Source organism: Acetobacterium wieringae (genome assembly GCF_026646375.1).
In the GTDB taxonomy this organism is placed as follows: domain Bacteria; phylum Bacillota; class Clostridia; order Eubacteriales; family Eubacteriaceae; genus Acetobacterium; species Acetobacterium wieringae_A.
This window is the reverse complement of sequence record NZ_JAIPPU010000007.1, coordinates 57,672-169,678: the sequence shown is the minus strand read 5'-3', so window position 1 is coordinate 169,678 and position 112,007 is coordinate 57,672. Positions and strand designations below refer to the sequence as shown.

Genomic DNA, 112,007 nt, shown 5'->3' with positions numbered 1-112,007 from the left:
CTGCAACATCGGAATTACGAGGATTTTTGTTGATTATTATGTGCGAAGTTTGAGTAATTCACAGTAACACCGGAATTCTCTGTCCTAAAAAAATAGCAGGTCGGCTGATCATTCATCGATCAGCGGACCTGCAACTTTACCATTGTCAAGTAAAAATAGCACACGTTGAGGGGACTTTGGGCCCAATAATGCGTGTATTTAATTAAATCATCATCTCGATGTCTCAACAGAAACTGCCACTGGGCCTAATTTGCAGATCACAAAACAGTGATACCATTGAATGCACATCCCGTTTTATCCTTGCGGCATAGTCCCGTAATTATCCTAATCAATCGTTTTTATTTCTGCGGGAATCCACATTTTCGGGTTGTAATTGAGGGTATATTTATACTTGGAAACATCATTGCCGCCGAGATCTTCCACCACATAGGTCACGTTGTCGCTTAATCCGATAAAGTGTTTCTTGTAACTACCGTCTTCATCTTCGACAATCACTTCCAGCTGATTGTCCGCCGTGTCGGCGGTGATTGACATCTTTCCGGTCATTTGAAATAATACATCCCCCTCAATGCAATTGATCACCGTCAACTGTCTGATCACATTGAAGTTGTCAGCTTGTTGAGATAAGTTGTAAGAAACTTTTTCCGCCTCGCTTTCGCAGCCGGTAAGCATTAATAAACCTAGTAGGGCAATAAATACTGCTGTTTTTTTCATCATCCTGATCCTTTCTGTTCTTGAATTTATTAAACTGACTACTGCGACTGACCAAGCAGCGGCCATTTTTCGGTTTCGATAAAGTGCTCCACCAGGGTGTGAGCATTCCTGATAATCTGCTGGTCAAAATCCAAATAGTTTAGCAGGGCAATGGCATTTTTTGTCCGGGCCGGGCCGGGGTGCAATTGATAATCAAAGCTGATGCTATCATCGATAATGGTTTCCTAAAAATGATAATTGGCGTACCGGGCCGCTAGAATATTGGTGATTTCGGCGGTTTTTTCAAAATCCAGCAGTTGGTTGACGCAGCGGAGGATGGCTGAAAAATAATGGATAGTTAGTAAGTTTTTGGCGATTTCCTTCTTGAAATAATAGTAGACCACACCATTAACAAGCAGTGACAGCACCAGAGCCGCTAGCCCAACCGACCCGTTAAACAGACAAAGCCCCAGGCCGAAAAGCGGCATCAGTGCCAGAATGGAATAGACTCAGGGGTTTTTAAGGGGTTTTAACTGACTTTCAAAAATCAGGGAGGCAACGTCGTTATAAATTGATTTTCCGAGTCGTGATAAAATCATCTGCATTTCCAGCCGCTCCCGGGAATGGGTCGCAAAGTATGTGATATATTGCTCACGGTCGTTGAGCGGTTTTTCACTCCACTGGGGTTGATGCAGGGTGACATAGAGGTACTCGTCGCCTACCGAGGTTAAACAGGTATCCAGCCGTTTAAAGACATCGTCCATATCCAAATCGCTCCAGGTCAGTTCGTTAATGGCCACATCAATCTGTTCATATTTTAGTTTACGATCCCAATAGTCCGACACACCGCCCCAGATATCGGGATTAAAACTGGTGGGCGCTTAGCCGAACTCGTTTGATAAACGCTGGCGAAAGAGCTGGCGGGCTCGATGACTGGAAACCATCCCGAAACAAGAATGGCGATGACGCCAATGATGATAAAAAATAATAATCCCGTGATACTCCTTTATTTTCAGGTTTGTGAATCGCAACTTATCTCAATAGTCACCTGAAAACATGCATTAACTATACGCCTTCAGCAGATCAATGTCAAATTTAAGCTTTACCTGGAGAGCTCGGACACAGCCCATCCGATAAAAAAACAAATACTTCCAATAATAATAAGTTTTGATTGATTTATTCATGATTTCTCCTTGTATTTACACAATTGCCTTGATGCTTCTAGTATTGATTATAAAGTATTTTTCGTCTATACTTAGATGTATATACAATGTGATACTTGTACATCCATTTTGTATGGGATAAACTATTTGTTTTATTAACCATTAAACACCTTTCCTTATTTCTTCTAGAGCCTGAACATTTCTATCGTACTCGGAAAGACGATTCTGGGATATAACTTTTTTCCCACCACCCGCATAGTAGGTGGTTAATTGTTTCGTGTACTATGCGCACTCAACATACTAAAAATCTATAATCGAGCCCTGACGTCAACTACTATCAGGGCATAATTTTTAATGCACGTTAGGCGCTCAAAATACCTGAGCTGTTTCTAATAATAGAATTTTTCAGAAAACCTGGTTCAACGAACCAAGCTTTATGTTAAGTTGCGCCAAACACGGCTACTTTCCACGACGAGACCAGAAGGCATTCCAAAATGATGCCTTAGTTATCCCGAGTCTAAATCATATTTAGATAAAAATCCTTTTTTAGGGTATTAATTCCCTAACAAGATGCAATCTAAGCAGAATAAAATAAGGAGGTGCCCGATGGAAAATGAAACTCCCCCTAAAACAAAGCTATCCACTAGTGTGATCCAGATCACCGTGATTGCCTTGGCAATTAATGCCCTGGTCTATTTTTTAACACGCAACCTGTTTGCTGACGTTGCCAACCCAGCTATTTTTTACGGTCTTGGTTTTATGGTCCTGTTTATGCCAGTGCTCGCTGTTTATCTCCACCAGCAGCAAAAAAACGCAAATCCGGGGGACAACGACCAGTCTGTCAGCTGTGAAATCGATAAAACCGCCTTGGCCCGAGAAATTGATGAAAGTGAATCCCGCTATCGGGTTCTGGTGGAAAACTCACCAGCAGGCATTATCACCTGTGATCTCGACGGCAACATCACCACCGTCAATTCGGCCGCAGTGAAACTGCTGGGTTCGCCTTCGGCAGAAGCGACTAAACAGATCAATGTGTTTACTTTTGGGCCCCTGGTTGCCTGCGGCATCGCCGACAGTCTTAAAAAAAGCCTTAACACCGGTAAAACGGTCACCAGTGAAACCTTCTATACCACCAAATGGGGCAAAAAGGTGTATCTGCGGATGCATTGTGCCCCGCTTCACAGTTTTTCCGGTACCATCATCGGCGTCCAGGGAATCATTGAGGATTTCACGGAAAATAAAAAAGCCCAGGATCAGCTTAAGACCTATTATCATGTCATTGAGCACAGTCCGGTGGCAGTACTCATCAGTGATGATAAAGGGCAGATTGAATACATTAATCCCAAATATATCGAGCTAACCGGTTATAAGCCGAATGACGTCATCGGCAACAATGTCAGTATGTTATATGACAAAGCCCCTACTTCAGCGGAATATTATCAAGAACTCCTTAACACAGTCCGGGCTGGTAATGTGTGGCACAGAGAAGCTTTTAATGAGCGCAAGAATGGCGTGGGTTACTGGGAAAATATTTCCATCTCCCCGGTTCTGGATGAAAATGGCCAAATTTATCATTTTGTTGTTTTGAAAGAAGATATCACCAAACGCCGGGAGGAGTCGGAAAAAGCAAAATACCTGGCTTATCATGACAGTCTGACCGGGCTGTCCAATCGCAGCCTTTTTTATGACCGACTGATGATTGCCGTAGCCAATGCCGCCCGCTATCAGAGTCGACTGGCGGTCATGTTTCTGGATCTCGACGGCTTCAAGGAGATTAATGACACCTATGGCCATGATACCGGCGACGACGTCTTAAAAGCTGTTGCCGGTCAGCTCAAAGAAGTCATGCGCAAAGGCGATACCGTCGCCAGAATGGGTGGTGATGAGTTCACCCTGATTGTTCAGGAATTTGAAAACGTGACGGATGTTAAATTAGTGGCTGAAAAAATTCTCAAGTCGCTGCGACAACCCTTAACGGCCAAATCATTACTGGTAACTCCCAGCATCGGGATTGCCTTTTATCCCCAGCACGGTACCAATCATGAAACCCTGTTAAGCCATGCCGACAAGGCCATGTATCAGGCCAAAAAACAGGGAAAAAATAATTATCAGATTTATAAGCCGGATCAGGAAGCCGCAAATAGTGACCGGCACCAGTACAACCCATAGCCAATTTAAAAAGAATGCCCGAAAAAAAAAGACAGCTATCACTAGCTGTCTTAACTGTTTATTAATGGTCGGAGTGAGAGGATTTGAACCTCCGGCCTCATGGTCCCGAACCATGCGCTCTACCAAGCTGAGCCACACCCCGTAATATGTTGCATTTCCGACTCATATATTGTAAACTATAATAGATAAAAACACAATCATAAATTTAAATTTTTTCGATGTTAAGGAGGAACCCTACCATGCACAAAAGAAACCCACTTTATCGTGTTGGCGCATTGGTTTTAGTCGCCGTTATTGTTTTAAGTCTTCTGGTTGTATACAGCTTATAATCTGAATGAATATTCGCATTATTGCTGTTGGAAAAATAAAAGAAAAATATTTAGCTCAGGCTATTCAGGAATACACCAAACGATTGAGCGCCTATTGTCGACTGGAATTAATCGAAGTTAAAGATGAGAAAATTCCGGAAAATGCCAGTGAAGCCCAACGCCAAAAAGCCGTGGACATTGAAGGACGCCGCGTTCTTTCTCATTTGAAAGATGATGAAATTCTAGCCACCCTGGAAATACAGGGCGATCAACTGGACTCTCCAACTTTTGCCAGGAAAATCGAAAACTATGGAATTCGGGGAAAAAGCCAAATCACCTTTGTCATCGGCGGTTCCATCGGTCTTTCACCTGATATAACCAATCGTTCACAATGGAAATGTTCATTTTCAAAGATGACATTTCCCCACCAGTTATTTCGAGTGATGCTGTTGGAGCAAATATATCGTTCTTTTAAGATAATCCGTGGCGAAACATATCATAAATAGCTAATTCAATTTTTACAATGAGAGGTAAAACATGCCGGACTATGTACTAAAAGCCACCGCCGGAAACGGACAAATTCGGGTCTTTGCGGCGACAACACAGGGGCTCGTTGAAACTGCCCGGAAACTGCATCACACCAGCCCAGTAGTTACCCAGGCGTTGGGCAGACTATTAACTGCTGGTTCACTGATGGGGTCAATGATGAAAAATGCTGATGAATTGATCACGTTGAAAATCGCCAGTGATGGCCCACTCAGCGGCTTATTGGTAACCGCCGATGCACGAGGCAACGTCAAAGGTTATCCCTATGTCAGTGATCTTTCTGACACCATGGAATCACCCATACCGGTTTCAGAAGCCATCGGCGATGGCGCCTTGAATATTTTAAAAGACATCGGTTTAAAAGAGCCCTATGTAGGCTATTCACCGCTTGTCAGCGGTGAGCTGGCCGAAGATTTAACCTATTACTATGCGCAATCTGAACAAATTCCCACCTCAGTATCACTGGGCGTCTTATTAAATAATGACGGTACAGTCCGACAAGCGGGTGGATTTATTATTCAATTAATGCCAGAGACCGATGATGACGTGATTGATGCGCTGGAAGCAGCACTCGCTGATACCCCATCTTTGACCAAACAACTTGACGAAGGAAAAACGCTGGAAGAAGTTATGGAAGAACTGTTTAAACACCTGAACCTAAAGATTTCCAAAACAGAAATCACCCGTTTTGTTTGCGATTGCTCCCGCCAGCGTATTACCAAAGCACTGATATCGATTGGAAAAAAAGATCTAATCGACATGATCGCAGATCAGGAAGATATCGAAATCAACTGTGACTTTTGTAAAGAAAAATATCTCTTTACACCCGAAGACCTACAGTCCATCCTGGATCGTATTATAGAAAAAGAGGGTTGATATGGTTTTAAAATCACGCTCCAGTGGTGTTTTGATGCCAATTCCCACCTTGCCGGGGGATTACGGCATCGGAACTTTAGGCAGTGATGCCCACACTTTTGTTGACCTGCTTCGCTCCATGGGCTTTAGCTACTGGCAAATTCTGCCAGTAGGGCCTGTGGATAGCTGTTTTTCGCCATATAAAAGCACCTCCGCATTTGCTGGTAATCCCCTTTTGATTGACCTTGAACGGTTATACCAATGGGGGTTATTAACAGCGCATGAACTGGCAACCGGTAAATCTACTGCTCCTGCTTACTCCATTGATTATCCCAATCTGATCTGCAATCGTCATTCTATTTTCAAGCTTGCTTTTTCTCGACTTACCCCAAAACAAAAAACTGATATTCATAACTATGTCGAAGCCAATAGCGAGTGGCTTCCCGATTTTTCCTTGTATACCGTTTTGACCCAGCATTATTCTGAAGAAGACTGGACCAAATGGAAAAATCAGGATCTGGTAAAGCGAAGGCCAGCCGCACTGTCCGTCGCCCGATCTGACTTTTGCGAAGAGATTGATTTTCAGAATTTTCTCCAATACACCTATGCTAAACAATGGTCGGCACTTAAAGAGTACGCCAATTCAAAAACAATAAAGATTATTGGCGATATGCCCATCTATGTCGCACATACCAGTGCCGATGTGTGGTGCCATCCGGAGCTTTTTCTATTAGACGATAAAGGCTCTCCCATTGAAATTTCCGGGGTACCTCCAGACTATTTTGCCAAAAATGGTCAATTATGGGGCAATCCATTATATCGTTGGGATGTGATGAAAAAAGACCATTATTCCTGGTGGATGCAACGGATAAAAAAAGCACTGGCAGATTTTGACATGGTTCGAATCGATCATTTTCGGGGCTTTTCTGCATACTGGTCAGTACCAGCAAGTGAAGCGACTGCCAAAAATGGCCGTTGGATTCCCGGTCCGGCGATGGACTTCTTTACGCAATTGGAAAAAACTTTTCCTGAACCGAACATCATTGCTGAGGATCTGGGGCTCCAGGATAAAGACCTGGTCAAACTATTAAAGGACACCGGCTTCCCCGGTATGCGGATCATGGAATTCGCCTTCATTGATGATTTGGATAATATTCATTTACCCCATAATTATAGCCCCAATACCGTGGCCTACTCGGGCACCCATGACAATAACACACTGCTGGGAACTTTTTTTGACTACACTTCGGAACATCGTCGGTATGCTTTTGATTACTGCGGCTACACTGATGCTTGGGAAAACCAATGGCAGATCGGTGGCCACCGCAGCCCTTCCTGTCGGGCTTTTATCCGTACTCTTTTTCAGAGTGCCGCCAACTTAGTCATCCTGCCCATCCAGGATATTTGCGGATATGGCTGCGACACGCGCATAAATGAACCGGGTACTACTGAAAACAACTGGGTTTTTCGAATGACCCGGGATGGTCTTTCAGAAATTGATGTTGATTGGTATCATCACATCAATCAACTCTATCATCGAAAAGCTCTGTCTGTCATCTAACTACGGACGATTCAACTTATTGATTTATTTTGCAAACCATTACTTTAGCGCACTAACGCAATACTGCAGATTGTGTAAATCAGTGTAATTAAAACAAGTGTCCGTATCATTCAAACATTTCTTAATATAAACTTGCAATAAAAGTGTGAACTTTGGTATAATAGCCACAGGTAAAATTAGGAAAAAAGAAAAAGGAGGACTTTACCTTGAAAAAACCTTTATCAGTATTATTGTCTCTGGCTTTGGTCGTAACCATGGCCGCTGGTTGTTCTAGCGGAACAACAACTTCTTCTGGGGATAGCGACGTTATTAAAATTGGCGTGTTCGAACCCTTGACCGGTGCTAATGCCGCTGGTGGTGAACTGGAAGTTGAAGGGGTCGAATTGGCCAACAAATTACGTCCTGAAGTATTAGGCAAAAAGGTTGAATTAGTCATTGCTGATAACAAATCAGACAAGGCTGAAGCAACAACTGCTGCTGCCCGTTTAATTGAAAAAGACAAAGTTGTTGCCATCTTAGGTTCCTGGGGATCTTCACTCTCCATTGCTGCTGGTGACGTTGTCAAAACAAACCAAATTCCTGCCGTTGCGCTTTCGGCTACCAACCCTCAGGTTACCGCCGGAAATGATTACTACTTCCGTGTCTGCTTCCTTGATCCTTTCCAGGGAACTGTAATGGCCAACTATGCGTCTAAAAAACTGAATGCAAAAAAAGTTGCCATCATCCAGGAAGTTTCCAATGACTACTCAGTTGGTTTAGCCAAATTCTTTACCGATTCTTTTGTTAAATTAACTGGCGACCCAAATGCGATCGTAGCTACTGGTAATTACAATACTGGCGATCAGGATTTCAACGGAATCTTAACCAATATTAAAGCAGCTAATCCAGATGCGATTTTTGCGCCTGGTAATTTTACTGAATCCGCATTGATTATCAAACAAGCCCGTGCTCTTGGCATCACAGCTCCATTTATTGGTGGTGATACCTGGGAAACAAACGAATTTATCACCGTTGGTGGTGCTGATGTCGAAGGCGCTGTCATGTCAACATTCTTTGACGATACCAATCCACTAACTGAAGCCGGTAAAACTTTTGTTGCCGAATACAAAAAAGCCTATCCTGACCGTGAAAACATTGCAGCTGTAACAGCCCTTGGTTATGACGGCTACATGATGACCCTGGATGCGATCGAACGAGCCGGATCTGCTGATCCTGTTGCCATCCGTGACGCATTAGCGGCCACTAAAGACTTTGAAGGTGCTACTGGAATGATTACCATTGATGCTAATGGTGATGCTACTAAAAATGAAGCGATCATTAAAACTGTTAAAGATGGTAAATTCACCTACATGGATTCAGTTACAATTGACTAGCAAAAAGTCAAATATTACTAATGAGAAGTCATATTTCATGTGACTTCTTTTATGCGCAAGGGAGCGCAAAGCAAAACGTACACTGTCTGTTTTGTTTGTGCTGCCTTCACAACAACTAACTTTGAGGGTATTTGTATGATCAGATACCCTCAATTTAAATTAAATGATATGACGAGGTTATAATTATGGTCGTTGGAATGACAATGGAAACATTCTTGCAGCAACTAATAAATGGTTTATCTCTTGGGAGTTTATATGCGTTGATCGCCATCGGTTACACGATGGTTTATGGTATCTTGCGACTGATCAACTTTGCCCATGGCGATATCTTTATGATGGCTGCCTATTTCACATATTTTGGGATTGCCGTGTTTTTTCTTCCCTGGTATGTCACGTTTATTATTACAATTGGGTTAACCATTTTACTTGGTGTCACGATTGAACGGGTGGCCTATCGTCCCCTCCGTGATGCACCTAAAACATCACTATTAATTTCAGCGATTGGGGTCTCATTTTTGCTTGAAAATGTTGCCACTTACTTATTTTCAGGAAAGCCACAAGCGTTTCCAGAATTCCCGCTTTTGACAACACCTTTCTTTATTGGCGGTTTGTCGATTCAACCGGTTTCTATTGTTATTCCAATTGTTGCGTTTATCTTGATGTCAGCACTACTCTTTATGATCAATAAAACCAAAATCGGTATGGCCATGCGGGCGGTCGCTGTCGATTATGATACTGCCAAACTCATGGGTATTAAGATCAATGGGGTCATTTCTTCAACCTTTGCCATCGGTTCTGCGCTAGCTGCCGTCGGTGCTATTCTATGGTGTATGAAATACCCATCGGTGTTACCCCTCATGGGTGTTGTTCCCGGACTTAAATGCTTTATTGCCGCCGTAATCGGTGGAATTGGTAATGTTAAAGGCGCCGTTCTTGGGGGACTGATCCTCGGCTTTTCGGAAGTTCTGATGGTCGCCTTCTTTCCAGCACTTACCGGTTACCGGGACGCCATCGCATTTGTCATCTTGATTATTATTCTGCTCTTTCTTCCCAATGGTCTTCTTGGTAAGAAACAAGTGGAAAAGGTTTAGGGGAGGTACCAGAAATGAACGAAACTCAAAACAACCTCGGTGCCTACTTAAAACTTCACTGGAAAACAGCGGTTTTCTTAGTTGTTCTCCTTATTGGAATAGGTTTAGCCGATATTTTTGTTGATTCCTATATGCGTCGTTTACTGAATTTATGCGCAATTTATGTCATCGTCAGTTTGGCAATGAATTTGGTCAATGGCTTTACCGGTCAGTTTTCATTGGGCCAAGCCGGTTTTATGGCGATCGGAGCCTATACCGTAGCCATCTTTACAGTACCTGTTGAATCGCGTGCTGCCATTTTTTATCTGGAACCGATGGCGCCTTTTTTAGCCAATATCCAGTTGCCTTTTGTTGTGGCATTAATACTGGGTGGTCTGGCATCAGTGGTGGTGGCATTCTTTATTGGCTCGCCCTGTCTACGGCTTCGGGGTGATTATCTGGCCATCGCCACACTCGGATTTTCGGAAATTATCCGGATTATCTTTACCAATACGCAGTCAATCACGAATGGTGCCCTGGGGATTAAGAGTATTCCCACCATCAGCAGTCTCTGGTGGACCTATGGGACGGCTCTGCTGGTAATTATCGCAACCATTTTACTTGTTTACTCGTCATATGGCCGGGCCTTCAAAGCCATCCGGGAGGACGAAATTGCTGCCGAAGCGATGGGGGTTGGACTCTTTAAAACGAAGATGACTTCTTTCCTGATCGGTGCGTTTTTCACCGGCATCGGTGGTGGATTATTCGCCGCCCTATTGGGTACTGTTGATCCAAAACAGTTCTATTTCACCCTGACTTATAACTTTTTGCTGATCATTGTCCTTGGTGGAATGGGCAGCATCTCCGGAACCATCATTGCCAGTTTCCTGGTTACACTCGGACAGGAAGCCCTGCGTTTTCTGGATGAGCCCATGGCCTTCGGACTGGATCTGCCGATCTTCAGACCTGGTCTGCGAATGGTTGTGTTTTCATTCCTGCTGATGATTATCGTGCTTTTCTATCGCAAAGGCTTAATGGGTACGAATGAACTCACCTGGGATTTCATGGCCCAGAAATTCCAGTCCATCAAGAAAAAACTGAGCCGAAAAAAGACCTCAACTGAAGGAGGTGGCAAGTAATGAGTCTGCTAAGAACAGAAAATGTCATCATGCAATTTGGCGGTGTTGTCGCCGTCAATGACTTAAATATCGATATCAAAAAGGGCGAATTGGCTGCCCTGATCGGACCCAATGGGGCCGGTAAAACCACTGCCTTTAATGTCATCACCGGGGTTTATACCCCTACCAGTGGCAAGGTTCTTTTTACCCCAACCGATAAGAACGGCACCACCACTGAAATTGATATAACTGGTAAGAAACCGGATAAAATCACAACTCTGGGTGTTGCCCGAACCTTTCAGAACATCCGCTTATTCAAGGAATTGTCCGTTCTTGAAAATGTTCAAGTTGCTACCCACTTAAATACTGATTATAGTTTTTTATCCGCCATTATGAGAACCCCCAAAGCCCGAAAAGGCGAAGCTCAGGCTAAAGCCGACTGTGAATTTTTGCTGGAACGGTTAGGACTCATTGATCTCAAAAATGAAAAAGCTTCATCGCTTCCCTATGGACAACAGCGTCATCTGGAAATTGCCCGAGCCCTGGCAACCAAACCGCAGTTGCTGCTGCTTGATGAACCAGCAGCAGGAATGAATCCTCAGGAAACAGATGAACTGACAGATTTAATTTTTAAACTGAAAACGGATTTTGATCTGACCATTTTTATGATTGAACATCATATGGATCTGGTCATGGAAATTTCTGATCATATTTACGTACTGGATTTTGGCTGTACCATTGCCAAAGGAACCCCGGATGAGGTTCAGAATAATCCTAAGGTTATCGAAGCATATTTGGGGGTAGACGCCGATGTTGAAGATTAGTAATTTGCAGGTCGCTTATGGCGGTATCGAAGCGGTTAAGGGAATTGATCTGGAAGTGCCGGAAGGCAAAATCGTGACCCTGATCGGAGCCAATGGCGCGGGAAAAAGCACGACGCTTCGAGCTATTGTCAATTTGGTTAAATCAAAAGCTGGCAGCATCACCTATAACGATGAAGAACTACTGGGCCTTGATACCACCAAAATCGTTGACAAGGGCATCACGCTGGTTCCGGAAGGACGACATGTATTTCCCGATCTGACAGTGCTGGAAAATCTCAAGATTGGCGCTTATATGCGCAAGGATAATCTTGATGCCGACATCAAACACATTTACAGTCTCTTCCCCCGGCTTGAAGAACGCTCCTGGCAGGCTGCGGGAACCTTATCCGGTGGCGAGCAGCAAATGTTGGCCGTTGGCCGGGCGATGATGAGTCGTCCGAAACTATTGATGATGGATGAACCGTCCTTAGGTCTGGCTCCTCTGGTTGTTCAGGGTATTTTTGATATCATCGAAACCCTTAATAAAGAAGGGATGACCATTCTTTTAATTGAACAAAATGCCAATATGGCCCTTCGAGTCGCTGATTATGCCTACGTACTGGAAACCGGCAAGATAACCAAAGCTGGAACTGGTCGGGAACTGCTGGCTGATGAAAGCATTAAAGAAGCCTATCTGGGCAAAAGCCAACGAAATAAATAGAAAAAAATCCAATTATTCAAACTGAATAATTGGATTTTTTTTATCGTCGTGAAATAATAACCTTATTATTGATGGTCAACGTTTTGTTGAACACCCGTTTGAATTTTTTTCCACATTCGTTGATGATCATGTTATCAAATACTGAATGGCCAGTTGTGAGAACATTCAGTTGAACTTCTTTTTCCATAATCACGCAATTCACATCCTTGACGACACCATCCATACTGCGATCCAGATACTCGGATATTTGTAGAAACAAGCTCAATTGATCAATAAGGTGCCGCTCTTCATTCTGTAGTAGCCCCATGTATTCTTCAGAAATATGAATCTTTTTATTGGTTCGATGATTGAGAGCAATAAAGGCACTCATTAAAAGCTCTTTTTGCTCGATCCCCAACAAACCGGAATTTAAAATAATATAAAAACTATGCTCGTGATGATTTCCAAATTGGAGCTTGATGCCGATATCATGAAGCATGGCCGAAGCCCGGATCATCTTTCTGACGTCTTCTTTGATACCATGGAGTGGTTTGAGCTGCTCGAACAGGTTTTCGGTCAGCTTTAACACATGATAGGCGTGAGGGATATTCACATTAAAGTTTAGCATGATATTGACCAGCGACAATTCAAAAATATCATAAACGAGATTGTCTTCATTATAGCCAAAATAATCGTAGATGATCCCATCCCGTAACCCGGCATTACTGATAATCAATTCTGGCGAATCAATATATCTCATGACGCGTTCGAGGGTGTGGCTCGATCCCACAAAAATATCGATTCGTCCCTTGGACAATCCTTTGAGATTGGAACGTTCCGCCAAATTCATGCTGGCGGCCATTTCACAGATCCGCTTGACATCATTTGATTTCATCCGATAATTATGGGCAATTTCCAAAGGATAATCGATAAAGCTCCGGTGAATCCGACCAACATTTCGGATCGTTCCACCCACACCGATTACCGGCAACCCCTCAGCTTTATTGAAGATTGCAATTGCGCTGAATGCGTCTTTTAAAAAATCATCCAGAGCCTTCAGTTTTTTCTCCGATACCTCATTGGTTAAGTCAAATTTTTCGGCCAAATCGATGGAACCAAAGGGCAGACTCACAGCCTCGACCTTCTTGCGGTCTTTGATCAACACAAACTCGGTACTCCCACCGCCAATGTCCATAAGCAAGGCATCATTAACATCAAGGGTGTTAATCGCTCCAAGGTAGTCCATTGAAGCTTCTACCTCTCCAGGAATGATGGTCACATCCAGACCAACTTCAGCTTTGATTCGAGCAACATAGTCGGCTCCGTTTGATGCTTTGCGAACCGCAGCCGTTGCTACTGCAATCACCTTTTCAATGCCGTAGGCTTCGCACATACTAACAAACATGGTCAAGGTTTCGATTCCGAAATCCATCCGATCCTGCTGCAGTTTTCCGGTTTCAGCCAGCTTATCATTTAAACGAACATTCACCTTGACATCATCGATAATCTGAAAATATTCATTGTTGTAGTATTCACCGATCACCAGATGGACACTGTTTGAGCCAATGTCGATGACTCCGATATTTCGTCTTTCCATTGCTATTCTCCCTCAATATTATGTTTTAAAACGGCTTTATTCTTGACCTGTTCAAATTCTGCTTCGGCTTCTTTACAGAAGTAATCCTGACAGGAAAGTAATTCTTTTCCCCGTTTGTCGACCCGGATATACTCTCCTGATTCAGTCATTAAGCGGGTTTTTATGGTGTCTTTTAAAGTAATCTCCAAAATGTGCTTTAGTTTTTTCTTGAGACTCTCTTCTTCAACCGGGAACAAGGTCTCAATTCGACGGTTCAGGTTTCGCTCCATCCAATCGGCACTGGACAGAAAAATGTCTTCCTTCCCCTGGTTGTAAAAATAATAGATCCGGCTGTGTTCCAGAAAGGTTCCCACAATACTGTGAACCGTGATGTGCTCACTGATGCCCGGTAACCCTGGTTTGAGTGAGCACATTCCCCGAACAATCAATTGAATTTCCACTCCTTCGCGAGAGGCTTCATAAAGCTTGTTGATAATATCTTCGTCAACAAGCGCATTCATTTTGGCAATGATCTTACCCTTTTCTCCCATTTTGACGTTTTCTATTTCCCGGTCAATAGCAATGTAAAAGGCATTTCTAAGGGTTTTTGGAGCCACCTCGATTTTTTTCCACAAGGTGTAGTGACTGTAGCCGGACAAGAGGTTAAACAAGGTTGAAACATCTGACCCATAACTCTCTTTGGCGGTGAACATTCCCAAATCGGTATAAAGACCAGCGGTCACATCATTATAATTCCCCGTTCCGAGATGGACATACCGCCGGATCCCATCAGACTCTTTGCGAACCACCAGAATCATTTTACAATGGATTTTGAGCCCCACCAGCCCATAAATGACATGACACCCGGCCTGCTCCAGTTTCTTCGCCCAGACAATATTATTTGCTTCATCAAAGCGCGCTTTGAGTTCAACCAATACGGTAACCTGTTTACCATTTTGAGCTGCCTTAATCAGCGCTTCAATGATTGGTGAATCGCCACTGACCCGATAAAGCGTTTGTTTAATAGCCAGAACGTCGGGATCGGTGGATGCCGCCCGAACAAAATCAACCACCGTCTGAAAAGACTGATACGGATGATGCAAGAGCCGATCCTTTTCCCGAATGACTTCAAAGATGTCGTCAACCTCATAGAATTCACTGGAGATAAGCGGGGTATAGCGGGGCTCCCGGAGTTCATTAAACTCGCTGCGGTTCTGAAATTTCATAAAGCAGGTCAAATCCAGGTTTCCCTTGAGTTCATAAAGCTCACTTTCGATAATTTCCAATTCATGCATCAACCATTTTTTCATTTTTTTACTCATGTCCCGGGTTACTTCCAGTTTAATGCTGGCTCCCCATTTACGTTGCTGAATTGATTTCTCAATTTCAATCAGTAAATCCTCGGCTTCATCCTCATCGATGGCTAAATCGCCATTACGGGTAATCCGGAATTCACTGACCTGCTTGACATCATAACCGGTAAAAAGTTCATTTACAAACGGGCTGATTAAATCTTCAATAAAAATATAGTTTAGCACATCCGATTCTTTCGCTTTCGGTAATGCAATGATTCGGTCCAGAACCTTGGGGATTTCCAGGATCGCCATAAAATCTTTTTCATCCTTAATCTTCGCCTCGGTGTCATGGAGCATGATACACAGATAAACCTGATTGTTTTTTACTAACGGAAAGGGGCGACTGTTGTCAATGGCTTGTGGCGTCAAAACCGGATAACACTCATGCCGGAAATAATGAAGGGCGAAGTCTTTGCCTTCCTCATTCAGTTCATCATAACGCAAAAAAAAGATATTGTTCTGATTCAGCTCCGGGATGATCGATTTTGATAAGCAGGTATACTGCCGAGCCATCATTTCCTGAGTCATGCTGTTAAGAACTGCCAACTGTTCAATCGGGGTTAGTCCATCTACCGATTTTTTGTTGTAGCCAACATTAATCTGATCCATAATCCCAGCAACCCGCACCATAAAAAACTCATCGAGATTTGATGCCGTAATCGCCAAAAATTTCAACCGATCCATTACCAGGTTGCATTTGTCATAAGCCTCGTCTAATACCCGGTAATTAAAATCCAGCCAACTGATTTCACGGTTTATAAATAATCTACTTTTCATGATTCAACCCTCTTAATTTTTAATATCGGTTTAATGCCATAAACATTCTCCATGGTTGCCCGACTTGCTTTAAAGAAATACTCTTCCAACTGAAAATTTTTCCCGGTGGTTAATTCAAGCATCAATTTTTCGTCCTTGACATGACAGTGAAGGTTTTGTATTTTTTGCTGATAACTCTTATCCAGGGCAATGGCCAGCTTTAAAATAGCCGCCAGTTTGGCTACCAGCAACTGTTCTTTTTCATCACTGGAATGAATCTTTTCTTCCACTTTAATAAAATTCGTTTTAACTGCTTCGGCAACCTTACCCATCACCGCTTTCTCTTCCTGGTTAACCCCGATAATGTCGGTTGTTTCAATAATATAGCGGCTTTGCACCCAAAAATTTTTATGATCAATAAAACTGCCCACCTCCATCAGATAACAGAGCATCGATAAGAGCTGCCGCTCTCTTTTTCCCAGTTGGTGATATTTTTTGAGCGAGTCAAATATCTTTAAGCTGATTTTTTCAACAAATTCCGAATGCCTGTGACTGGTATGATACTTTTTACCGATGGTTTTAGCAGAAAGATAACTGCCCTCTTCGATCCATTCAATCAACTGTTGTTTTTTTGTGATCTGGAATTCAAAATCCAAAAAAGCATCGCCGATAATCATCGGAATCAAAATAAAGGTTTCGACTCCTGTTTCAGCCAGTAGCTTTAAATAAAGCATCAGGGTATGATTCAGGGTTTCTGCTTCACTTTGATCCAAAAGTGGGTACTTTTTCAATAATTGGTTCACGGTCAGATCGCCCGCCACCTTGCACAGCTTCCCAAAATCCTCGGCATTGATCACATAATAATCCTGTCGTTCCGTGATGCCACAAAGCTGAGCAATGACATCAACTTCGTGGGAGGATACAAAAAGTCTTTTAATGTGACGTTTTCTGATGTTTTCAACAATATCCTGGGTATTGATGGAGATGAACTCCATCAGTAACGTTTCAAAGCGCTCCGAGTTTTCTTCGATGGATTTCAGGATTTCCTTCATTTTTAAATAACCCAGCTCAGCGGTCTGATGATAATCAATGACTCCATTTTTTAGGAGTGCCACTGACACATTCCCGCTGGAGATAGATGCCAGCATCTGATCCTCTTTGGTATCAGTGATTATATTAAATTGCGGATCGCACTTTAACACCATATGGCGATAAATAAGATGGGTCTCTTCTTCCTTGTCGAGAATTTCCACCTCGTAACCACCGGTATTGATTTTGATTTGTTCAAGAATATAAAGCCGATTTCTGGCTTCACGGAGAGCTGTTGTTCCAAATATTTTAATCGATTCAACGCCGTAGGTTTTAGACATTTCGATGTATTCATTAATCGTTTGACACAAGGCATATACAGATTTAAATGAGATCTCCCCTTTAGTAAAGCTCTGACTCCCAAAATTAATGGGAAACATGGCTCGATCCAATATTTTAATGCAGCCTTTGCCCCGCTGTCCAACGATCAGTTCACAACGGATTGAACCAATATAGATTACTGAAAACCGCTTAATCATAAACGTCACCTCGCATTCTTTTTTCTATTTTATCACAATTTAAACACTTTTTTTGTTAAAACTAATCGAAACACTGATTTTTTTTCAATAAAACAGCTCATCAGGGTAGTTATGTTTTCAGCGCTAGCGCTTTTATGTTACAATAGTAAAAGACTTTACATCAGGAGGAAAATCTTTTGCTTGGAACCATTATCAATGCCGCCGCCATTGTTGTCTGCGGCCTCATCGGCCTATTATTTAAACGGGCTTTACCACAACGTCTCTGTGAAACCATTACCCAAGGTCTGGGACTGGGCGTAGTTGTCATTGGCATCACGATGACCATCGAAACCGAAAACATTATGCTGATGCTGCTGAGTCTATTATTTGGCGGCATCCTGGGGGAACTGATCAATATTGAAAAACAATTAAAACGAATTGGCGACAGCCTGGAAAAAAAGATGAAAAACAATAGCAATAATATCTCCCACGGCTTTGTCAGTGCCTCGCTGCTTTTCTGCACCGGCTCGATGGCCATTATGGGTGCTTTGGAAAATGGGCTCACCGGGACGGTCAGTATTCTTCTGAGCAAGTCGCTCTTGGATGGTATTTTTTCGATGATTCTCTCATCGACTTTAGGAATCGGCGTCGTCTTTTCCGCTATTCCAGTTCTTCTCTACCAGGGCAGCATTTCACTTTTAGCTGGCTCAGTCAAAACCCTGCTCTCTCCGGAAATGATCACCGAAATGAATGCTGTTGGTGGCGTTCTAATCTTGGCCATTGGTATTAATATGCTTAAAATCAAAGAGCTTAAGGTCGGCAACCTGCTGCCAGCAGTTTTTATGCCGATTCTGTTTATCTGGATCATGGGAATTTTGGGAATTTAGCATAAAAAAAGTGTAGAATTCAAAACCGATTCGGTTAAATTCTACACTTTTTAAGCAAGCCATCATTACGACTTTTTTTATACTAATTGAAAACGCTGTTTAGACTTCTGAAAATGCGTTTTTATCAACGCCACATTCTGGACAGACCCAATCTTCAGGAATATCGGCAAACGCAGTTCCAGCTGCTACCCCGTTGTCTGGATCTCCTAATTCTGGATCATAAACATAACCACAGATATCACATTCAAATTTTTGCATTGTATTTCTCCTTTACTCTTAGAATGACATATTTCTATTATAATCATTCTAAGCAATATTACAATGTTTTTTTTTACTATTCAGTTTTTTCTCGCAATTTTCATTAAAAAGAAAATGCGTCAGATGAATTGTCGAAGATTGGCCGCACCGATCAAACCGGCTTCATTTCGAAAGGTAGCCAGCACAATTTCAGGCATTGCATACTGGGGATAGGTTAAACAACTTTTGGCGCTGGCCTGAATCCGGTTTAAAAGAAAATCTCCAGCCTCAGACAAGCCACCACCAATTACGAATATCCCGGGATCTATGAGATCGTTGATGTTGGAAATGGCCCAACCTAAATATTTAGCCAGCCGATTGACTGCTGCCAACGCCAGTACATCGCCAGCTTTGGCAGCATCAAAAATTCGTTTGGCATCATAAGTGTCGTCTTTTTTTAATTCGGACTCCACGCCTTCATCTAGTTGTTTCTGACAATAGCGAATCAGTGCTGTTGCCGAAGCAAAGGTTTCAAGACAGCCGTTTTTGCCGCAATTGCAGTCGTAGAAATTTTCTTCCATGATCATGTGGCCGGCTTCTGAGGCGACCCCATGGGCTCCCGAAATAATCCGATCATTGATGATCACCCCACCACCGACACCGGTGCCAAGGGTTAATAACACCGAGCTGGTTCGACCCCGAGTGCTGCCAAATGCCGCTTCAGCAATACAAGCTGCCGTGGCATCATTAACCAGAAGCACCTCAAGTGCCAGGACTGCTTCGAGATCTTGCTTTAGTGCTTTGTTCTTCCAATTAAGATTAGGACAGGAAACGACGGTTGATCCATCCCCTGAGAGGATTCCGGGAATTCCGATTCCCACGGTGGTTTCTTCCGGTGAAAGCTGAACCAGTTCGTTTATTAATGCAGCAAGATCACTCACTACACGATCATAGCCCATTTGGCTTTGGGTTTTGACTCGCCGTTCTTCCTGAATGACACCCCGATGATTGACAATACCACCTTTAATTGCGGTGCCACCTAAATCAATACCGATTCCCATCCTATTCCTCCCTTTTTAACTGATGGCTGTGGTTGATAATCCCGCCATCGAATTAAGACTAATCAACGACACACCTAGACTAAGACCAGCGGCTACCACTTCCAGTCCAATCACTGGAAGCGCCGTTTTTTTGTAACTCACACCGTAGACAATGGCCAGACCAATAATGGTCAGGACAATCTGCCAGATATTGAAAATGCTGAAAATCCCTCCCAGGAAGGCCACCCAATCCATCTCATAAACCTTGGTCATATCAATCGGTTTTTGAAAGAAAATATTGAGAATATTCTGGAAAATTTTGGGGAAATAACTCAGGCCGACCACATACACTGCTGTCTTAAACGAACCCTCACCCCCCATTTTCTTTAACACCAGATTAAAGATGGCTGCCTTCACCACCATGGCAACTGCCACGCTGATGATCCCGGAGATGATTCCGGTAACAATGCTAATGGTTTTAACCATTCCCATCTGATCAGCTGGCAGATCCATGGTGCCTACCACATTTCCGGCAATGACACCTGTTAAACAGCCGATCATGGCAATAATCAAAATTGGGATAATCAGAGAATGTTTTTCTTTTTCGGCAACCTGTTTAAAAAATCTGACCGGATTAATTAATAAATATAAATAGTTCATCCTTACTCCTTCTCGTCTTAAATTTCTATCCTGTCTTTGCAACCGCTTATTCACACCTTAAAAATTGCAAGCTCAGTTATTTTTATTATCGCTTTCTGATATTTTTGCGCTCTTTCACTATTCACTGCGGATCGCATCCAGGGAACTGAGATTGGCTGCTTTGATAGCCGGACGAACGCCGGACAAGAGCCCGACCAGCGCCGAAAAAAACAAGGCAAAAACAACCAGACCGGGGGTGATGTAGGAAATCGTCACACCCCCTTCACCACCGATAAATAAACCCGCAATCAGATTGATCAGTACCGATAGCACCAGGCTGATGACAATCCCCACCAGACCGCCGATCAATCCAATCATGGTTGATTCGGCAATAAACATGTTGCGGATATCCGAAATCGATGCCCCAATGACCTTCATGATCCCAATTTCCTTGGTGCGTTCATAAATGGACATGGTCATGGTATTGACAATGCCGATACAGGCAACCAACAAAGCGACCCCACCGATACCACCCAGCAGAATCTGAAGCATCTGAAAGACGCTGCCCATCGAATCCAAAATCTGTTGCATCGAAAAGACTGTAAATTTCATCGCTTCAACTTCAGAAGTGACATCATTTACCACCGAAGAATCCTCGACGGTCACCAACGCCTGGGAATAGCCCTGCTTCTTGACATTGGCTTTCCTCCCGGTCTGCCATTCGTTCAGGTCTGTCACCAGATGATAGTCAGCGATGATCGAGTAATCCTCATTTCCCCCAGTGGCTTCCAGCACACCAGTCACCTTCAGCTTCTGAGTCTTTATCTCTTCTTCGCCGTTGGCATTGGTACGTTTGATGGTCATGGTAATGTTCTGGCCTATTAGATCTTCCGGTTTAACCGCACTGGCTTCAAGTTGGGTTGACGCACCGGTGTAGGTAAAGCTGGTTAATACATCTTTGCCAAGGATCACACTGTTTTCATCGTTGGCTCCAGGCTTTTTACCACTGGTTGTAACATAGCGCATATCTTCCAGGACAGCATAGTCCACGCCCATCAGAGAAACCCCATATTGCTCACGATCAACTTCTATTTCCCCGCCGCTTAGATTGACCACCGGCGTAACCGCCACGACCCCATCGATTTTCTTTAAATCTTTGATGGCATCATCATTAAGGATTGCTTTATCGTCCGTTTTTCCACCACCCATCGCAGTCATCCCCATCGAAGAGAGATCCTGATAGACCTGTAGCGTGGTCACAGAACCAATCCCGGACAATTCATCCGTAATGCTCTTTTGAGCCCCGTTTCCAATGGAAACCATCACGATGATCGAGGCCGTTCCGATGACTACCCCAATAATTGTGAGGATTGTTCGAAATTTCATCCGCCAGAGATTCTCCCAGGATAATCGCAGGAGTTCTTGCTTATTCACACCTTCACCCCGCTAAGCGCCAATGCCAAAGACTACTCTGAGAAATTTTTGAAAAAAGTTCTCGTCTCCCGATTCCGCCGTCTGAGTTGTGGCTTCCTCAGAAACAATGGTAATGTTTTTTTCAATCACCCGTTCATTATTGAAACTGTCCATGTATTTTACGGATATTTTCCCGGGAAATTCACCACTTTGACTCGTGGTGACATCAGCGGAGAAGTCATCGTTATCATCTTTTTCGAAGGTGCCATAATACTGATAATCTTTGGAGAAATCGACACCATCAGCAGATACACTAACCTGCACCCCACGCACCGGATTTGATCCAAAATTAGCAATTTCAAAATTGATCGGGGTAACCCCTTTATCATTCTTAGCTAAAACAAAACGATCTGGGGCAATAATCGACATCGATTCACTTTCATTGATTACAATCCCCACTGTTTCTGTGAAATTATAAACACTGCCACCACTGGTTTCGCAATTGATTTGCAAATTTAAATTATAATTTTTAGCCTCAGCATTTGGTGATGTCACCATGGGAATCTCAATCGTTGCACTTTCACCAGAAGGAATTTCTTCCCGATAGAAATGACTGCCGCTTCCTACCATCGAAAAGACCCCCAAGTCATTCGCGCCCGACTGGGACAATACATCCAGGGTTACATTATGGGCATCATAGTCACCGTGATTGGTTAAGGTAACCACCATCTTGAATTCCTTACCGGGTGATACCGTCGCCGGATTGAAAGTGACTGAACTGATCTGAAGCAACGGTTGTTCCGGTGCCGCCAAAGCTGTTGGCATAAAACATAATGATAGCAGGATAATCACCAATAGGGCTGAAAGCAGCGGTTTTGTCTTCATTTCGATTTTTGTTCTTTCTTTCATAATTTCTCCATTTCTTTGAGTATTCATTCTGATCAATGTTTATTGATTGACTTCGGCCTCAATCAGGCCATCACACATGTGGATTACCTTGGTACAGTATTTAGTCGTATCCGGATCATGGGTGACGATGACAAAGGTCTGCTTCTCTTCCCGATTGAGTCGGGTAATCATTTCCATGATGTCGGCACTGGTTTTGGAGTCCAGATTCCCGGTTGGCTCATCGGCCAGAATTATTTCCGGATGATTAACCAGCGCCCGGGCAATACTCACCCGCTGTTGTTGGCCTCCAGAAAGTTCACTTGGTTTGTGTCCCATCCGATCCACTAAGCCAACAACTTCCAGCGCTTCCTGTGCCCGTTGTTGCCGGATTTCTTTTTTGACCCCGGCAAAGGTTAGTGCCAGTGCAACGTTTTCCATGGCTGTCATGGTGGAAATCAGATTATAGGACTGAAAAATAAATCCCAGGTGCTCCCTGCGAAACAGACACAGTTCATTTTCAGTCATGTCGCTGATGCGATAATCACGAATCATAATGTCGCCGGAAGTAGGCGGTACCAGTCCCCCCAGAACGTTTAAAAAGGTGGATTTGCCTGATCCTGAAGGACCAAGCAGGGCCACCATTTCTCCCTGTTCAATATCCAGATCGATTCCCTTGAGGATATGAATGTCTTCCTTCCCCAACTTGAAATCTTTGTGCAAATCTCTGACTTGAATAAATATTTAGATCGCCCCGCTTTCATTTTATCTTTTTCAACCATTTAATTGCAGATTATTATAACACAAATCAACACAAATTATTCCAGATTTAGTCTTTTTTTCATAATGGTTAGGGTCGTGTAATAAAAACCCACTCCCATTACAACATTAAGTACGGTTGAACTATTAAGAAGCCAATTGATGGTAGTGATGGCATCGCTGCCATTTAGAACACTGTTCTCCAGATTTCCGATGGCAAAAACAGTCATAAAAATCGACATGATAATCTGGAGTGCAATCGTAATGACGATATAAGCCCCAAACGCAGCGACAATCCGGTGCTGATTAAATAATTGGCCAATGGCTATGGCTGCATAGATCATCAGAATCGAAGCAACGGTTTCAACCAGTAAAAAAATGATCATTTCAAAAATAAAAAAATTCAGTTCCATTCCAGTCTGCAGGTAAAACATTGAGTAAGCTGACCGGATCGCCTGAGTCAACTCCATCATCGAAAAGTTCCCCAGCGAGAAGATAAAAAAAGTCAAAAAAATCATAATTGTACAAACAGCCGACCAGATTAGGCCAACGACAAGTTTGGAGCATACCAGCTCCCAGGTTTTAACTGGCAGCGAAAACATCAGGTAGCCTTCGTCAGTAAATAAATTTTTATAAAAGCGCTGAATGATCATGACCAACGTCATCACACATATGGCTACTACCAGCACAAAATAGAGAGTGAAGCTGATACCTAAAATGATTTCCGCTACCTTATTATTGGATACCGCTTCAGAAAAGAAATCCGGAGCACCAATTGCCATCACCAATTTGGTGAAAACTGTTAAAATCAACAGGGCGCCGTAAAGAGGAATAAAAATTCGGCTGGTGGCCCTAGTTTCATGCTTAATTAATTTTGCTAACATTTAAAAACCTCCCTGAATAATCCATCCACAGACTTATTATGGGTTTCCCGGATTTCATCCACACTGGAACTCAATGCCAGTTCGCCCTGATTAATAAAAATAATGTCATCCAATATCTGCTCAACATCAGCAATCAAATGCGTCGAAATAATTACCGAGGCCTCTTCTTTATAATTGGTGATGATCGTATTCAATATATAGTCTCTGGCGGCTGGATCCACCCCTCCAATGGGCTCATCCAGGAGGTAGAGCTCAGCTTGACGGCTCATCACCAGGATCAGTTGCACTTTCTCCTTGGTTCCCTTGGACATGGTCTTGAGTCGATCATCAGGGTTGATATTTAGATCTTTTAACATGTTTTCAGCTTTAATGCGATTAAAGTCAGCATAAAAATCTTCAAAGAAAGCAATGATTTCACTGACCCGCATCCAATCATTTAGGTAGGTTCGTTCCGATAAATATGATACTTTCGCTTTGGTATCGACCCCTGGAGGCTGACCGTCAATAATAATTTCCCCTGCTGTTGGCACCAGCAAACCAGCTGCTATCTTTATAAAGGTGCTTTTCCCGCTGCCGTTTGGTCCCAGTAATCCAATGATCCGGCCCCGGGATATTTCCAGGTTGATTTGGGAAAGGGCTGTTTTTTTTCCATAGCTTTTGGTTAAATTCTTAGTGCTTAATATGGTCATCTTCCTTCTCCCCTTCCTCGATCTTTTCCATCAATTCCAATATTTCATTACGACCCATCCCCAACTTTTTCATTTTTTCAAGGAATGCGCTAATTTCCTGAACTGCCAAACCCTTTTTTGCTTCTTCTATCACTTTCATATCCTCCGTAATAAATCTGCCGCTGGTTCGTTGTGCAAAGACGAGTCCCATTCTTTCCAGTTCTGCCAATGCTTTTTGCATCGTATTGGGATTGACGCCTGCATCCATTGCCATCTCTCTCACTGATTCAAGTTTTTCTCCCGGTGCATAAATACCGGAAATGATTCTAAGCTCTATTTGTTCCACCAACTGTTTATAGATGGGGCGATCGGAATCGATAATCCATTTCATGGCTGTCCTCCTTTGTATTATTGTATTACTTGATTAATACAATAATACTATTTAATTAAATTGTCAAGCGTTATTAAACAAAAAAGAAAAAAACAGAACTCCGAGAGCTCTGTTTGAAGTTAACTCAGCATACCGCTTTAATATATCACGGCTTAGACTTCTTTGATTTCAAAAGCACTAACCATCTGTTTAAGCAGCTGTGCCTGTGCGGACAGCTCTTCACTGGCGGCAGAACTTTGTTCGGCAGTGGCGGAATGGGTTTGAACTACCGTCGATACCATTTCAATTCCCTGATTAATCTGTTCGATCGCGCAAGCCTGATCATGAGACGCCTCGGCAATATTTTTTACCAGATCGGTAACAATTTCAATCTCTGCCAGAATTTCTTTTATGCTGAGCGCTGTATCATCGGCGATTCGGCTACCAACTTTTACCGCATCAATGGAGCCTTCAATCAGACTGGTGGTTTCTTTGACGGCGGATCGACTGCGTACTGCAAGATTTCTGACTTCCTGGGCAACGACTGCAAAACCTTTGCCGTGCTGTCCGGCCCGGGCCGCTTCCACTGCGGCATTCAAGGCTAAAATATTGGTCTGGAATGCTATATCATCAATAACCTTGATAATTTTGGAAATATTTTGTGACGATTCATTAATAGCTATCATAGCGGCCACCATTTTCTGCATTTGGGAATTGCCATCGATGGCATTTGTTCGCACTGCCAGCGCCCGCTCATTGGCTTCATTGGCGCGACTAGCATTATCTTTGGTTTCAACGGCCACTTCCTCAATCGATGCCGACAATTCCTGAATTGAACTGGCTTGTTCGGTCGTCCCCTGTGCCAATGCCTGGCTACTGTCAGAAATTTGGATGGCACCTCCCTCCACCTGTGCTGAAACCCCATCAATATCGGCAAGGGTGGTACTCAGTTGCCGATTGATGTCGTTAAGTGATCGTTTGATGGCTGAAAAATCGCCTCTGAATTCGGTGGTAATTTCCTGATTTAAATTACCCTGTCCCATTGCCGCCAACGTACCTGTTATTTCACCCACATAGGCCGCCAATGAAGTGATCGTCTGATTAAGATCCTCTTTAATTCTGGCATGATCGCCCTTGTATGCACCCTTAACCACCGTTTGAAGATTTCCTTGGGCCAAGTCCTGAAGCACGCTGGATGCTTCTTTGACCGGTTCGATAATCGCATCAAGCGTCTGATTAAATCCCTCAATGACCATGGCATACTCACCACAAAACTTACTGCTATCGCCTCGATGGCTTAAATCACCTTCCACCGCAATCTGAGCCATGGTTTCAGTTTCAGCCACCAATTGATAAATATTTTCTATCATCCCCACCAGGGTCGGCATCAATTTATCATTTTCGCTGCGCTTGCCATTCTGCTTTAAATCGGCCAAATCACTGAGATTGCCTTCCCGAATATTCCCTGCTATTCGTGTGATGGTCAGCAGCAGCCGACGAATCCCATTGATGGACTCGGCAATTTCGGCATAAATCCCCAGGTAATCACCCTGAATTGACTGAGAAAAATCATTCTGATTCATCAGACCCAGCACCCGATTACCATCTTCCAGCGCCGCTAAGCCATCAATGCAGGCGTTGATGCTATTCTTAAAGGTTTCGAAATCACCATAGTAGGTGTCTTCTATTTTTTCGGGGATGATCCCACATCCAATCTGACTGACATATTCAGCGGCAACGTTTATTGGTACAACCAGGGCATCCAGTGTGCGATTAAAGCCAATCAGAATTTCTTTGAACCCGCCATTAAAGGCATCGGCATTGCTACGGATCTCCAACTGCCCGGCAACAGCTGCTTGAGCTAGCAAAGTAGACTCGGCAATCAGTCCCCGAATGGTTTTTATGGTCTGCTTTAACGCCGGGGTTATTTCATCCTGATCATCCTTGGCCTCAATGTTAGCCGACAGATTCCCGTTTGAAATCTGATGCATGGTTTCAATGACAACGTGCTGCAGATCATCCGCAAAATGGTCCATGGTCTCCGCCATTTCTCCCACCTCATCCTGACGCTCCATCTTCAGTCGCATCCCCAAATGACCCATACTCATTTCTTTGATCATCACATTAATTCGAGCCATCGGTTTCGTGATGGTTGACGTAATCAGAAAGCCCAGCAGTAACGAGAGGATTACTCCAACAACCAACAAGATGATCGTTAACAAAGTTGATGATGCCGCAATAGCCTGGTTACTTTTAGCGGTATCTTTTACAATCACCAGTTTCAGCTCCATCATTTCACGATAATTGGCTTCAATTTGCGTATAGATTGTTTCAAACTCACTGCTCTTTGCTAGAACTCCTGCTTCGGCTGATCTCCCCGCACGTGTCAGATTGATCATTTCGGTGACCATGGCATCAAATTGATCTTTAAGCAGATAGGTTTCATCGGCGATTTCAATGGCTTTCGAATCCATCAAGGTCGTTTGAAACGTTTTAAGATTGGAGTCGAATCGAGCGTTTCTTTTTAAAATTTCTTTTTCAATGGCATCAATGTCTTCCGGCGTTGTGGCCCGGGTTAAATCATCAACTTTGCCGATAATTCCCTGAAAGGAGTCGACAATATAAACCAGTTCCCCCAGTGGTTTGGCCATTTTCTCATAAAGATACACATCTTGCTGGCTTATTTTTTGAATTCCAATCAGTCCCATGGCACCAATTCCCCCAGCGATCATGGCGATAATCAGATATCCCAAAATTATTTTTCGACCAATTTTTAAATCATAAAACCATTTCATTAATACTTCTCTCCATCTTCTGCTAATTTATATCAATTAATAGTTAAGAAACTAAATAACAGCGATAAAGATCCTCAGTTTCCTGTTTATCTTTATCGCTGTTAAAAGTCTAACATGTGCTGAAAGTGCATATGTTAAGATTTTGAAAAGTTTAAATTAAGAGTCTGTTAATTCATTTTGCAAATATTATTATAGCATCTTTTTTAGCGCTTCCGTTTCTTGCGATGAATCGAGATTGTCAGCGCCAGGCTGAGAATGATTGCCGTAAAATAGCCCAGCGCCCCCAGCGCTGGAATCCCCATAAATTGAGGGGTCATGTCAGTGGTGGCAATAAAGCTCGAACCAATTAAAAGCGCTGCCAGAATAATGCAGATCACGATCTTATTAACCATCTTATCAATTTCAGCCAGAGGCTCATCCGAACCCATCACCTCCAGATTGACTTTCAACTGCCCCTTATTGGCCAGACTCAAAAAATCGGAAATTTGGCCGGGAACACTGATGGCCTTTTCGCCAGAAATCAGGATTTTTCTACGATTTGTTTCCATAAAATTATTCAAGTCAAAATTGGCAACCTGCTGACCGGCCATATGATTGGCCATGATCCGGACAAAATTAGCGTCCGGAGAGATTTCGGCAATGACCCCTTCGATGGTGATCATCCCGCGGCTCAGCATGCTGATCCCCCGGGGCATGCCGATATGATTTTCAGCAGCGATCCGCAAAATCTCTTCTAAAAATCGGCCCATATTGATATTGCTGAGTTCTTCGGTGCCGTAGACATCAAGCATCCGGTCAATCGATTCATATAACAGTGAATGATTGATCCGTCGACTCTTGTGAACCCCCAACGATAGAATGGCCCCTTCCAGGCTTTCGACATCACGACTCGCCACGGCCTTGACACTTCGCCGTAGTAGTCCCATTTCACGCTTGGACAGTTTCCCCATCATCCCCAGATCAATCCAGACAATCTGACCATTTCTGATAAAGATATTGCCCGGATGGGGATCAGCATGAAAAAAACCATCATCGATGATCTGTTTAACATAATTTTCAGCCAGTTTAACCCCGATTTCCTGAAGATCATAACCGGCGTCCTGCAGTCGTTTTTTTTCATTGATTTCGATACCGACAATGTCCTCCATAACCAGAACCTTTGAGGTCGTAAACTGATTGTAAATTCGCGGACAACCGATGTATTTGATTTCGGCATTGAGCTCGTTGAATAATTGGGCATTCTTGGCTTCAAACAAAAAATCCATTTCCTGCTGGGCAGTACTCCACATTTCATCGACGATCATCTTAAAATCGACCACATCGCCAATGTTGCTGGCAAGATTGAGAATCCCGGTGGCCCGGTTTAAAAGTACCACGTCCTGAGCCATCACCTTATAGATTCCTGGGCGCTGCACCTTGATCACCACCTTGGCACCATCAACCAATTCGGCAGCATGAACCTGGGCGATTGAAGCCGATCCCAACGGTACCCGGTTGATTGTCCGAAATACCTCATCGATCGGGCAATCATACTCGTCTTCAATAATACGAATAAATTCATCAAAGGGCATCGGGGTAACCTGTGAACGCAGTTTTTCAAGCTCGCTACAATACTCACTGGGAAAAATATCCCGACGCATCGACATAATCTGGCCAATTTTAATAAAGGTTGGCCCCAGGTCTTCAATGATCAATCGAAGTTTTTCCGGAGTCAACCCTTTGGTAATCTCATGTTTTACCAGAATGGAAATAATTATTTTAAGCCGTCTTCCATTGGTTTCCATTGAATTTTTGGTTAGATCTTTTACTGTTACACCGGCATCACTTAAGTTCATCAATTTCCTTTTCGCTGACATTTTCTTCTAAATCAGAAACCTCGATGATTTCCTTCTCAACTGGGGCTGCCGTCGTCATCGCCTCCAGTTTGTCTTTAATCTTCTGAAGCTCTTCGGGGGTCATCTGATCGAGACTATCAATAACGACTTTCGCACTCGGAGCTGTTTCTTCTTTGACTACATTAACCGTCACTGTATCTCTGATGGTTTCTTTGATATTATGTTTTAACTCTTCATTGAGAATTTTGCCCTGCTGAACCGTCAAATCACCTTTTTCCACCAGTTCATCGATGAGAATCTTTGATTTCTCAGCGGTGATTGCCACTGCACCGACGCCAAATAAAAACACCTTTTTTAAATCTTCGCTGATATTGGTTAACATTTTTCTCCTCCTGTTTTCATCAAATTTATTTAGTTTTTCCATTGGAATAATAGACGATTTTAGCTATGATGATCTTTATTTATCTCAGTGTGCTCTTTTGGGGAGTCGCTCCATTCTTATAAAAAAGCACACCGCCGATAAAAACAGATGTTAAAAGACCTATCGCAAAAAATATACCCCGTTCTTTTTAAATCAATCACCAAACGGCATTATTTTCATTTTAATTCTGCAATTTAAAACCACCTTGAATCAGACCTTCCCGAATCTGGCGAATGTGTTCGTAATTCCGGGTTTCCAACTCGATCCGCAAAAAACAGCCATTGATATCTGATCCTTCATTGCTCCGCTCATGGTGAATGGAGATGACATTGCCACCGAGATCGGCAATAATCTGGGAAACCTTCTTCAGCTGACCGGGCTTATCCAGCAGCTCAATGTTAAATGAACAGGTTCGACCGGAAGTAAGCAATCCCCGTTTAATGATTCGGGATAAGATCGTGACATCAATATTCCCGCCGGAGACAATGCAGACCGTCTTTTTCCCTTGAATCGGTAGTTTGCCAAACATCGCTGCTGCCACCGCCACTGCCCCGGCCCCTTCAGCAATGAGCTTTTGTTGTTCAATCAGAGTCAGAATAGCCGTCGAGATTTCGTCTTCGGTCACCGTGACAATTTCATCGACAAAATCACTGCAGAGGCTGAAAGTCAACTCACCCGGTTCTTTCACCGCAATCCCATCTGCAATGGTGGATACCTGAGGTAACCGACAGATTTTATTGTTTTTAATCGACAGCTCCATACTGGGTGCGCCACAGGCCTGCACCCCATAAACTTTAACATCCGGCTTTAAGGATTTAAGGACATAGGCAATCCCGGAAATCAGACCTCCGCCGCCAATTGGGACGATCACTGCCTCCAGATCCGGCAGACTTTCCAATAATTCAAGTCCGATGGTGCCCTGGCCGGCGATGACAAACTCATCGTCAAAGGGATGGATAAAGGTATAACCCTTCTCAGCCTGAAGCTCCAAGGCTTTGGCATAGGCCTCATCATAGCCGCCTTCAACCAGACAAACCTCGGCGCCATACGCTTTGGTGGCCTCCACCTTAGAAATCGGCGCACCGTCCGGCAGGCAGATCAGAGCTTTGATCTGATTAATCGCCGCCGCCATCGCCACTCCCTGAGCATGATTGCCAGCTGAACAGGCAATGACGCCTTTGGCTTTTTCTTCGTCACTAAGCTGGGATATTTTATAGCAGGCCCCCCGAACCTTAAATGATCCGGTGATCTGCAGGTTTTCGGTTTTTAAATAAATATCACTGTCTGGACAGATTTTGGGCGCATGAATCAGATCGGTGGGACGGATGTATTTTTTTAATGTAAATGATGCGTGGTATATTTTATCCAGTGTTAGCATTAGCTCTCCTATAATATTTTACTGTTAGGTAATTGCGAAACTGCCGTGAGCTTTGTGCCCAGTTTCGCACGAAACAATTGTTACACTGTACGGCGGACAGTTCGCTGAACTGTTCGCCTACACGTTACACAATTGTTTGTGGAAACTGCACTCAAAGCAACCATTGTTCGGTGCTTTTTCATTTCGCAATTACCTATATTTTACTGTTTTTATTTGGGTTTGGCCATCTCACTGGGGTACCATTTAAGAAACCACAGTGAAAATGCAAAGGTTGGGATGCTCAAAAGAATCGGAATGATCGCAGCAAAATTGATCAGCAGCGTGGTATTAAGCCATAGGGCCAGGCCTGCCTGGGCCAGAAATACCAGTGACCAGATATAACATAACAACCGATTGGTTCTTAGAAACAACACGTTTTTAAGGGCGTTGCGGCCATTGAAATAGTGGGTGTAGTCTGCTGTTAATGGAACCGTCTTTAAGGTCGAAATGACCCAAATCAGGGCCAGGGCAAAATACCCGATGATTGCAAAAGTGTTTCCCTGATAATCCGATCCAAAGGTTACCACCATTAAACTGAGCAGAGAAAAAGTTAATAAAGTCGCCCGTTCAAAATAAACCAGATCGGTGCCCCGCTTGATACCGCAAAGGATACCACTGATCATCATCGGAATCACTACTCCAATCAAGGGATTGTAATTGGCAAAAAGAAAACAGAAAATCCAGGGGCACATTGCCACAAAGAACCAATAGGGGGTGTTTTTAAAACTGATCGGCACCAGCCGTTTTTTCTTATCGGGATTTAAATTGACCGGTCCAAACAAGCCATCGAGAAAGGCATTGAAAACCCGCATATCGCCAACAACGGCGTATTTTTTTTCTAATAGCGATTGGGCGGCATCAATTTTACCTTCCAGGATACGCTCCAGAGTGGTCAGCGTGATGCTGATCGCCGTTGTCTCCCGGGCAAAATCATTTCGAAGTAAGGTACAGGTTTCATCCTTGATCACCAGCTGATAGCGTTCTTTTATGTCGGTAAAATCAATCTGGAGCACCGCATTCATTTTAGGCCGGATCTTGGGATTAAAGGCAGCCTGAACCTCTTTCATATAATTCCAGGCGATCAGACCACCATCAGAATCCTTCATCCGGGTATCATCCACTCCCCAACTCAGATTTGTTGTCTGGAGATAGGTCGGCGTTTCCACAAAGGGTTTTGCCAGACCTTCCCGTATTTTCGGTGAAATGCTCAAACTTTCACCGTATTCTTTTCCGGCTATTTTAACCAGATCCAGATACGGGCCGGTCAGGTTGTCCAGCTGGTGGATCCCCAGCAGTTCTCCTTCAACGCAAATAATCTTTTCCCACTTATCCTTGCCGAAAAGATTATTAAACTGTTCTTCGACTCCCTCATAATTGTTCTTTTTCGATGGAAAACCACATGTGCTGATCAGCACATGTTTTTTATTTTGCATTTTTTCTGGGTTCCTGAAGGGATGTCCGTAGGTTCCCCTACCTTCGTTGTCAATAAATGGGAGCAGTGCCGGTTGGGTTCGTTCCATAAATTTTTTCATGGCACTGGAGATCCCATAATGGTACAGCGGCGTGGCCCAGATCACAATATCGGCCTCTTCATATTGATGGAACAGTTCCGTCATATCATCCTGAAAAACACATTCTCCCGGGGTGGTCGTCCAGCAGCTATGACAGCCGGTACAGGCATTAATATTCTTCCGGATTAAATCGACGGTTTCAATAACCGTCTCCGGATCATACTCAATTAACCCCGATGCAAATTGTTCGGCAATGATCATTGTATAGCTTTTGGTTGATTTATGACTGCCGTTTAACAATAGAACTTTACGCATGGTATCCTCACTTTCTTATTTAACTAACTGAAAAAGGTCATCAAACAAACGATCCTGTTGGTGGCATCGTTTTTCCTAATATATAATACCTCATCTCCCAAAATTATAACAAAAAACATCGCCGACGAATACACCTAATTTGAAACTTATGTTTTATCAGTTCTGGGATTAAGGCATCCTTCGTGTGTCACGTGTTATAATGATACACAAAAGCGTCTCATTTTGACACACGAGACACAGATTCACCATCAAAAAAACCAGTTTCCGGCTTTTTTAAGCGTACTTTGTTTTGGCATGATTATTGCGGGTATATAATTACACGTCCATGTTTATGGGCAAATATATGGTGACTATACCAAAAGGAGATTATCATGAGTAAAACAAAAGTATCTGTTGTAAAGGTTGCACAACCTGAAGGCAATGCCTCTTTCATGAACGGAAAATATGTCCGGATTGAAGAGGATGTCAGAAAAATTGAAGCCGCTGTTGCCGAAGCAGTTGAACTCGCTATTGGTTCCCTTGATACCATCATCAAGGAAGGCGATACGGTCTTAATTAAACCGAACCTTGCTTTCCAGGCCCCGCCTGAAAGCCACGCCGTTGTCGATCCCCGAACCATCGAAGCTGTTGTTTCTTATGTTAAGAAAAACTCCAAAGCCGGAAAAGTCGTCGTCGGCGATAACCCTTCCTTAGGCATGCATGTTGGCCGGGCCAAACCTGCTTTTAAAGATTCCAAAATGGAAGAAGCTGCTAAACTTGGCGGTGCTGACGAAGTCATTTATTTCGACGAACATGATGTCGTTCCCGTAGAAATTGAAGGGGCCAAATTATTCAAACATGCCACCGTGTTTAAACCGTTTATGGATGCCGATGTAGTCATCAACCTGCCAAAAATGAAGGTTCATTTGGCCGGTACCGTTACCTTAGGCCTTAAAAACTGGAATGGGATCATCCCTAACTGTCACCCCAATGATCAACAGCAAGGTGCCCACCGGATCGAGTTGGGCCAGAAAATGGCTGACATGTATCGAATTCGCCATGCCGATTTGACGATTGTTGATTCCGTTATTGGAATGGAAGGTCAGGGACCGCACGCCGGAACCCCGATTGAAATGAACCTGATTGTCGCCGGCACCGACACCGTCGCTGTCGATTCGGTCGCCTGTTCGATTATGGGCTTTGAGCCGATGGAAATACCTGCGATCCGCTGTGCCGGAACCGAAGGTCAAGGCGAAATCGATTTAGATAAAATCGACGTTCTGGGGAACTCCATCGAATCAGTCATGAAACATTTTAAACGTCCCGGAGGTGATCCCATTGGGATGTATGCCGGATTAACCTGCATCATGCAGCAAACCTGTCCTGGTTGCTTTGTCAATGTTCGAGGAGCTCTGGACTCATTTAAAAACTCCGGCATCGACATGAAAACCTTCCTGGCTAAATCCGGTGAAGTCGTGGTCATCGCCGGTGGTGTGCCAGACATTGATCCACAATTCTGTGCCGGTAAAAACGTCTTTATTTGCGGCGATTGCTGGGAACTATTCCCCTCAGCAGACAAAGTTCGGGAAGCAGCCTCACTGGCTAAATCAGTAACCTATTATCCCGGTTGTGCACCCGTATACATTTTTGCACAACTCAACGGTGATCTTCAGAAACTGGCTGCTGGCAAATAGATTTTCGACTCTCGGTATCAGGGGATCCCCCCCTGATACCCTTTGTTAATCAATTGCAAAAGCAATCGCCTTCGCAAGAAACAAACCAACAAAATAGAGGAGTGTGAACGCGTTGAAAATTTCTGCTGATTTTGAGATGATTAAAAAAACCTGGGAAGACTTTGTCGTATCCGGGAACGTCGGACATCATGTCCGTAAACCGATCATTGATTCCTGGCTGCGCTGTCAACAAGCAGGACTTGATCCCCGGGCTTTAAATCGCACTCCAACAGTCAGCGAAGAAAATTTTAGAAAACGCCTCGAACAGAATCAGTTGCTTCTGGATGTCAGTATTCCCTTTATGGTTGAATTACAGGAATTTGTCAACAAGTCTGGTTTTTCCACCACCCTTACCGATCCTAATGGCGTCATTCTTGAACTGATTTGTGACCAAGCTATTTTAAAAGAAGCCTTCACCAAAAATCTGGTTCGGGGCAGCATCTGGAATGAGCACATGGCTGGCACCAACGCCACTGGTTTAGCCATTGATCTGCTCCAGCCGATTCAGGTAATCGGCGCCGAGCACTACTATGAATGCTATCACGAACTAACCTGTTCCGCCGCACCGATTCTTGATGCCAACGGCAAACTGCTTGGCGTCATGGATATGGCCGGGCCTAAAGAAATGGCCTATCCCCATACCTTGGGCATGGTTGTTGCTGCCACAAAAGCAATCTCCCGACAGCTCTGTATTGCCGAATCCCATCGCCAGGTTGATTTAACCAATCACTACCTGCGAACCCTGATCGACTCAATGACCGATGGGGTGGTGGCCGTCGATCTCAAAGGCAAAATCATTGGCATCAATTCTCAAGGTGCCAAGATTTTAAAAACCACTACCTTTGAATCCTACGGGAAAAATATTCTGGAAATTATGGACGGCGAAACGATTCTCGATCATAACGGTGATGTTCCGCCATCATTTGAAGAAAAAGATAAACACATTATTACAAAGAGTAAAAAAATCAACTGCCTGATTAACAGCAAACTGATTCTTCATGACAATGGCACTGTTGCTGGAGCTGTTGCCACCTTGAAAGATCTGGATAAAACCATTCAGGTTTCAGAAAAAGCCAAACGCAAAGGCACCCGATTTACCTTTGATGACATCATCGGAGAAAGCTCTGAACTGCTACGCTCTGTCCATCTTTCACAAATTGCCGCCAAAGGTAGTGCGACGGTTCTTTTAGAAGGCGAAAGTGGAACCGGCAAAGAAATGTTTGCCCAGGCCATTCATAATGCCCATCAATCAGACCAGCCCTTTATTGCCATTAATTGTGCCGGAATTCCCGAAAGCCTGATTGAAAGTGTGCTTTTTGGCTATGAAGAAGGATCTTTTACGGGAGCCAGCAAACACGGAAAAATCGGAAAATTTGAACTGGCCAGGGGCGGCACCATTTTTCTCGATGAAATTGGTGAAATGCCCTTAAACACCCAGACCATCCTGCTACGGGTTTTACAGGAGCGGTACATCCAACGCATCGGTGGAAACAAGGATATTCCCATTGATGTGCGGGTTATTGCCGCTACAAATAAAAATCTTGCCGAAGAAGTTAAAAAGGGGCGGTTTCGACAAGATCTTTACTATCGACTGAATGTATTGCAAATCAATATTCCACCGCTACGCAAACGAAAAAAAGACATTCCCATTCTGGCTGAGTTTTTTCTGCGTGACATCACCCAGACCTGCGGTAAATACATCGAGCCCCTCCACCCTTCCACTATCGCAACGATGCAGGAATATGAGTGGCCGGGCAATGTGAGACAATTTAAAAATGCCATTGAACAGGCCGTCAATTTTACCGAAACCAATCGCATTGACAACTATTTTATTGCCAGTTACTTACCCAATATTAACGCTGAGCTGACCCCGAAAGAAAACCTTCCTGTACAAAAAAAGATTATTGAAACACTAACAGAGCAACCCAATGTGGACTTAAAAAATATCGAACTCACCACCATTAAAAAGGCCCTAGCTCTTTTTTCTGAACGCAAGAAAGCAGCTGAGTACCTGGGTATTTCCCGGAGTACCCTGTACCGCAAAATGAAACTGTATCACCTGGAGGACTAAGCATGAAAAAAGACCTCATTTGGATTGACCTGGGACTGATTTCCTATGAAGATGCCTTTGTCATTCAGGAACAACTCCATAAAAAATGTGTCACCAAAACATGCCCGGACACCCTGCTTTTTCAGGAAAACTATCCGGTTATCACCCTGGGTCGGGGCACTCATGAGCAGAACCTGCTCCTGACCCCAGCTGAACTTTTGGATCAAGGTATTGCTCTGACAGCGGTTAGCCGTGGCGGTGATATTTCCTATCATGGCAATGGTCAATTCATTGTTTCACCAATTCTGCACTTTGATCAGTATGTCAAGGGGGCACATCAATATGTTCGCTGTCTGGAACAGGTGGTTATTAATCTGCTGGCTCATTATCAGCTAAAAGGTAAACGGATCAAAGGCCGCAGCGGTGTCTGGGTTGTGGAACCCGAAACCGGCGAAGATAAGAAAGTATCCGCACTGGGCATTGCAGTATCCCATGGGGTTACCCTCCATGGCATATCGATTAATGTCAACCCCAACCTCGATCATTTTAAGGCCATTATTCCCTGCGGCATTGCAGACAAAGGTGTGACTTCCATGGAAGCCTGCGGATGCCCCCCGATCAGCCTATCCGATCTGCGTGAGCAGTTCATTCTGGCCTTCGATGAAATGTTTGGCACCCACACCACTAAAAGTACCATTGACGAAATTGTAAGTCATAAACGTTAAACTGTGTCTTAAACAAATAGTTGTTAATCTTGAAGAAAAAATTTAAAGGAGAACCAAATGAAATACGAAATAGCAATCCCCGAATTCGCTGAAGGCGCTGAAGAAATCAATTTAAGACAATGGCTTGTGGCTGTTGGCGACACGGTTAAAAAAGGTGATAACATTGCTGAAGCAGCCACCGATAAAATTTCTATCTACATCGAATCCCCAGCCGACGGGGTTCTTTCTGCGATCCTGGCGCAAGAAGATGATCGCGTTTTAGTTGGCCAGATTATTGGCGAAATTGAGGGTTAAGAACATGGCCGGTATACATCAGGATAAGGTTATTATCATCACCGGGTCGTCCCGGGGAATTGGTTATTCGTTTGCTGAATATCTCAGTAATGAAGGGGCCAATATTGTTATTATTGGTCGAAATATTGAAACTGCCAAGGCTGCTGCCGAAAAGCTGCCGACCAAATGTATTGCTATACAATGCGATATCTCGTCCGAAGCAGACGCCATCAGAATGGTCGACATTGTTATGGAAACCTACGGGAAAATTGATGTGCTGATTAACAACGCCGGAATCTTCCCCGTTAAAACCTTCAGCGCCATGACCCTGGACGACTGGAAAGCGGTGATTGACATTGATTTAACCGGCACCTTTATCGCCACTCATGCGGTTTACAAGGTGCTGGAAAAGCAAAAACGGGGTAAGATTATTAATGTGGCTTCCATCGCCGGTCGGGTTGGTGGACTCGGGTTTACTCACTATTCCGCCGCTAAAGGTGGTGTCATCGCCTTTACCAAAGCCCTGGCCCGGGAAGCTGCCCGTCTCAACATTCAGGTTAATGCCATCGCTCCAGGAGTTATTGAAACCGACATGGCCAATTCAAACTTCCCCAAATATGCCCTGACTGAGCACACCAAAAATACCCCGGCCGGTCGACTGGGAACAGAAGAAGACTTATTGGGGATTATCTCCTTTCTTTGCTCATCAGGCAGTGATTACATCATCGGGCAGACCATTGCCATCGATGGTGGTTATACCATGATCTAATGTGGATCTGACCAAATTGTTGAGGAGACTTCCATGAATATACAAGACTCGTTTATCAAGCTAAAAACCAGTGATGTCACCATCACGTATCTGGAGGCCGATGGCCAGGAATTTACTCAGACCTACGCCACGCTTTTTGAAAATGCCATGAAAGTCCTCGGCGGTTACCAGTCAGCCGGTCTAAAAAAAGGATCCCTGCTGGTGTTTCAGCTAAAAAGTATCCAGGCCCAAATCACCTGTTTCTGGGCGGGCATCCTGGGCGGCATGGTTCCCGCCATCCTACCCCTGGCCCAGGATGAAAAATCACGGGCTTATCTGCAAAGTGTCCTTAACACACTGGAAGACCCCATCATTGTCAGTGATCTGGAAGGGGTAACAACCCTGTTTGAAAACAACCAGCTGATGTTTCGGGCCTTGACCGAATCGTCCCCGGGAACCACTGTTTCAGTGTGTGACACAGATCCTGGAATGATTCAGTTTACCTCCGGTACCTCTTCGGATCCGAAAGGCGCTGTTCTGACTACCCGCAACCTCCAAGAAGGCGGTGTTGCCAGCAGTATAATCGTCCGCGACAATGTGCAGGAACGCTATCTAAGCTGGCTGCCGCTATCCCATTGCTTTGGTTTTGTCGGCTATCATCTGGTTCCGATTGTCAACAACTTTCCTCAGTATTTAATGAGCCCGCTGCAGTTTGTAAAAAACCCCAACCGCTGGCTGGAAAAGCTCTCGCAGTTTTCCGCCACTGTCACCGGAGCGGCCCTTTTTGGCATCGAACTATTGCTGAAAGTCGGCATTAAACAGAATCGGGCAGTAAATCTTGACACTCTTTATATCTGCTTTTGCGGTGGCGAAGATGTCAATCCCCTTTCCTTAACCGCTTTCGAAGATCAAACAGCCCCAATGGGTTGGACCCGGGATACCTTAAAACCAGCCTACGGTCTTAGTGAAACCACCATGGGTGTGGCTTACACCCCCTACGGTTCACCCTTCCGGATGGACTATTTTTTGGGCAGCGGCATTGCCATTGGCGAAAAACTATTCTTCTGCGATCCTGATGATGATACCATTGGCCGGATGTCAGTCGGTGTGCTGGATGAATGCAACGAAGTTGTTATTAAAGATCTGGCTGGAAATATTCTGAATCCGGAATATCTGGGACTGATTTATATTCGCGGCACCAATGTCATGCAAAGATATTATTCCAAAACTAAAAACACCCCTACCGGAATAGATGAAGACGGTTATTTCAATACCGGTGATCTGGGCTTTTTTCGAAACGGCTGGTTGAATATATTTGGCCGCTATAAAGATATTATTATTGTCAACGGTGAAAATTATCTGGTCTCCGATTTGGAGAAAACCGGCAAGCAGTCCTTATCTGAGAACACCAACCTGATTATTGTCCAGGGTAAAAACCGGGATACGCTGGACAACTGCCTGATTCTTTTTAGTGATTCGAAAAATCCGGAAACCCTAACCTTGGCTGGCCAGGCTATTTCTGCCACCTGGCAGCTTCCCATAACATGGGGTGTGATTATTGATGAAATACCCAAGACCACTTCTGGTAAAATCAACCGGTTGGCTTTGTCTGTTGCATGGGAAAATGGCGACTACGATAATTATGATCTGGCGCTCCCATTAGGCAGCATTTCCGAGTCCACTCTGGCTGGATCTTATAAAGAGATGGCTGATTGCTGGGCAAATATTCTGAAAATTTCGCCAGCGATGATTTCAATGGACAGTCATTTTGTCTTTGATCTCGGTGGCGATTCGCTGGGGTTGATTGATCTGATTAACCAACTGGAAAAGATCAATGGGATTAAAATAAACACCAATCAGTTCCGCAGCCACCTGTCCTTAACTGAAATGACCAATTATATTCAGTCGCTTTAACAAATTTTTAAATATCTTGCTGATTCATCAGCAGTAATGGAGACAATTATGAATGTAGATCAATTAACAAAAATATTGGAAGACGTCAAAAACCACGAATGCGAGGTCAATACCGCTCTGGAGTTGCTAAAAACCTTGCCCTATGAAGACCTTTCCTATGCCAAAGTGGATCATCACCGGGAGCTACGAAACGGTTATCCGGAGGTGATTTACAGTCCCGGAAAGTCGCTGAACCAGATTAAGGGGATTGTCGAAAACATGCTGACCCGATCCACTGGCAACATCCTTGCTTCCCGGGCTGAACGGGACGTCTTCGACACCATCAAATCCATTACCCCTGATGCTATTTATTACGAAGAAGCCCGCTCCGTGGTCGTCAAACGGGAAGAATATAAAACCACCGAAGATTATATTCTTGTCGTCACGGCCGGAACCTCAGACATTCCGGTTGCTGAAGAAGCCGCTGTAACTGCCATGGTGATGGGCAATCAGGTCAAACGACTCTATGATGTGGGAGTCGCCGGGATTCATCGGCTACTTGGCAACGTCCCAATTATCAATCACGCCAAAGTCATTATTGTGGTGGCTGGTATGGAAGGTGCTCTGGCCTCAGTCGTCGGTGGACTCACCGATAAACCCATCGTTGCCGTTCCCACCAGTATCGGTTACGGCGCCAGCTTTGGTGGAATCTCGGCTTTACTGGGGATGCTGACCTCCTGCGCCAGCGGGATTGGTGTTGTCAATATTGATAATGGTTTTGGGGCTGCCTGTATGGCATCAAAAATTAACAAACTATAAACATAAGCGAAATTTCATCAGGGCGTGGCCCAAAGAAGGAGAATTGTCCATGAAGGTTTTATTTTTCGATTGTTTTTCCGGTATTAGTGGGGATATGGTTTTGGGTGCCTTTATTGATTTGGGTATTGATCCAGCATACCTTGACGCTGAACTGAAAAAGCTGAATCTCAGCGGGTTTCGTATCGAAGCCGAGCAAACCATGAAAAAGGGAATTTCCGGCACTCGCTGTCATGTTATCCTGGAAGCTGACCGACACCATCATCGGCACTTTAACGATATAAAAGAAATCATCGAAAATTCAACCCTCTCAGACGAGGTTAAAAAAACTGCTCTGGCTATTTTTATGCGGGTGGCAGTCGCCGAAGGCAAGGTTCATAATGTTTCGGTTGAACGGGTTCATTTTCATGAGGTTGGCGCTCTCGATTCAATTGTTGATATCGTCGGGGCGGCCATCTGTTATCATGCCTTAAAACCGGATCTGGTTTATGGTTCCAAAATAAATGTCGGCAGCGGCTGGGTTCGCTGTGCCCATGGTCTCTTACCGGTACCAGCTCCAGCCACCGCAGAGATCCTCTGTAATTCCAATTTCGAAATGTATTCCAAGGCCATAGACGGTGAATCAGCCACGCCCACCGGGGTGGCCATTCTCGCTGAATTGGCTACCTATTCCCCGACCACCCCCAGTTTTATTCCGGAAAAAACCGGCTATGGTTTTGGCGGCAAGGATTTTGGGGTTTTAAATGCTCTGCGGATTATTCAGGGGCGTAAATCTGAAGCCAACACCATTATGGTGGTAGAAACCAATGTTGATGACATGACTGGCGAAATGGCTGGCTATGTCCTCGAAGTTTTATTGCAAAACGGTGCCCTGGATGCCTTTTACACGCCGGTCTATATGAAGAAAAACCGCCCAGGCATCCACCTGACGGTTCTCTGCAGCGAAGCCCGGCTGCCGCTGATTGAAGAAATTATTCTAAAGGAAACCTCCACCATCGGCATTCGCAAATACCCGGTTGAGCGAACCTGCATGCACCGGCATTTTAAAAAAATAGCAACTCCACTGGGTGAAGTAACCATTAAAATATCCCAACAGGGCGATATTACCCGGGCTACCCCGGAATATGAGGATGTCAAAAAAATCGCCCAGGAATCGGGCAAATCGCTGTGGGAAGTATTAGAAATGGTTGAAAAACTAAAGTAGCGTTGCAAACCAGTAAAACAAAAGACTCAGATGCTTAGCTTTCTGAGTCTTTTGTTTTGTTGTATCCACTGATATTCCTTTTAAAATTACCCTGATTTACTGAAGCTTAAATTGATTGGTCTGTCTTTTTAATATCTCAGCCTGGTTAAAGAGTTCTTGACTGGCGGCGGCAGTTTCTTCCGATGTTGCTGAATTAGTATGAACCACGTTGGCAATAATACTGATCCCTGAATTGATTTCGTGAATATTTTGGGTTTGCTGCTCTGATGCTTTGCCAACTGCTTCAACCCGGGTTTCAACGGCTTTCATACTCGCTTTGATTTCGTCCAGTGCTTCCGACACCCGATTTGCCACTTCGATACCGATTTTGACATTCTTTCCCGATGCTTCAATCAAACTGGAGGTTTGTTTTACTGCGTCAGTCGTGCGGATGGAGAGGTTTCTTACCTCGCTGGCGACCACTGCAAACCCTTTGCCATGTTCCCCGGCCCGAGCGGCCTCCACACTGGCATTTAATGCCAGTACATTGGTTTGAAAGGCAATCTCATCGATTACTTTGATGATGTTTCCGATATTCTGCGATGAATCATTAATGTCATCCATACAGGCCAGCATATTATGCATTTCCCGGTCACCGCTGTTAACCTTAGCCTGGGCATGACGGACCAATGCAACAGCTTGACTGACACTTTCGCCGTTGATGGTAGTCTGCTCATCAATTTCGTTGATGGAGGCAGTCAGTTCCTCAATGGAACTGGCCTGTTCCGTGCCGCCAATCGACAGGGATGTGCTGGCCGTGGAAATATTCTGGGCACCCATGGCAACCTCTTCCGAAGAATCCGCTATTTTTTTTAAAGCTGTTCGCATATTAACGATCATCCGCTCAATCGCCACGGCTAATACGCCGATTTCGTCTTTACTTTTGACCGTTTCAACTTGTTGCGTCAGATCGCCTTGCGCTACCCGATTGGTGACTTTTTCCAGCATCACTAATGGTCGGGTCATCCGGTCAGTAATGATCCAAATGACAATACCCGCCAGCGTAACGGCCACGATGGAAAATAAAATCAGCATATTTCTGAAATCCATAGCCAATTTGTCATAGATGGTATTGGGAATTCCCACGTACCAGATGCCGATCACCTCGCCCTTGGCATTGGTGATCGGTTTATAGACTGTTTGGTTCCAGACACCCACTACATTGGCCTTACCGATGTATGTTTCGCCCTGATCCAAAACAGTTTTTTTAACCACGTCGGTTGCCTCCGTATTAACCGCCCGATTACCTTCTGCATCTTTTACGTTTGTGGCAACCCGGGTATCATCTTGAAAGACCGTTACCGTATCCCCTGTTAACTCCCCGATTCGATCAACAATTCCGAAATTATCATTCATTTTCACCGAGCCTTTGTACAAATCGCCCTCTTTAATAATCCAGTCCCCGGGAATCTGTTGATCCAGGAAAGCCTCGCCCAAAGCAGCATCACTCAGGAGCTTGGAGCGGGCAGCATCAAGCACTTTATTCTGCATGCTGTTTACCGCATAAATACCGATTCCAAGGTTGATTAAAACAATGGCCGACACAAACAGGGCTACGATTTTATACTTGAATTTCATCAATCATTCTCCTTATCGGTAAGTATATTGGCTTATTTATATTTTTATCCAATTTGCGCGCCGATAAACAAAAAATGCCAGCTTCCTGTTTTCAATTACCATAACCTGAGCTATAAGATCCGTCTATTTTCTTTATTTTAACATAATAATCCTCCGTATCACGCAACAAAACACCGATAACTTGTTAAAAACAAGGTGCCGGTGTTTTTTTGCTTACCTTTGATTTTCAGACAGCTTCTTGATTTGTCGTTGGATTATCTTCTGCTGTCGTTTTTTCTTTTGTATCTGCCAATTTATTTTGGGTCGTAAAGACCTTGCCTTCACGGTAGCCCTGAGCATAAAACGAATAATGATCATCATGATTCTTCTCTTTAATGTGCGCACGTTCCATCGGTTCAAGAATTGCTTTAACTTCCGGTGGGACCACCATCACCAGCCCCCACTCCTGATGCACATACTCCTGGGTCGTGTAAGCGTCATCCAAACCTTCATAAAAACCCTTACCATAAGTTTCACACGCTTCATTAATGATATTAGCTGGCTGCTCATTTAACTTCATCACTTTTTTTATCGCTTTGATCTGGGTTCGCACACAATCAACAGCATAGGCAAAAATGCTGTTGCAAATCAGCGCATCTTCCTCGTAACCATGAAAAATAATATAATGGCGTTGCGATCCGGACGGCGTGACCATATAAAAGACACAGCAGTTGTTCTCCGAAATCACATCCGCCAGGCCAGTCATCCAATGCTCACTGCGGGTTGTATAATAAATATCACTATCCACTTTAATCGGATTTTCATCATGGCGCAATAATTCCCGTTCAGTCAGCTTGTATTCAACCATCAGCTTTTTTGCTTTTAATATTGCGTAATTTGCTTCATTGGGATTGGGACTTCTACCAAGGGCTAACAGTTTTTTTATTCGATCTTTGATATTGGCTTCCATTTTTCTTCCTCGTTTTGAACTTTCTGCTTTTTGCCAAAAACAAACACTTCAATATAGAATCCATCTTAATTAAATATCATTTTACTATACATCTCTTATTTTATTTGGTATGGCTCCAACTGTCAAGAACGAAGACGGAAAAATTTATGGATTCTTAATTATTTTAGGATGGGATTTTCAAACCGTCGCCACTTAAGGGTTTTCTTTCCATACTGAATCGCTTTCTGGGGACAGCGGTTGATACAGGCGGTGCAGTGCGTACATTGTTTTGCCGTCCAAACCGGCTTGTTATTAACCATTTGAATCGCCGAAACAGGACAAATTTTCTCGCATTTTCCGCAGCCGTTACACTTGTCATCAGCATAAAAGAGCCTGGTTTTTCGGCCATGGACGTATAGCGGATAAGCTATATTGGTCAAAAACGATTTTTTTCGTTTGTTGCTATCATCCTTCTTTTTCTTTGATATTGCAGCGATAATGTCAGTTAGCTTTTTATCTGTTGTAATCTGTATCTTCTTTTGTAGCGCTGGCCCCGTTGGCTGGTACATCATGATGTAATTGCTGGCCATCTTAACTTCAAACGCAGCATCGAGCGACACCTTTTGCTTTTTCAGGAGATCTTCCAGCATTTTCGGCGTTCCGCCCATTCCGCCGCCACAAGTCATCACACTAAATACATAAGGTTGCATGCGGGCTTCCAGATTTTGTTCAATTATGAGCTCAGCTATAAAATCAGCTACAATTGAAGGTACGCCATAAAAGTAAACCGGGAAAATAAAACCAATTCTTTCATCGACTGAAAGCGAATAAACAAAAGATTTCTCTTTCATAGCCGTGGTTATATCGACGAGTCGCTCTCCCAGCTCATCACCAATCCTTTTTGTCACATACAACGAGTTACCGGTTCCGGTAAAATAAAATATCATCTTCTTCTCCTTTATTTTGAGTATGTAATTTGATACGCTACTTGCATTGTTCCATTAACAGTTCAATATGCTCCACCAAAGTTTTTAAATGCAGCAACCTGCTTTTTTCCGGATCCAGATAATAAAAATTCATGGTTCCTTGCTTACTCACATTAACAATCTTAGCATCCATCAGGATTTTGATATGATGGGATACTGCTGGTCGGGACAGATTGACTTTTTTGGTAATTTCTCCTACCCGAATGCCAGGATAGCACCCATTTTCCATAATTGCCACCATGATTAACTGTCGGGTTTCATCCCCGATGGCGGTGAGTAGTGGTTGACAATCTTTGAACATTTCAATCAGTGCTTTTTGCTCGTTACTCATTTCTAGCACTCCCTTCCTCCGTTTAATGGTTTAATTCATTAAACCATTGCTAATAGTATACATGAATAAATATTTTTATCAACATCGGGAAAGAAATTCGAGACCATTCAAATTGATTATCTGCGTTTTTTTCATCCGATCCGTATTCAGCGACTGTAAAGCAATTCCCTCCTTCAGGCTATTTATTCCCCACAATCACACTTGACAACGGGTTAAAAATACCATAAAATATTAATCATATATAGTTACTATGATTAATGCGAAGGAGTGTATTATGGATAACCTGACCAATAAATATCAAGCGTTAAAAGATTACCTGAACGAACTGGAAAGTGTCGCCGTAGCCTTTTCCGGCGGTGTTGATTCGACTTTTTTGCTAAAGGTTGCTTACGATGTTTTAGGAAAAAAAGCGGTCGCTGTGACCGCCCGGTCCGAAAGCTTTCCCAAGCGCGAATTACAGGAAGCCACCGCCTATGCTGAAGAATTGGGTGTCGATCACTTTATAATTGATTCGGAAGAGCTGGATATTGAAGGTTTTTCCCATAATCCCAAGAACCGCTGTTATTTATGCAAGTCCGAGCTTTTTACCAAGATCAAAGAAATTGTGACTCTTCAGAAATTAAATTACGTTATTGAAGGCTCCAACACTGACGATGATGGTGATTACCGACCGGGACTATTAGCGGTAACCGAGTTAGGTGTCAAAAGCCCGTTACGATTTGCCAAGCTTTCCAAGGATGAAATCCGTCAGCTGTCGAAGGAATTGAATCTTCCCACCTGGAACAAACAATCCTTTGCCTGTCTGTCTTCCCGATTCCCTTATGGCGAGAATATTACCCCAGATCGCCTGCAGATGATCGACCAGGCTGAACAATACCTTCTTGATCTCGGCTTCCATCAGGTGCGCGTCCGCTATCACGGTGACCTGGCCCGGATCGAAACCGATGAAGCCGGTTTCGAAACCTTAGTTAATGAAGGTATTCGCAGTAAAATTCATGATCGTTTTAAAACCATTGGCTTCACTTATATCAGCCTTGATTTAAAAGGCTATCGAACCGGCAGCATGAACGAGACGCTATAAAAAAACAGGATTGCTAGACTCTTTGATTTAGTAATCCTGTTTTTTGTCGTCTCTTTTATCATATTCTAATCTAACTAGCTATTGTGCCAACGCATTGTTTTTTCATCATTTTGTGCTGTCACAGCTAAATCATAAAAGCGCCTTAATAAGGCTTTACCATATGTTTTATGTTCAATAGTATTACAAAATACATCGCCTACACATTCTGGATGAAATTGAACGCCCCAGACGTTTTCCTTATATCGAAGTGCATGAGTCGTCTCAAAATCATTTTCTGCCAATATCACGGTATCAGGTGGTATTTTGGTAACGGTCTGAAAGTGGGACGAATATGCACTAAAACGGGCTGGTAATACCCCCAGCAATGGATCTTTCTTGCCATCTTCAGTAAGATGAATCTCAACCTCGCCTTTTTCTTCACCCTGTTCATGATAGTCAACCGAACCACCAAAGGTATGGGCAAGCAATTGATGTCCAAAACAGATACCCAAAACAGGAATGTTCTTTTTAACAACCTGTTTTAACCATTGCGCGGTTGCTACCCCCCAGGGTTCCAAATCCGTTACCATTGAAGGGGAACCAGTAATAATAATGCCAGCAATATCGTCCGGCAGAATTGGTACGGCATTTTCATAGACTGAAATTACCCGGACATCATCATATGGTATCCCTATACACTGGGCAATGCGGACATCACAGTCGCCACATTTGTTGATCACATGTTGATCCGATGATCCGGTCTTTATAATGAGCAGTTTTTTCATAATAGTTCCTCCTTCAAACAACAGTCGTTTCATACTTTTCCTATATGTATTAAATTATATATAATAACGAGCTAATTGTCAATAGAAATGGCTGATGAAATAGATAATATTATTCATATTATTTTTATATGTTTTATTCTTGCAAAAACAAATGGTTCCTGTTATAATAAACCACATTAAACATATAAATTTACTATGATTTGAAAGGTGGTGACCTCATGACTAAATCCATGTGTTGTCTGATGTAGTAATTACATGTAGTAGATAAACTAAAAAAAATTAAAAATTTTATGATTAGAAAAGAGAGGATCTCAAATGAAAACTAAACGAATTATCGGATTTATTGCAATTATAAGCATTTTGCTTATTGCTCTCACGGGTTGTTCTTCTTCAAGTGCTGCCACAACCGAACCAGCAAAGGTTTTGAAAGTTGGCGTGTGTGCCGGACCATATGGAGATATGTTCACTGAAGCCATTCAACCATCCTTGGAAGAAAAAGGCTATACCGTTGAAATCGTCGAATTCTCAGATTATGTTCAACCAAACAAAGCTTTAGCTGCCGGTGAAATTGATCTCAACCTGTTTCAGCATTCTACTTACCTGGCTAACTTCTCAAAGGAAAATAACTTAGACCTAACCTTTATCAAAGAAGTTCCCACTGCTGCGATGGGAATTTTTTCCGAAAAATATAAAACCATTAATGATATCGAAGACGGCGCTACCGTAGCGATTCCAAATGATGCGACTAACTTATCCCGGGCTATTCGAGTCTTGGCGCAAACCAATATTATCACCATCGACCCAGCTGTCGATCCTAAAACAGCCACTCAAAACACCCTTTCCAGCAATCCTAAAAATTTACAGTTTGTCGAAATCGAAGCGCCTCAATTACCAAGAAGTCTTGACAGTGTCGGCATTGCCGTGATTAACGGTAATTATGCACTCAGTTCAGGACTCAACCTTTCTGATGCCCTTTATAATGAAAAACTGTCTGAGGGCTACATCAATGGTGTCGCTGTCCGAACCGAAGATAAAGATTCCGATTTCGCGAAAGATGTCATTGCCGCAATCGAATCCGATGCCTTTAAAAAAGTAATCGAGGATCCGACCAAACAATATGTTTCTTTCCAAAGACCATCTGACTATTAAAATTTTAACAAAAGCTCAGTTAATTTAAAGAACTGAGCTTTTGCCTTAAATCCTATAGAAAAAGGTAACAATTATGATTGAATTCAAGCATGTCTCTGTCAGCTTTAAACAGCACAAACAGATTTTTGAGGCTGTCAATGATGCCCATTTTAAAATTGAAAAGGGTGAGATCTTTGGTATCGCCGGTTCAAGTGGTGCCGGCAAAAGCACCCTGCTTCGTACCATCAATTTATTACAGACTGTTTCCTCCGGTGAAATATTGGTAGACGGCGAAAATGTCACCAATTATCGGAGAACACAGTTGCGAATACTCCGTCGCAATATCGGGATGATTTTTCAACACTTTAATCTGGCCCGAAATCTAACCGTCTATCAGAATATTGCCTTTGTTTTAAAGGCAGCAGGGAAATCAAAAGCGGAAACTGAAACCCGGGTCAAAGAATTACTGGATCTGGTCAATTTATCGGAGAAGTCCAATTCCTACCCCGCCAACCTTTCAGGTGGTGAAAAACAGCGGGTTGCAATTGCCCGGGCACTGGCCAATGATGCCAAAATTCTGCTCTGTGATGAGCCCACATCCGCTCTTGATCTGGAAACCACCTCATCCATTTTAAGCTTATTAAAAGACCTGAATAAAAAATTTGGTATCACCATTGTCATCATCACCCATGAACTGGATGTCATCAAAAGTATCTGTACCCGATGTGCGGTAATGAACAAGGGCTCGGTCGTCGAAATTGGCGATGTCTATGATATTTTCACCAAACCACGGGAAGACTTCACCCGACAGTTATTAAGTCATACCAGTCATTTCAATTTGCCTGAGCAAATTATTGACAAGATGCAAGGGCCAATTATCCGTCTCACATTTAAGGGGGACAATGCCAACAACCCGATTCTTTATTACGCTGCCAATACCTTTCAGATTGGTTTTAATATTTTATTGGGAAAGGTTGAATACATCAACGATTTACCGCTTGGGATACTATATGTTCAGCTAATTGGCGAAACTGAGCCACTAAAACTGGCAATCGAATTTCTTGCCGCAAATACGGCCGATTTGGAGGTAATCAATCATGGACTTTGATTTAAAAGCAGCACTGATCCTGACCTTTGGTCAAACCATGCAAATGGTCATTTCGTCCCTGTTGGCCGCCATCATCATTGGTGGCAGTATTGGCCTGTTATTATTTTTAACATCGAATACACTTTTTCTCAAAAATCGGGTCATCAACCAAATTGTCGGCGTCATTATTAATATCACCCGTTCAATCCCCTTTTTGATCTTGCTGGTATTGATGATACCCGTTTCAAAAGCGATCGTGCATACATCCATCGGTCCCAATGCTGTGGTCATTCCTCTGGCAGTAGCGGCCATCGCCTTTTTTGGCCGACTGTCCGAAGCGTCTTTTTCCGATGTTGATAATGGCGTACTGGAAGCCGCCATTGCTTCTGGGGCCAGTAAATTGTCGATTGTATTGAAGATTCTGCTGCCGGAAGCCTTACCATCGCTGATTAAGAACATTACCGTCACTGCGGTGTCATTAATCGGTTTTTCGGCTATGGCCGGAACCGTTGGCGGCGGCGGAATTGGCGATTTGGCCATCCGATACGGCTATCAGCGCTATGAACCCGAAGTGATGTTTATCTGTGTGATCGTTCTGGTGCTGCTGGTACAGATCTTTCAGGTTATTGGGGATTCATCCGCAAAAAAACTGGATAAAAGCAGCAAATAAAACACTACTTAAGAATCGAGGAAACATTATGATTGAAATACGATGGCATGGACGCGGCGGGCAAGGGGCCTTTACCGCTGCTAAAATTTTGGGGGCCGCTTCATTAATCGACAATAAATTTTCGCTGGCTTTTCCTTCTTTTGGCCCCGAACGCCGCGGTGCGCCGATTCAGGCCTTTAATAAAATTGATACGCAAGCAATTATCAATCGGAGTGAAATTAAAGCCTGTAATTATTTAATCTTTCTGGATGACAGTTTGTTCTCTTTTGATTATTTAAACGATCTGAAAGACGATGGCATCGCCCTGATTAACACCGCAACCCCAGAAAAGTTTCGTGATTTTTCACAGATCCAGACAATTGATGCAAATCTGATTGCCCTTAACATAATCAAAAAGCCCCTCAGTAACACAGCAATGCTCGGAGCCCTGGCAAGTATCTCTGACGATGTTTCGCTATCATCATTGCAGCAGGCCAGTAATCAGTATTTGTCGGCAACCCACGCGGCCAAAAACCAGTTGATTCTACAAGAATCCTATGATCATTTTAAGGAGGTTTACTAAATGAGCAAGCCTTATTTACGACATTATCAGAAACCCCAAAAATTGTCAGATTACCCCTTAGGCACTGCCAGTGAAGCCGGCTATCTGGTTACAAAAAATTGCGGCTGGCGAAATGAACGTCCGATTATCGTTACGAGTGAATGCATCAACTGCCTGCAATGTTATCTTTACTGTCCCGACGGTGTTATTTTTAAAACAGCTGATGGGTTGGATATTGACTACGACTTTTGCAAGGGTTGCGGCATCTGTGAAAAAGTCTGTCCCAAGCAAGCCATTAAAATGGAGGTAGAAACAAATGACTAAAGCATTTTTATCAGGCAATGATGCCTTTGCCGAAGGGGTTCGGTTGGCCCGCCCCCAGGTTATTTCGATTTACCCGATCACCCCGCAGACAACAGTGGTCGAGCGAATTTCTGAAATGGTGGAAGACAGCAGTTTAAAAAGCGAACTGATCCACGTTGAATCGGAACACTCCGCTCTATCCTGTGCCATTGGTGCCAGTGCCATGGGCGCCCGCACCTTTACGGCGACCTCTTCACAGGGTCTGCTGTACATGGCGGAATGTTTGCCCTATGCCAGCGGCGGTCGCTTTCCGATCGTGATGATGAATGCCAACCGCTCCACCGCCTTACCCTGGAATATTTATGGCGACCAGCGGGATTCCCTCTCACAGCTTGACTGTGGCTGGATCCAGGTGTATGTTGAAGATGCCCAGGAAAGCCTGGACATGGCCCTGCAAAGCTACCATATTGCCGAAAACCCCTTGGTATCAACCCCGGTTATGGTCAATTTGGATGGCTTCGTGCTGACCCATACCTACGAAACCGTGGAAATCCCCAGTCAGACCGATGCTGACCGCTTTTTGCCACCCTTTCAAACTGAGAACAAAATGAGTCTGGATAACCCGAAAAACCTGGCTTTTAGCGTTGGTCCCGACAATAATATGGAATTTAAATATCTCCAGCACAAAGCCATATTGGGCAGCAAACGGATTATCGAAGAAACCGATGCGAAATTTGCCGAAATTTTTGGCCGCAGTTATGGTGGACTGACCCAGGGTTACCGTCTTGACGATGCCGATTATATCCTGATTACCCTGGGCAGTATCACCGGCCTTTGCCGCGAGGTGGTTGATGAGTTGCGTGAGCGTGGCGAAAAGGTCGGCCTGCTCAAGCTCCGTTTTTTAAGGCCCTTTCCCAGTGATGATCTGGTTGCGGCACTGGGATCAGCAAAAGCTGTTGGGGTGTTGGAAAAAGACATTTCCTTTGGTTATGAAGGCACCGTCTATACCAATGTTAACTCGGTTATTGCAAAGAATGGCTTACGTCTGGAAACTTATAATTTCATTGCCGGTCTCGGCGGCCGTGATATCAGCCGGGAAAACATCACCGCAATCTTTCGCCATCTGCAAACAGGTGGGCAACATGTTAATTTTATCGGACTGGGGGTGACCATTGATGACTAATCAAATAACTGCAAAAACGATCACGGATAGTGAAATTTTTTATGGCCATAAGGCCTGCGCCGGTTGCGGTGGCAGTCTGGCCGTGCGGATCGCTCTTAAAGTTCTGGGCGAGAGGGCTATTTCGGTACTGCCAGCCGGCTGTATGTCGGCGGTTGGATTTAATTATCCGCATTTGTGTTTTAGCAATAATTCGATCATTTCCACCTTTGCCGGAACCGCTTCGATGCTGACCGGTGTTGAAGCTGGTGCCCGGGCGGTTGGGATTAAGAATTTCAAAGCGGTCGGGTTGGCCGGCGATGGCGGAACTGCCGATATCGGCATTCAGGCCTTATCCGGGGCGATTGACCGCAACGATGATATTCTCTATATCTGCTACGATAATGAAGCCTATATGAATACCGGTATCCAAAAGAGCGGTTTAACCCCGTTTGGCGCCAAAACAACCACGACCCCCAGCGGTGAAAATATTCACGGTAATCTACGCCCCAAAAAAAATCTCTTTGAGATTGTGGCAGCCCATAATATTTCCTATGCTGCCACCGCCAGTATCGGGAATCTTCCCGATTTTATCAATAAGATTGAAAAGGCTTCAAAAATAAAGGGCACAACCTACATCCATGTGGTCGCCCCCTGCCCGATTGGTTGGGGCATTCCCGTCAATGAAACCATTGAGATCGCCAGAAAAATGATCGATTGCGGTTTGTGGTATCTGGCCGAATACGAAAACGGACAGTTTACACTTAATAAAAACCCCCGCGACTTTTCATCAATTAAAGATTATCTGCTATCACAAGGTCGCTTTAAACATTTAGACGATGCAGACATTGAAATACTGGCAGCACAGCGGGATGCCAAGTGGGCAGCGATACAAAAAAATTGGAATACCACCAAGGAGGAATTATGAGCGAGAAAAAATATTGGGATGAAAAAATCGAGACCCTGCCACGAGCAGATCTGGAAGAATTACAGCGTCGCGAATTAAAAGATATACTGACATTTGCCTACAGCAATTCTGCTTATTATAAAGAAGCCTTTAATGCGGCCGGACTGACCCCAGCCGATTTTAACCAGCTCGAAGATATTCAAAAATTCCCGTTTACCAATAAGGCCACCCAACGGGAACGGCAGGCCAAAGGCGGGCTTTTAGGCGACATGATTGCCGTCAGTGAAGATGATGTCGTTTTTGTGTCGGCTTCCAGCGGCTCAACCGGAGTGCCAACCCTCAGCCCCTTTACCAAACAGGATTTCGACGAATGGCAGGATGTCGAAAGTCGCCTGTTTTATGGTGCCGGGATGCGTAAACATGACCGTTATGTTCACGCTCTGAATTTTTCACTATTTGTCGGTGGACCGGATGTCATCGGGGCCCAGAATTTGGGAGCCCTTTGTATCTGGGCCGGAACTGTGCCATCGGAACGACTGCTTTTTATTTTAAAAGAATTCCAACCGACGATTATCTGGACAACTCCATCTTATGCTTTGTATCTTGGCGAAACAGCCCTTAAAATGGGCATTGACCCTGCCAAGGATTTGGCCATTCGTACTATCATTGTAGCCGGCGAGCCCGGTGGCTCGATTGGAACCACCCGGGAAACCATCGAAAAAGTCTGGAATGCCGAGCTATATGACTTTTTTGGATTATCAGATATATTCGGGGCCTGCGCCGGGATGTGCGAAGCCAAGGATGGCCTCCATATCGCTGAGGATCACATTCTGGTTGAAGTCCTGGATGTAAAAACCGGAGCACCCTTACCCGATGGTGAACGGGGTGAACTCGTCTACACCACCCTGCGTAAAAAAGCCCGACCACTGATCCGTTTCAAAACCGGTGATATTGGCTCAGTCAACCGCAAACCCTGCAGTTGTGGGCGAACCCACGCCCGCATTAAAATTCATGGCCGATTGGATGACATGTTTATTGTCTCTGGGGTTAATGTTTTCCCCAGTGATATTGAGTTTGTTATCCGGGGAACTGAAGGAATTACCGGCGAATACCTGATTCGTTTATATGAACAAAATCATTCGGTTAAATATCGGCTGGAAATCGAAAAATCCGATGACAACAATGAACCGGATGAAGTATTAAAAGAACGGGTGGCTGCTGCGCTAAAAACCCGGTTAGGTGTAAAACCTGGTGATGTCACAATCTTAAACGATGGTGATTTGGAGCGGGCGACTCATAAGGCAAAACGCTTAATCGATGAGCGAACCTTAATCTATGAAATTTAAAGAAGGTGCATGATGAAACCACTGAGTAACCGAACTGCTGACTTTACCGATTCTGTAATCCGACGGATGACCCGTATTTCCAATCAGTATAATGCGGTCAACCTGTCCCAGGGATTTCCTGACTTTGATCCACCGAAACCAATTCTTGAGGCTCTGGAAAAAGCTTCCCGTCAGGGGCCTCATCAATATTCGATTACCTGCGGGGCGCAAAATTTCCGGGAAGCCCTGGCACAAAAACAGAACCGGTTAATGGGCCGATCAATTAATCCGGAAACCGAAATTGTAGTGACCTGTGGCAGCACCGAGGCGATGATGGCCGCGATGATGACTGTCGCCAATCCTGGTGACAAGGTCATCGTTTTCTCGCCTTTTTATGAGAATTATGGAGCGGATACCATTTTATCCGGTGCTGTTCCAATCTATGTCCCGCTTCATCCGCCTGCGTTTAACTTCAATACCGATGAGTTGGAAGCCGCCTTTAAACAAGATCCCAAAGCGCTGATTCTGTGCAACCCTTCCAACCCCACCGGCAAGGTGTTTAACCGCGAAGAACTGACGATTATTGCTGATTTGGCCAAGAAATATGATACCTATGTAATCACCGATGAGGTCTATGAACACATTGTTTACGAACCCCATGAACACATTTATCTGGCTTCTTTACCGGGAATGTTTGAACGCACGATTTCCTGCAGTTCTTTATCAAAAACCTATTCCATCACCGGTTGGCGGTTAGGCTATATTATCGCCCCGGAACATATTATTGATGTCGCTAAAAAGGTTCATGATTTCTTAACCGTCGGTGCCGCGGCACCGCTCCAGGAAGCCGCCACCGTTGGGCTGCAATTTGGTGATGACTATTATCTTGATTTGCGCAAACACTATACTGCCAAAAGGCAGCTCTTTTTAAACGGTCTTGATGATATCGGCCTTGGCTACAGTACACCCCAGGGTGCCTATTATGTGATGATTGATGTATCCCCCTATAAAGCCGATGATGATCTGGCTTTTTGCACCTGGTTAGCCGAACATGTCGGCGTTGGGGCTGTCCCCGGCTCTACTTTTTTCAGGGAAGATGTCAATCACCTGATCCGTCTGCATTTTGCCAAAAAAGAAGCAACCCTCTATGAGGCCCTGAACCGTTTGGCCGATCTTAAACAAAAATGGCAGAGACATTCTTTTTAGAAGTCTCTGCCTTTTTATTTCGCTATTTATTTGGCTTTACACGTCATTTTTGATGGCCTTTTCCAGCTGATTAAGGGCCTGCTCCAGAATCAACCGGGGTGACGCCATATTGATACGCTGAAAGCCATCGCCACCAGCACCAAACATCGTCCCGGCATCCAGCCAGAGGCCCGCCCGGTTGATAATTAAATCTTCCAGTTCTTGATTGCTAAGGCCCAGTTCACAAAAATCCAGCCAGATCAGATAGGTTCCCTCCGGTTCAATCAGTTTTATCTGGGGCAGCCGCTCTGCCAGATATGTTCTAACAAAGTTCAAGTTATTAAATAAGTAATCCTTTAATTCCTCCAGCCACTTCTGCCCTTTGGAATAGGCGGCCGCGCAGGCGACAATGCCCATAATGCTGATCTCATTATAACCGCCTTTGTGCATTTCTTTTCTAAACTTTTTGCGAATCTCCCGGTTCTCGATGAAAATATTGGAAACCTGAAGCCCAGCCAGATTAAAGGTCTTGCTTGGAGCGGTACAGGTAATTGTATTACTTAAATATTCCGGCTTCAAATTAGCAAAAACCAGATGTTTAAAGCCCGGATAAACAAAATCCTGATGAATTTCATCCGCAATGACGATGACCTCATGTTTTAAACAGATATCGCCCAGGCGAGTCAACTCTGCCTGCGTCCACACCCGTCCCACCGGATTATGGGGATTGCAGAGAATGAACAACTTGACATCATTTTCTAAGATCTTTTTTTCAAAGTCGTCAAAATTAATGCGATAGCGGCCTTCCTCGTAAACTAACTGGTTAACTACCAGATTCCGCTCATTGACCGTGATCATTTCGGCAAAGGGATAATAAACCGGTTGCTGAATAATGATGCTGTCACCTTCTCTAGTCAACGCCCGGATGGCAGTGGCAATAGCGTAAACCACTCCGGGGGTGGTCACCAGCCAATCCGGCTGGATATTCCAGCCAAACCGACTTTTAAACCATTCCTTTAAGATAAAGAAATAATCCTGGCCGCTTTCTGAATATCCAAAGATACCATGCTTGCTCTTTTCAACCAGGGCCTCGACAACCGGGGCCGGAGTCTTGAAATCCATATCAGCTACCCAAAGTGGCAAAAGCCCTTCTGGCATCCCACGCCGATGGGCAAAATCATATTTAATGGAATTGGTATTATCCCGGGTGATTATTTCGTCAAAGTTATATTTCATTGGACCGTCTCCTTTAAAACCCGATCGAGCTCATCGATCAGGTCATTAACACTTTCAATTCCAACAGACAAGCGTAGCAGGCGACTATTAATCCCCTTGGCTTCACGCTGCTCTTCTGGAATATCGCCATGGGTCTGCAGCATTGGATAGGTGATTAAGCTCTCCACTCCGCCCAGACTTTCAGCATACTGAATCAGTTTTACTCCTTCCAGAATATGGTGAGCCGTTTTTTCACTGTCCACTTCAAAAGAGATCATCCCGCCAAAACCCGTCGCCTGACGTTTCGAAATCTGATAACCGGGATGGCTTTCAAGACCTACATAATGGACTGCCTTAATGCGTTCCTGTTGACATAGCCACCTGGCAATCACGCCGGCATTTTGCTGTTGTCGATCCATCCGAATCGGTAAGGTCTTGATTCCCCGAATTAATAGCCAGCTGTCAAAGGGTGCTAACCCAGCTCCGGTCGTTTTAAAAATAAAGCGCAGCTTGTCAGCCAGGGTTTTATCCCGGGTGACTACAAAACCGGCAATGGTATCATTATGACCACCTAAGTATTTGGTGCCGCTATGGATTACAATGTCGGCACCTAATTTCAGCGGTTTCTGAAAATACGGGGTCAAAAAGGTGTTGTCAACCATTAACAGCAACTGATGTTTGCGGGCAATCTCGGCTACACCAGCCAGATCGGTGACCTGCATCATCGGGTTGGTCGGCGTTTCAATAAATAAAGCTCTGGTATTGGTTCTGATCAGCGGCTCAATTAACGAAAGATCGGCAGTATCAACCAGATCAAAGCTGATTCCATTCTTAATCGAAATGTGATGAAAAAGCCGATGAGAACCACCGTAAAGATCGTCCGAGGCGATGATGTGATCCCCCGGGGAAAAAAGTTCCATCACCGCGCTGATGGCTGCCATCCCCGATGAAAAAGCCATCGCATCGACACCTTCTTCCATCCGGGTCAGGATATTTTCGAGATGCTCCCGGGTGGGGTTTTGTTGTCTGGTATAATCATAACCAGTACTCTCGCCAACCCCAGGATGAGCAAAGGTAGCCGTCTGAAAAATCGGGACACTGATGGCTCCGGTGTTATCATATTTATTATTGTTACCATGGATGCATAATGTTCCAAAATCCATATCATTCTCCATTCTTATATCAATTCATAGTGATTCAGTATGTTTAGTCAATACTAACCGATTCGCCTATTAATGTCAAGATGATTCGACATGTCTATTCGATCACATCAATAATTTTTTCTTTTACTTAAGATCATTCAATTCAGTTGTATATCATATTAATTCCATAGTATAATTGTGATATATGCATAGGAGGTATATCATGTACAACGAGATAGTACTCGACCATTTTTCCAATCCCCGTAATGTTGGCGATTTTGCCACGCCTGATGGCGTGGGACACGCCGGTAATCCAATCGATGGTGATAAAATTACAATCTATATAAAAGTTTCAGATCAGCAATTGACAGGGGTGCGTTTTAAAACCTTCGGTTGCGGTGCTGCCATTGCCGCCAGTAGCATGCTTACCGTAATTGCCAGTGGAAAAACCCTTGCCGCAGCCCTTAAAATTACCAATGCTGATGTCGCTACTGCACTTGGCGGTTTGCCACCTGAAAAGCTACTGTGCTCAAACATCGCCGCTGATGCCCTCCATGATGCCATCCAAAACTATCAGCAGCACTGCCAGCAACAGGCTTCAGATCAACAACAAGGAGATGTAGTCAAAAATATCGAAGCGACTGATCAGGACGCTGCCCCCAACGGGAATCAGGCTCCAACCGAAGGATTAACCGATCCTGCCCAGATTAAGCGCTATCTGCGCCAGATCATTATGCCAGACATCGGTGGTGCTGGCCAAAAAAAACTGCTGACGACAAAAATACTGGTTTGTGCTCCAAATCTTAAGATCGCCGATCTGCTGCTTCGTTACCTGGTTGCCATGGGCATTGGTCAGATCGACTGCTTTCTTAATAACCCGGACAATTGGGAACCCGTTTGTGCAAACTTGCGGGATCAAAACCCGGATGTCACTTTGCAGTTAGTTAAAACCGTCACGGCGCCTGCTGATTTTAACCTGATTCATGGAAGCAACGACTTTTGCCGCAAGCTGGTTGAGTCGCTTCTCCGTGCTACTCTCGCCACAACCTTTACACCGACCTTGGTGTCTGTTTGTGAAACCTGGCAGGGGTGCTTTAACTATTGTCATGATAAGGCCACCATGAAGCTATTTCTAGACGCCCTGCAGAATAAGGGTTTTTCCGATCATCAGGCCATAAATCATGAATTAATTGCGCTTGGCTCTGATCTCAGTGCCGCCTTTTCTGGAACCCTGCTACCAATCGAATTGGTTAAAGCATGTCTAAACATCGGTGAACAGCAGACAGCAGGCTTTTATTATGATTTGGTCAGCCAAATTTTTGATAATCAGTTTATCTCCAGTCAGCCCCTTCATCCGCCAACGGATTTATCGCAAGGGATTGATATAAACAAGCTTAGATCCGCCCGAATTTTAACCGTCGGTGCCGGAGGTCTGGGCTGTCCGGCCAATCTGGTTCTCGCCAAGGCTGGACTTACTCACCTGAGCCTGATCGATTTTGACCAGGTTGAAATCAGTAATCTGAATCGCCAGATCCTGCATTCCAGCTCCCGAATCGGCCTGTTAAAAGTTGAATCGGCCCGGATCGCCCTTAAGTCAATTAATCCCGAGCTGAATATAACGCTTTATCCCGAAGCTCTCAGTACTGAAAATGCCCGGGCTTTAATTAGCCAGCATGATTTGGTCATTGACGGTCTGGATAATTTACCAACCCGTTATCTGCTCAATGATGCCTGTTATCAGGAAAAAAAGCCGCTGATTGAAGCTGGTGCCCTATCATATTACGGCCAGGTAACCGCCTTGATTCCTGATGATGGCCCTTGTTTTCGCTGTCTGTTTCCTCAAGCTGATGGTCAGACTGCTGGCAGTTGCTCTGAAACCGGTGTATTAGGCCCGGTGCCCGGGGTGATTGGGGTACTCCAGGCCGTTGAAGCCATAAAACAATTGCTTGGTCTTAGACCCAATTTAACCGGACGTCTTTTAATGATTGACACCCTGGCAACCTCATTTGATCTTTTTAGTTTTAAAAAAGATACGAGCTGTCCGTTATGCGGTCAAGATCCGAGTATCCATGAACTTGGCTCCTTTTCATTTGTTTGTGAAGATGATCGCCTTGACAACTAAACACTTGATTTAAATGCTGGATATGTTAAATTGCGACGCTGTCTTTTCAATAATTGTTGTTCACTAATTTTAAACAATTATCGATAAATCCTTGAACAGCTGTCCGATTTATGATATCATATTATTCATATAAATATTATATGAATAATATGAGGAGGTTTGAATTATGGGGATTGTTATTATTGGAGGGCATGACCGAATGGTATGCAAATATAAAGAAATATGCAAAAGCTATCAGTATAAGGTTAAGGTTTTTACCCAAATGCCAGCAGATATGAAAAATGTCATTGGCAGCCCCGACCTGCTCGTACTTTTTACCAATACGGTATCGCACAAGATGATTCACAATGCCATCAAAAGCGGCGAAAAAACCGGGACTTCAATTGTCCGTTCCCACAGCAGTAGTGCCTGCGCTCTGCAGAAAATCCTTGCCGACCATTGCCAGAAAACTACCTGCCAGGGATGCCCCAACCATTTATCCCAATCACAGTCGGTGCATCATTAACAAACAATTTAGGAGAACAAAAAGCTTCGGTTCGAATCGTCTAACCGAAGCTTTATAAATTAAAGCTAAAATCACTTTTTTTATCTTGATTCCCTACTCATACAAATTCTTACTGAAATAACGGTCGCCACGATCAGGAAAGATCACAACAATATTGCCTTGCTCAATTTTTTCTGTCAGTTTGAGTGCCCCGTAGAGTGCTGCGCCAGATGAAGTTCCGGCAATAATGCCCTCTTTTTTTGCCAGTAATCGTACCAAATCGAAGGCGGTTCGATCATCCACTTTGATAACCTCGTCAACCAGGGTCATATCCATTGTGTTGGCAATAAAGTCGTTGCCTATCCCTTCAATATCATAGCAACCGGCTGTCCCGCCGCCCATGATTGAACCGTAGGGATCTGCTAAAATCCCTTTGATGTTGGGATTTTTTTCTTTCAAATAACGCACCACCCCGGAATAGGTGCCGCCACTGCCAGCACCAGCTACCAGATAATCAATGTTTCCATCGAGATCATTAAAAATTTCCGGTCCGGTGGTGTCGTAATGAATACCAGGATTCGATGGGTTTTCAAACTGTTGTAGTGAAATGGCATCGGGAATTGACTTCAATAACTCCCGGGCCTTATTCGTAGCTCCTTGCATTCCCAGTTCACGGGGCGTGTTCACAATTTCTCCACCATAGGCACGCATCAGCGTCTGTTTTTCCACTGAAAATTTAGTTGGCACCACAAAGATTACCCGATAACCCCGATTGATGGCGGCCAGGGCCACGCCGAGACCCGTGTTACCGGCGGTGCCTTCAATGATTGTGCCACCTGGTTTAAGCAACCCTTTGTTTTCGGCATCTTCAATCATCGCTACCCCAATCCGATCCTTGACGCTGCCGCCAGGATTCCAGAGTTCCAGCTTGGCAAAAATATTTACCCCTTTTTTTACCTGAAACTGGTTAAGCTTTACCATTGGCGTATTGCCAATCAATTCTCTGATATCATTATAATACGCCATCTTATGCCTCTAAACTTTTCGCAAATGCCTGTTCCAAATCCGCTAAAATATCGTGTTTATCCTCAATCCCAACCGAGATACGAATCAGGTTTTCAACAATGCCGACTTTTTGCCGGATTTCATAGGGAATCGATGCATGGGTCATACTGGAAGGATGGCAAACCAGGGATTCAACGCCGCCCAGACTTTCGGCCAGGGTTATTAACTTCAGCGACTCCACAAATTTATTAATATTATACTTTTCATCCAACTCAAAGGAGAGCATCCCACCTGGTCCGTCAGCCTGTTTTTTATTGATCGCATACCCCTGACCATCCGGTAAGCCGGGATAGTAAATGGCCTTAACCCCAGGCGTTTTTTGTAACGCCTCGGCAATGAATGTAGCATTCTCAATATGTCGATCCATTCGCACACCCAAAGTTTTAATGCCCCGTATCAACAAAAACGAATCAAAGGGCTGCAATACCCCGCCAGTGGCATTTTGAATAAACCAAAGCCGTTCTGCCAGGGCTTCGTCATTGACAACCGCCAGACCGGCAATTAAGTCACTATGACCACCCAGGTATTTTGTCGCACTATGAACAACAATATCAACCCCTAAGGCAATCGGTCTTTGAAGATAGGGAGTCATAAAGGTATTGTCGACAATACTTAAAACGCCATGCTTTCTGGCAATCTCTGCTACCGCCGCAATATCGGTAATGGTAAGGAGTGGATTGGCCGGACTTTCGATAAAAATTGCTTTAACGTCTTCGGTCAAACTGTCTTCAAGCAGCTTAAGATCGGCTGTTTCTACAATTTCATAGGTTAATCCAAAGTTATTAAAGACCTTATCGAGCACCCGAAAGGTACCGCCATAGACATTACTGGAAATAATTACTTTGTCACCAGTTTTAAAAAGACTGAGTACCGCCGTGGTGGCTGCCATGCCAGACGCAAAGGCAAAGCCGGCGATTCCCCCCTCCAATTCGGCAATCAGGGCTTCAAGAGCCTCCCGGGTGGGATTACCCGATCGGGAATATTCGTAACCCCGATCTTTTCCCAGCCCATCCTGCTTATAGGTGGAGGTCTGAAAAATAGGGACATTTACGGCTCCGGTTTTTTCATCGCCATCAATACCGCCGTGAATCAACTGTGAATTTAAATTACTATACTTACTCATGCTTGTCTCCTTCAAACTTTTTAATATATTTCTGTCACATCAAAATGATGCGCCGTCTGAATCATTGTCTGAACATTTTCAAGTTTGGTTTGCGGTGCAATATCGCAACCCGGAATCAACACAAATCCTGTTGCTCCACCATCTCTGATGCAGCTTAGTGACTCCGCTTCAATTTCTTCCGGGGTCCCCTCCAGCAGCACCCGAATTGGATCCAACTGACCGCCAAAGGCCATTTTTCCGGACAGTTTTTCTCTGGCTACGTTTAAATTGACCTTGTAGTCCATCGAAAATAAATTGGCTCCGGTCTCGGGAATTAAGTCAAGAACCTTTGTCGTATTGCCACAGATGTGCAGAGATCGGGTGCTGATGCGTTTGATAGCCTGATTGGCCGACTTGATGCGGGGAAAGGATGCTTCTCTGAATAGCTTTGCTGAAATGACATCACCGGATGATAGCGGCTCAGCCTGATTGACCATTTCGACTCCGGCATCTATGAACAAATTCCAGTATTTTAACAGGAGTCTCTCCGTAAATTCCATGATATGGTTTAGTCCCGGTTTATCCTTTAAGGCTGTCTTCATCATATTATCCATCCCCAGCAGCTGCCCAGCCAAGGTAAATGCACCCCATTGACTGACTGCCACCAGGTACTCGTCACCAATTTCACCAACAACAATTCTGGCTGTTTCCAGCAGGTTAGCAATCTCCCGGGAATTCTCCAAATCCTCTACCCTTAACTGATCAACATCTTCGGGTCGGGTAATCAGGGGCTCATCGATAGTAGAAGCTTCTCCCAGCAGATTAAAGGTGCATTTTCCCCCAAGAGCTTTGACAATCACATTGCTACAATCAGCAGCAACCCAAACTACATCTGAGCCAACTTTTTTGTTGTCATCAATAATCGTCTGGGCAATTTTTTGCGGTTGTCCGATCATCACATCCTGAAGGGTCAAACCATTGCGATAATCTGTCCAAACCCCGCTCGAAAGGATCATAGCAGGAAGCCGCGGGGTCTTCTTAAGGGCTATCCCTGCAAGTATTATCTCTTTATGTGTCAAAAACTCAACTCCTTTAAATGATAGGGTGTTTGCTGATAAACGTAATAATTCAGCCAATTGGCAAACAATAGGGTAGCATGGCTACTCCAGGTCGTCTGATCCGATATCCCCAATTCGCCTTTCAGCTGATAATTTTTAGGTACATCTGGTTTTAAACCCTGTAAATAATCCCGTATGTATTCATTTTTTAAAGTTACCCGATCATACTCACAGTGACCGGTAACAAACAATTGCCGATTCGTAATATCGGAAATCAAATAGACACCTGCTTCCGACGATTCAGCCAGTATTTCCAGCTGTGGTATAGTCAGTACATCTTCCCGGGCGATCGCAGTATAATGGGAATGCGGAGCATAAAAGAAATCATCAAATCCCCTGACAATGGGATGTCGACGATTATTTACATCATACGCACAAACTCCGGAAATCTTAGCCGACGGGACAGACTTTTTGATACCATAATGATAATAGAGTGCCGCCTGAGCCCCCCAGCAAATATAGAGTGAAGAAAAAACATGCGTTTTAGCCCATTCCAACACGTCACACAACTCCTGCCAGTAAGCAACTGCTTCGAACTCTTGTTTTTCAACCGGTGCCCCTGTAATTATGATACCGTCGTAGTGGTTATTTTTTATTTCTTCAAAACTGTGATAAAACTGTTTAAAATGATCTACAGTTTTATCGCCAGTCAGCTGGTCAGAAATTTTTAAGAATTCGACATTCAACTGGAGTGCGGTGTTGCTGAGCAAACGAAGCAGTTGAGTTTCGGTTGCAATCACTGTTGGCATGAGGTTGACAATCAATAGATTAAGCACCCGAATATCCTGATGCGTCGCCCGTTTATCAGTCATGATAAAAATATCTTCCCTGGCAAGGGTCTCAATGGCCGGTAAACCTTCTTTTACACAAATTGGCATAGTGACACCTCAATTCATTTATCGTTAAGGATTTTTTGTAAATATTTGAAACCTTAATCAGCCCGAAAAGAAAACATCTGCTGCCTTGGCAATAACAGCGGATGTCCATTCTTACAGTTTTAAAATCAATTTTTTTTGATGGGGAATTATTATTGCAACGCTTTTTCCAAAGCCTGTTCAATATCGTAAATCAAATCATCAACATCCTCAACACCAATAGATAGACGGATCACATCCGGAGCAAATCCAACCGCTGCCTGTTCTTCAGGACTTAACTGTTGATGGGTAGTCGAAGCTGGATGAATAACCAGGGATTTTGCATCGGCAACATTCGCCAAAAGTGAGAAAATTTCCAGACTGTCAATGAACTTTTTAGCCTGATCAATCGTACCATCAATGGAAAATGTAAAGATGGAACCGGCTCCCAATGGCAGATATTTTTGACCCAGCTCGTAATACTTATTTGATTTGAGTCCAGGATAATTTACTTTTTTGACTTTGGGATGATTTTCCAGAAATTCGACAATTTTTTTAGTATTATCAACATGCTTTTGCACTCTTAAGGATAAAGACTCCAGCCCCTGTAAAAACAGGAAGGAATTAAATGGCGATAATGAAGCTCCGGTATCTCTCAACAATTGAGCGCGAATCTTAACTGCATAGGCAATCGGGCCCAAATCTGCAAAATTGATGCCATTGTAGCTTTTGTCCGGTGTTGTGAAATCCGGGAATTTTCCACTGGTCCAGTCAAAGTTGCCACCATCAACAATAATTCCACCGATGGATGTTCCATGACCGCCAATAAATTTTGTCGCTGAATGAACAACGACGTTGGCACCGTGTTCCAGTGGTTTGAATAAATATGGGGTGGCAAAGGTATTATCAACGATTAAAGGAATTTTATTTTCAGCTGCGATCTTGCCAACTGCATCAAAATCAATGACGTTAATGCCAGGATTTCCGAGGGTTTCAATAAACAATGCTTTGGTTTTATCAGTGATGGCTTTTCTGAAATTTTCCGGATCATCCGGATCGACAAAGATTGTATTGATACCGAATTTAGGTAGTGTTTCAGCAAAAAGATGATAGGTTCCGCCGTAAAGAGTACTGGCTGAGACTATTTCGTCTCCAGCACTGGCAATATTTTGAATGGCATAGGTAATCGCCGCGGCCCCAGAAGCTGTTGCCAGTCCGGCTGAACCACCCTCTAATGCGGCAACCCGTTGTTCAAATGCATCAGTAGTCGGGTTAGTTAAACGACTGTAGATATTACCAGCATCCGTTAATGCAAAGCGACCTTCTGCCTGGGCCGTGTCTTTAAATACATATGAAGTTGTCTGATAAATAGGAACAGCTCTTGCTCCGGTTACTGGGTCTGGGGTCTGTCCTGCATGGACCTGTAATGTATCGAATCCTAATTTTCTTTCGCTCACGTTTGTCAACCTCTCATTTCTTTCTAAATTATCTTTATTTTGATCTGTTAAATTCTTTTGTTGGTCATTTTTTTCATTGTTTTTGAATATTCTTTTGAAAAAACTCTTTTTTGACTTACTCAATGATGCAGCTCCTTTCTTAAGAAATATTCAAATGCCATTAAATGGAATGACAAATGCAATATCTCATCATGCTAACAATAGTCCCGAAATTCCGTTCTACTGCAACACATGCAAAAGTGTCTCTCATCTAAAGTGCATAATTCATTGTTCAACATATTGCTTTGCCTCCCAAAAAATAATATTACATATATATCCTATATGTTTGATATGATTCAAGCATAACGTAATTTTTGATGTTTGTCAATCAGTTTTTTAGTTTTCTAGCAAATAATTCTGATCGGTTTGATCGATAATCATTTGATCATGGCTGCTGACCAAAGCGCTTCGACTTCTGCAGACCTCATTTTTTAATATCTGGATAATCCAAATTCTTCCATCAGTCGTATCGTCCGGAGGAGTAACTTGAAATCCCTTGCGGTTTTAATAGTAAAAAACTGTTTCCATGCACAATCCACTTGTCAGTTGAACCTTGGAAACAGTTTTTTCTGTATTCATTAATTTACTTGAGCTCAGGCACTCTTCTTGTCGAAAGACAGGCAGTCAACAAAAATCCGATCAAAATTTTCGCCATTGGACAATTCAATGACATCAATCTCGTTGACCAGGCTTTCCATCTCATCGCGATATTTCTGATTGAGTAAAAAAGCCAGTCCTCCGGATTTTGACGTGTTGCCGACAAAGTCAATTTTGCCTTCAAATTCTTTTGGTAGCAGTCCGATATTTATCAGGCTCTTAGCCCGCAGATGAAAGCCAAACGAACCAGCAATTTGAATCTCGTCAACATCTTCGGGTCGCAGTTGCTTTGCATCCATTAAAAACTCAATACCTGCTCGCACTGCGCCCTTAGCCAGCTGTACCTGCCGGATATCTTTTTGTGTAAGGTATACCCCACTGGCAACCTCAAAGGCTATTTTTCCATCGATTTTGACCAGTCTGTTTCTGAGGCTCTGTTTCAAATCAGTATTATCTGGAGATGCCAGTCTGCCCCGTTTGTCGATCACCTTATGAACCACGAGTTCCCCCACAATGTCCAACAGACCGCTACCACAAATACCAATAGCTTCGCCATCTTCAATGGTTCGGATGTCAATCTCGCCGTTTTCGTCAATTTCAAAATACTCAATTGCGCCTTTTTCGGCTCGCATTCCATAAGAAATATTCATCCCCTCAAATGCCGGTCCGGCGGCGGTTGATGTCGCCGTTAATGCGCCATGATCAGACAAGACCATTTCACCATTGGTTCCGATGTCGACAAATAAAGTAACCTGTTCTTTATCCTGAAGCCGGGTTGCCAAAACACCGGATGTGATATCTGGCCCCACAAAGGAAGATATAATCGGCGGTAGATAAATTGATCCCAGCCTGGAAATATCCAGGAGATGTTCTTTGTAGCTTAAGCTGCTTCCCCCGGTAATGGCTGGAGTATAGGGGTATTTACCCAATGAATAAGGATTCACGTTGGCAGCCAAATGTATCATACAGGTATTGCCACTAAAAATCACTTCATAAATATGCTTTTGTAAAACACCAGTGTGTCTGGCTGCTTTTTCAATCAGCTTGTTCAATTCCTTTATAATCATTGAGTACATCGCATCCAGCCCCTTTTCATCAGAGGCAAATTTAATCCGCGACAAAACATCCTGAGCATGCTGGCTTTGGGGATTTAGGGCTGAGACGGAGTGCAGTTCTTCACCAGTGTTAATATTGACAAGTGTTGCCACCAGCGTGGTCGTTCCGATGTCAACAACGACGCCATAATTCTGGGTCGTAGTGTCCCCGTCTTCTTCACCTAAAACCTTGCCACCGGCAGTTACAATCGTCTTTCCATTGCTGGTATATTCTTTTTTAATAAAACTATTGACGTCGATATCAAAGCTCTGACCGTGGTTTAATATTTGCAGGGTTTTATTACGATTTTTCGCAACGGCCTTAACATCAACATGACCGGTCACAGAAGTTTGACATGAAAGCACAAATCCCTGTTCTTTTTCTTCTTCTGACAATTGATGTTTTCCGTATTCTTCGACATTTTTCATACTTGATTCGGAAATTCTAACCTTACATTTTCCGCAAACCCCTTCGGAATTACAGGGCGATTCAATTACAATCCCCAGTTCTTGGGCCGCTGCTAAAATCGTCGTGCCTTTTTCCACCAGAATAGCTTTGTTCTCGCCGATAAAATTTACTTTTACCATAATCGTTACGCCCCCTTTACCCGATTCGTCATTGCGGTAATGTTTATCAGCGGTGTGGAGGTACTGAGTCCACAAGCTGGCGCAATAATATCAATGCCATCCAATTTAAGTTTTTCGGTTTGTCTGGCAACCTTTTCGGCTTCACCAAATTCCAGCAGATAGGTACTGAGGTTCCCCATGGTGGTTAATTCAGGATAGTCTTCTTTCAACTTTTTCAAGCTGATGGAGGAATCGGTGCTGATCGCATCAGACTTAATTGCCGGCACAAATTTTCTGACCGCATTCATTTTTCCGCAAATATGAACAATGACCGGAGTATTGGTTTCATGGATCGCATCGATGATCTTATTGAGATAACGTACCGCATATTCATCAAACATCGCCGGTCCCAGTATTTCTCCGGTAGCGGTGGGATCAGCAATGGTAATCACACTGGCGCCGCTCTCGACCATCAGCCTGGCCAGTTCGATAATATGATTGGTGGCATAATCAACCACCCGATGGGCTTCGGCAGGATTCTTTCTGAGTTCTTTTAAAAACGGAATCGGGTCAACCAGTGATGCAGCGGTACTGAGCGGCCCGGTGATACTGCCAAATACCGGTGTGTCCGAATATTCTTTTGACAACTGATAGGTTGCCTGAATAATCGCATTAACCCGTTTATTTTTGGCCATCGCACCCAAGTCCTGATAAATGACATCTTTAACCGAAGGAAACACTTCTTTTTGTATTTTTGGTTCACAGGCCAGGGTGCCATAATTAATTTCACTGCCCAGTACCTCTGCTTCTACGGTCATGCAAAAGGGAATACCGAAGTTTTCAAAACCAGTGTTCTCCTGAACGTCATTGGCAATTTCTGCCATCAATTGACTATTGTGATGGCCATCCGGTAAGGTGTGGCCAGTTTTATTCATTACATCAACGATGGCTGAATTCATCATCCCACCGGGACAGATAACCGGTGCCCGATCAACGGATTCTTTGTTTAAGGAACGGAGGATCCGTTCTTTTGGGGTTAAATCATTCATCTAAAATTCCTCATTTCTTTTTATTTGCAGGCTTCTATAATCTTTTGAAATGTCATGCTCTTCCAGCATTTTTTGAAAAATCTGCTTCGGAAATTTCCTGCATTGGGAGTAGCGTTATGAAATTGGCTTCATCCCAGGGACCGGTTATAATTTTTTCAATAAAGCCGATTTCACCTTTAACCGTCTGATATTCCGCCTCAAACAGCTTTGCAATTTCTCGGGATTGCTCAATTACCTCATCCTTAGGTTCTGCTGATGTTTCAATAAACAGCACTTTTTTGTAGCCATCATACATTTTTTCCAGCATTCGTCTGGCTTTTTTTTCACCGAAACGGTCATAAATACGCCGGTAATCCGAGAGAATACTTTTTTCAGTAATCATCCAGCCATTGCTGAGATAGAAAGTTCCAATTTCACTCTGAAAATCACAGGCTCTACAGGTATCTGAGCACATAAAGATCGAAATACAGTCATGTACTCTGGGAATAATCAGTTCACTGGTTTTAGAAATTAAACCATTAGCAGCCCCACCACATAAACCAAATGCCAGGATAATTTTCCGATAATTCTGTGACGCATCAATAAGCCGTTGGAGCTCGACCTTTAGTTTCTGGGGGTATAAATGAAAGTCCATCGAGACAAATTCAAAATCCCGCTCAGGAACGGGCATCAGTTTCTCTATTTCTTCCTGCATGACCTCACAGGCAATCACTTTGATACGCATATCAGAAAATGGTGTCCAGAATGGCCTGATTCAGATCATGGCCAATTACGGTAATCCGCCCGATTTCATCGGGTTCGGACGCTCTAATTTCCAGGGCATTGGGAACAAAGTCAAACTCCACCCAATTAACTGTATCAATCTGTACCTTGCCCTTTGACCGAACCACTTTTCCAAAAACCGCCTCATCCTTCAAACTTTCAAAGATACTTCTTAATTGAGTTTCCGGAAATATCTTTGGCGTTTCGATACCCCAGCTTGTAAAAATATCATGATTATGATCGTCATCGTCGTGATCGTGGTCATCATCAAATTCCAGATCAAACGCACTTAAATCCTCATCCCGGGAAATTTGTTGTCCATCCGCTTCGGAAAGACCGAGCAGCTCAACGCCACTTAAGTCATCCCAGGGCGTGGTTACAATCGATGCGGTCTCATTGATCTCCCGTATTTTCGAAACAACCTTGCCTAACTCCTCATCATCGACGTTCTGGGTTCGACTTAAGAGAATGGTACTGGCGTGACTGATCTGGTCCCCATAAAACTCACTGAACAACTCGGTGAATTCCTCATACATGGTCACATCGACGGCAGCAATCACCAGGTTGAGATGAATGTCATCATCCTCTTCCAGTTTCTTGACAATCTTGACGATTTCAGACAGTTTACCAACTCCCGACGGTTCAATGATGATTCTTTCTGTTTCTTTCGATTTAATGATTTCTCGCAAAGTATTGGTAAAATCAATTACGGTAGAACAACAGATACACCCGGCCTTGATTTCCTTTATTTCAATGTTGTATTTTTTTAGAAATGCCCCATCGATTGGAATTTCGCCAAACTCATTTTCAATCAGCGTTATTTTTTTAGAATACACGTTTTCATCGATCAGCTTCTTAATTAATGTGGTTTTACCGGCACCAAAAAAACCAGAAAAAATATCAATTTGTATTGTCATACGATCACTTTCCTATCTGTTAATCATTGAACTTGTCATTTATAAACACAATGACAACAATCCTTTTAAATTGTTGTCATTGATCACCTGGACTTAATTCACTTTTATTGCTATATTGAATTATTTCGCTTCTGTACTTAATTTGTTTGAAAATTACTTTATCGACCAGCGCCCGTATCGTCTGGAAGCTTCCACCATTGCCGCAGCATTTAATAAATTACCATTGGGCGGGAACTCACAGCCAGAAGAAAGGATAAAACCAGCATTGTGTTTTTTGAACAGATCCAGTTGTCTTTTAACATCTTCGAGCACCTCATCTGCAGTAAATACCAGACCGGTTTCGGCGGGATCGGAATATCCGATGGTGATAATCTTGTCACCCCAGGTTTTTGCATGTTCTTCCCAATCTTTGGCACCATGGGCCGGATAGGCAACTGAGATCGCCACCGGATCAGACCACTTGATAACTTCTTCAAAATAAACACCACCACCGCAATTGTGAATGGCCACTGCCGAACCGGCCGCCCGAATCGCATCGGCAAGTCGTTTTAGATAAGGGCCTTCAAATTTCTCCCAGGTAGTGTTTCTTAAAACTGTTCCTGAAGAGTACAGCGGATCAATGACAATGGAATGGGCCCCGGCTTCAATCTGAGCTTCGGCATATTCGATCAGTACATCTGTAATCACATCAACTGCCGCCAAAACCTCCTCAGGATGCTTGATCAAATCAACAAACAATTCTTTATGACCTCTAATCTGTGATAAAACGCCCAGTGGACCATAAACAAATCCGAAAATAGCGACTTCATTGCCTTTAGCAGCTGATAGACCCTTAACCGTATCAATGACCTGCTTCATCCGAGTCGTTTCCCGGGGATTTATTTTTTCGATTTTTTCATATTCCCCTGGAGTCTTAATAAATTGGTTGTTAAAATCAGGATAGGCGGTGCTGAATTTTGGATAAATAATTTCCTGCCCAAAGTCTGCCGCTTCCACTGAGAGGTCAACCAGTAACAAAAAGGCATCCTGACCAATTAGTTCCTGTGCTGCCAGTAAACTTTGGGTGGCAATTTCAGCGTCTTGAGACCATTTATCATAGCGGGAACCGGTCACCCGATAAGAGGCACCGCAAACCAGGGGAATCGCCGGGATTCGATCGACTTCTTTACGCTGCAGGGTCAGCACGACCCGTTCCAGAGACGATAATTCTTCATTTCTTTGTATTAATGACATCGATGATTTCCTCCATTTAATTGTCTTGCAAATTTACTTGAGTACGCTTTAGAGCTCATTGCCATAAGCGGCGGCAATGTTATTTGCCAACTTCACGGCCTCTGCCGCATTTTCTGCGTAGCCGTCGGCGCCAATTTTATCTGCATAAGACTGGGAAACCGGCCCACCACCAATTAATACCTTATAATCTTCTCTTATTTTCTGCTCTTTAAGAATTTCAACAACTTCGCTCATTCCTTCCATGGTTGTTGTCATCAGCGTTGAGATAAATATAAACTCGGCATTTTCTTCTTTAGCCCGTTCCACAAAAGTATCCGGGGCAATGTCTCGTCCAAGATCAATCACATCATAACCACCTGTTTCCAGCATAATCTTTACCAGGTTTTTACCAATGTCATGGGTATCTCCTTCGATCACGCCTATGACGGCTTTTCTTTTCGTTTCGTGTGAATTGACCTTGATATGAGGCTTTAATAAATTTAGCCCGGCATACATGGCATCTGAGCACATCAGTAATTCCGGTACAAAATACTCTTCTTCATCAAATAACTTCCCAGCCTGGTTCATGCCAACGGTCAAGCCATTAACAATCGCTTCGTACGCATCCACGCCCTCGGCAATCACCTTGTTACTGAGTTCAATGGTTAGATCCTCATCCATATCCACAATTGAAGCTGCCAGTTTATCAAATAATTCCTGTTTGTTTAATGACATTTACTAATCTCCTCCCTGTTAACATATATCTCCTATATGTTTGGTAGGATTATTATATGTGATGCTTTTGTATTTGTCAATACGTTTTTGTACTATTCTGATATGATTTTATGTATTAAAAAAAGACAGGATTGAAAGCGTGCTATGCTTCAAATCCTGCCATTTTTAATTCATCTGTGAATCGCTTGAAACCGACTGATCTCTTCGATTTTTCTTTTTTTAAACTTAACTATAGTGGACTAAATCAGATAAAATATTCACAATTACCTTTTTCATGGTAACGTCTGACCAGTTCTGCCAGGGTAATATTATCGACTACCTGATCAATGGCATCTTTAATTTCCTGCCAAACATCAGCGGTGACGTGACGATCTGCTTCTTCATAATTCCCTGCCTCGTCGCTCAAAATAACTGGTGATAATTCACCTTCCAAAAGTCTGACAATCATGCCAACAGTATAATCTTCCGGGGGATTGGCCAGTTGATACCCCCCCTGAGATCCCCGGACACTACGAACAAAGCCAGCTCGTGAAATCTGGGTAATAATCTGTTCCAAATATTTTTCTGAAATCTCCTGGCGTTCAGCAATCCGCTTAATGGGAATGTATTCCCCGGTGTTGTTAATCGCCAGGTCCAGCATTAAACGCAAGGCATACCTGCCCTTAGTGGAAATTTTCATTACTGAAACAAGCCCGTTGACAAATAACGTTCACCGGTGTCCGGCAATAAAACCACAATGGTCTTGCCTTTATTTTCGGGTCGTTTTGCCAATTCGGTGGCTGCATAGATGGCAGCCCCAGAAGAAATACCGACCAACAATCCTTCCCGTCGACCAATTTCTTTGGAGGTCTGGAACGCATTTTCATTACTGACCTTAATGACTTCATCATATATAGTGGTATTGAGCACCCCTGGAACAAACCCGGCACCAATTCCCTGAATTTTATGTGGCCCAGGATTTCCACCTGATAAAACGGGAGAAGCTTCCGGCTCAACGGCGACAATTTTCACCCCTGGTTTCTTTTCTTTTAAAACTTCGCCAACCCCGGTAATGGTTCCACCGGTTCCAATTCCGGCAACAAAAATATCGACTTCCCCATCGGTGTCTTCCCAAATCTCAACCGCCGTCGTTTTTCGATGAATCTCAGGATTGGCTGGATTCTCGAATTGCTGTGGCACGAAGGCATTGGGGGTGCTTTGCGCCAGTTCCTGAGCCTTGGCAATAGCACCCTTCATTCCCAGTGAACCAGGGGTCAAAACCAGTTCAGCGCCGAGCGCAGAAACCAGATTTCGTCGTTCAATACTCATTGTTTCAGGCATGGTTAAAATTAAACGATAGCCTTTAGCTGCAGCAACAAAAGCCAGACCAACACCGGTATTGCCACTGGTAGGCTCAATAATGACTGAATCCTTGTTGAGCAAACCTGCTTTTTCAGCTGCATCAATCATCGCAAAGCCAATTCGGTCTTTAACCGAAGAAAGGGGATTAAAGTATTCCAGTTTGGCTACGATTTTTGCCTCTAAGTCCAAATTCTTTTCATAATTTGATAGTTCAAGCAGCGGTGTATTTCCAATCAGGTCGGTCAGATTTTTTGCAATTTTTGACATCGTGATACCTCTTTTCATTATTTATATCATATTATTTCTATATGATTTTATTATATTTCCCTTTTATTTTCTTGTCAATACTTTTTTTTATTTTTAGAGCCAGTATTTTGTTTTATGATACCCAGATAAATCTTAAAACAAAAATATTCAATTGTTAATGTACGTCTCTTGTAGTATAATTGGATAATTCCCTGGTGATTTCATACTAATCATCTGGGTATTTTTTTGAGTCATTTTAGAAGTTATTAACCGTTTTGGTTTTTTAGAAGGGAGTTACGACTTGATATATTTAGATTACGCTGCCGACACCCCAGTTGATGTCCAAGTGCTTGATTTATTTTGCCAAATCAATCAAGTTGCTTTTGGTAATGCTAACGGCACCCATCTATCCGGGAAAAATGCCAAGCAACTGATTAAACAAGCAACTATCAAAATAAAAAATCTGCTGAATTGTTTAACTTCGGAGGTTATCTACACCTCTGGAGCCACTGAAGCCAATAACCTGGCCATTAAGGGTGTGGCCAGAAATTATCGTGAAGTAGGCCGCCATATCATTTCTAACTGTCTGGAACATGCGTCAGTCAGCGGCAGCCTCAAGCAGCTTCAATCGATTGGTTATGAAATTGATCTGGTGTCGATCAGAAAAGATGGCACTGTTGACCTGGATCATTTCAATGAATTAATTCGAGAAGATACAATCCTGGTCTCTATCAATTATGTTGATAGCGAGTTGGGAATCTGTCAACCGATCCCATCAATTGCAACGATTGTTGCCGCTTATCCCAATTGCTTTTTTCATGTGGATGCCACCCAGGCTGTCGGTAAAATACCAATTCATTTAGATCAAATTGATCTGGTTACCTTTTCACCCCACAAGTTTTTCGGCCTGAATGGCATGGGTGTGCTGCTAAAAAGCGAAAGCCTGATCCTTGAACCACAAATCCATGGGGGCACCAGCACCAGTTATTATCGCAGCGGCACGCCTTTTACCGCTGGTGCCGGGGCAACGGCGCTAGCCCTTGAACTGTGCATGGCTGAGCTGAAAGAACGGCTGACCCAGGTTACTGTAAAAAACGACTGGTTAAAAAAACAGTTATCAGCGTATCCGCTAGTAGCTTTCAACAGTACTGAACATGCTATTCCCCATATTCTTAATCTCAGTGTCAAAGGCGTCAAAGCCCAAGCATTTCAGGCTGCACTGAGCGACCGGAAAGTCTGCGTTTCGACCAAATCAGCCTGTTCCACCGACAACACTCCCTCACGATCGGTTCTGACAGTCACCGGAAGCAAGGATCTGGCCAGATCTTCCTGGCGGATCAGTCTTTGCCATTTAACCACTGACAGTGAATTGCAGGAGTTTATGGACATCTTTGATTATTGTTATAAAAGTTTAACTAAAAAGTAGGAGTTATCATGGAACGTTATCAAGAAATAGAAAAAAGTTTAAAAAAGAAGTATCGCAGCAGTATCTGGTGCCGCTTTACCAGTGCTATCAATGAATATCAGCTGGTCAAGGAAGGTGATAAAATTGCGGTGTGCATCTCTGGCGGAAAAGACTCCATGCTGATGGCCAAGCTATTCCAGGAACTGAAGAAACACAATAAATTCGAATTTGAACTGGTTTTTCTGGTAATGGATCCGGGCTATAACCCGATCAACCGGGAAATGATCAAAAAAAATCTGAAACTGTTGAATATTGAAGCAACTGTTTTCGAATCGCAGATTTTTGATTCAGTGGCCGATATTGAAAAATCACCCTGCTATCTCTGTGCCCGGATGCGCCGGGGTCATCTGTATCATCACGCCAAAGAATTGGGATGCAATAAAATCGCCCTGGGCCATCATTATGACGATGTCATTGAGACGATCCTGATGGGCATGCTTTACGGCGGTCAGATACAGACCATGATGCCCAAACTAAAAAGCAGCAATTTTGAGCATATGGAGTTAATCCGACCGATGTATCTGATTCGGGAAGAGGCCATCATCAGCTGGAAGTTGCATAACGACCTGCAATTTATTCAATGTGCCTGCCGCTTTACTGAAAATTGTATGATATCAGACAATGAAGGCGGAGCCTCCAAGCGCCAGGAAATGAAAACGCTGCTGAAAAAATTCCGCCAAACCAGCCCTTATATCGAAAGCAATATTTTTAAAAGCGTCGAGAACGTCAATCTCAATACGATTATTTCCTATAAGCAAAATGGGGTTAAACATCATTTTTTAGATGATTATGATAGCTGATTCTGTAAATAAAAACAAAAAAACTAAACCATTAATATCTGAACGGAGATTTTTTAATGTTGAACCAATTTTCAAGAACTGAATTATTACTTGGCGGGGATGCCATGGAAAAACTGGCGCAGGCACGCGTTGCCATCTTTGGCATTGGCGGAGTGGGTAGTTATACTGCCGAAGCCCTTGCCCGCAGCGGCATTGGCTCATTTGATCTCATTGATGACGATAAGGTCTGTTTGACAAATCTCAACCGCCAGCTGATCGCCACCCGAAAAACCGTGGGCCAAAATAAGGTCGAGGTGATGAAACAACGGATTCTGGATATCAATCCCAATGCTCAGGTCAATACACAGCAATGCTTCTTTTTACCTGAAAACGCTGATAATTTTGACTTCTCTTCCTACTCATATGTGGTTGATGCCATCGATACTATTTCGGCCAAAATTGAGTTGGTGCTCCAAACTGAAAACGCAAAAACACCCATCATCAGCTGTATGGGTGCTGGAAACAAATTAGATCCGACGCTTTTTAAGGTTGCCGATATCTATAAAACCAGTATGTGTCCGGTCGCCAAAATCATGCGAAAAGAACTCAAAAAACGAAGGATTAAGCATTTAAAAGTTGTGTTTTCAACGGAAGAACCGATTAAACAAATAAAAAATTTAGCCAATAGCTGTCAATCCAATTGTATTTGTCCACCGGGAACTGAACGAAAATGTACCGATCGACGATCCATTCCCGGCAGCATTTCCTTTGTTCCGTCGGTAGCGGGTCTGATTTTAGCAGGCGAAGTGATCAAGGATCTCGCTTTTCAAATTAACCACAAGGGCGTGGAAAAACTTTATTGATAGCCTATGTTTCGGGGGTTTCACCCCCGAATTTATAACCAATCCCATAAATAGTCAGGACATACACCGGATTTTTGGGATCCTTTTCTATTTTTTGACGCAGGTTCTTAATGTGGCTGTCCACGGCCCGATCATATCCTTCAAATTCATCACCCAACGCTACTCTGATTAGATCCTCCCGGGTAAAAACCTTATTGGGATATTTTATTAACGCCGCCAGTAGTTTATATTCATTTGGAGTAAGATTAATTTCCACTTGATTCTTTTTGATCAGATGACTTTCAAAATCAACCTCCAAATCACCGCCATTGAAAGAAGCCTTATTATAAAGCGGGACCAGATCATCACTTGATCGGCGCAGAACTGCTTCAATTCTGGCATTTAGGGCTTTTAAACTGAATGGTTTCGTAATATAATCATCTGCGCCGATATTCAAACCTTTAAGCATATCTGATTCTTCAATTTTTGCAGTAAGCATAATAATCGGCACCCGGGATTTTTTTCTGATCTGAATACAAATTTCTTCGCCCGTCATATCCGGAAGCATCAGGTCTAAGACGATGATCGCAATGTTTTCCCGGTCAAAGATATCGAGGGCTTGTTTACCATTTTCCGCCGTAAAGACGGTAAAGCCTTTACTTTCCAGAAAAGACTTTACCACCTCAATTATTTTGGTTTCATCATCAACAATAAGTACTTTTTTTAAATGATTGTTCATTATTGCCAAACCTCTATACTTCCCAGTTGCTCAATTGAACATCAACGTCTTCGATCATCACGTGTATGAAATCTTCTTGTGACACTTTTCTCATTATACTACAGGTAACTCGCATGGGTAGCATTAATCCCGCTTTTTTAGACTTAAACCTTCGACTTGGATCGTTGCCCCAATCAAATTTTTTTTAAGTATAAAATGCAGTGTCGACCGTATCACCCTTGCATTTTTGCTGATATATAGGGTAACATCATCCTGTTGAAAGATGTCAAATGCGTCCAATTGATCTGGCTTTACAAGTGAAACTTCAGAAACCTCAAAAGTTGGACAGCAACCGCCACCTGTAGAACTGATGGTTAGTGTTAAATTACTCTTTCTTTTTTTTCGCATGTAGTCTAAAACTGCATTGTCTATTTTAAGCTCAAATGATCTGTCCATCTTTTTTACTCCTATTCCATTTTATTTTTCGGCAGCTTGATAACAAAACTACTGCCTTCGTTTAAGTGACTTTCGGCCTCAACCATTCCTCCATGGGCAGTAACGATTGACTTAACAATGGCCAGTCCAATTCCTGAACCACCGGTCATACGATTTCTAGATTTATCAGCCCGATAAAAGCGCTCAAAAACATAGGGGAGTTCATCTTCTGGTATCCCAATCCCATTATCACTGACACATAATCGAACAAACTGCTTATCTTCAGAAATAAAAATTTTAATGATACCATGCTCCGGTGTATATTTTACAGCATTTGAAACTAGATTAATGATAACCTGGCTGACTCTATTTTGATCAGCATATGTGTCTGAACTTTCCCCCTCAATCGATACGTTCAACTTCTTTTTATCGATTTCTGCGGCAAAGTTCGCCACTGCTTTTTCTGATAACGCATTCAGATTAATCTGTGTTTTATCAAGCTTTAAATTATCACTTTCAACTTTTGCCAAATTCTCTAAATCTTGGATAATTTTACCTATGCGCAATATTTCATCATGGCAACTTTTCAAGCGTTCGTTTGTAGGTTCCCATACCCCTTCAATCATGGCTTCAATATGGGTTCCAATCGATGTAAGAGGGGTTCGCAGTTCATGAGCTACATCAGCGGTCAACTGTTTTCTTAGTGACTCCTGTTTTCCCAATGTGTCAACTAAATGATTAACAGCAACAATGAGGTCATTTAATTCCCTGGTTTTTGAAACTTCTGTGATTCGTACATCGTAATCACCTTCAGAGATTTGTTTTGTTACAGTGACCGTATGTAAGATTGGGCGACTTAATCGTTTAGCCAGGATTGACCCGACAATAACCGAAAAAACAAGTGAGAAAACGCCAATTCCGATTAATACTGTATTAAGTGCATTCAAAAACTGAAAATCATCTGCGCTTAAAAAGTATGGTCCAAAATAGCTGATATCTGCCGTTCCAATGACTTTACCATTCTTAGTGATTGAGATGGTTTTTGACATAAATTCACCATTCATTTGCGGATATTTCGTATTCATGCGATGTGAAATATCATCCATCACTGCTGTACATAAGGACATATCACATGTCTCCGCATCCCAGATCGTCTGATTCTGTAAATCATAAACCTTGACAATATACCCGTCATAAAGGGCATACATCCCGATGGTGTGGACAAAATCTGCGTTCCAGGTTTTGGTGTCCATATCATATTGCTGACTCAAACTATCTGTTATTTCCTGAGTTCGTTTCTCTTGTTGAATGGTAAGATAATTAGTGAATTCTTTTTCAATTAAAATGTTTGATAAAAAGCTGATCGTGGCAACAGTAAGTAACATAATCAGGGCAATCGTCAACGATAGTTTTGTTCTTAAGCTATGTTCCATAGCAATCTCCTCGTTCATAACTAATTATGAATTAGTTATATTTTTCCTGACACATGGTATCCTTCTTCTTCAATGACAGTTTTGAAGCTCTCAAAGGTTAATTTACCCGGTTCATATTCGATTGCCACAGTTTTTCCAGTAAGATCGACAATAACACGCTCAACTCCGTCGAGTTCGCCAACTGCATTTTTTACAGCTCTTTCACAGTGAGCACACGACATACCTTCGACATTTAAAATTATTCTTTCCATTTTGTACACCTCTTTTTTCTAGTTTATTTAATATTAAACGGTTTTAAAAATTTATCCACTTCAATTGGTTTTTTATCTTCGTCTTCGGCACTGACCTTGGCGAAAACCCAGCCTTCAACTTTATCCGGATCAACGCCGGCATCAATAAAAATCTGTGGATTTAAAACAAAGACAATGTCCTTATCATTGGTACTCAGGTCTTTAGCCCATTCAAACATATTCCCATCACCAATGTCAACCCCATAATGGTCAAGGGCGGTGTGATATTTAATATGATCACGTTTCAGATTGACAAGCTGTTCATAGGATGCCAGCGGGGTCACTTCGCCACTGTAGGTTAATTTTTCATCCCCTAACATTGTCCCGACCATAATCTTATCATCAACGAGCATTCCGGCGGGAAGCTTTGTGACATCAAGTCCAGCTGCGAGAAATGGTTTAGCATCAACTTCCAGCATCACATCGTGAGGGGCTCCGCTACTGTAATCCTTACTCCAGATAAAACGGGCGGTTCCATCCGGTGCCGATAGTGCCCAGCCTCCATTCATCTCATCTTCGGCAATTTGGTTGGGAATGGCCTGAAGCACCGCATCAAAGGATGTGATGGAGGTCTTGCCGACAACATCAGTTTGCTGACAACCGGATAGGACAACTAACAATAATAGGGCTGCCCCGGCTAAAATAATTTTCTTCTTCATGGTCTTTTCTCCTTGTTAAATATTTTTTTATGGTTTGAACCCTTTTAATCGGAGGGCGTTGGTGAGTACCGAAACCGAACTCAGGGACATGGCCGCCGCTGCAAAAATGGGGTTCAGCAATGGTCCGCCAAACAAATAGAGCAGTCCGGCGGCAATGGGGATTCCGGCAACGTTATAACCAAATGCCCAAACCAAATTTTGCTTGATGTTGCGAATGGTACTTTTGCTGAGTTTAATGGCGGTGGGTACATCCATCAGATCACTTCGCATCAGCACAATGTCGGCGGATTCCATGGCAACATCGGTACCGGAGCCAATGGCAATGCCAATGTCTGCCTGTGCCAAAGCCGGTGCATCGTTGATGCCATCTCCAACCATGGCCACTTTTCGGCCTTCGGCCTGGAGTTTTTTTACTTCATTTGATTTATCCTGGGGCAAAACTTCGGCCAGGACTCGATCGATGCCAACCTGTTTGGCGATGGCTTCAGCGGTTTTTTTATTGTCGCCAGTGATCATCGCCACTTCGATCCCCATTTCATGAAGTTTGGCAATGGCTGCTTTACTACTTGCCTTTACTACATCTGCCACGGCAATAATCCCTGACAATTGGCCATTCATGGCAATGTACATGGGGGTTTTGCCTTCTTCTGCCAGCCGATCAGATTCTGCTTCCAGAGTGATCAAAGAAATACTGTTCTGATCCATCATTTTTCGATTGCCCAGCAGCAAACGGGAACCATCAACTTCTACTTCAATCCCATATCCTGGTATTGCTTTGAATGTATCAATTGTACGCATTTCCAGGCTTTCTTTTTCGGCGCCGCGGACAATCGCTTCACCCAGCGGATGTTCTGATCCTTTTTCCGCGGATGCTGCAATTTGAAGAAGCCAATCCCGCTCAATCCCATTTGTGGTGACAATGTCAGTTACCTCAGGCTTGCCTTCAGTAATGGTGCCGGTTTTGTCAAAAACAATGGTATCAATAAGATGGGTGGTTTCCAGGGCTTCGCCACCCTTAATTAAAATGCCATACTCAGCACCTTTTCCGGTACCCACCATGATCGCCGTAGGGGTTGCCAGACCAAGAGCACAAGGGCAGGCGATGACAAGAATCGAAATAAAGATGGTCATCGCAAAGACAAAGGTATGACCGGTAAAATACCAACCAGCGAAGGCCAGCACTGCGATCACAAAGACAATCGGAACAAAATAGCTGGATACAATATCGGCCAGCTGGGCGATCGGTGCCTTTGAACCCTGGGCATCTTCCACCAGCTTGATGATTTGAGCCAGGGCAGTATCGCCGCCAATTTTTGTCGCTCTAAATTTGACTACACCATTTTTGTTAATACTGGCAGCGTATACCGCATCCCCAGATTTTTTATCGATGGGCATACTTTCTCCGGTAAGCATCGATTCATCAATGGCGGTGTTTCCTTCAATGACGATCCCATCGACCGGAATTTTGCCCCCCGGTTTGACCAGGATCACGTCGTCAATTTCGACCTCATCAATGGGTGTTTCAATTTCGACACCATCCCGGATGACAAGCGCCGTTTTAGGTGCCAGACCCATCAGTTTTTTTATCGCTTCGGACGTTTTCCCTTTGGATACCGCTTCCAGATATTTTCCTAACAGGATCAGGGTAATGATAACTCCGGCGGTTTCAAAGTACAAATCTTCAACGGCCCCGAAATTACCAATGCTGATCTGATAAACCGAATAGAGACTATAGAGAATCGCCGCCGAGGTTCCCATCGCAATCAATGAATCCATATTGGGACTGCGCTGGATGATGGCTTTGAAACCAACACTATAAAAACGGTGGCCAGCGATTATAATTGGAATCACCAGAATAATTTGCACGATGGCGTAGGTCAGCGGATATTGCATCGGCTCCAGAAAGCTGGGAATCGGTAGTCGTAGCCACCAGATCATCGCCCCCATGGCCAGATAAAGCAGCGGAATCCCGAAAGTTGCCGACACGATTAATTTAGTCTTGAGGGTTCGGATTTCTTTTTCCTTCCTCAGTTTGTCTTCATCAATGGCCGTTTTTTTCTCAATTTCCAGCGCCTGATACCCGGCTTTTTCAATGGCCTGGCGAATGGTAGAAAGTTTAATCTGCTGGGTATCGTAGTGAACGGTGGCTTTTTCCGTTGCCAGATTAACAGTAGCACTGGTGATTCCTTCAAGCTTCCCTAAAACCTTTTCGACCCGAGCCGAACAAGAGGCACAGGTCATCCCGCCAATCGGGATTGTCACTTCACTGATTGTACTGATTTCGACCGTACCGTATCCGGCTTTTTCAATGACTTCATTGATTTTTTGCCGGGAAGCCACGCCCTCATCATATTCTACCGACAGGCTTTCGGTGGCAAAATTCACTGATGCACTGGTTATCCCTGCCATCTTACTGACAACTTTTTCAACTCTGGCGGCACAGGCCGCACAGGTCATGCCTGTTATTTTGATTGTTTCTTTTTTCATAAAATTGCCTCCTTGACTTTCATATATGACTCTTTTTTATTGGTTAATATCATCAACAACGGTAATGGTACTTCCTACCATTCCCATCCAGCAGGAATAATTGATGGTACCGGCCTTGGTCGGTGTAAATTCGACGACATTTTCTCCGGTAATCAGTTTTTTTTCAACACCATAGCTTCGGATCAGCATTTTATTATTGCAGCTATTCAAATCGCCGTCGTTGGCTGTGATGATCCATTTAACCGGTATCCCCGTTTGAACAACAATAGGTTTATAAATGCCCCGATCCAGGGTCGTTGCTACCGTTTGAACCCCATCACTCACTGTGGCTTTGGTTCCGGCACTCGATTTGGTAACGGAACTACTGACACTCTGCTGTTCTGTCGTTTTTTGAGACTCACTGCTTGATTGAGTTTGTGATGAATTGGAATTAACCGCTGTTTCGCCTGCGTTTCCTGAACTTCTGGTACAGCCAGAAAATATAACAATCCCCGTCAGGACGATGGCCAACACGATTCCCCATAAATAATATGATTTTTTCATTTAAATTCTCCTTTTTATACTACCCTTTTTTAGTCTTTACTACCTGTGCTTAATCGACAATTGTGATGGTGCTTTTAATCATCCCCATCCAACAACTATAGGGTACCCTACCTGTTTCAGTTGGCGTGAATTCAATGACATTGTCACCTGCCACTAACTTCTTTTCAATATTGTATTTGGGGATCAGCACTTGATTGTTGCAGCCATTAATGTCATTTTCATCCGCCTCGATGGTCCATTTGACGGGCACCCCCACTTGGACGATAATCGGTTCATAACGGTTCGGCGAAAGTTTGGTTGTAATGGTCTGAACCCCCTGGTCGATGGATGCTGTATTATTTTGCTGCACTTCATTCACCGCTGTCACACTACTGGTTAGGGAAGGAAGTGCCATACCCGATAAACTCACGCCATTGCTAAACATAAATACACCCAGTATTAAAACCAGTACGGCGCTGGCGGTCATCATTTTGCTGGTAAATTTTTTGCTGAGCAATGAGCTGATCGCTCCCAGTCCAAACATCAGCGGCACCGTTCCTAAACTAAATGCCAGCATCGATAAGGCACCCTGTACCGGATCACCGGTGGAAAGGGCGTAGAGCTGCATGGCCTGGAGTGGTCCGCAGGGCATTAAGCCGTTTAACAGTCCGACATAGAGCGGGCTGTTGCTTTTTTTCTGTTCATTGATCTTCCTGGCAAAAATCTTGGGCATTCTGGGATTAAACTTACGCAGCCAGGGAAAAAGATTCAGCATATTCAAGCCCATAATCACCATGAACACCCCTGCCATAACAGCGACAATTCCTTTAGCTGTACCGGAAAAGCTGACGACTGATCCCAATGCTCCGACGACCCCACCAATTATGGTATATGAGATTACCCGACCGGCATTATATAAAATACCGGGTCTGAGATTTGCCGTTTTCTTTTCACTTTTTATACTTACATTGGGAACACATTGAGATAGGTTGATCCCCCCACACATGGCAACGCAGTGAATGGAAGTGAGTAAACCGATTAATAATAGTGCGCCATAACCGACACCCTGTTTTGCCTCTGGAAATGAGTTAAAGATGTTAAAACCGCCAAAGTAATTGATAATCACAAATGCAGCAATAATGATGATGCCGATTCCTAAAACTTCATTAATTTTATTTTTCTTTTCAACGGTTTTGTTTTTTTGTTTTTCACCTGCTCGTTTTACATGATAATCCATGCTTTCAATCGTCTTTACAATGGTTGACAGCTTCACACGATCCGGGTCGTATGTTAAACTGACCCGTGAGCGTGTGTAACTAGCCGTGACATTCGTTACCCCATCAAGCTTTTTTAGTTTATTCTCGATTCGATTTTCACAATTAACACAGGTCATCCCGCTAACTGAAAATGTCTTTGTCATTGCTTTTTCTTCCATTGGTCATTCTCCTTGTCACTTCTGATCTGATCCTATCATAACAACAACTTTTGTAGATCTTATGGAGAAGCGAAACGTTAGTCAATGCGTTTAAACCCCACATTATGAATTAATTTTTAAATCAGCTTTCCTTCTTCAAAGCAGAAATATACCAGAGGCTCCTGGAAAAGCCGCCTTTAATGAAGTTTTTTAGATTACTACAATCTGGACATAAAAAAAGGCTCTCGATGTTATTAATCGAGAACCAATGATCAAAATTATTATTTTTACGGATACACCTCAATCAGCACATCCATAATGCCACCGCAGGCCATCCCCTCATCTTCGGCCACTTCCCCGGTCATATCAACATGCATGGTCAGAAAGCCGCCCTCTTCACGCAGCAGATCCCGGGCGGTGACGATCACTTCGCCTTCGCTGCAGCCGCCGCCAATGCTGCCAAGACTACGGCCATCGGGCCAGATAATCATTTTAGCTCCAGCCCCCCGGGGAACGGAACCTTTTTTTGAAATGACCGTCACAATCGCCCGTTTGTCAGAGTCATTTTCTGCTAGATTCTTAACCACTTCAAAATCAAAATCGGAATGATTGGTCTGATTGTTCCGATCCGCTTTTTCCGGTTGATGAGCCATTCGCTTCACCTGAATGATCTCAGCAATAATCGAAATGGCAATTTCTTCCGGGGTTACCGCCCCAATTCGTAGCCCGATCGGTGAATAAACCCGGGCGAGTTGTTCCTCCGTAAAACCGTCTTCCCGAAACTGAGCCATCAAGCCCTTAACCCGGCGTTTGGACCCGATCATCCCCAGATACTCGGGATTTTTGGCAATCGCCTGGCGTAGGCACACTGCATCATGGCGATGGCCGCGGGTGACCACAACGACGTAGTCGGTGTTTTTGACCTGCAGGCGGTCAAAACAGCTGTCAAAGCTTTCACACATTACCCGACTGGCTTCGGGAAAGCGTTGCGCATTGGCAAAAGACGGTCGATCATCGATAACGGTGACCTTAAAGCCGATATCCGCCCCATAACGGGCCAGCGGCTTGGCAATATGACCGCCTCCCAAAATAATCAGCCGCCCTTCCGAGTAAAAGGGTTCATATAAGACGAAAGCCCCCTCTTCGGTGGTATTAAATTTCGGCAGTCCCTGATCAATAACGGCTGTGATCGTTTTTCTGGTTTTTTCATCAAATTGTTCCGTTTGTAAATCGCCATTTCGCAAAACTGATTTTGTGATCGTTCGTTTCGTTGTTTCCGGATTTGTTACTCCCCGGGTGCACATAATCACCTGTTTTTCATTTTCCAATTCATTAAGTAGTTTTTGATACGGATTAACCACGTTCTTGTCCCTTTCTGAAACGATCGTCTACCCAGATCTCCCGGGGTCGATGACCGATTTCAAGTTGAATTTCATATTTGCTGATTTTGCTGTAAAGAGTATTTCTTTGGATGCCCAGGGCGGCAGCCGTCTGGCTGATATTGCCCTTATAAAGTTTTAAGACCCGTTTAATATGCTCTTTTTCCATATAGGATAAGTCGAGCTGTGCCGGATCAAGATCTTCGAGTCGCTCTTCCCGCAATTCAATTGGCAAATTTCCAGTAATTGCCATAAATTGGGCCATCGGGCTGGGTTGCTCACTATTTTCCGAAAAATACTTATAGGGAAATGCTTCAGTGTTAATAATCAGTTCCACCACATTTTCCAGTTCCCGCACATTCCCCGGCCAACTGTAACTTTCCAGTAATCGCATGTTGTCCTCAGTAATTTCAAATTCCTGCTTTTCATATTTCGCTGACAGATTTTTCATGAAATATTGAAACAAAATGGCAATATCGTGGGTGCGATCGCGAAGTGGTGGCAGATACAGAGGCAGGACATTGAGACGGTAAAACAGATCCTTACGGAAACGACCCAGCTCAACTTCTTTTTTGAGATCCTTATTGGTTGCAGCGATAATGCGCACATCAATGGGAATCGAGCGCTGGCTGCCAATCCGGGTAATGACGTTTTCCTGTAATACCCGCAACAATCGGGTCTGCATATCAAGCGGCATCTCGCCAATTTCGTCAAGCATGATTGTGCCATTATTGGCCTGTTCAAACTTACCGATGTTGCCGCCTTTTTTGGCTCCGGTATAGGCCCCTTCCTCATAACCAAACAGCTCCGATTCAATCAATTGATTGGGAATTGCCCCACAATTTATGGCCACAAAAGGCTCATCAACCCGTTTGCTGAAATTATGAATGGCCTGGGCAAAGACTTCTTTTCCACAGCCGCTCTCCCCCAAAATCAGAACAGTCGAACGATTGTTGGCGATTTTTTTGGCATACTCAATGGTGCTGACAAAATGGCTGTCAGCACCCATAATTTTGTCAAAAGTGTAATAGGGCTGTTCGGATTTGACGATTTTTTTCGTTTGATCTTCTTTTAAAACAAAGACAATCTCAATACTGTCATCCTGAGGGTTATAAATCGGGCTGGCTGTCATCTGGCAATGAAAATGATTCCGCAGGGCTTTGATATTGATAATCCGGTTGACGTGTTTTTCCAGATGAATCGCTTCCTTGATGTTCTCCCACTCTTCAATGATTTCTGCAACATTGGTCGCCGACAATTGTTTATATTTATTGCCGAATAAATCCATCGCCCGCTGATTATATATTTTAATTCGACCATTCAGATCGGAGGTCAGGATCGCTACCGGCATCGAATTGAAAATCGTTTTGATATGCTTATTGGTCATATTCTGGAGGCGGTTATATTCTTTGACCCGGAGCATTTCTTCGATGGCGTTGGAAGCTGCAATGACCATTCCCAGGGTATGGGGATGAACCGAATCAGAGTAACCGGTCAGATCGAGGGCACCAATCAGATTGCCGTTGGGATCACGAATCGGTGCGCCTGAACAGGTCCAACGGTGATAGGCCTTGATAAAATGGTCTTTGCCTGACAATTGAACCGGTTCACCCGATTTTATAACCAACGACATGGCGTTGGTTCCAATGCACTCCTCATTCATATAGGCACCAGCTACCATTTTTAGTTCAAAGGCTTCGGTCAGAATTTTTTCGTCGCCGATGGCATTCAAAATACAGCCTTCTTTATCAGTCAGCAAGACAAAAAAATTATTTCCCCGGACAATACTCATCAGGTGCTCCATATAGGGTGAAGCAGTCAGAATCAAATCTCTGTTTTCTGAAAACTTTGTCTGTAGCTCCGAATGATCAATCATTTTTTTACTGAAAACCTGATCTTCGGTGATTCCATAATCAGCACAGCGTTCCTTTGATTGCTTGATAAGGTTTTGGTAGATATTTTTATTCATGGTTAATTGTCTCTTTTCATTGATTTTGGCAAATCCATTTTCCACTTTTCTGATTATAGCATAGTTCAAAGCTACCAGCATAGGGAATCTTCCATTTAAATACTTCCTTAATCGTTAATCCAAACAGGTTTGCCAGAATCACCCGGATAACTCCAGCGTGAGTGAGGATCACGATCGACTTTCCATCATTTTCTTTTACCATTTCAGCAAACACCGGTATCACCCGTTTTTTTAATTCTGCAAAACTTTCACCTGCCGGCGTTGCAAAAACATCTAACTCTCTACCCCGTTGTTCATAGCTCTCCGGGTAACGCTCTTTAACCTCTGCGAACGTCTTTCCGTCCCACTCGCCCATATTGATCTCTTTTAAGGCGTCGATTTTAAACTGAGGGATCGGGCGTTCGCCCAAGAGAATGTCCAAGGTTCCGATACAACGGCAAAGCGGGCTGGTATAGGCACCATCCAGGGAAATTTGTTTAAACTGTTCCTGCAGTGTTTGCGCCTGCTTTACCCCTTTCGGCGATAGAGGTAGATCCAATTGTCCAATATAGGCTTTTTCATTATTTAATTCAATCTGACCATGCCGAACTAAATATATCCGGGTTTCCATTTTGCAACCCTTTCTTTATATCTTCATCAATTTGCGTGTTATCACGGGTAATTTTTTGTTGTTTATTTTATCCGTTCTTCCTTTGAATTTTCTGCAAAATAATCTCGGCATTGCGATAGCGCCGGGTTATTTTTTCAAGCGCCTGCGGATTATCACGATAAGTCTGCAATACCAAGTTTTTTCGTGTCGTCAAATCGATCAACTGGTCATTTTTAACCAATTTATCGGCCAGATAAAGGATTTCACTTTCTGTAATGGCGGTGTCCGCTTCGACTAAAATATCCATATGAACGGCAATGATTGCCCCCACCTGGGGGTACCCCATCGCCTTTAAGATCTCGCCGCCTTTTTCTGCATGTTTTTTTTCGGTTTTGGCAAGATCATGAAGCAGGGCGGCAGCCTGAATTAACGGTCGATTAAGGGTTTCCCCCGTTTTAATTAATTGATCAACCAGACCGCTCGCCGTCTGTTTGACTTTTTGACAATGTCTACGAATATTCTCAGGCAATTGATACTTCTCCCATATGGCATAGCATTCGCATAAATTAGGGGCTTCCAAGGCATCGTAGGTTAATAATGCCTCATAATCCGCCCGGGTATCCATATCCATTAAAATCGCTTCGTCGATCAGAGGTAGTTCCGCCGCATCGATTTCATATAAGGCCAACAGTCGCTTCAACCCACCACCTTGTTTATTATCCAGAATCGCTCTTCGGTACTTTGTATCAATCAGTGGCGGATGTCCCCGTTCGCCTAAAAAGCTGGGGTAGATAATGCCTTTACCGAGCTGCGGTGGTGCTGCCATCAGTTCTTTTATGGTTTCCCGCTTGACCAGCGGGATGTCTACCGGATGAATAAAAAAGGCCTCAATTTCGTCGTTCAAGTGAGTAACACCAGTAACAATGGAAGTATACATCCCATCAGCAAAGTTCTTATTGACCACGACATCCACTGGCTGATTGTCAAAATAGGGGCGGATTTGATCTGCCCGATGGCCCAAAACCAGAATGATCTGATCGGCACCGGCCTGCTGGTAGAGGGCAACCACCCGTTCCACCGCTGTTTGCCGGCCGAATTTCAGAAGCGGCTTAAATCCGGCCATCCGTGAGGAATAACCGGCCGCAATAATAATAACGCCATACTTTTTCAATTTGGGTGCCGCCTGACTTGAATCATTTCCGCCACAATACTGACGGCGATCTCCTCCGGGGTATCGGCATAAATGTTCAGACCAATGGGATTGTGGACCCGCTCCAGATCGCTATATGAAAAACCCATCTCGAGCAGCCCCTGATAGATATGATTGCGTTTGTTTTTACTGCCGAGCATCCCAATATATTTCGCCTCGGTTTGCAACATCTGGGCCAACACATCTTTATCATCCGAATTGCCTCTGGTCACAATCACCACATAGGAATATTCGTTGATGCTAATGTGATTTTCAAGATTTTCAAAACCCGGTATCACAAGCACCTCATCAACCGTGTTAAACCGCTGACGATTGGCAAATTCTTCCCGGTCATCAAGCACAGTGACATAAAAACCTACAACCTTACATAATTCGGCCAGAACCTTGCCAATGTGACCGCCGCCAATAACACAGACATTCTCATGGTTGAAATAAGGTTCGACATAGAAACCTGCTGCTTGTAAAAAAGCCTGCTGATATTTCAATTGATAAAAATTCAGGCGAATCTCTTTAACAATGTTGTGAACTTCGTCACTTTCGGATCCCCAAAAACCAGTTTCAGTGCAGACCCATTTTTCCAGTCGATCATTAATAAAGCTTGTCTGTGGTATTTTGATAATCGTCACAAAGTCTGTCTTGGTATCGATCAATTTGATCATTTCATCGTAAAATACCTGCGTTTGCGGATCCCACCAATCAATGTACTCCAGGAGAATTTTTAAATCACCTCCACAAACCAGTCCCAGAGAAGCTTCATCCCGGCTGTTTAACTGGAAGGTTTCAATCTGATAATAGTTGTCCTTTAGAACCCTGGCGGCAGCTCGAATCACCAGTGCTTCCACAAGACCACCGCCAATTGACCCTTCAATTGACAAATCCTCTCTGATCATCATTTTTGTGCCTTCATTGCAAGGTGCCGATCCTGATTTTTCGAGAATAGTCGCCAGCACAAAATTCTCTTTCTGGTGTTTTGCTTCTTTTATTTGCCTGATTAGACTATTCACAGCTGATCTCCTTTCGCCAGTCCCTAATTTTTCGCTTGACCATGCTGTTCACCAGTTGATCCGGTTTTTGCAGCGGACTTCTTTTGACTTCAATTTGCATCACTTCACCATGGTTTTTTAAAAAATGCGTTTCAATGCACCTTTGCAGTTGCGCTTCTTTAGCTTTGGAGGTTTCGTATTGATAAAGCGAAACCTCAATCAGAAGGGTTTGATCGTCTTTAATGGTGACCTGATAATCAATCAGATCTTCATCGGCCAACAGTATTTCCTCGAGCTCTTTGAGATCAAAAGTGACATCGCCGTTTATTTGGATCCGATTCTTCAGCCGTCCGTCAACCTTTTTCATGATTCTTAAAAAGCTGCCACATTGACAGGCGTCGACTGAAAACGCCCCAAGGTCGCCCGTGCGATAGCGAATCAATGGCATCGCTTGGCGATTAAAGGTTGTAAAAACAATCTCCCCTGTAATGCCATCGGCTACCTTTTTACCTGAGCGCGGATCGACAATTTCAAAATATAAATCGCCTTCCCGGAGATGATAGCCGTTAAGCGCCTGGCACTCAACCCCACCGCCGTAGCCCATTTCAGTCATCCCATAATGGTTAAAAACCTGGCAGCCAAACTTCTGGTTAAGCTCAAAAACCAGCGCCTGCGGGACATAGTCGGTACTGAGCAGAACTTTTTCGATGCGATTAAAGCTCGCCGCTTTGCTGCGACTGAGATATAAAACCTGAATCGGAATGCCGACAATGCAATTAATCTCATTTTCGATCATCGTTTTTTCGACCGCCTCCAGATCGTTGAGCAGACCATAAACAACACAGGGTGTTCCGGTACGATCAAGGGCTTTTTTCAACAAGTCTCCGATGGTGCCGTAGGCTTGTCCCGGCAGTAAAACCATTACCCGATCGGTGTTGTCGATTAACGAACATATCCCGTAATCAAAAAAATCCACCGTCTTCTGGAGATCAGCCTCTGTAAAAAAAATCCGCTTCTTCGGGCCACTGGTTCCCGAAGTATTCAAGGTAACAATCCGCGCAATTTGCGATTGGGGAACACATAAAAAATCAAAGGGGTTATTTTTGATGTCCTCGGCCGTTGTAAACGGGAGTCGCTCAAACTGATCCCAGGATTTGATTTTCCGGGGATCGATGCCTTCCAGCTGGTTTTGATAAAACCGGCTGTTATCCTTGGCATAACTAAGCGTTTCAACCAGTTTTTTTAGCTGATAGCTCTTGAGCGCATCCGGATTTGCTGGTGAAATGCCGGTTCGTTTGATGATCCAGTTTTCCAATGGTGTCTTTTTCATAAAATCCTCACTGTTGGCGATAGATGGCATGCCCGTTTTTATCGGTCAGGTTATACATACAAAAAGGGATCAGCTGGCCCTGCGGGTTAACAACATGAATGCAGCAGTCTTTAACCCGATTCAGATCCAGATTCCAGACATCCTGAAAGGCCATCGCAGATAGGCTAAACGAATGGCGGTTAATCTGATCAAGGATCGCATCCCAGCCATCTTTTGCTGGTACTGCGGCGCTTTTAATGCCATCGTCTTGTGGTTCTGGCCCGACGCCAGACCACTTCCTAAGCACATGGGCTTTTGCCTTACGGGCACCTTCTTCGGCTGTTTCTACCCCACAGCATTTTGAAATACCAACCTGGGCGATCAGCTCCCCGTTTTCCGAAACTGTATAATTTCCATGAAACGAACACCGGGCATTTTCACAACCGGGCGGACTGAAACTGTCTTTGCGGATCCGTCGCTGGGTTTGGTCTTCGATTTTATCGATCAAATCGCCTAAAGTCAATCTTTTCTGTTCATCCGGCAGGTTTGGAATCCGACCAAAATAACTGACGGGCTGCATATGCACCCCTTTAACCGTTGGCGCCCATTCCAGTCCAAAATTGATAATGTTCCCGAGATCGGAATCGTTGACGTCACTAACCAGGGTCGGCACCAAAACGACTCCAATATTATATCGCTGACAATTTTTTATTGCCTTGATCTTGGTTTCTAATAATGGTTTGCCTCTGAGGTCTTTATAAATCTCATCTTTGGTGCCATCAAATTGCAGAAACACCGAATTGAGTCCGGCCTTTTTTAAGGCACTGACATACGCTTCATCCTCGCCCATGCGGATGCCATTGGTATTGATTTGAATAAAGGAAAAGCCGAGCTCATGCCCAATTCTGATAAGCTCTGGCAGATCATCTCTTAAAGTGGGCTCGCCGCCGGAGAGCTGAATATTGCAGTTGCCCGAGGTGTCCATCGCACTCTGATACATCCGTCTGATCGTTTCAAGATCAAGATCCGCCTCGGCATTGCCATTGGCATCGGCAAAACAAAAGGAACAATTGAGATTACAGCGCTGCGTCACCTCAATCAGCGCCGTGCAGGTATGCTGGCGATGCTCGGCACAAAGGCCGCAATCGAAGGGACAGCCTTTTTCGACCGCCGTATTCGTTTTTTTGATGGTGGCCGGTATTTTATTGCGTACCCATTTTGTCATTGGGATACTCCCCCGCCACAGCAGCGCTTTAAAACGACCATGTTCGGGACAAGATTTTTCCATCCAAGCTTCTTCTTTTTTTTCCCAAATAATTGCCTTAATTCTTTTCAGGCAAACCGGGCAAAGGCTTTGGGTCGTCGAAATGATTCGCTTCATTTTTTTCTACATCTCTCGATTTCCAAAAGTGTAGCCATTCTCCTGAAGTATCTCGACCACCTTTTCAAAGCTTTCCAGAAGTGTATCACCACACTTCACCGGATACGTTTGGTTGTTTTCATCGGTAAATCGAAAAACGCCAATCAGATCGAGACACTCGGTACTTTCAAAGTGCTCTTCAAACCAGTCCATATAAGTTTTAACCATCGTACCAAAATTATCCTTCGTATATTCCCGGGCTTTTCCCTTGCCCGCATACAGGCCAAGAACACCAATACCACCGGTTAAAACCCCACAGGTTTTCTGATTGCCGCCAATACCATTACACAAACCATTCATCACCCGGATCAGGTCGTCATTTTCGATCTCTTCCATATCCAGCGCCAGCTTCATCATAATCTGACTGCAACAATAACCTTCCGTTCCCAGTCGATACAGTTCAAATTTCAGTTCATCCATCTTTTATTCCACCTTTCTTGCGATCATCATAAAGTAGCCCGGTTTGCACATTTTTAAGGTGTCCTGGAAGCCAGCCGCACAGGTACCTCCGGTTTTTAACCAGAATGCCTGCATCGAACCGAATTCAAAGATCGTTTTGACCAGCAGCTGCCTGAGCAATTCACTGTGATCTTCCAGCAAGACAATTTCAAAACCGGCGTCAGTGACAACCGTCTGCAATTGGTTTAAATCGTATAATCCCCGCATACAGCTCGTAAACTGATGGGTTTTGATCCCTTCAAGCGCTTCCGGATTTCTGGCATAGACATCGGTAATAAAAAACATTCCCCGGGTTTTCATCACCCGATAGACCTCCTTCATTACTACCGGAAGATCGGTCATCAACGACAGCGTACATTCGGATAACACCCCCTGGAAGCTCTCGTCCTTACAGGGAATCGCTTCACCGCTACCAAAAAGAAACTCTTTATTCGGATTGTTTTTTTTGGCTGTCGCCAGCAGCTTTTGGGAAGGATCAAGTCCCACCACTGTCAGCCCATATTTCCTTGCCAGATAACCGACAGTAGCACCCGCTCCACAGCCAAGATCCAGCAATGAATCGGCAGCACTCCAGTGACAACCAGTTACGCCCCGATCGGTTAAAGAAAAACCTCCCGGTCGTAGCGTTCCTCCCAAAAGTGCTGACATTTCTGTACTTTCATAGGCACAATTCCCCGACAATTATTTGTCCTCCAGTCCTTCTTCCACTTCCTTCATTTTACCCAGCGCCAACGTTTCATCAATAAACACCTGGTTGCAACTAGGGCATTTCATCAGATCCACTTCAAAGTTCCCTTCCATATACTTAACTTTGACTTTGGCTAACTCCAATTCGCGCTGGCATTTATCACAGTACCACTTAGTTTGATCAGTGCTTTCGTGTTTCATCTTATTCCTCCACTATTTCCATGCGATGACTGTAGACGCTTTTTAAAATAAAGGCATTTTCTTCTTTTTCGTATTTCACCCAAAAGGTGACGTTATCACGCCGCAGTCTAGCCAGATATTCTCCAGTTTCGGGATTGCAGAAGCGTTCGTTATTTTCTTCGGCATTTTGCAGCACCGCTTGAATGTCCTCCATCAGTATATACCGGTCTTCGATTTTCTGCTTAACATCATCGGGGATAATCAGTTTAAATTGATCTTCTCTCATGGTTTCCTCGGGTTCCTCTCGCCAGATTTCTTTTAATAAAATTTGCTTAACCCGACTTCGGTTGTGATGGCGTTCTGACAGGGTTGGCATCTTGCGGGTAGCCGCTTCACCATCATCTTTGGGATAAAGCAGATCCAGCAAATGGTAGGTGCGTTTGCCCCCAGACACAAACAAATCCTTACACATCGCACAATAAACCAGCAGATCATTCTCGCTCTCGCCGATACGTTCATTCACAAAAGCGTTGGACTGATCCCGGTTGGCATAATAAACCAGTCCACCGTAACCGCAGCATTTTGTTCGATCTTTCGTATATTCCAGTTCCTCAATACCATAACCGAGTTTGGCAACAATTTTTCGGACACTCTCATGGAGGTCACTGTTTTCCCGGGTTCCACAGGCATCATGAATACTGAGTGTCTGGGGTGTTTTTATGTGATCCTTATTGGGCAGACCCTTTTCGACATAAATATCCCAGAGTGACGCAATGGCAATCTCCGGCAGGTATTTCTTAAAAATCCGGATACAGCTGGAGCAAGCCAGAATAAAGGTAGGGCGTTCCATTTCTTCCCATACTTTTTTAATCGCTTCAACATTCTCGTTCATTAAGGCCTGTTGCCCAGCCCAATCAGCCGGTGCACCGCAGCAGCCAAGATAGATTCCCACATCTCCTTTGATATGGCCAACAAGGTACTCATAGATACTTTTGATGTCATCGGGATAAGACGCCGGTAGCTGACAACCAGGATAAAAAAGATATTCAGTTTTGCCGGTACCTTTATATAATCCTTTGACATAATCAGAAAAAGAAATCAGCGGATAATAGAACAGATCTTTGGATTCCTCTTTACTGGGCTGTTTGCGCACCAGTGAAAATCGGGAGCTGTTGGAAAAGGCCATGTCTTTTAATGCGAAGTCATGAGCGGAGGCCGGCATCTTACCCCGTTCAACCATACTTTCACGGGTCTCGTGAATAATGTCGTTCATGCTGATATCCAAAAAGCATTCTTCCTTACAAAGACCGCATTCGGCGCAGGAATTAATCATTTTATTGGCGTAATGGGTTCCTAAAATAATTCGTTCACTGTGGTTGATCTGTCGGACATACGCATCCGGGGACATTTCGAAATTTCGCAGATGGACACAGCCTTCAATACATTTGCGGCACTGACACTTGACACAGCGGGCTGCCTCGGCACTTGCTTCTTCCGGATTATAAATCTCCCCGGATTTCTCAATTGGAGGTAATGCCACATGCTTGCTGATCTCAAAGTGGAGCGGCGTATCAAACACCCCTTCACGTTCCCGGGAATCAGTCAGTGAGACCTTTGACAGGTAGCGTTCAATCGAAATAGCCGCCCGTCTTCCCGAGCTGGCTGAAGCGATAATCGACTCTGTTTTTGTGACCAGCTGGCCACCAACAAACAAGGTTGATGCTTCCACCTGAAAAGTGCTCGAATTCCATTTAAGTGGCGATTCCCAAGTCGCCGTGCCCAGATAGACAGCATCATATTCAGTCAGCAGCGCTTCCAAACGAACCTCATCAATCGGTTTTTCCAGTTGAATGGCCATTTTTTTATCTTTAACGGTTTTTATTTCTTCCTGTAGCAACGCTTCGGTCAGTCCTTTGTCAACAAAATCCCACAGTCGTCCTCCTAAACGGTCACTTTTTTCATAGATCGTAATGGTATAACCCTTTTTATCAAGATCAACCGCCGCCGTCAGACCACTTAAGCCGCCACCGATGATGGCAACCTTGCCTTTATTCTTTGGTAACGGCCAGACTTTCTTCGGTTTGTAGGTGCCATATTCCAGCACTGCTTTTTCCAGTTCTGATATCCGGATCGAACCGCCAGCCTTATTCCGTTCGCAGACCGCTTCACAGGGATGATCACAGATCCGCCCAATGATTTTGTGAAACGGCATCTTCTTTTCCATCAGCTTGTAGGCATTCTGGAAATTACTTTTTTCCACTTCCGCTAGAAAATCGATAATTTCCAGATGAACCGGACACTGGGCGGTACAGGTAGGGGGCTCTTTATGAATACACCGATCCCCGGTTTCCAATAATTTATCTAAATTCATCGTTACTCTCCTAACTCTCATCATTAATACAAACAATAACCAAACAACTACACCACAACCAGTATTTGTTCTGATGTTTGTTTCTATAAAATAATTACTCTCTTTTTACAATAATTTGAAATATGACCCAAAACGTACTGTCCATTCGTTATTGCTCTGCCAATAGTCTTAAACAATTATATCATAGAAACAAACACCAGAGTTTGTTACCCCTTATCACTACCTGTCAATTTAAAATAGGAATTGAAAGCTTAGAAGCTTTCAATTCCTTGGGTAATCAGACTTGATTTGCTTATTTTAAGGCTTCTAAACCTTCAAGAACTTTTTCTGGATACGCTGGTAGATGTTTGATTCGTACGCCGCAGGCATTGAAGATCGCATTTGCAATTGAAGCATGGGGTGCCGATAATGGCATTTCGCCTGATCCAGCTGCTCCATATGGTCCTAATGGCCGTGGTGTTTCCTGATGAATCAAGACGATTTCATCGGGAACATCCTTCACTTGTGGAATTCCACATCCAGTTAAAGTGGTGTGTTTTTTCAGATCTTCGAAGTCTTCGCTTAAGGCCAGACCAATCCCCTGAGTTAAACCGCCCCATAACTGTCCTTCAAGAACGGTTTTATTAGTAATGGTTCCGCAGTCAGATACCAGAGTCAATTTGTCGACATGGGTTTTTCCAGTGGTGGTATCAACCGATACTTCAGATAAGAGAACACCATACATATAAACTGGGAATGGATTTCCCTGGCTGGTTTCCACTGATGGCGCCGTACAAGGGGCTGTCCAAACGCCTTCATAGCGCAATGGCAGGCCTTCGGCAACCATTTCATCATAGGTTCTATAAGTGCCATCGGCTTTTTTCATTGCTGCCAGCAGATTTTCACAACCGACTTTAATGGCGTTTCCAGTCATAACGTTGGAACGGCTACCGCCAGCTGGTCCACTGTTTGGTGTCAGTTTCATGTTATTCATCACCAGTTTGATTTGTTCGGGTTTAATACCTAAAGGTCGCAGTGTTTCATGGGCAAAGGTTAATGTTCCCATGTCAGCACCCTGACCATGGTCTTCCCATGAATCCCCTACAATCACGCCATCTTTGGTTAATTCAATCCACATTTCGGATGAATCAGGACCATCAAGACCACAACCGTAGATATTTAGTGAGATACCTACCCCATGTTTGACTGCTCCGCCTTCAGCATTTAAGGCTTCTGCCTTGGCTTTGGCAGCCTGATAAATTGGTCGGATGGTGTCAATTGCCTGTGGTAAAGCAATAACATCTGGTGGGCATCCTTGTGGGGTGGTGTCGCCTTCTCGGTAGACATTTTTATAACGGAGTTCCAGTGGATCTTCACCCATTTGATATGCCAGCATATCAATCAGAGTTTCCGAAGCAAATAAACTCTGTGGTGAGCCGTAGCCTCTGAACGCGGAACCCCAGGCATGGTTAGTGGCAACGGTTCGGCCTTCACCGCGGATGTTGGGGATATTGTAACCAGCGCCGATAAACTGAGAACCACGGGTGGTTACCAGATCGCCGAATTCACAGTATGGACCATGATCACAAGACCAGTCGGTTTCCATTGCTTTTAAGATACCATTTTCGTCGGCTCCCATTTTTACATTCATAAAGAAAGGTGAACGTTTCCCGGTGTAGGTGATCTGTTGGTACATGTTGAATTCCAGGTATACCGGTCGTTTGGTAACCATTGCCGCAACCCCCAATAAACCTTCAATGGTGGGGCTGAATTTATAACCAAATGTTCCCCCAGTTGGGTTCTGAACGATGAAGTATTTTGTTGGATCAACGCCAATGGCTTCAGCGGTCATTAACTGGTGGAAGTGGAGAGCGATACTCTTGGAATGAACCATCAGGTTATCTTCTTCATCAAAGTAGGCAAATCCGACGTCTGGCTCGAGTGGTAAATGGGGTTGACGGCCAACATAGAAGTCATCTTCAATGACATTTGGCAGTTTTTCCATGAGTGGTGCTGTTTCATCCCCCTTGACAATATTGGTAGTAAAGTAGATGTTTGGAGTACCCGGGTGAATTTCGATAGCATCATCCGCCATAGCTGCCGGCGCACTCATATAGGGCAGCAATTCTTCAATTTCGACCACTACTTTTGCTGCTGCTGCTTCGGCCTGCTCGGGGGTATCTGCCAATACCATGGCAATGGCATCGCCATACTGGAAGATTTTTTTGTCATTTAAGATTGGTCGTTCCAGACCGTCTCCTAAATTCTGCGGGAAGGCCAGACCGTTGATTCGGTTGGTACCAGGCACATCTTTAGCGGTAATAACTTTAAAGACACCTTCCATTTTTTCGGCTTCAGATGTATCAACCGAAATCAGATTAGCATGAGAAACTTGAGCTTGAACCAGCTTAATGTGCAGGGTATTTTCAGGTAGTTTCAAGCCTAGATCAGCGCCAAAGTCCCAGGTACCGGTCACTTTTGCCAGTGCTGATGGACGCGCCATGGTTGACCCCATAATGGAAGCGCCTTCTTTTAATTGGAACCATAAATCTTCTTTGGTAATTTCACCACGCATCAATTTAGCGGCATCCATTACCGCATTAATGATGGGGATATAGCCAGTACAACGACAAACATTTCGATGTTTCTGGAACCAGGCTCTGACTTCTTCTCGCGTAGGGCTGGCGTTTTCTTCCAACAATGCTTTGGCTGACACGATAAAACCTGGAGAGCAGAAACCACATTGGGCAGCCCCATTGACCATCCATGCCAATTGCAACGGATGCAGGTTATCATGAGTGCCAACGCCTTCAATGGTGATGATTTCCGACTCATCGTCAACCCGTTTCATTTTGGTTACACAGGATCGCACCACCTTGCCATTTAAAATAACAGAACAGGCGCCACACTCTGCTTTACCGCAGCCTACCTTGGTTCCAGTTAAGCCCTGCTGTTTTCTGATTAAATTGGCCAGGGTTGTTTCCGGATCAACAATAACCGTCCTTTGAATCCCGTTAATGAACAATGTCTTTTTTTCCACGTGAAATCCTCCTTAAATTTAAAAAACTGAACCTATATATGGATGCTAAAAATCAGCCCTTACCAAATCCGCAATTGGGATAATGACAGTCCGTACATGTGGAGCATAATCCGCCATGCCCTAATTTTGATATGTCTTTGGGGGTTAATCTTTCGCCTACCATCAACTTTGGTACCACCAAATCAAAAACCGTTCGGTGGCTGTACATAATACATCCGGGTAATCCCAGGACTGGAATGTCGCCCAGATATGAAAGCAAGAACATCGCACCCGGTAAGGTCGGGGCTCCATAGGAGACAAATTCGGCTCCGGTTTTTCTGATCCCATCCGGGGTAACGTCATCAGGATCCACCGACATGCCGCCGGTTACCGTAACAATATCGGCTCCTTCGGCAATTAATCCGAGAATACTTTGGGCAATCATGTCCGAGTCATCCCGGGAAAAAACCTGCTTAAATACCTCAGAATCAAGTTCGGCAAATTTTTCTCTGATCACATCACCAAACTTGTCTTCGATCCGACCATAAAAAATCTCATTGCCAGTGGTAACAACCCCAACTTTGAATTTTTTAAGTGGCAATACTTCGACAATCGGCCTGCTTTTTGCACACAATTCTTCCATCTTGACCAACTTCTCATTTTCGATGGAAAGCGGGATGATTCGAGTCGATCCGACCAGAGTTCCTTTGGTTACCATGGTATCGGTATGCAGAGTGGCCATCATCATTTCACCCAATTCGTTGATCTCCTGTAATGTTTCCACATTAATTTTTAGTAGTCCCGATTGCGTAGCAGTCATCGTCACTTTTCCTTCGGATGCACCGACAAATTCAACGCCAATTCCAGCTGCCGCTTTCCCTAATCGCAATGCCGCATCATCTTCGTGGATAGTGCCATCATTGAATTCGATAATAGCAATGTGTTCTTTTCCCATGTTCAACAATCGGGGAATGTCCTCTTCCTGTACAATATGCCCCTTCTTAAATGCTGCTCCTTTAAACTCGCCAGGGATAATCTGGGTCATATCATGTGCCAGGAACATACCCACTGATTCACGAACAGGTACTACCTTCATATTGTTTCCTCCATTAGCTTGATCTGTATCATTTTCACTGTGTTACTTATGATGGTTATTATAAAGCAATAAACGTGCCAAATAAAAAAAGCCCTTAAAGTAGGCTTTTTTTAAGATCGAATTATCAAAGCGCTTTTAATTTGAACACTCAATAATTTTAAAGTGTTCAATTTTTGACTGTTTGATCATTTTTTGAACTTTTCGACAGACTTTTTTCGAACAATGCGTTTCAATTCTTAATCCATTCGGATGAAGTGCTTATTTTTAATACTTTTACATTCAACTATTCTTAGTAATTATGTATGGAACCATCATATCTTCATAGCAAATCTTTCCATGATTCCCACTTGATCCGGCAGGATGGAGTCCGTGGTCGGCTGTAATGATGACCGTTCCATTAAATCCACTTACAAGTTGTTGTACCATTTTATCCACCTGACCAATCTGTTCCATTGCCTTCGGGGAATACGGACCATAGGTGGTAGCATCATCATCAATGCTATGAAAATGGGTAAAGATCAGTTGTTTTTTTGCGCTGATTGATTTTTTTGTGTTCTCAAAAACATTGCTGTCCTGGTCACCCTGATTGATTGAAAGAACCGGTTCGATCGAGGTATTGAGCATTTTGGCATCACCTTCGATGTAAGCTGCCGTTTTATTGAGTGCCTGGGCTTTTTCAAAAATATCCGTACCGTTAAAATCCATAACTTCCCGGTTGTTAATCCCATTGCTGCAGGGAAGTGTTCCGGTGATCATGGCTGCCAGTCCCGCCGGAGAAATCGGAGGGTAAACAGATAAAGCTGGCTGTGTAGGCAAACTGGACAAATAAGGAGCTTTCCCCTGTTCACCTGCCATTTTCAGCATTGTCCAACCCAAACCATCCAACTCAATGACCATCACATCACTTCCTTTTTCCAGTTGATGGATGGCATCCGGGGCCACATCGGTAATTGAAAACCGAGGTGGATCACTGAGAACTCCAGCAACATCTGTGATGGTTGTCAGATCCGAGGTTGTGTAGTTGATCCCGGTCTCACTGATTTCAAAAAAACTTTTATCACTCACCTTATCAAATTTGACGCTGCCATCTCGTCCAAACACTGCGATTTCTGTTTGAAATTCGAGCAGATCTTCTGGCAAAACCTGCTTGTGGGTGGTATAGACGGTGACCGTTTTTTCATTAATTTCAGACCGTCCTTCAAAAATTCGCTTTTCAGTGAAGCCATTCAGGTACAAATTGCCGGCCGTAGTGCTCCGGTATCCCTTTTTGTCATCAATTCCAATGGCCTTCTTATCTTCATCCAGGTCGGTCGAAATCACGATGATAGTTCTCAGATTTTTGATCTGGCTGGAGATAGGATGAAGGGTATTAATCAATTCCCAATCATAGCGATTTGAATAACTCAGATGACAATCACTGAGATCATTTCCGTTTATTTTGGAAGACAATCCATCTGCCCCAATTAACAGTAGATCATAACTGGTTGACCGGGGTTGGGCCGAGGCAATCACCTTTTCCAAGGCAATTGTAGTATAATTTTTTTCATCTTTAGTAACTCGCTTGATGGGATAACCCATCATGGTATTGATGGTCAATGGTGTCTCGACATCACCGCTGATTGTAAAGCTTTCGGGATACTCACCGCCTAAGCCCTGATAATCACATCCGGAAAGAATGAAAATGAGCAGAATCAAGGGGAGCATTATCCGGATTTTTTTTATATAGCCGGTCATCTTTTCACCTACACAACCGCTTTAATGAAGAGTAAACCTTTCACCGAAACTGCATCTGACCCTTCAAAAACACCATCAACACCACCATCAGATAACGTTAGAATTCCCTTTTTAAGTTCTTCCAAGGTCATTTCTGTTTCATACCCTTCGGCACCCGTCAGCTTGTATTTGGCCACTTCCCTGATTTTCAGTTCCTGGAATATTTTGTCGATGGCTACCCCGGATTTTCCATTCAGGGTGGTGGTGCCATATTTTTCCTGTGCTTTTGAAACACTCAAAATCAGATCTTTTCCCAGCTTATTATAGAGCATATCTTTCATCCGCATCCCTTCCGGAAGATCCGGACCAATAAACATTGGCGCATTTTCGCCGGTAATTTTAATATACTGGTTTTTATATAGATCATAATTTTCGGTTCTAGCCCAGCCATCCATTCCAGCCACATCCACTGTATCTGTTTTTACAGCACCGACTTTTTCCAATAGCTGACTGGTTGGAACCGCCTGGTCAATGGCATCATAATACTTGTAGGTTTCTGGTGTGCAGCTCAAAACTGCCGTTTCCAGCATCGCCAGATTTTCAGTTTCAACCTGGGTCACAGCACCCTTAATCTCGATTTTATTAAGGAATTTCACCCAATACATCGCCCGTTCCTCCGGCACAACAGTCCGCAAATCACAGGCCGCTCCGTTAACCTCATAGGCAATGATCACATCCCGAATCGCCAAAACATCCCGAGGGATTTCGATGGCGTATCCATCAGTGGCATTTAATACAATGGCATCATAATTTTTTTGCGATTCCCCATACTGCGCCAGAATATCTTCCAGCTTGACCCCTTTTCCAGAGGTTGGCGTCTGTGTTCCACTGGCATCGATCGAAATCGCATCGAATGTCACTGGCGTCATGGCCTTGATTTCATCGCCGGTGATGATCTTTTCATCGGCCAGACCGGTAATCACTACTTCCTGACTGTCGGTTTTCTTTGCCACCGATGTGAAGCCCAGCTTTTCGGGGTCAGCTCCAGCATCTGTTACGCATTGCGCCACCGCACCAACAATGCCCCGGCTGGTCAGGGTCGCCCCAGAAACCGCATCAACGTCCAGACGTTGTTTTGCGATGATACTTTCCGGCATCCCTTCGACCGCTTTGGTTGCGTAATCCAGATCATCCTTGTGAGAAACCACTTGTACCGATTCTATTTTATTTTCCGAAAAGGTCACCTCCACCTTGATTGGACCATTTTTTCCTTGTGCCGACCCTACATAGCTGCCTGCTTCATAGCTGACGCCACCAGCACAGCCGGCTAACATCACCATCATCAGGCCGGTTAGAACCCCTATATAAATTTTTTTCATCTTTCCCTCGCTTTCTCTTGTCGCTTAAATCTGTCAATCAGGAAATCTCGATTTCCTTCAGAAATTTTGTCCAGTTTTGCTTAAAGTTTTCATTCTTGGCCACGATAAAAAAACAATCCTGATTCTCATAGGTCAAATTTTCACCATCCATTGCAAAGGTCAGAAAAAGTTTTTCAGGATCTTCCAGATCAGCTTTACTGTAGGCCTTTGAAAAACCATCCTGGGAAGTACAAGTGATCTGATTAACCGTGCTTAAATCGACACCGACTGCTGCGAGAATATCTTTGAGGAGTATCCCCGAATGTTCATTGGTTGTTGGTTCTTCGCCGCTTTTTCCCTGAGTCGTTTCAAACGCCACCAACGGGGCGGTGGTCATGATTTTCTGATCAATGATCCATTCCTGCCCAACGGCGGTAAAAACCCTTACCTGGGCCGTTCCCGAAAACTTCGGAGTAGTGTCGGAAGATTTCTCACCGCCGCCACTGCATCCCACCACCAGAAGCATTGCCATCATTATCGCCAAAAACAGGCTGATACTCTTTTTCATTACTCTCTCCTTTTGTTTTTATTTGTTTTTTTTTATAAATCAACTGATAAATTTGCTGCATTGTTTTAATGCTTCTCTAGACCATCATAGCCACCCACACATAGCCGATACTTAGAAAAACTGCTGTAATCATCACCGCATAATCATAACCTTTTAGCCTGAGCACCAGGTATTCCACCCGGTTTTGATAGGCACCGAAGGCTCTGCTTTCCATGGTGATGGCGATTTCTTCGGCGTGTTTCAATGAGGACAGAATAATTGGGGTAATCAGATAGACGTAGATTTGAGTTTTCTTACCAAAGGGGATTTTTCTGAAATCAATCCCCTTTAACTGCAGTGCCACCATGGAATCCTGAAATTCTTCGGTGAAGATGGGAATAAACCGCAACGATAACGCCGTCATAAAGGCGATTTTGTAGGGCACCTTCCACTGGATCAGACCCTGGATGGTCTCTCGATAGTTTGAGGTCGACATAATAACCCCGGAAGTCAGAATGACCAGCATCCGGACAAATGTTTTAATCCCCATTTCAAGCCCTTTTTCGGTCAGCAGCGGGATTCCAAACACTTCAAAAAGCACTTTTGTACCAGGTGTGAAAACACTCTGGACAATCGAGAGGGTCAAAAGCAAGATCAGAATCCGCCGATACCGTCTGACCAGCGCCAATAATTCTACCCCCATCAGCAGTGCGCAGACAATTGAAATGATACCGATCCCCACAACAAAAGCTAGATTCTCGACCACCAGCACCATCGAGGTCAGACTAAGGACCAGCACTATTTTTGTTCGTGGATCGATCTTAGCAGCCATCATCCACAACCTTTCCATCTTTTAATCTGATAATACGATTGGTATGATCCTTGATAAATTGAAGATCATGGGAAATTACGGCCAAACCAATACCTTCCCTTGCCAGTTCTTCCATCAACTGGTACAGCGCTTTTTTGCGGTCCCGATCCAGTCCCGTAGCAGGTTCATCCAGAATTAGGAACCCGGGCTCCTGCGCCAGGGTTGCCGCCAGCACCAGGCGTTGTTTTTCGCCCCGACTCAGTCGCATCGGCACCCGTTCTTTGAGATGGCTCAGCTCAAACCGTTCCAGCAGCGCTGCGGCCCTTACTAATGCTGTCGTTTTATCCATACCCTTAATTTCCAGCGGAAAGATGATTTCATCCTGAACATTCGCCGCAAAAAGCTGACGGTCCGGGTTTTGAAAGGCATAACCAATCTTAGATCCACGCTCACATAGCTTCAAGTTCTTTCCGTCGACGCCGTCGATTACAATATTTCCCGAATCAGGCATCAGAATACCCATGATAATTTTTCCCAGGGTGGTTTTTCCTGATCCATTTTCACCGGCGATGCCGACAATTTCGCCCCGGTTCAATGACAGATTGATATCCCTTAAGGCAAATCTGCTGCGGGGATAGCCATAGGATATTCCCGTGAGTTTAATATAGCTCTCCATACTGGCTCCATTCATTGTTTCTCGCTTTATTTCTTGCCTTCTGATACTAAAAAGCCGCTACAAACTGCCATCATAGGGAATTAGACGACCATGCTTCAGCACCAGGATCCGATCGGCGATATCCATATTTTCAAAGTCATGTTCCACCATAATGATCGATTTTCCCGCATCTCTTAAGCGCCCCATGACCGCTTTGATCAGCTCCCGGCCCCTGTTGTCGATCTGTGACAATGCTTCATCAAACAGCAGTACCTGTGGTTCCATACTAAGGACTGAAGCCAGGGCAATCAGTTGCTTTTGACCACCGGAAAGATGATTAGGCGAATCAAACCGGTAATCCTCCATTCCCACCATTTTTAGCATCGCTGCAATCCGTTCTCCGATAATCTCCCGTTTGATACAAAGATTTTCGGGGCCAAAGGCAACCTCCGCCTCAATGGTTGGAGAAAACAGTTGATTATCCGGTTCCTGAAAGACAATTCCCACCGTTTCGGCTAATCTGGGCGTTTTCATTTTAAAAATAGATTCACCAAACACAGCTACCTCGCCCTGTACTCTGCCCCGGATGGTTTTGGGAATGATTCCAGCTAAGATATGACACAGCGTGCTTTTGCCACAGCCAGAATGACCAGCGACAGCCAGAATTTCATTTTTTTTCAGGCTCAGATCCAGTCCATGGAGAATATTGACCTCACTACCAGGATAACGAAAATAGAGATTGCGCACTTCTATGGGATTCATTTCGGCCTCCAGTTTTTCCGCTGATTATTTTTTGAATAGCAACGGACTTCTTTCGTACTTGTGGCTTATTCATGGTTTGTCTTTTTAGCTGGATCGATTAATCCGGGATCACCACTGCAGCTGATGTCGATCTCTTCCATCAGTTCCGGCTCTCTAAAAGACCCCAAGCGGTTGACCTGATTGGCAATAGCGTAAGCCAGCAGTCCTCCCAACCCACCCGATAAAGCCGACAAACTCAAAGTCAGAAGCAGCGGAATCAACGGCAAGCGGAAGAAGACAAAATTAACGCCAAAGCTCCCCAGTACATTGGCAACCACCCCGGCACTAAAGCAGCCCCCTTTGGTGTATTTATATTTTCCAATGATAAAATAAAGGACTTCCACGCCGATACCCGGCATTAAATAGGTAAGCATACTCATGATGCCATGGGAACCCATGGTACCGGTGACGGTGACCAAAATCGCCTGAACCAGACAAACCAGAACGGCCGCTCCGGTTTTTTTTACCAACAACGCCCCCAAAACGATAAATAGCATATAGATGCCCCCGGAAATGGATCCCCCCGGGATAAAAAATGGGCCGGTGATAATATGTACCAACGGTACCAAAACAACCTTTACCGCAATCCCCAAAGCCGCCATCATGGCAATCGTGACCAGGTCGAAAAGGGTTAGTTTTTCAAACTTCTTTTCAAACAAGCTTAGCCCTCCTTTCACTTATACGCGCAAGCTCTCTTTCTTTTTCCTGACGAACTTCATCCATATCCTCCTTGATCTCGGTATCGAGGTAGTCTTCCAATTCCCGGGTCAAAGCTTTTTTCCACTCGGTAAAGGCCGGTTTATAGGTCAGGATAAAGGCCAGCAGTCGGCCATAATCAACCGCCGGCTTAAGCTTACTGAAATCTTCATAATCAATGGCATAAATGAGATTATCTCTAACGATGAAATTTCTGAGATTGATATCATAAAAAGTCAGACCTGTTTTTTGATGCAACCGATTCAGCCAGTCAATGGTTTTTTTGAACAACGCAGTGATCTCACTGTTCCGGTTGACGGGGCCTGAAAATAAGTCCGATTCACTGACTTCTGCTATTTCCAGTTTTTCACAAAGCGTCATTCCGCCAAGATATTCGTATAATAGGACTCGGTCAAACTGCCCCAAACATTCGGGGACGGTAAACGCCATTTCATGAAGCAGGTTTAACATTGCCAATTCTTTTTTTAGTGCTGCTGCTTCTGTAAATGTTTTTTCGATCAGCCGGATCACCTGCTGATCCGCTGATATTTCGATCAGTTGAACCCGGTTTTTTTTACTTTTGAATTGTCTGAGAACCTGATAGTTGCCGGTATGATAGTATTTTTGAATGGTTTCACTCATCATCTTCGGGTCTGCCAAGGTGTATTTTTATATCAGCACCTTTTTCATATCCTTCCAATTCCGAAACGACACTGAGCACCACATTTTGAATCAGTTTTTGAACAAAGGGGACCATCACGACCTTTTGCTCATTGATCCTCAGCGTCACCCCGTCATCCTTGAGGGGACAATCCGTTCTTTTTACCTCGTTGGCGACAATCTGCCGGCAAAAACCAGCACAATCAGTGCCACATAAACCACAGCATTTTTCTGAAAAACCGGGCAATAGATCAAACGCGTATTGCTGAACCAGATCAACCAGACGATCCGGTTCCTGCAAGCAGTGAACCACTGCTTTTCCCCGATAATTACTGCACTTGTCTGCAATAACTCCGGAAAATGCGAACACCGTGTTATCCAGCCGTTCTTCAAGACCCTCATAATCGTGTCCGGTGACAATTTTGGGAATGGCCGGATCATCAACACCCTCCAGTATCACATAATCATGATCATAGTGAGCCAGCAGCTTTCGAAGTGGCAGTTTTTCCTGGTAAAGAATATCTGTTTCTGCCATTCCCAACGCCGTTACCAGCTGTGCCCCCGCGTGTTTATGGCGATCTGTGTTTGTTCCTGGTTGATCCATAGCAAAAGCTTCATAATGAATTTCCTTAACCGATCCCACCGAGTACCCTCTTCTTCGCAAACCACTGATAATGGTTTCAATGACTGTTGTTTTTCCCGAATGGGTCAATCCCCGTACCGACATTACCTTCATCACAACACCTCATCTTCATATGATAACAGTCTTTTTACTCAAAATAAATTTCACTTAGATATTTGCAATTTCGCAAACTAAAGGTCTCACCTGTTATGACAATTTCCATCGGACCT

105 protein-coding genes, 1 tRNA gene and 2 pseudogenes (1 of these 108 only partly in view) are annotated in these 112,007 nt (G+C 43.9%); 33 read left to right on the top strand and 75 right to left on the bottom strand.

Features of this window, described 5'->3' with window-relative positions:
• Positions 1–324 precede the first annotated feature (324 nt).
• The 6 genes and pseudogenes from Q7P33_RS08560 to Q7P33_RS08535 form a co-directional block, all read right to left on the bottom strand.
• Positions 325–717: a hypothetical protein gene (locus tag Q7P33_RS08560; protein ID WP_303869264.1), complete on the bottom strand. Its 393-nt coding sequence runs from the start codon at positions 715–717 to the stop codon at positions 325–327.
• A 35-nt stretch (positions 718–752) separates the two neighbouring features.
• A complete protein-coding gene (locus tag Q7P33_RS08555) occupies positions 753–899 on the bottom strand; it encodes a hypothetical protein (RefSeq protein WP_303869262.1) in 147 nt (48 codons plus the stop codon).
• 39 nt (positions 900–938) lie between these two features.
• Positions 939–1,181, bottom strand: a complete 243-nt coding sequence (locus Q7P33_RS08550) for a hypothetical protein (protein WP_303869260.1) — start codon at positions 1,179–1,181, stop codon at positions 939–941.
• 21 nt (positions 1,182–1,202) lie between these two features.
• Entirely contained in the window at positions 1,203–1,538 is a 336-nt protein-coding gene (locus Q7P33_RS08545) for a hypothetical protein (protein WP_303869257.1), read from the bottom strand.
• A 216-nt stretch (positions 1,539–1,754) separates the two neighbouring features.
• The gene (locus Q7P33_RS08540) at positions 1,755–1,877 is read right to left on the bottom strand and encodes a hypothetical protein (RefSeq protein WP_303869255.1); all 123 of its coding nucleotides are present in this window, start codon (positions 1,875–1,877) and stop codon (positions 1,755–1,757) included.
• 43 nt (positions 1,878–1,920) lie between these two features.
• Positions 1,921–2,019 (bottom strand): annotated as a pseudogene (locus Q7P33_RS08535) (IS200/IS605 family transposase); the annotation flags it as partial.
• 443 nt (positions 2,020–2,462) lie between these two features.
• Here Q7P33_RS08535 and Q7P33_RS08530 point away from each other — a divergent pair.
• The gene (locus Q7P33_RS08530; RefSeq protein WP_303869252.1) at positions 2,463–4,025 is read left to right on the top strand and encodes a bifunctional diguanylate cyclase/phosphodiesterase; all 1,563 of its coding nucleotides are present in this window, start codon (positions 2,463–2,465) and stop codon (positions 4,023–4,025) included.
• 65 nt (positions 4,026–4,090) lie between these two features.
• Here the strand turns inward: Q7P33_RS08530 and Q7P33_RS08525 are convergent.
• Positions 4,091–4,167 (bottom strand) — tRNA-Pro (locus tag Q7P33_RS08525).
• A 192-nt stretch (positions 4,168–4,359) separates the two neighbouring features.
• On the opposite strand from Q7P33_RS08525, the gene rlmH reads away from it, so the two are divergent.
• The 8 genes from rlmH (at position 4,360) to Q7P33_RS08485 (ending at position 12,380) form a co-directional block, all read left to right on the top strand.
• Positions 4,360–4,839, top strand: a complete 480-nt coding sequence (rlmH, locus tag Q7P33_RS08520) for a 23S rRNA (pseudouridine(1915)-N(3))-methyltransferase RlmH (RefSeq protein ID WP_303869250.1) — start codon at positions 4,360–4,362, stop codon at positions 4,837–4,839.
• 31 nt (positions 4,840–4,870) lie between these two features.
• On the top strand, positions 4,871–5,755 hold the full coding sequence (gene hslO / locus Q7P33_RS08515; RefSeq protein ID WP_303869248.1) for an Hsp33 family molecular chaperone HslO: 885 nt from the start codon (positions 4,871–4,873) through the stop codon (positions 5,753–5,755).
• A 1-nt stretch (position 5,756) separates the two neighbouring features.
• Positions 5,757–7,295: a 4-alpha-glucanotransferase gene (gene malQ / locus Q7P33_RS08510; protein WP_303869246.1), complete on the top strand. Its 1,539-nt coding sequence runs from the start codon at positions 5,757–5,759 to the stop codon at positions 7,293–7,295.
• A gap of 206 nt (positions 7,296–7,501) precedes the next feature.
• Complete coding sequence (locus Q7P33_RS08505; protein ID WP_303869244.1) at positions 7,502–8,668, top strand: ABC transporter substrate-binding protein; 1,167 nt, start codon at positions 7,502–7,504, stop codon at positions 8,666–8,668.
• Positions 8,669–8,865: 197 nt separating this feature from the next.
• A complete protein-coding gene (locus tag Q7P33_RS08500; RefSeq protein WP_303869270.1) occupies positions 8,866–9,759 on the top strand; it encodes a branched-chain amino acid ABC transporter permease in 894 nt (297 codons plus the stop codon).
• 14 nt (positions 9,760–9,773) lie between these two features.
• Positions 9,774–10,877, top strand: a complete 1,104-nt coding sequence (locus Q7P33_RS08495) for a branched-chain amino acid ABC transporter permease (protein ID WP_303869241.1) — start codon at positions 9,774–9,776, stop codon at positions 10,875–10,877.
• A complete protein-coding gene (locus tag Q7P33_RS08490; RefSeq protein ID WP_303869238.1) occupies positions 10,877–11,680 on the top strand; it encodes an ABC transporter ATP-binding protein in 804 nt (267 codons plus the stop codon). Before Q7P33_RS08495 ends, Q7P33_RS08490 begins: the two co-directional genes overlap by 1 nt.
• Entirely contained in the window at positions 11,667–12,380 is a 714-nt protein-coding gene (locus Q7P33_RS08485; protein WP_303869236.1) for an ABC transporter ATP-binding protein, read from the top strand. Before Q7P33_RS08490 ends, Q7P33_RS08485 begins: the two co-directional genes overlap by 14 nt.
• A 40-nt stretch (positions 12,381–12,420) precedes the next feature.
• On the opposite strand, the gene Q7P33_RS08480 is transcribed toward Q7P33_RS08485, so the two are convergent.
• Genes Q7P33_RS08480 through Q7P33_RS08470 form a run of 3 tightly spaced genes read right to left on the bottom strand, consistent with a single transcriptional unit; the run spans position 12,421 to position 17,614 of the window.
• Complete coding sequence (locus tag Q7P33_RS08480) at positions 12,421–13,956, bottom strand: Ppx/GppA phosphatase family protein (RefSeq protein WP_303869235.1); 1,536 nt, start codon at positions 13,954–13,956, stop codon at positions 12,421–12,423.
• Positions 13,957–13,958: 2 nt separating this feature from the next.
• The gene (locus Q7P33_RS08475; protein WP_303869234.1) at positions 13,959–16,067 is read right to left on the bottom strand and encodes an RNA degradosome polyphosphate kinase; all 2,109 of its coding nucleotides are present in this window, start codon (positions 16,065–16,067) and stop codon (positions 13,959–13,961) included.
• Entirely contained in the window at positions 16,064–17,614 is a 1,551-nt protein-coding gene (locus Q7P33_RS08470; RefSeq protein WP_250932949.1) for an exopolyphosphatase, read from the bottom strand. Before Q7P33_RS08470 ends, Q7P33_RS08475 begins: the two co-directional genes overlap by 4 nt.
• Positions 17,615–17,790: 176 nt before the next feature.
• Here Q7P33_RS08470 and Q7P33_RS08465 point away from each other — a divergent pair, with 176 nt between their 5' ends.
• On the top strand, positions 17,791–18,480 hold the full coding sequence (locus Q7P33_RS08465; RefSeq protein ID WP_250932950.1) for a DUF554 domain-containing protein: 690 nt from the start codon (positions 17,791–17,793) through the stop codon (positions 18,478–18,480).
• 99 nt (positions 18,481–18,579) lie between these two features.
• Here Q7P33_RS08465 and rd read toward each other — a convergent pair whose 3' ends face one another.
• The 14 genes from rd to Q7P33_RS08395 all read right to left on the bottom strand — a co-directional run bounded on the left by rd (position 18,580) and on the right by Q7P33_RS08395 (position 33,669).
• Positions 18,580–18,738: a rubredoxin gene (rd, locus tag Q7P33_RS08460; protein WP_070371116.1), complete on the bottom strand. Its 159-nt coding sequence runs from the start codon at positions 18,736–18,738 to the stop codon at positions 18,580–18,582.
• A 119-nt stretch (positions 18,739–18,857) separates the two neighbouring features.
• A complete protein-coding gene (locus Q7P33_RS08455) occupies positions 18,858–19,778 on the bottom strand; it encodes an ROK family protein (RefSeq protein ID WP_070371115.1) in 921 nt (306 codons plus the stop codon).
• Positions 19,779–19,793: 15 nt separating this feature from the next.
• Positions 19,794–20,417 (bottom strand): Yip1 family protein, encoded by a 624-nt coding sequence (locus Q7P33_RS08450; RefSeq protein ID WP_070371114.1) that lies wholly within the window; start codon positions 20,415–20,417, stop codon positions 19,794–19,796.
• Between the two features lie 117 nt (positions 20,418–20,534).
• Complete coding sequence (locus tag Q7P33_RS08445) at positions 20,535–21,830, bottom strand: ABC transporter permease (protein WP_148636384.1); 1,296 nt, start codon at positions 21,828–21,830, stop codon at positions 20,535–20,537.
• Positions 21,831–21,842: 12 nt separating this feature from the next.
• Positions 21,843–22,718, bottom strand: a complete 876-nt coding sequence (locus tag Q7P33_RS08440; RefSeq protein WP_187389149.1) for a COG1361 S-layer family protein — start codon at positions 22,716–22,718, stop codon at positions 21,843–21,845.
• Between the two features lie 39 nt (positions 22,719–22,757).
• Complete coding sequence (locus Q7P33_RS08435; RefSeq protein WP_070371111.1) at positions 22,758–23,438, bottom strand: ABC transporter ATP-binding protein; 681 nt, start codon at positions 23,436–23,438, stop codon at positions 22,758–22,760.
• A gap of 74 nt (positions 23,439–23,512) precedes the next feature.
• A complete protein-coding gene (locus tag Q7P33_RS08430; RefSeq protein WP_070371110.1) occupies positions 23,513–24,337 on the bottom strand; it encodes a hypothetical protein in 825 nt (274 codons plus the stop codon).
• Positions 24,331–25,026, bottom strand: a complete 696-nt coding sequence (locus Q7P33_RS08425) for an ABC transporter ATP-binding protein (RefSeq protein ID WP_148636382.1) — start codon at positions 25,024–25,026, stop codon at positions 24,331–24,333. Before Q7P33_RS08425 ends, Q7P33_RS08430 begins: the two co-directional genes overlap by 7 nt.
• The gene (locus Q7P33_RS08420; RefSeq protein WP_070371108.1) at positions 25,007–25,396 is read right to left on the bottom strand and encodes a GntR family transcriptional regulator; all 390 of its coding nucleotides are present in this window, start codon (positions 25,394–25,396) and stop codon (positions 25,007–25,009) included. The genes Q7P33_RS08425 and Q7P33_RS08420 overlap by 20 nt, the downstream gene beginning before the upstream one ends.
• 152 nt (positions 25,397–25,548) lie before the next feature.
• Positions 25,549–28,170, bottom strand: coding sequence for a methyl-accepting chemotaxis protein (locus tag Q7P33_RS08415; protein WP_303869226.1), 2,622 nt, complete (start codon positions 28,168–28,170; stop codon positions 25,549–25,551).
• 203 nt (positions 28,171–28,373) lie between these two features.
• A complete protein-coding gene (locus Q7P33_RS08410) occupies positions 28,374–30,005 on the bottom strand; it encodes an AarF/ABC1/UbiB kinase family protein (protein ID WP_303869225.1) in 1,632 nt (543 codons plus the stop codon).
• A complete protein-coding gene (locus tag Q7P33_RS08405; RefSeq protein WP_250932967.1) occupies positions 29,992–30,387 on the bottom strand; it encodes a hypothetical protein in 396 nt (131 codons plus the stop codon). Before Q7P33_RS08405 ends, Q7P33_RS08410 begins: the two co-directional genes overlap by 14 nt.
• Positions 30,388–30,607: 220 nt before the next feature.
• Entirely contained in the window at positions 30,608–31,804 is a 1,197-nt protein-coding gene (gene ilvA / locus Q7P33_RS08400; RefSeq protein ID WP_070371950.1) for a threonine ammonia-lyase, read from the bottom strand.
• A gap of 209 nt (positions 31,805–32,013) precedes the next feature.
• Positions 32,014–33,669: an NAD(P)H-dependent oxidoreductase gene (locus Q7P33_RS08395; RefSeq protein ID WP_303869222.1), complete on the bottom strand. Its 1,656-nt coding sequence runs from the start codon at positions 33,667–33,669 to the stop codon at positions 32,014–32,016.
• Positions 33,670–34,040: 371 nt separating this feature from the next.
• Between Q7P33_RS08395 and Q7P33_RS08390 the strand changes: the two genes are divergently transcribed.
• The 8 genes from Q7P33_RS08390 (at position 34,041) to larC (ending at position 43,090) form a co-directional block, all read left to right on the top strand.
• Complete coding sequence (locus Q7P33_RS08390) at positions 34,041–35,342, top strand: DUF362 domain-containing protein (protein WP_148636377.1); 1,302 nt, start codon at positions 34,041–34,043, stop codon at positions 35,340–35,342.
• A 112-nt stretch (positions 35,343–35,454) separates the two neighbouring features.
• Complete coding sequence (locus Q7P33_RS08385) at positions 35,455–37,452, top strand: sigma-54-dependent Fis family transcriptional regulator (protein ID WP_303869219.1); 1,998 nt, start codon at positions 35,455–35,457, stop codon at positions 37,450–37,452.
• Between the two features lie 2 nt (positions 37,453–37,454).
• Positions 37,455–38,156 (top strand): lipoyl(octanoyl) transferase LipB, encoded by a 702-nt coding sequence (gene lipB, locus Q7P33_RS08380; protein ID WP_303869217.1) that lies wholly within the window; start codon positions 37,455–37,457, stop codon positions 38,154–38,156.
• A 57-nt stretch (positions 38,157–38,213) separates the two neighbouring features.
• A complete protein-coding gene (locus Q7P33_RS08375) occupies positions 38,214–38,450 on the top strand; it encodes a biotin/lipoyl-containing protein (RefSeq protein WP_070371954.1) in 237 nt (78 codons plus the stop codon).
• Between the two features lie 4 nt (positions 38,451–38,454).
• Positions 38,455–39,198 carry an SDR family NAD(P)-dependent oxidoreductase gene (locus Q7P33_RS08370; RefSeq protein WP_228883137.1) on the top strand — a complete coding sequence of 248 codons (744 nt, stop codon included), beginning with the start codon at positions 38,455–38,457 and terminating at the stop codon, positions 39,196–39,198.
• Between the two features lie 33 nt (positions 39,199–39,231).
• Positions 39,232–41,091 carry a non-ribosomal peptide synthetase gene (locus tag Q7P33_RS08365; RefSeq protein WP_303869214.1) on the top strand — a complete coding sequence of 620 codons (1,860 nt, stop codon included), beginning with the start codon at positions 39,232–39,234 and terminating at the stop codon, positions 41,089–41,091.
• A 48-nt stretch (positions 41,092–41,139) separates the two neighbouring features.
• On the top strand, positions 41,140–41,889 hold the full coding sequence (larB, locus tag Q7P33_RS08360; RefSeq protein WP_303869213.1) for a nickel pincer cofactor biosynthesis protein LarB: 750 nt from the start codon (positions 41,140–41,142) through the stop codon (positions 41,887–41,889).
• 49 nt (positions 41,890–41,938) lie between these two features.
• Positions 41,939–43,090 carry a nickel pincer cofactor biosynthesis protein LarC gene (gene larC, locus Q7P33_RS08355; protein WP_070371958.1) on the top strand — a complete coding sequence of 384 codons (1,152 nt, stop codon included), beginning with the start codon at positions 41,939–41,941 and terminating at the stop codon, positions 43,088–43,090.
• A gap of 96 nt (positions 43,091–43,186) precedes the next feature.
• Here the strand turns inward: larC and Q7P33_RS08350 are convergent, their stop codons facing one another.
• The 4 genes from Q7P33_RS08350 to Q7P33_RS08335 form a co-directional block, all read right to left on the bottom strand.
• Positions 43,187–44,707, bottom strand: coding sequence for a methyl-accepting chemotaxis protein (locus tag Q7P33_RS08350; RefSeq protein WP_303869211.1), 1,521 nt, complete (start codon positions 44,705–44,707; stop codon positions 43,187–43,189).
• A gap of 226 nt (positions 44,708–44,933) precedes the next feature.
• Entirely contained in the window at positions 44,934–45,656 is a 723-nt protein-coding gene (locus Q7P33_RS08345) for a DUF2786 domain-containing protein (RefSeq protein ID WP_070371960.1), read from the bottom strand.
• Positions 45,657–45,814: 158 nt separating this feature from the next.
• A complete protein-coding gene (locus tag Q7P33_RS08340; protein ID WP_228883131.1) occupies positions 45,815–46,582 on the bottom strand; it encodes an EFR1 family ferrodoxin in 768 nt (255 codons plus the stop codon).
• A 37-nt stretch (positions 46,583–46,619) separates the two neighbouring features.
• Positions 46,620–46,952 (bottom strand): helix-turn-helix transcriptional regulator, encoded by a 333-nt coding sequence (locus tag Q7P33_RS08335; RefSeq protein ID WP_148636369.1) that lies wholly within the window; start codon positions 46,950–46,952, stop codon positions 46,620–46,622.
• Positions 46,953–47,226: 274 nt separating this feature from the next.
• On the opposite strand from Q7P33_RS08335, the gene larE reads away from it, so the two are divergent.
• Positions 47,227–48,033, top strand: coding sequence for an ATP-dependent sacrificial sulfur transferase LarE (gene larE, locus Q7P33_RS08330; RefSeq protein WP_070371963.1), 807 nt, complete (start codon positions 47,227–47,229; stop codon positions 48,031–48,033).
• A gap of 74 nt (positions 48,034–48,107) precedes the next feature.
• On the opposite strand, the gene Q7P33_RS08325 is transcribed toward larE, so the two are convergent.
• Positions 48,108–48,797, bottom strand: a complete 690-nt coding sequence (locus tag Q7P33_RS08325) for a glutamine amidotransferase (RefSeq protein WP_148636367.1) — start codon at positions 48,795–48,797, stop codon at positions 48,108–48,110.
• Positions 48,798–49,112: 315 nt separating this feature from the next.
• On the opposite strand from Q7P33_RS08325, the gene Q7P33_RS08320 reads away from it, so the two are divergent.
• From Q7P33_RS08320 to Q7P33_RS08280, 9 genes are all read left to right on the top strand, one after another.
• A complete protein-coding gene (locus tag Q7P33_RS08320) occupies positions 49,113–49,946 on the top strand; it encodes a MetQ/NlpA family ABC transporter substrate-binding protein (protein WP_303869204.1) in 834 nt (277 codons plus the stop codon).
• 73 nt (positions 49,947–50,019) lie between these two features.
• Positions 50,020–51,033 (top strand): methionine ABC transporter ATP-binding protein, encoded by a 1,014-nt coding sequence (locus Q7P33_RS08315; protein ID WP_070371966.1) that lies wholly within the window; start codon positions 50,020–50,022, stop codon positions 51,031–51,033.
• Positions 51,023–51,682, top strand: a complete 660-nt coding sequence (locus Q7P33_RS08310) for a methionine ABC transporter permease (protein WP_303869201.1) — start codon at positions 51,023–51,025, stop codon at positions 51,680–51,682. The genes Q7P33_RS08315 and Q7P33_RS08310 overlap by 11 nt, the downstream gene beginning before the upstream one ends.
• 28 nt (positions 51,683–51,710) lie before the next feature.
• Positions 51,711–52,244, top strand: a complete 534-nt coding sequence (locus Q7P33_RS08305; RefSeq protein ID WP_303869199.1) for a 2-oxoacid:acceptor oxidoreductase family protein — start codon at positions 51,711–51,713, stop codon at positions 52,242–52,244.
• Positions 52,245–52,547 carry a 4Fe-4S binding protein gene (locus Q7P33_RS08300; protein ID WP_070371969.1) on the top strand — a complete coding sequence of 101 codons (303 nt, stop codon included), beginning with the start codon at positions 52,245–52,247 and terminating at the stop codon, positions 52,545–52,547.
• Positions 52,540–53,709: a transketolase C-terminal domain-containing protein gene (locus Q7P33_RS08295; protein WP_303869196.1), complete on the top strand. Its 1,170-nt coding sequence runs from the start codon at positions 52,540–52,542 to the stop codon at positions 53,707–53,709. The genes Q7P33_RS08300 and Q7P33_RS08295 overlap by 8 nt, the downstream gene beginning before the upstream one ends.
• Positions 53,702–54,613, top strand: coding sequence for a thiamine pyrophosphate-dependent enzyme (locus Q7P33_RS08290; protein ID WP_303869194.1), 912 nt, complete (start codon positions 53,702–53,704; stop codon positions 54,611–54,613). The genes Q7P33_RS08295 and Q7P33_RS08290 overlap by 8 nt, the downstream gene beginning before the upstream one ends.
• Positions 54,610–55,938 (top strand): phenylacetate--CoA ligase family protein, encoded by a 1,329-nt coding sequence (locus Q7P33_RS08285; RefSeq protein ID WP_148636359.1) that lies wholly within the window; start codon positions 54,610–54,612, stop codon positions 55,936–55,938. The genes Q7P33_RS08290 and Q7P33_RS08285 overlap by 4 nt, the downstream gene beginning before the upstream one ends.
• 12 nt (positions 55,939–55,950) lie before the next feature.
• A complete protein-coding gene (locus Q7P33_RS08280; RefSeq protein ID WP_303869268.1) occupies positions 55,951–57,123 on the top strand; it encodes a pyridoxal phosphate-dependent aminotransferase in 1,173 nt (390 codons plus the stop codon).
• A 36-nt stretch (positions 57,124–57,159) separates the two neighbouring features.
• Here Q7P33_RS08280 and Q7P33_RS08275 read toward each other — a convergent pair whose 3' ends face one another.
• Positions 57,160–58,338 carry a MalY/PatB family protein gene (locus Q7P33_RS08275; protein WP_303869192.1) on the bottom strand — a complete coding sequence of 393 codons (1,179 nt, stop codon included), beginning with the start codon at positions 58,336–58,338 and terminating at the stop codon, positions 57,160–57,162.
• Positions 58,335–59,480, bottom strand: coding sequence for a PLP-dependent aspartate aminotransferase family protein (locus Q7P33_RS08270; protein ID WP_303869190.1), 1,146 nt, complete (start codon positions 59,478–59,480; stop codon positions 58,335–58,337). Before Q7P33_RS08270 ends, Q7P33_RS08275 begins: the two co-directional genes overlap by 4 nt.
• Before the next feature lie 202 nt (positions 59,481–59,682).
• On the opposite strand from Q7P33_RS08270, the gene Q7P33_RS08265 reads away from it, so the two are divergent.
• Positions 59,683–61,581 (top strand): ThiF family adenylyltransferase, encoded by a 1,899-nt coding sequence (locus Q7P33_RS08265; RefSeq protein WP_303869189.1) that lies wholly within the window; start codon positions 59,683–59,685, stop codon positions 61,579–61,581.
• Between the two features lie 166 nt (positions 61,582–61,747).
• On the top strand, positions 61,748–62,086 hold the full coding sequence (locus tag Q7P33_RS08260) for a DUF2325 domain-containing protein (RefSeq protein ID WP_303869187.1): 339 nt from the start codon (positions 61,748–61,750) through the stop codon (positions 62,084–62,086).
• A 93-nt stretch (positions 62,087–62,179) separates the two neighbouring features.
• Here the strand turns inward: Q7P33_RS08260 and Q7P33_RS08255 are convergent, their stop codons facing one another.
• The 13 genes from Q7P33_RS08255 to cysK all read right to left on the bottom strand — a co-directional run bounded on the left by Q7P33_RS08255 (position 62,180) and on the right by cysK (position 76,241).
• Positions 62,180–63,091 (bottom strand): PLP-dependent cysteine synthase family protein, encoded by a 912-nt coding sequence (locus tag Q7P33_RS08255; protein ID WP_286809323.1) that lies wholly within the window; start codon positions 63,089–63,091, stop codon positions 62,180–62,182.
• Between the two features lies 1 nt (position 63,092).
• Positions 63,093–64,253 carry a PLP-dependent aspartate aminotransferase family protein gene (locus Q7P33_RS08250; protein ID WP_303869183.1) on the bottom strand — a complete coding sequence of 387 codons (1,161 nt, stop codon included), beginning with the start codon at positions 64,251–64,253 and terminating at the stop codon, positions 63,093–63,095.
• A gap of 20 nt (positions 64,254–64,273) precedes the next feature.
• Complete coding sequence (locus tag Q7P33_RS08245; RefSeq protein ID WP_303869181.1) at positions 64,274–65,311, bottom strand: uroporphyrinogen decarboxylase family protein; 1,038 nt, start codon at positions 65,309–65,311, stop codon at positions 64,274–64,276.
• Positions 65,308–66,228: a homoserine O-succinyltransferase gene (gene metA / locus Q7P33_RS08240; protein ID WP_303869180.1), complete on the bottom strand. Its 921-nt coding sequence runs from the start codon at positions 66,226–66,228 to the stop codon at positions 65,308–65,310. The genes Q7P33_RS08245 and metA overlap by 4 nt, the downstream gene beginning before the upstream one ends.
• A gap of 149 nt (positions 66,229–66,377) precedes the next feature.
• The gene (locus Q7P33_RS08235) at positions 66,378–67,661 is read right to left on the bottom strand and encodes an O-acetylhomoserine aminocarboxypropyltransferase/cysteine synthase family protein (RefSeq protein WP_303869178.1); all 1,284 of its coding nucleotides are present in this window, start codon (positions 67,659–67,661) and stop codon (positions 66,378–66,380) included.
• Positions 67,662–68,293: 632 nt separating this feature from the next.
• Positions 68,294–69,979 (bottom strand): ASKHA domain-containing protein, encoded by a 1,686-nt coding sequence (locus Q7P33_RS08230; protein WP_303869176.1) that lies wholly within the window; start codon positions 69,977–69,979, stop codon positions 68,294–68,296.
• A 5-nt stretch (positions 69,980–69,984) separates the two neighbouring features.
• The gene (locus Q7P33_RS08225) at positions 69,985–71,007 is read right to left on the bottom strand and encodes a uroporphyrinogen decarboxylase family protein (protein WP_303869175.1); all 1,023 of its coding nucleotides are present in this window, start codon (positions 71,005–71,007) and stop codon (positions 69,985–69,987) included.
• A 52-nt stretch (positions 71,008–71,059) separates the two neighbouring features.
• Positions 71,060–71,731: a DUF1638 domain-containing protein gene (locus Q7P33_RS08220; protein ID WP_303869173.1), complete on the bottom strand. Its 672-nt coding sequence runs from the start codon at positions 71,729–71,731 to the stop codon at positions 71,060–71,062.
• A 1-nt stretch (position 71,732) separates the two neighbouring features.
• Entirely contained in the window at positions 71,733–72,686 is a 954-nt protein-coding gene (locus Q7P33_RS08215) for a GTP-binding protein (RefSeq protein WP_303869170.1), read from the bottom strand.
• Positions 72,687–72,839: 153 nt separating this feature from the next.
• Positions 72,840–73,919, bottom strand: a complete 1,080-nt coding sequence (locus Q7P33_RS08210; protein ID WP_070371986.1) for a uroporphyrinogen decarboxylase family protein — start codon at positions 73,917–73,919, stop codon at positions 72,840–72,842.
• A gap of 48 nt (positions 73,920–73,967) precedes the next feature.
• Complete coding sequence (locus Q7P33_RS08205) at positions 73,968–74,633, bottom strand: corrinoid protein (protein WP_070371987.1); 666 nt, start codon at positions 74,631–74,633, stop codon at positions 73,968–73,970.
• 244 nt (positions 74,634–74,877) lie between these two features.
• A complete protein-coding gene (locus Q7P33_RS08200; protein ID WP_070371988.1) occupies positions 74,878–75,312 on the bottom strand; it encodes an Rrf2 family transcriptional regulator in 435 nt (144 codons plus the stop codon).
• Complete coding sequence (gene cysK, locus Q7P33_RS08195) at positions 75,312–76,241, bottom strand: cysteine synthase A (RefSeq protein ID WP_303869166.1); 930 nt, start codon at positions 76,239–76,241, stop codon at positions 75,312–75,314. The genes Q7P33_RS08200 and cysK overlap by 1 nt, the downstream gene beginning before the upstream one ends.
• Positions 76,242–76,521: 280 nt before the next feature.
• On the opposite strand from cysK, the gene Q7P33_RS08190 reads away from it, so the two are divergent.
• The 3 genes and pseudogenes from Q7P33_RS08190 to Q7P33_RS08180 all read left to right on the top strand — a co-directional run bounded on the left by Q7P33_RS08190 (position 76,522) and on the right by Q7P33_RS08180 (position 79,327).
• The gene (locus Q7P33_RS08190; protein WP_303869164.1) at positions 76,522–77,646 is read left to right on the top strand and encodes a cysteine desulfurase family protein; all 1,125 of its coding nucleotides are present in this window, start codon (positions 76,522–76,524) and stop codon (positions 77,644–77,646) included.
• 20 nt (positions 77,647–77,666) lie between these two features.
• A pseudogene (locus tag Q7P33_RS08185) lies at positions 77,667–78,485 on the top strand (tRNA 2-thiocytidine biosynthesis TtcA family protein); the annotation flags it as partial.
• Between the two features lie 56 nt (positions 78,486–78,541).
• Positions 78,542–79,327 (top strand): tRNA threonylcarbamoyladenosine dehydratase, encoded by a 786-nt coding sequence (locus Q7P33_RS08180; protein WP_303869162.1) that lies wholly within the window; start codon positions 78,542–78,544, stop codon positions 79,325–79,327.
• Between the two features lie 4 nt (positions 79,328–79,331).
• Here the strand turns inward: Q7P33_RS08180 and Q7P33_RS08175 are convergent, their stop codons facing one another.
• The 31 genes from Q7P33_RS08175 to Q7P33_RS08025 form a co-directional block, all read right to left on the bottom strand.
• Positions 79,332–80,045, bottom strand: coding sequence for a response regulator transcription factor (locus Q7P33_RS08175; RefSeq protein ID WP_303869160.1), 714 nt, complete (start codon positions 80,043–80,045; stop codon positions 79,332–79,334).
• Positions 80,046–80,168: 123 nt separating this feature from the next.
• Positions 80,169–80,480, bottom strand: coding sequence for a CC/Se motif family (seleno)protein (locus tag Q7P33_RS08170; protein WP_303869158.1), 312 nt, complete (start codon positions 80,478–80,480; stop codon positions 80,169–80,171).
• A gap of 11 nt (positions 80,481–80,491) precedes the next feature.
• On the bottom strand, positions 80,492–81,892 hold the full coding sequence (locus Q7P33_RS08165) for a cell wall metabolism sensor histidine kinase WalK (RefSeq protein WP_303869156.1): 1,401 nt from the start codon (positions 81,890–81,892) through the stop codon (positions 80,492–80,494).
• A 35-nt stretch (positions 81,893–81,927) separates the two neighbouring features.
• Positions 81,928–82,143, bottom strand: a complete 216-nt coding sequence (locus Q7P33_RS08160) for a cation transporter (RefSeq protein WP_286807488.1) — start codon at positions 82,141–82,143, stop codon at positions 81,928–81,930.
• Positions 82,144–82,166: 23 nt separating this feature from the next.
• Positions 82,167–82,841: a hypothetical protein gene (locus tag Q7P33_RS08155; protein ID WP_286947553.1), complete on the bottom strand. Its 675-nt coding sequence runs from the start codon at positions 82,839–82,841 to the stop codon at positions 82,167–82,169.
• 27 nt (positions 82,842–82,868) lie between these two features.
• Entirely contained in the window at positions 82,869–85,328 is a 2,460-nt protein-coding gene (locus tag Q7P33_RS08150; RefSeq protein WP_303869150.1) for a heavy metal translocating P-type ATPase, read from the bottom strand.
• Positions 85,329–85,364: 36 nt separating this feature from the next.
• Positions 85,365–85,871 (bottom strand): hypothetical protein, encoded by a 507-nt coding sequence (locus tag Q7P33_RS08145; RefSeq protein WP_303869149.1) that lies wholly within the window; start codon positions 85,869–85,871, stop codon positions 85,365–85,367.
• 49 nt (positions 85,872–85,920) lie between these two features.
• A complete protein-coding gene (locus Q7P33_RS08140; protein ID WP_303869148.1) occupies positions 85,921–87,285 on the bottom strand; it encodes a sulfite exporter TauE/SafE family protein in 1,365 nt (454 codons plus the stop codon).
• Positions 87,286–87,551: 266 nt separating this feature from the next.
• The gene (locus tag Q7P33_RS08135; protein ID WP_303869147.1) at positions 87,552–88,592 is read right to left on the bottom strand and encodes an XdhC/CoxI family protein; all 1,041 of its coding nucleotides are present in this window, start codon (positions 88,590–88,592) and stop codon (positions 87,552–87,554) included.
• 25 nt (positions 88,593–88,617) lie between these two features.
• The gene (locus Q7P33_RS08130; protein WP_303869266.1) at positions 88,618–90,612 is read right to left on the bottom strand and encodes a sigma-54-dependent Fis family transcriptional regulator; all 1,995 of its coding nucleotides are present in this window, start codon (positions 90,610–90,612) and stop codon (positions 88,618–88,620) included.
• A 16-nt stretch (positions 90,613–90,628) separates the two neighbouring features.
• The gene (locus Q7P33_RS08125; protein WP_303869145.1) at positions 90,629–91,222 is read right to left on the bottom strand and encodes a histidine phosphatase family protein; all 594 of its coding nucleotides are present in this window, start codon (positions 91,220–91,222) and stop codon (positions 90,629–90,631) included.
• 67 nt (positions 91,223–91,289) lie between these two features.
• A complete protein-coding gene (locus Q7P33_RS08120) occupies positions 91,290–92,372 on the bottom strand; it encodes a DVU_1551 family NTP transferase (protein ID WP_303869143.1) in 1,083 nt (360 codons plus the stop codon).
• Positions 92,369–93,415 (bottom strand): XdhC family aldehyde oxidoreductase maturation factor, encoded by a 1,047-nt coding sequence (locus Q7P33_RS08115; RefSeq protein WP_303869142.1) that lies wholly within the window; start codon positions 93,413–93,415, stop codon positions 92,369–92,371. The genes Q7P33_RS08120 and Q7P33_RS08115 overlap by 4 nt, the downstream gene beginning before the upstream one ends.
• The gene (locus Q7P33_RS08110; protein WP_303869141.1) at positions 93,408–94,724 is read right to left on the bottom strand and encodes a DVU_1553 family AMP-dependent CoA ligase; all 1,317 of its coding nucleotides are present in this window, start codon (positions 94,722–94,724) and stop codon (positions 93,408–93,410) included. Before Q7P33_RS08110 ends, Q7P33_RS08115 begins: the two co-directional genes overlap by 8 nt.
• A 7-nt stretch (positions 94,725–94,731) precedes the next feature.
• On the bottom strand, positions 94,732–96,084 hold the full coding sequence (gene trsS / locus Q7P33_RS08105) for a radical SAM (seleno)protein TrsS (protein ID WP_303869139.1): 1,353 nt from the start codon (positions 96,082–96,084) through the stop codon (positions 94,732–94,734).
• 6 nt (positions 96,085–96,090) lie between these two features.
• Positions 96,091–96,543: a DVU_1555 family C-GCAxxG-C-C protein gene (locus tag Q7P33_RS08100; RefSeq protein ID WP_303869137.1), complete on the bottom strand. Its 453-nt coding sequence runs from the start codon at positions 96,541–96,543 to the stop codon at positions 96,091–96,093.
• Between the two features lie 3 nt (positions 96,544–96,546).
• Positions 96,547–97,263: a DVU_1556 family methyltransferase gene (trsM, locus tag Q7P33_RS08095; RefSeq protein ID WP_303869136.1), complete on the bottom strand. Its 717-nt coding sequence runs from the start codon at positions 97,261–97,263 to the stop codon at positions 96,547–96,549.
• Entirely contained in the window at positions 97,264–97,470 is a 207-nt protein-coding gene (locus Q7P33_RS08090) for a DVU_1557 family redox protein (RefSeq protein WP_303869135.1), read from the bottom strand.
• Between the two features lies 1 nt (position 97,471).
• Positions 97,472–99,820, bottom strand: a complete 2,349-nt coding sequence (locus tag Q7P33_RS08085) for a pyridine nucleotide-disulfide oxidoreductase/dicluster-binding protein (protein WP_303869133.1) — start codon at positions 99,818–99,820, stop codon at positions 97,472–97,474.
• A gap of 292 nt (positions 99,821–100,112) precedes the next feature.
• The gene (locus Q7P33_RS08080; protein WP_303869132.1) at positions 100,113–102,839 is read right to left on the bottom strand and encodes a molybdopterin-dependent aldehyde oxidoreductase; all 2,727 of its coding nucleotides are present in this window, start codon (positions 102,837–102,839) and stop codon (positions 100,113–100,115) included.
• Positions 102,840–102,891: 52 nt separating this feature from the next.
• Positions 102,892–103,914, bottom strand: coding sequence for a molybdopterin-binding protein (locus Q7P33_RS08075; protein ID WP_303869131.1), 1,023 nt, complete (start codon positions 103,912–103,914; stop codon positions 102,892–102,894).
• Between the two features lie 279 nt (positions 103,915–104,193).
• Positions 104,194–105,648: an alkaline phosphatase family protein gene (locus Q7P33_RS08070; protein ID WP_303869130.1), complete on the bottom strand. Its 1,455-nt coding sequence runs from the start codon at positions 105,646–105,648 to the stop codon at positions 104,194–104,196.
• Positions 105,649–105,656: 8 nt separating this feature from the next.
• On the bottom strand, positions 105,657–107,006 hold the full coding sequence (locus Q7P33_RS08065; protein ID WP_303869129.1) for an FMN-binding protein: 1,350 nt from the start codon (positions 107,004–107,006) through the stop codon (positions 105,657–105,659).
• Between the two features lie 37 nt (positions 107,007–107,043).
• Positions 107,044–107,553 carry a hypothetical protein gene (locus Q7P33_RS08060; RefSeq protein WP_303869127.1) on the bottom strand — a complete coding sequence of 170 codons (510 nt, stop codon included), beginning with the start codon at positions 107,551–107,553 and terminating at the stop codon, positions 107,044–107,046.
• 76 nt (positions 107,554–107,629) lie between these two features.
• Positions 107,630–108,382 (bottom strand): energy-coupling factor transporter transmembrane protein EcfT, encoded by a 753-nt coding sequence (locus tag Q7P33_RS08055; RefSeq protein ID WP_303869125.1) that lies wholly within the window; start codon positions 108,380–108,382, stop codon positions 107,630–107,632.
• Positions 108,354–109,034: an energy-coupling factor ABC transporter ATP-binding protein gene (locus tag Q7P33_RS08050; protein ID WP_303869123.1), complete on the bottom strand. Its 681-nt coding sequence runs from the start codon at positions 109,032–109,034 to the stop codon at positions 108,354–108,356. The genes Q7P33_RS08055 and Q7P33_RS08050 overlap by 29 nt, the downstream gene beginning before the upstream one ends.
• A 42-nt stretch (positions 109,035–109,076) precedes the next feature.
• Positions 109,077–109,760 carry an energy-coupling factor ABC transporter ATP-binding protein gene (locus tag Q7P33_RS08045; protein ID WP_303869121.1) on the bottom strand — a complete coding sequence of 228 codons (684 nt, stop codon included), beginning with the start codon at positions 109,758–109,760 and terminating at the stop codon, positions 109,077–109,079.
• Between the two features lie 65 nt (positions 109,761–109,825).
• The gene (locus tag Q7P33_RS08040; RefSeq protein WP_303869119.1) at positions 109,826–110,458 is read right to left on the bottom strand and encodes an ECF transporter S component; all 633 of its coding nucleotides are present in this window, start codon (positions 110,456–110,458) and stop codon (positions 109,826–109,828) included.
• Entirely contained in the window at positions 110,451–111,140 is a 690-nt protein-coding gene (locus tag Q7P33_RS08035) for an RIO1 family regulatory kinase/ATPase (protein WP_303869117.1), read from the bottom strand. Before Q7P33_RS08035 ends, Q7P33_RS08040 begins: the two co-directional genes overlap by 8 nt.
• Complete coding sequence (locus Q7P33_RS08030) at positions 111,130–111,891, bottom strand: molybdopterin-guanine dinucleotide biosynthesis protein MobB (protein WP_303869115.1); 762 nt, start codon at positions 111,889–111,891, stop codon at positions 111,130–111,132. Before Q7P33_RS08030 ends, Q7P33_RS08035 begins: the two co-directional genes overlap by 11 nt.
• Before the next feature lie 34 nt (positions 111,892–111,925).
• On the bottom strand, positions 111,926–112,007 hold the end of the coding sequence (locus tag Q7P33_RS08025; protein WP_303869114.1) for a hypothetical protein. 479 nt of this gene lie beyond the right edge of the window; the window shows 82 of its 561 coding nt (coding positions 480–561); the start codon falls outside the window, past its right edge; the stop codon is at positions 111,926–111,928.

What these genes read in the sequence shown, in the direction of transcription:
- Q7P33_RS08560 (WP_303869264.1), bottom strand. Translation starts at nt 717, where the DNA reads ATGATGAAAAAAACAGCAGTATTTATTGCCCTACTAGGTTTATTAATG.
- Q7P33_RS08550 (WP_303869260.1), bottom strand. Translation starts at nt 1,181, where the DNA reads ATGCCGCTTTTCGGCCTGGGGCTTTGTCTGTTTAACGGGTCGGTTGGG.
- Q7P33_RS08540 (WP_303869255.1), bottom strand. Translation starts at nt 1,877, where the DNA reads ATGAATAAATCAATCAAAACTTATTATTATTGGAAGTATTTGTTTTTT.
- Q7P33_RS08530 (WP_303869252.1), top strand. Translation starts at nt 2,463, where the DNA reads ATGGAAAATGAAACTCCCCCTAAAACAAAGCTATCCACTAGTGTGATC.
- rlmH (WP_303869250.1), top strand. Translation starts at nt 4,360, where the DNA reads ATGAATATTCGCATTATTGCTGTTGGAAAAATAAAAGAAAAATATTTA.
- hslO (WP_303869248.1), top strand. Translation starts at nt 4,871, where the DNA reads ATGCCGGACTATGTACTAAAAGCCACCGCCGGAAACGGACAAATTCGG.
- malQ (WP_303869246.1), top strand. Translation starts at nt 5,757, where the DNA reads ATGGTTTTAAAATCACGCTCCAGTGGTGTTTTGATGCCAATTCCCACC.
- Q7P33_RS08500 (WP_303869270.1), top strand. Translation starts at nt 8,866, where the DNA reads ATGACAATGGAAACATTCTTGCAGCAACTAATAAATGGTTTATCTCTT.
- Q7P33_RS08495 (WP_303869241.1), top strand. Translation starts at nt 9,774, where the DNA reads ATGAACGAAACTCAAAACAACCTCGGTGCCTACTTAAAACTTCACTGG.
- Q7P33_RS08490 (WP_303869238.1), top strand. Translation starts at nt 10,877, where the DNA reads ATGAGTCTGCTAAGAACAGAAAATGTCATCATGCAATTTGGCGGTGTT.
- Q7P33_RS08485 (WP_303869236.1), top strand. Translation starts at nt 11,667, where the DNA reads ATGTTGAAGATTAGTAATTTGCAGGTCGCTTATGGCGGTATCGAAGCG.
- Q7P33_RS08480 (WP_303869235.1), bottom strand. Translation starts at nt 13,956, where the DNA reads ATGGAAAGACGAAATATCGGAGTCATCGACATTGGCTCAAACAGTGTC.
- Q7P33_RS08475 (WP_303869234.1), bottom strand. Translation starts at nt 16,067, where the DNA reads ATGAAAAGTAGATTATTTATAAACCGTGAAATCAGTTGGCTGGATTTT.
- Q7P33_RS08470 (WP_250932949.1), bottom strand. Translation starts at nt 17,614, where the DNA reads ATGATTAAGCGGTTTTCAGTAATCTATATTGGTTCAATCCGTTGTGAA.
- rd (WP_070371116.1), bottom strand. Translation starts at nt 18,738, where the DNA reads ATGCAAAAATTTGAATGTGATATCTGTGGTTATGTTTATGATCCAGAA.
- Q7P33_RS08455 (WP_070371115.1), bottom strand. Translation starts at nt 19,778, where the DNA reads ATGGGAATCGGTATTGATTTAGGTGGCACCGCAATTAAAGGTGGTATT.
- Q7P33_RS08450 (WP_070371114.1), bottom strand. Translation starts at nt 20,417, where the DNA reads ATGAACTATTTATATTTATTAATTAATCCGGTCAGATTTTTTAAACAG.
- Q7P33_RS08440 (WP_187389149.1), bottom strand. Translation starts at nt 22,718, where the DNA reads ATGAAAGAAAGAACAAAAATCGAAATGAAGACAAAACCGCTGCTTTCA.
- Q7P33_RS08430 (WP_070371110.1), bottom strand. Translation starts at nt 24,337, where the DNA reads ATGTTAGCAAAATTAATTAAGCATGAAACTAGGGCCACCAGCCGAATT.
- Q7P33_RS08425 (WP_148636382.1), bottom strand. Translation starts at nt 25,026, where the DNA reads ATGACCATATTAAGCACTAAGAATTTAACCAAAAGCTATGGAAAAAAA.
- Q7P33_RS08420 (WP_070371108.1), bottom strand. Translation starts at nt 25,396, where the DNA reads ATGAAATGGATTATCGATTCCGATCGCCCCATCTATAAACAGTTGGTG.
- Q7P33_RS08415 (WP_303869226.1), bottom strand. Translation starts at nt 28,170, where the DNA reads ATGAAATGGTTTTATGATTTAAAAATTGGTCGAAAAATAATTTTGGGA.
- Q7P33_RS08410 (WP_303869225.1), bottom strand. Translation starts at nt 30,005, where the DNA reads ATGAACTTAAGTGATGCCGGTGTAACAGTAAAAGATCTAACCAAAAAT.
- Q7P33_RS08405 (WP_250932967.1), bottom strand. Translation starts at nt 30,387, where the DNA reads ATGTTAACCAATATCAGCGAAGATTTAAAAAAGGTGTTTTTATTTGGC.
- ilvA (WP_070371950.1), bottom strand. Translation starts at nt 31,804, where the DNA reads ATGCTAACACTGGATAAAATATACCACGCATCATTTACATTAAAAAAA.
- Q7P33_RS08395 (WP_303869222.1), bottom strand. Translation starts at nt 33,669, where the DNA reads ATGCGTAAAGTTCTATTGTTAAACGGCAGTCATAAATCAACCAAAAGC.
- Q7P33_RS08390 (WP_148636377.1), top strand. Translation starts at nt 34,041, where the DNA reads ATGAGTAAAACAAAAGTATCTGTTGTAAAGGTTGCACAACCTGAAGGC.
- lipB (WP_303869217.1), top strand. Translation starts at nt 37,455, where the DNA reads ATGAAAAAAGACCTCATTTGGATTGACCTGGGACTGATTTCCTATGAA.
- Q7P33_RS08375 (WP_070371954.1), top strand. Translation starts at nt 38,214, where the DNA reads ATGAAATACGAAATAGCAATCCCCGAATTCGCTGAAGGCGCTGAAGAA.
- Q7P33_RS08370 (WP_228883137.1), top strand. Translation starts at nt 38,455, where the DNA reads ATGGCCGGTATACATCAGGATAAGGTTATTATCATCACCGGGTCGTCC.
- Q7P33_RS08365 (WP_303869214.1), top strand. Translation starts at nt 39,232, where the DNA reads ATGAATATACAAGACTCGTTTATCAAGCTAAAAACCAGTGATGTCACC.
- larB (WP_303869213.1), top strand. Translation starts at nt 41,140, where the DNA reads ATGAATGTAGATCAATTAACAAAAATATTGGAAGACGTCAAAAACCAC.
- larC (WP_070371958.1), top strand. Translation starts at nt 41,939, where the DNA reads ATGAAGGTTTTATTTTTCGATTGTTTTTCCGGTATTAGTGGGGATATG.
- Q7P33_RS08350 (WP_303869211.1), bottom strand. Translation starts at nt 44,707, where the DNA reads ATGAAATTCAAGTATAAAATCGTAGCCCTGTTTGTGTCGGCCATTGTT.
- Q7P33_RS08345 (WP_070371960.1), bottom strand. Translation starts at nt 45,656, where the DNA reads ATGGAAGCCAATATCAAAGATCGAATAAAAAAACTGTTAGCCCTTGGT.
- Q7P33_RS08340 (WP_228883131.1), bottom strand. Translation starts at nt 46,582, where the DNA reads ATGATATTTTATTTTACCGGAACCGGTAACTCGTTGTATGTGACAAAA.
- Q7P33_RS08335 (WP_148636369.1), bottom strand. Translation starts at nt 46,952, where the DNA reads ATGAGTAACGAGCAAAAAGCACTGATTGAAATGTTCAAAGATTGTCAA.
- larE (WP_070371963.1), top strand. Translation starts at nt 47,227, where the DNA reads ATGGATAACCTGACCAATAAATATCAAGCGTTAAAAGATTACCTGAAC.
- Q7P33_RS08325 (WP_148636367.1), bottom strand. Translation starts at nt 48,797, where the DNA reads ATGAAAAAACTGCTCATTATAAAGACCGGATCATCGGATCAACATGTG.
- Q7P33_RS08320 (WP_303869204.1), top strand. Translation starts at nt 49,113, where the DNA reads ATGAAAACTAAACGAATTATCGGATTTATTGCAATTATAAGCATTTTG.
- Q7P33_RS08315 (WP_070371966.1), top strand. Translation starts at nt 50,020, where the DNA reads ATGATTGAATTCAAGCATGTCTCTGTCAGCTTTAAACAGCACAAACAG.
- Q7P33_RS08310 (WP_303869201.1), top strand. Translation starts at nt 51,023, where the DNA reads ATGGACTTTGATTTAAAAGCAGCACTGATCCTGACCTTTGGTCAAACC.
- Q7P33_RS08305 (WP_303869199.1), top strand. Translation starts at nt 51,711, where the DNA reads ATGATTGAAATACGATGGCATGGACGCGGCGGGCAAGGGGCCTTTACC.
- Q7P33_RS08300 (WP_070371969.1), top strand. Translation starts at nt 52,245, where the DNA reads ATGAGCAAGCCTTATTTACGACATTATCAGAAACCCCAAAAATTGTCA.
- Q7P33_RS08295 (WP_303869196.1), top strand. Translation starts at nt 52,540, where the DNA reads ATGACTAAAGCATTTTTATCAGGCAATGATGCCTTTGCCGAAGGGGTT.
- Q7P33_RS08290 (WP_303869194.1), top strand. Translation starts at nt 53,702, where the DNA reads ATGACTAATCAAATAACTGCAAAAACGATCACGGATAGTGAAATTTTT.
- Q7P33_RS08285 (WP_148636359.1), top strand. Translation starts at nt 54,610, where the DNA reads ATGAGCGAGAAAAAATATTGGGATGAAAAAATCGAGACCCTGCCACGA.
- Q7P33_RS08280 (WP_303869268.1), top strand. Translation starts at nt 55,951, where the DNA reads ATGAAACCACTGAGTAACCGAACTGCTGACTTTACCGATTCTGTAATC.
- Q7P33_RS08275 (WP_303869192.1), bottom strand. Translation starts at nt 58,338, where the DNA reads ATGAAATATAACTTTGACGAAATAATCACCCGGGATAATACCAATTCC.
- Q7P33_RS08270 (WP_303869190.1), bottom strand. Translation starts at nt 59,480, where the DNA reads ATGGATTTTGGAACATTATGCATCCATGGTAACAATAATAAATATGAT.
- Q7P33_RS08265 (WP_303869189.1), top strand. Translation starts at nt 59,683, where the DNA reads ATGTACAACGAGATAGTACTCGACCATTTTTCCAATCCCCGTAATGTT.
- Q7P33_RS08260 (WP_303869187.1), top strand. Translation starts at nt 61,748, where the DNA reads ATGGGGATTGTTATTATTGGAGGGCATGACCGAATGGTATGCAAATAT.
- Q7P33_RS08255 (WP_286809323.1), bottom strand. Translation starts at nt 63,091, where the DNA reads ATGGCGTATTATAATGATATCAGAGAATTGATTGGCAATACGCCAATG.
- Q7P33_RS08250 (WP_303869183.1), bottom strand. Translation starts at nt 64,253, where the DNA reads ATGAGTAAGTATAGTAATTTAAATTCACAGTTGATTCACGGCGGTATT.
- metA (WP_303869180.1), bottom strand. Translation starts at nt 66,228, where the DNA reads ATGCCAATTTGTGTAAAAGAAGGTTTACCGGCCATTGAGACCCTTGCC.
- Q7P33_RS08230 (WP_303869176.1), bottom strand. Translation starts at nt 69,979, where the DNA reads ATGGTAAAAGTAAATTTTATCGGCGAGAACAAAGCTATTCTGGTGGAA.
- Q7P33_RS08225 (WP_303869175.1), bottom strand. Translation starts at nt 71,007, where the DNA reads ATGAATGATTTAACCCCAAAAGAACGGATCCTCCGTTCCTTAAACAAA.
- Q7P33_RS08220 (WP_303869173.1), bottom strand. Translation starts at nt 71,731, where the DNA reads ATGCGTATCAAAGTGATTGCCTGTGAGGTCATGCAGGAAGAAATAGAG.
- Q7P33_RS08215 (WP_303869170.1), bottom strand. Translation starts at nt 72,686, where the DNA reads ATGACAATACAAATTGATATTTTTTCTGGTTTTTTTGGTGCCGGTAAA.
- Q7P33_RS08210 (WP_070371986.1), bottom strand. Translation starts at nt 73,919, where the DNA reads ATGTCATTAATACAAAGAAATGAAGAATTATCGTCTCTGGAACGGGTC.
- Q7P33_RS08205 (WP_070371987.1), bottom strand. Translation starts at nt 74,633, where the DNA reads ATGTCATTAAACAAACAGGAATTATTTGATAAACTGGCAGCTTCAATT.
- Q7P33_RS08200 (WP_070371988.1), bottom strand. Translation starts at nt 75,312, where the DNA reads ATGAAAATTTCCACTAAGGGCAGGTATGCCTTGCGTTTAATGCTGGAC.
- cysK (WP_303869166.1), bottom strand. Translation starts at nt 76,241, where the DNA reads ATGTCAAAAATTGCAAAAAATCTGACCGACCTGATTGGAAATACACCG.
- Q7P33_RS08180 (WP_303869162.1), top strand. Translation starts at nt 78,542, where the DNA reads ATGTTGAACCAATTTTCAAGAACTGAATTATTACTTGGCGGGGATGCC.
- Q7P33_RS08175 (WP_303869160.1), bottom strand. Translation starts at nt 80,045, where the DNA reads ATGAACAATCATTTAAAAAAAGTACTTATTGTTGATGATGAAACCAAA.
- Q7P33_RS08170 (WP_303869158.1), bottom strand. Translation starts at nt 80,480, where the DNA reads ATGGACAGATCATTTGAGCTTAAAATAGACAATGCAGTTTTAGACTAC.
- Q7P33_RS08165 (WP_303869156.1), bottom strand. Translation starts at nt 81,892, where the DNA reads ATGGAACATAGCTTAAGAACAAAACTATCGTTGACGATTGCCCTGATT.
- Q7P33_RS08160 (WP_286807488.1), bottom strand. Translation starts at nt 82,143, where the DNA reads ATGGAAAGAATAATTTTAAATGTCGAAGGTATGTCGTGTGCTCACTGT.
- Q7P33_RS08155 (WP_286947553.1), bottom strand. Translation starts at nt 82,841, where the DNA reads ATGAAGAAGAAAATTATTTTAGCCGGGGCAGCCCTATTATTGTTAGTT.
- Q7P33_RS08150 (WP_303869150.1), bottom strand. Translation starts at nt 85,328, where the DNA reads ATGAAAAAAGAAACAATCAAAATAACAGGCATGACCTGTGCGGCCTGT.
- Q7P33_RS08145 (WP_303869149.1), bottom strand. Translation starts at nt 85,871, where the DNA reads ATGAAAAAATCATATTATTTATGGGGAATCGTGTTGGCCATCGTCCTG.
- Q7P33_RS08140 (WP_303869148.1), bottom strand. Translation starts at nt 87,285, where the DNA reads ATGGAAGAAAAAGCAATGACAAAGACATTTTCAGTTAGCGGGATGACC.
- Q7P33_RS08130 (WP_303869266.1), bottom strand. Translation starts at nt 90,612, where the DNA reads ATGAATAAAAATATCTACCAAAACCTTATCAAGCAATCAAAGGAACGC.
- Q7P33_RS08125 (WP_303869145.1), bottom strand. Translation starts at nt 91,222, where the DNA reads ATGGAAACCCGGATATATTTAGTTCGGCATGGTCAGATTGAATTAAAT.
- Q7P33_RS08110 (WP_303869141.1), bottom strand. Translation starts at nt 94,724, where the DNA reads ATGAAAAAGACACCATTGGAAAACTGGATCATCAAACGAACCGGCATT.
- trsS (WP_303869139.1), bottom strand. Translation starts at nt 96,084, where the DNA reads ATGAAGCGAATCATTTCGACGACCCAAAGCCTTTGCCCGGTTTGCCTG.
- Q7P33_RS08100 (WP_303869137.1), bottom strand. Translation starts at nt 96,543, where the DNA reads ATGGATGAACTGAAATTTGAACTGTATCGACTGGGAACGGAAGGTTAT.
- Q7P33_RS08090 (WP_303869135.1), bottom strand. Translation starts at nt 97,470, where the DNA reads ATGAAACACGAAAGCACTGATCAAACTAAGTGGTACTGTGATAAATGC.
- Q7P33_RS08085 (WP_303869133.1), bottom strand. Translation starts at nt 99,820, where the DNA reads ATGAATTTAGATAAATTATTGGAAACCGGGGATCGGTGTATTCATAAA.
- Q7P33_RS08075 (WP_303869131.1), bottom strand. Translation starts at nt 103,914, where the DNA reads ATGAAGGTAGTACCTGTTCGTGAATCAGTGGGTATGTTCCTGGCACAT.
- Q7P33_RS08070 (WP_303869130.1), bottom strand. Translation starts at nt 105,648, where the DNA reads ATGACCGGCTATATAAAAAAAATCCGGATAATGCTCCCCTTGATTCTG.
- Q7P33_RS08065 (WP_303869129.1), bottom strand. Translation starts at nt 107,006, where the DNA reads ATGAAAAAAATTTATATAGGGGTTCTAACCGGCCTGATGATGGTGATG.
- Q7P33_RS08060 (WP_303869127.1), bottom strand. Translation starts at nt 107,553, where the DNA reads ATGAAAAAGAGTATCAGCCTGTTTTTGGCGATAATGATGGCAATGCTT.
- Q7P33_RS08055 (WP_303869125.1), bottom strand. Translation starts at nt 108,382, where the DNA reads ATGGAAAGGTTGTGGATGATGGCTGCTAAGATCGATCCACGAACAAAA.
- Q7P33_RS08050 (WP_303869123.1), bottom strand. Translation starts at nt 109,034, where the DNA reads ATGAATGGAGCCAGTATGGAGAGCTATATTAAACTCACGGGAATATCC.
- Q7P33_RS08045 (WP_303869121.1), bottom strand. Translation starts at nt 109,760, where the DNA reads ATGAATCCCATAGAAGTGCGCAATCTCTATTTTCGTTATCCTGGTAGT.
- Q7P33_RS08035 (WP_303869117.1), bottom strand. Translation starts at nt 111,140, where the DNA reads ATGATGAGTGAAACCATTCAAAAATACTATCATACCGGCAACTATCAG.
- Q7P33_RS08030 (WP_303869115.1), bottom strand. Translation starts at nt 111,891, where the DNA reads ATGAAGGTAATGTCGGTACGGGGATTGACCCATTCGGGAAAAACAACA.